Origin of the sequence: Actinokineospora spheciospongiae (assembly GCF_003182415.1) — a bacterium.
Lineage (GTDB): Bacteria > Actinomycetota > Actinomycetes > Mycobacteriales > Pseudonocardiaceae > Actinokineospora > Actinokineospora spheciospongiae.
Genome location: NZ_QHCP01000004.1, coordinates 113,503 through 226,575 on the forward strand (window position 1 = coordinate 113,503; position 113,073 = coordinate 226,575).

104 protein-coding genes and 2 pseudogenes (2 of these 106 cut by a window edge) are annotated in these 113,073 nt (G+C 72.8%); 61 read left to right on the forward strand and 45 right to left on the reverse strand.

The features are described 5' to 3' along the window. Positions 1–254: the start of a YncE family protein gene (locus DFQ13_RS11650; protein WP_110079809.1), read on the reverse strand. 799 nt of this gene lie to the left of the window's left edge; only the first 254 of its 1,053 coding nucleotides appear in the window; its start codon is at positions 252–254; the stop codon falls past the left edge of the window. Positions 255–616: 362 nt separating this feature from the next. On the opposite strand from DFQ13_RS11650, the gene DFQ13_RS11655 reads away from it, so the two are divergent. Continuing rightward, a complete protein-coding gene (locus DFQ13_RS11655; RefSeq protein ID WP_110079810.1) occupies positions 617–1,198 on the forward strand; it encodes a helix-turn-helix transcriptional regulator in 582 nt (193 codons plus the stop codon). Between the two features lie 92 nt (positions 1,199–1,290). Continuing rightward, positions 1,291–2,136, forward strand: a complete 846-nt coding sequence (locus DFQ13_RS11660) for a class I SAM-dependent methyltransferase (protein ID WP_110079811.1) — start codon at positions 1,291–1,293, stop codon at positions 2,134–2,136. Positions 2,137–2,146: 10 nt separating this feature from the next. Here DFQ13_RS11660 and paaZ read toward each other — a convergent pair whose 3' ends face one another. Next, complete coding sequence (gene paaZ, locus DFQ13_RS11665; protein ID WP_219994416.1) at positions 2,147–4,183, reverse strand: phenylacetic acid degradation bifunctional protein PaaZ; 2,037 nt, start codon at positions 4,181–4,183, stop codon at positions 2,147–2,149. Between the two features lie 119 nt (positions 4,184–4,302). On the opposite strand from paaZ, the gene paaA reads away from it, so the two are divergent. The 7 genes from paaA to DFQ13_RS11700 are packed head-to-tail and all read left to right on the forward strand — an operon-like array spanning position 4,303 to position 9,231. Next, positions 4,303–5,250 (forward strand): 1,2-phenylacetyl-CoA epoxidase subunit PaaA, encoded by a 948-nt coding sequence (paaA, locus tag DFQ13_RS11670; RefSeq protein WP_035286456.1) that lies wholly within the window; start codon positions 4,303–4,305, stop codon positions 5,248–5,250. After that, a complete protein-coding gene (gene paaB, locus DFQ13_RS11675; RefSeq protein ID WP_110079813.1) occupies positions 5,247–5,546 on the forward strand; it encodes a 1,2-phenylacetyl-CoA epoxidase subunit PaaB in 300 nt (99 codons plus the stop codon). Before paaA ends, paaB begins: the two co-directional genes overlap by 4 nt. 10 nt (positions 5,547–5,556) lie before the next feature. Beyond that, the gene (gene paaC, locus DFQ13_RS11680; RefSeq protein ID WP_035286452.1) at positions 5,557–6,477 is read left to right on the forward strand and encodes a 1,2-phenylacetyl-CoA epoxidase subunit PaaC; all 921 of its coding nucleotides are present in this window, start codon (positions 5,557–5,559) and stop codon (positions 6,475–6,477) included. A gap of 41 nt (positions 6,478–6,518) precedes the next feature. After that, positions 6,519–7,037, forward strand: a complete 519-nt coding sequence (paaD, locus tag DFQ13_RS11685) for a 1,2-phenylacetyl-CoA epoxidase subunit PaaD (RefSeq protein WP_110079814.1) — start codon at positions 6,519–6,521, stop codon at positions 7,035–7,037. A 1-nt stretch (position 7,038) separates the two neighbouring features. Continuing rightward, on the forward strand, positions 7,039–8,118 hold the full coding sequence (paaE, locus tag DFQ13_RS11690; protein WP_052021697.1) for a 1,2-phenylacetyl-CoA epoxidase subunit PaaE: 1,080 nt from the start codon (positions 7,039–7,041) through the stop codon (positions 8,116–8,118). Positions 8,119–8,132: 14 nt separating this feature from the next. After that, complete coding sequence (gene paaI / locus DFQ13_RS11695; RefSeq protein ID WP_324608981.1) at positions 8,133–8,561, forward strand: hydroxyphenylacetyl-CoA thioesterase PaaI; 429 nt, start codon at positions 8,133–8,135, stop codon at positions 8,559–8,561. Between the two features lie 37 nt (positions 8,562–8,598). After that, positions 8,599–9,231: a TetR/AcrR family transcriptional regulator gene (locus DFQ13_RS11700; RefSeq protein ID WP_052021696.1), complete on the forward strand. Its 633-nt coding sequence runs from the start codon at positions 8,599–8,601 to the stop codon at positions 9,229–9,231. Positions 9,232–9,367: 136 nt separating this feature from the next. Here the strand turns inward: DFQ13_RS11700 and DFQ13_RS11705 are convergent, their stop codons facing one another. The 6 genes from DFQ13_RS11705 to DFQ13_RS11725 all read right to left on the reverse strand — a co-directional run bounded on the left by DFQ13_RS11705 (position 9,368) and on the right by DFQ13_RS11725 (position 12,399). Beyond that, complete coding sequence (locus DFQ13_RS11705) at positions 9,368–9,667, reverse strand: hypothetical protein (RefSeq protein WP_035286551.1); 300 nt, start codon at positions 9,665–9,667, stop codon at positions 9,368–9,370. Then, entirely contained in the window at positions 9,660–10,013 is a 354-nt protein-coding gene (locus DFQ13_RS11710; RefSeq protein ID WP_084176190.1) for a DUF3253 domain-containing protein, read from the reverse strand. Before DFQ13_RS11710 ends, DFQ13_RS11705 begins: the two co-directional genes overlap by 8 nt. Before the next feature lie 404 nt (positions 10,014–10,417). Further along, positions 10,418–10,699: a hypothetical protein gene (locus DFQ13_RS11715; protein WP_110079815.1), complete on the reverse strand. Its 282-nt coding sequence runs from the start codon at positions 10,697–10,699 to the stop codon at positions 10,418–10,420. 43 nt (positions 10,700–10,742) lie between these two features. After that, positions 10,743–11,138, reverse strand: coding sequence for an alpha/beta hydrolase (locus DFQ13_RS11720; protein ID WP_110079816.1), 396 nt, complete (start codon positions 11,136–11,138; stop codon positions 10,743–10,745). Further along, positions 11,138–11,269 carry a hypothetical protein gene (locus DFQ13_RS35565; RefSeq protein ID WP_267897648.1) on the reverse strand — a complete coding sequence of 44 codons (132 nt, stop codon included), beginning with the start codon at positions 11,267–11,269 and terminating at the stop codon, positions 11,138–11,140. Before DFQ13_RS35565 ends, DFQ13_RS11720 begins: the two co-directional genes overlap by 1 nt. A gap of 35 nt (positions 11,270–11,304) precedes the next feature. After that, positions 11,305–12,399 (reverse strand): phytase, encoded by a 1,095-nt coding sequence (locus tag DFQ13_RS11725; protein WP_110079817.1) that lies wholly within the window; start codon positions 12,397–12,399, stop codon positions 11,305–11,307. 167 nt (positions 12,400–12,566) lie between these two features. Between DFQ13_RS11725 and DFQ13_RS11730 the strand changes: the two genes are divergently transcribed. Further along, positions 12,567–14,378 (forward strand): glycoside hydrolase family 9 protein, encoded by a 1,812-nt coding sequence (locus DFQ13_RS11730; RefSeq protein ID WP_110079818.1) that lies wholly within the window; start codon positions 12,567–12,569, stop codon positions 14,376–14,378. A gap of 16 nt (positions 14,379–14,394) precedes the next feature. Here the strand turns inward: DFQ13_RS11730 and DFQ13_RS11735 are convergent, their stop codons facing one another. Further along, the gene (locus DFQ13_RS11735) at positions 14,395–14,991 is read right to left on the reverse strand and encodes a TetR/AcrR family transcriptional regulator (protein WP_035286444.1); all 597 of its coding nucleotides are present in this window, start codon (positions 14,989–14,991) and stop codon (positions 14,395–14,397) included. 96 nt (positions 14,992–15,087) lie between these two features. On the opposite strand from DFQ13_RS11735, the gene DFQ13_RS11740 reads away from it, so the two are divergent. Together DFQ13_RS11740 and DFQ13_RS11745 are read left to right on the forward strand one after the other, a co-directional pair. Beyond that, positions 15,088–15,540 (forward strand): nuclear transport factor 2 family protein, encoded by a 453-nt coding sequence (locus DFQ13_RS11740; RefSeq protein ID WP_110079819.1) that lies wholly within the window; start codon positions 15,088–15,090, stop codon positions 15,538–15,540. Further along, positions 15,537–16,382: an NmrA family NAD(P)-binding protein gene (locus DFQ13_RS11745; protein WP_110079820.1), complete on the forward strand. Its 846-nt coding sequence runs from the start codon at positions 15,537–15,539 to the stop codon at positions 16,380–16,382. The genes DFQ13_RS11740 and DFQ13_RS11745 overlap by 4 nt, the downstream gene beginning before the upstream one ends. A gap of 28 nt (positions 16,383–16,410) precedes the next feature. Here the strand turns inward: DFQ13_RS11745 and DFQ13_RS11750 are convergent, their stop codons facing one another. Next, the gene (locus tag DFQ13_RS11750; RefSeq protein WP_161784504.1) at positions 16,411–18,663 is read right to left on the reverse strand and encodes a tetratricopeptide repeat protein; all 2,253 of its coding nucleotides are present in this window, start codon (positions 18,661–18,663) and stop codon (positions 16,411–16,413) included. A gap of 286 nt (positions 18,664–18,949) precedes the next feature. Here DFQ13_RS11750 and DFQ13_RS11755 point away from each other — a divergent pair, with 286 nt between their 5' ends. The 6 genes and pseudogenes from DFQ13_RS11755 to DFQ13_RS34405 all read left to right on the forward strand — a co-directional run bounded on the left by DFQ13_RS11755 (position 18,950) and on the right by DFQ13_RS34405 (position 25,008). Then, complete coding sequence (locus DFQ13_RS11755; protein ID WP_035286438.1) at positions 18,950–21,184, forward strand: hypothetical protein; 2,235 nt, start codon at positions 18,950–18,952, stop codon at positions 21,182–21,184. Beyond that, entirely contained in the window at positions 21,181–22,320 is a 1,140-nt protein-coding gene (locus DFQ13_RS11760; protein WP_035286437.1) for a hypothetical protein, read from the forward strand. The genes DFQ13_RS11755 and DFQ13_RS11760 overlap by 4 nt, the downstream gene beginning before the upstream one ends. Then, positions 22,317–23,093, forward strand: a complete 777-nt coding sequence (locus tag DFQ13_RS11765) for a hypothetical protein (RefSeq protein WP_035286435.1) — start codon at positions 22,317–22,319, stop codon at positions 23,091–23,093. The genes DFQ13_RS11760 and DFQ13_RS11765 overlap by 4 nt, the downstream gene beginning before the upstream one ends. A 20-nt stretch (positions 23,094–23,113) precedes the next feature. Then, positions 23,114–23,524, forward strand: coding sequence for a hypothetical protein (locus DFQ13_RS33760; RefSeq protein WP_110079822.1), 411 nt, complete (start codon positions 23,114–23,116; stop codon positions 23,522–23,524). A 339-nt stretch (positions 23,525–23,863) separates the two neighbouring features. Next, positions 23,864–24,172, forward strand: a pseudogene (locus tag DFQ13_RS35570) (erythromycin esterase family protein); the annotation flags it as partial. Beyond that, entirely contained in the window at positions 24,130–25,008 is an 879-nt protein-coding gene (locus tag DFQ13_RS34405; RefSeq protein WP_267897649.1) for an erythromycin esterase family protein, read from the forward strand. The pseudogene DFQ13_RS35570 and the gene DFQ13_RS34405, both read left to right, overlap by 43 nt. A 5-nt stretch (positions 25,009–25,013) precedes the next feature. On the opposite strand, the gene DFQ13_RS11785 is transcribed toward DFQ13_RS34405, so the two are convergent. From DFQ13_RS11785 to DFQ13_RS35940, 4 genes are all read right to left on the reverse strand, one after another. Beyond that, positions 25,014–25,712 carry a carbohydrate ABC transporter permease gene (locus tag DFQ13_RS11785; protein WP_084176194.1) on the reverse strand — a complete coding sequence of 233 codons (699 nt, stop codon included), beginning with the start codon at positions 25,710–25,712 and terminating at the stop codon, positions 25,014–25,016. A 98-nt stretch (positions 25,713–25,810) separates the two neighbouring features. After that, entirely contained in the window at positions 25,811–26,704 is an 894-nt protein-coding gene (locus tag DFQ13_RS11790; protein ID WP_110079823.1) for a carbohydrate ABC transporter permease, read from the reverse strand. Next, complete coding sequence (locus DFQ13_RS11795) at positions 26,701–27,945, reverse strand: ABC transporter substrate-binding protein (RefSeq protein WP_110079824.1); 1,245 nt, start codon at positions 27,943–27,945, stop codon at positions 26,701–26,703. The genes DFQ13_RS11790 and DFQ13_RS11795 overlap by 4 nt, the downstream gene beginning before the upstream one ends. Next, entirely contained in the window at positions 27,945–28,463 is a 519-nt protein-coding gene (locus DFQ13_RS35940; RefSeq protein WP_407643160.1) for a beta-ketoacyl-[acyl-carrier-protein] synthase family protein, read from the reverse strand. The genes DFQ13_RS11795 and DFQ13_RS35940 overlap by 1 nt, the downstream gene beginning before the upstream one ends. Positions 28,464–28,679: 216 nt before the next feature. On the opposite strand from DFQ13_RS35940, the gene DFQ13_RS33765 reads away from it, so the two are divergent. The 11 genes from DFQ13_RS33765 to DFQ13_RS11850 all read left to right on the forward strand — a co-directional run bounded on the left by DFQ13_RS33765 (position 28,680) and on the right by DFQ13_RS11850 (position 41,661). Continuing rightward, positions 28,680–29,729 carry an ATP-binding cassette domain-containing protein gene (locus DFQ13_RS33765; RefSeq protein WP_181399934.1) on the forward strand — a complete coding sequence of 350 codons (1,050 nt, stop codon included), beginning with the start codon at positions 28,680–28,682 and terminating at the stop codon, positions 29,727–29,729. Then, positions 29,726–30,556 carry an ABC transporter permease gene (locus DFQ13_RS33770; protein WP_407643161.1) on the forward strand — a complete coding sequence of 277 codons (831 nt, stop codon included), beginning with the start codon at positions 29,726–29,728 and terminating at the stop codon, positions 30,554–30,556. Before DFQ13_RS33765 ends, DFQ13_RS33770 begins: the two co-directional genes overlap by 4 nt. A gap of 466 nt (positions 30,557–31,022) precedes the next feature. Continuing rightward, complete coding sequence (locus DFQ13_RS11810; RefSeq protein WP_219994420.1) at positions 31,023–33,677, forward strand: DEAD/DEAH box helicase; 2,655 nt, start codon at positions 31,023–31,025, stop codon at positions 33,675–33,677. Positions 33,678–33,679: 2 nt separating this feature from the next. Then, positions 33,680–35,029 (forward strand): SWIM zinc finger family protein, encoded by a 1,350-nt coding sequence (locus DFQ13_RS11815; RefSeq protein ID WP_052021689.1) that lies wholly within the window; start codon positions 33,680–33,682, stop codon positions 35,027–35,029. Between the two features lie 219 nt (positions 35,030–35,248). Then, a complete protein-coding gene (locus DFQ13_RS11820) occupies positions 35,249–36,070 on the forward strand; it encodes a TetR/AcrR family transcriptional regulator (protein ID WP_035286424.1) in 822 nt (273 codons plus the stop codon). A gap of 87 nt (positions 36,071–36,157) precedes the next feature. Continuing rightward, positions 36,158–37,018, forward strand: coding sequence for a 3-hydroxyacyl-CoA dehydrogenase family protein (locus DFQ13_RS11825; RefSeq protein ID WP_035286422.1), 861 nt, complete (start codon positions 36,158–36,160; stop codon positions 37,016–37,018). Between the two features lie 17 nt (positions 37,019–37,035). After that, the gene (locus tag DFQ13_RS11830; RefSeq protein WP_110080140.1) at positions 37,036–38,148 is read left to right on the forward strand and encodes an HAD-IIIC family phosphatase; all 1,113 of its coding nucleotides are present in this window, start codon (positions 37,036–37,038) and stop codon (positions 38,146–38,148) included. 382 nt (positions 38,149–38,530) lie between these two features. After that, the gene (locus tag DFQ13_RS11835; RefSeq protein WP_052021688.1) at positions 38,531–39,025 is read left to right on the forward strand and encodes a DUF732 domain-containing protein; all 495 of its coding nucleotides are present in this window, start codon (positions 38,531–38,533) and stop codon (positions 39,023–39,025) included. A 152-nt stretch (positions 39,026–39,177) separates the two neighbouring features. Next, on the forward strand, positions 39,178–39,879 hold the full coding sequence (locus DFQ13_RS11840) for a DedA family protein (RefSeq protein ID WP_110079826.1): 702 nt from the start codon (positions 39,178–39,180) through the stop codon (positions 39,877–39,879). Then, positions 39,860–41,026 (forward strand): sensor histidine kinase, encoded by a 1,167-nt coding sequence (locus tag DFQ13_RS11845; RefSeq protein WP_110079827.1) that lies wholly within the window; start codon positions 39,860–39,862, stop codon positions 41,024–41,026. Before DFQ13_RS11840 ends, DFQ13_RS11845 begins: the two co-directional genes overlap by 20 nt. After that, positions 41,017–41,661: a response regulator gene (locus DFQ13_RS11850; RefSeq protein ID WP_035286420.1), complete on the forward strand. Its 645-nt coding sequence runs from the start codon at positions 41,017–41,019 to the stop codon at positions 41,659–41,661. The genes DFQ13_RS11845 and DFQ13_RS11850 overlap by 10 nt, the downstream gene beginning before the upstream one ends. 71 nt (positions 41,662–41,732) lie before the next feature. Here DFQ13_RS11850 and DFQ13_RS33775 read toward each other — a convergent pair whose 3' ends face one another. After that, the gene (locus tag DFQ13_RS33775; protein WP_161784502.1) at positions 41,733–41,882 is read right to left on the reverse strand and encodes a hypothetical protein; all 150 of its coding nucleotides are present in this window, start codon (positions 41,880–41,882) and stop codon (positions 41,733–41,735) included. Between the two features lie 392 nt (positions 41,883–42,274). Continuing rightward, a complete protein-coding gene (car, locus tag DFQ13_RS11855; protein ID WP_110079828.1) occupies positions 42,275–45,766 on the reverse strand; it encodes a carboxylic acid reductase in 3,492 nt (1,163 codons plus the stop codon). A 389-nt stretch (positions 45,767–46,155) separates the two neighbouring features. Between car and DFQ13_RS11860 the strand changes: the two genes are divergently transcribed. The 3 genes from DFQ13_RS11860 (at position 46,156) to DFQ13_RS11870 (ending at position 49,433) form a co-directional block, all read left to right on the forward strand. Continuing rightward, positions 46,156–47,712, forward strand: a complete 1,557-nt coding sequence (locus DFQ13_RS11860; protein WP_110079829.1) for an ABC-F family ATP-binding cassette domain-containing protein — start codon at positions 46,156–46,158, stop codon at positions 47,710–47,712. Between the two features lie 176 nt (positions 47,713–47,888). Beyond that, positions 47,889–48,443, forward strand: a complete 555-nt coding sequence (locus tag DFQ13_RS11865) for a dihydrofolate reductase family protein (protein WP_035286418.1) — start codon at positions 47,889–47,891, stop codon at positions 48,441–48,443. Positions 48,444–48,605: 162 nt separating this feature from the next. Beyond that, positions 48,606–49,433, forward strand: a complete 828-nt coding sequence (locus DFQ13_RS11870; protein ID WP_052021684.1) for a class I SAM-dependent methyltransferase — start codon at positions 48,606–48,608, stop codon at positions 49,431–49,433. 63 nt (positions 49,434–49,496) lie between these two features. Here the strand turns inward: DFQ13_RS11870 and DFQ13_RS11875 are convergent, their stop codons facing one another. Beyond that, complete coding sequence (locus DFQ13_RS11875) at positions 49,497–50,114, reverse strand: GyrI-like domain-containing protein (protein WP_110079830.1); 618 nt, start codon at positions 50,112–50,114, stop codon at positions 49,497–49,499. A gap of 107 nt (positions 50,115–50,221) precedes the next feature. On the opposite strand from DFQ13_RS11875, the gene DFQ13_RS11880 reads away from it, so the two are divergent. Then, on the forward strand, positions 50,222–51,079 hold the full coding sequence (locus tag DFQ13_RS11880) for an alpha/beta fold hydrolase (protein ID WP_110079831.1): 858 nt from the start codon (positions 50,222–50,224) through the stop codon (positions 51,077–51,079). A gap of 13 nt (positions 51,080–51,092) precedes the next feature. Here DFQ13_RS11880 and DFQ13_RS11885 read toward each other — a convergent pair whose 3' ends face one another. Further along, positions 51,093–52,289: a serine hydrolase domain-containing protein gene (locus DFQ13_RS11885; protein WP_219994387.1), complete on the reverse strand. Its 1,197-nt coding sequence runs from the start codon at positions 52,287–52,289 to the stop codon at positions 51,093–51,095. A gap of 114 nt (positions 52,290–52,403) precedes the next feature. Here DFQ13_RS11885 and DFQ13_RS11890 point away from each other — a divergent pair, with 114 nt between their 5' ends. Beyond that, on the forward strand, positions 52,404–53,909 hold the full coding sequence (locus DFQ13_RS11890) for a MutS-related protein (RefSeq protein WP_035286415.1): 1,506 nt from the start codon (positions 52,404–52,406) through the stop codon (positions 53,907–53,909). Continuing rightward, a complete protein-coding gene (locus tag DFQ13_RS11895; RefSeq protein WP_035286414.1) occupies positions 53,906–55,369 on the forward strand; it encodes a MutS-related protein in 1,464 nt (487 codons plus the stop codon). Before DFQ13_RS11890 ends, DFQ13_RS11895 begins: the two co-directional genes overlap by 4 nt. Before the next feature lie 12 nt (positions 55,370–55,381). Here DFQ13_RS11895 and DFQ13_RS33780 read toward each other — a convergent pair whose 3' ends face one another. Continuing rightward, entirely contained in the window at positions 55,382–59,167 is a 3,786-nt protein-coding gene (locus tag DFQ13_RS33780; RefSeq protein ID WP_110079833.1) for an AAA family ATPase, read from the reverse strand. Positions 59,168–59,362: 195 nt separating this feature from the next. On the opposite strand from DFQ13_RS33780, the gene DFQ13_RS11905 reads away from it, so the two are divergent. Then, positions 59,363–61,675 (forward strand): chitobiase/beta-hexosaminidase C-terminal domain-containing protein, encoded by a 2,313-nt coding sequence (locus DFQ13_RS11905; RefSeq protein ID WP_110079834.1) that lies wholly within the window; start codon positions 59,363–59,365, stop codon positions 61,673–61,675. A 184-nt stretch (positions 61,676–61,859) separates the two neighbouring features. Then, positions 61,860–62,917 (forward strand): annotated as a pseudogene (locus DFQ13_RS11910) (fatty acid desaturase family protein). A 13-nt stretch (positions 62,918–62,930) separates the two neighbouring features. Here the strand turns inward: DFQ13_RS11910 and DFQ13_RS11915 are convergent. Further along, positions 62,931–63,356, reverse strand: a complete 426-nt coding sequence (locus DFQ13_RS11915; RefSeq protein ID WP_035287914.1) for an ATP-binding protein — start codon at positions 63,354–63,356, stop codon at positions 62,931–62,933. Between the two features lie 194 nt (positions 63,357–63,550). Here DFQ13_RS11915 and DFQ13_RS11920 point away from each other — a divergent pair, with 194 nt between their 5' ends. Beyond that, the gene (locus DFQ13_RS11920; protein WP_035287911.1) at positions 63,551–64,771 is read left to right on the forward strand and encodes a PP2C family protein-serine/threonine phosphatase; all 1,221 of its coding nucleotides are present in this window, start codon (positions 63,551–63,553) and stop codon (positions 64,769–64,771) included. Positions 64,772–64,780: 9 nt separating this feature from the next. On the opposite strand, the gene DFQ13_RS11925 is transcribed toward DFQ13_RS11920, so the two are convergent. Both DFQ13_RS11925 and DFQ13_RS11930 read right to left on the reverse strand, forming a co-directional pair. Beyond that, a complete protein-coding gene (locus tag DFQ13_RS11925) occupies positions 64,781–65,143 on the reverse strand; it encodes an STAS domain-containing protein (protein ID WP_181399935.1) in 363 nt (120 codons plus the stop codon). Between the two features lie 144 nt (positions 65,144–65,287). After that, positions 65,288–65,809 (reverse strand): hypothetical protein, encoded by a 522-nt coding sequence (locus DFQ13_RS11930; RefSeq protein ID WP_110079836.1) that lies wholly within the window; start codon positions 65,807–65,809, stop codon positions 65,288–65,290. A 183-nt stretch (positions 65,810–65,992) separates the two neighbouring features. On the opposite strand from DFQ13_RS11930, the gene DFQ13_RS11935 reads away from it, so the two are divergent. The 6 genes from DFQ13_RS11935 (at position 65,993) to DFQ13_RS11960 (ending at position 71,233) form a co-directional block, all read left to right on the forward strand. Further along, positions 65,993–66,424, forward strand: a complete 432-nt coding sequence (locus tag DFQ13_RS11935) for an Hsp20/alpha crystallin family protein (protein WP_035287922.1) — start codon at positions 65,993–65,995, stop codon at positions 66,422–66,424. 388 nt (positions 66,425–66,812) lie between these two features. After that, positions 66,813–67,085: a GlsB/YeaQ/YmgE family stress response membrane protein gene (locus DFQ13_RS11940; RefSeq protein ID WP_035287920.1), complete on the forward strand. Its 273-nt coding sequence runs from the start codon at positions 66,813–66,815 to the stop codon at positions 67,083–67,085. A gap of 218 nt (positions 67,086–67,303) precedes the next feature. Continuing rightward, the gene (locus tag DFQ13_RS11945; protein WP_035284543.1) at positions 67,304–68,761 is read left to right on the forward strand and encodes an aminotransferase class I/II-fold pyridoxal phosphate-dependent enzyme; all 1,458 of its coding nucleotides are present in this window, start codon (positions 67,304–67,306) and stop codon (positions 68,759–68,761) included. A 63-nt stretch (positions 68,762–68,824) separates the two neighbouring features. Next, positions 68,825–69,616, forward strand: coding sequence for an SDR family NAD(P)-dependent oxidoreductase (locus DFQ13_RS11950; RefSeq protein ID WP_035284540.1), 792 nt, complete (start codon positions 68,825–68,827; stop codon positions 69,614–69,616). A 73-nt stretch (positions 69,617–69,689) separates the two neighbouring features. Further along, positions 69,690–70,706: an NAD-dependent epimerase/dehydratase family protein gene (locus DFQ13_RS11955; protein ID WP_110079837.1), complete on the forward strand. Its 1,017-nt coding sequence runs from the start codon at positions 69,690–69,692 to the stop codon at positions 70,704–70,706. Between the two features lie 71 nt (positions 70,707–70,777). Beyond that, entirely contained in the window at positions 70,778–71,233 is a 456-nt protein-coding gene (locus DFQ13_RS11960) for a DUF4383 domain-containing protein (RefSeq protein WP_035284548.1), read from the forward strand. Positions 71,234–71,251: 18 nt separating this feature from the next. Here DFQ13_RS11960 and DFQ13_RS11965 read toward each other — a convergent pair whose 3' ends face one another. Next, positions 71,252–71,605, reverse strand: coding sequence for an STAS domain-containing protein (locus tag DFQ13_RS11965; RefSeq protein ID WP_052021360.1), 354 nt, complete (start codon positions 71,603–71,605; stop codon positions 71,252–71,254). 317 nt (positions 71,606–71,922) lie between these two features. Between DFQ13_RS11965 and DFQ13_RS11970 the strand changes: the two genes are divergently transcribed. Continuing rightward, complete coding sequence (locus tag DFQ13_RS11970) at positions 71,923–72,927, forward strand: alpha/beta fold hydrolase (protein ID WP_110079838.1); 1,005 nt, start codon at positions 71,923–71,925, stop codon at positions 72,925–72,927. A gap of 831 nt (positions 72,928–73,758) precedes the next feature. Here the strand turns inward: DFQ13_RS11970 and DFQ13_RS11975 are convergent. Then, entirely contained in the window at positions 73,759–76,413 is a 2,655-nt protein-coding gene (locus DFQ13_RS11975) for a SpoIIE family protein phosphatase (RefSeq protein WP_110079839.1), read from the reverse strand. A gap of 167 nt (positions 76,414–76,580) precedes the next feature. Beyond that, positions 76,581–77,366 (reverse strand): SDR family NAD(P)-dependent oxidoreductase, encoded by a 786-nt coding sequence (locus tag DFQ13_RS11980; RefSeq protein ID WP_110079840.1) that lies wholly within the window; start codon positions 77,364–77,366, stop codon positions 76,581–76,583. 163 nt (positions 77,367–77,529) lie between these two features. On the opposite strand from DFQ13_RS11980, the gene DFQ13_RS11985 reads away from it, so the two are divergent. Beyond that, the gene (locus DFQ13_RS11985) at positions 77,530–77,961 is read left to right on the forward strand and encodes a nuclear transport factor 2 family protein (RefSeq protein ID WP_035284869.1); all 432 of its coding nucleotides are present in this window, start codon (positions 77,530–77,532) and stop codon (positions 77,959–77,961) included. Between the two features lie 75 nt (positions 77,962–78,036). Here DFQ13_RS11985 and DFQ13_RS11990 read toward each other — a convergent pair whose 3' ends face one another. Beyond that, positions 78,037–79,131: a pyridoxamine 5'-phosphate oxidase family protein gene (locus tag DFQ13_RS11990; protein WP_233438370.1), complete on the reverse strand. Its 1,095-nt coding sequence runs from the start codon at positions 79,129–79,131 to the stop codon at positions 78,037–78,039. Positions 79,132–79,278: 147 nt separating this feature from the next. Between DFQ13_RS11990 and DFQ13_RS11995 the strand changes: the two genes are divergently transcribed. Continuing rightward, positions 79,279–79,899 carry a TetR/AcrR family transcriptional regulator gene (locus DFQ13_RS11995; RefSeq protein ID WP_110079842.1) on the forward strand — a complete coding sequence of 207 codons (621 nt, stop codon included), beginning with the start codon at positions 79,279–79,281 and terminating at the stop codon, positions 79,897–79,899. Between the two features lie 127 nt (positions 79,900–80,026). Here the strand turns inward: DFQ13_RS11995 and DFQ13_RS12000 are convergent, their stop codons facing one another. Together DFQ13_RS12000 and DFQ13_RS12005 are read right to left on the reverse strand one after the other, a co-directional pair. Further along, positions 80,027–80,986, reverse strand: coding sequence for an aromatase/cyclase (locus tag DFQ13_RS12000; RefSeq protein WP_110079843.1), 960 nt, complete (start codon positions 80,984–80,986; stop codon positions 80,027–80,029). Positions 80,987–81,137: 151 nt separating this feature from the next. Next, positions 81,138–82,604, reverse strand: a complete 1,467-nt coding sequence (locus DFQ13_RS12005; RefSeq protein WP_200873411.1) for an FAD-dependent oxidoreductase — start codon at positions 82,602–82,604, stop codon at positions 81,138–81,140. Between the two features lie 322 nt (positions 82,605–82,926). Here DFQ13_RS12005 and DFQ13_RS12010 point away from each other — a divergent pair, with 322 nt between their 5' ends. Continuing rightward, complete coding sequence (locus tag DFQ13_RS12010; RefSeq protein ID WP_110079844.1) at positions 82,927–83,670, forward strand: cyclase family protein; 744 nt, start codon at positions 82,927–82,929, stop codon at positions 83,668–83,670. A gap of 67 nt (positions 83,671–83,737) precedes the next feature. On the opposite strand, the gene DFQ13_RS12015 is transcribed toward DFQ13_RS12010, so the two are convergent. Beyond that, on the reverse strand, positions 83,738–84,514 hold the full coding sequence (locus tag DFQ13_RS12015) for an AfsR/SARP family transcriptional regulator (RefSeq protein WP_035284858.1): 777 nt from the start codon (positions 84,512–84,514) through the stop codon (positions 83,738–83,740). A gap of 413 nt (positions 84,515–84,927) precedes the next feature. On the opposite strand from DFQ13_RS12015, the gene DFQ13_RS12020 reads away from it, so the two are divergent. Then, positions 84,928–85,506, forward strand: a complete 579-nt coding sequence (locus DFQ13_RS12020; protein ID WP_035284857.1) for a flavodoxin family protein — start codon at positions 84,928–84,930, stop codon at positions 85,504–85,506. A gap of 103 nt (positions 85,507–85,609) precedes the next feature. Here the strand turns inward: DFQ13_RS12020 and DFQ13_RS12025 are convergent, their stop codons facing one another. From DFQ13_RS12025 to DFQ13_RS12040, 4 genes are read right to left on the reverse strand one after another with little or no spacing between them, the layout of a single operon-like run. Then, on the reverse strand, positions 85,610–86,539 hold the full coding sequence (locus DFQ13_RS12025) for an alpha/beta hydrolase (RefSeq protein ID WP_110079845.1): 930 nt from the start codon (positions 86,537–86,539) through the stop codon (positions 85,610–85,612). After that, the gene (locus DFQ13_RS12030) at positions 86,536–86,955 is read right to left on the reverse strand and encodes a lipocalin-like domain-containing protein (protein ID WP_219994388.1); all 420 of its coding nucleotides are present in this window, start codon (positions 86,953–86,955) and stop codon (positions 86,536–86,538) included. The genes DFQ13_RS12025 and DFQ13_RS12030 overlap by 4 nt, the downstream gene beginning before the upstream one ends. 5 nt (positions 86,956–86,960) lie before the next feature. Next, positions 86,961–88,046, reverse strand: a complete 1,086-nt coding sequence (locus DFQ13_RS12035) for a DUF6081 family protein (protein WP_110079847.1) — start codon at positions 88,044–88,046, stop codon at positions 86,961–86,963. A gap of 54 nt (positions 88,047–88,100) precedes the next feature. Continuing rightward, complete coding sequence (locus tag DFQ13_RS12040; protein ID WP_110079848.1) at positions 88,101–89,243, reverse strand: acyl-CoA dehydrogenase family protein; 1,143 nt, start codon at positions 89,241–89,243, stop codon at positions 88,101–88,103. Between the two features lie 255 nt (positions 89,244–89,498). Here DFQ13_RS12040 and DFQ13_RS12045 point away from each other — a divergent pair, with 255 nt between their 5' ends. From DFQ13_RS12045 to DFQ13_RS12085, 9 genes are all read left to right on the forward strand, one after another. Continuing rightward, a complete protein-coding gene (locus DFQ13_RS12045) occupies positions 89,499–90,764 on the forward strand; it encodes a beta-ketoacyl-[acyl-carrier-protein] synthase family protein (protein WP_181399936.1) in 1,266 nt (421 codons plus the stop codon). Next, entirely contained in the window at positions 90,761–92,032 is a 1,272-nt protein-coding gene (locus DFQ13_RS12050) for a ketosynthase chain-length factor (RefSeq protein WP_052021392.1), read from the forward strand. The genes DFQ13_RS12045 and DFQ13_RS12050 overlap by 4 nt, the downstream gene beginning before the upstream one ends. Further along, positions 92,029–92,286 carry an acyl carrier protein gene (locus DFQ13_RS12055; RefSeq protein WP_035284847.1) on the forward strand — a complete coding sequence of 86 codons (258 nt, stop codon included), beginning with the start codon at positions 92,029–92,031 and terminating at the stop codon, positions 92,284–92,286. The genes DFQ13_RS12050 and DFQ13_RS12055 overlap by 4 nt, the downstream gene beginning before the upstream one ends. A gap of 15 nt (positions 92,287–92,301) precedes the next feature. Then, positions 92,302–92,811, forward strand: coding sequence for a flavin reductase family protein (locus tag DFQ13_RS12060; RefSeq protein WP_110079850.1), 510 nt, complete (start codon positions 92,302–92,304; stop codon positions 92,809–92,811). Further along, complete coding sequence (locus tag DFQ13_RS12065) at positions 92,798–94,696, forward strand: flavin-containing monooxygenase (RefSeq protein ID WP_219994390.1); 1,899 nt, start codon at positions 92,798–92,800, stop codon at positions 94,694–94,696. The genes DFQ13_RS12060 and DFQ13_RS12065 overlap by 14 nt, the downstream gene beginning before the upstream one ends. A gap of 39 nt (positions 94,697–94,735) precedes the next feature. After that, positions 94,736–95,884 (forward strand): acyl-CoA dehydrogenase family protein, encoded by a 1,149-nt coding sequence (locus DFQ13_RS12070; RefSeq protein WP_110079851.1) that lies wholly within the window; start codon positions 94,736–94,738, stop codon positions 95,882–95,884. Between the two features lie 48 nt (positions 95,885–95,932). Continuing rightward, the gene (locus DFQ13_RS12075) at positions 95,933–96,955 is read left to right on the forward strand and encodes a methyltransferase (protein ID WP_110079852.1); all 1,023 of its coding nucleotides are present in this window, start codon (positions 95,933–95,935) and stop codon (positions 96,953–96,955) included. 66 nt (positions 96,956–97,021) lie between these two features. Then, positions 97,022–97,420: a nuclear transport factor 2 family protein gene (locus DFQ13_RS12080; protein ID WP_084175918.1), complete on the forward strand. Its 399-nt coding sequence runs from the start codon at positions 97,022–97,024 to the stop codon at positions 97,418–97,420. Between the two features lie 8 nt (positions 97,421–97,428). Next, positions 97,429–98,361 (forward strand): NADP-dependent oxidoreductase, encoded by a 933-nt coding sequence (locus DFQ13_RS12085; RefSeq protein WP_110080142.1) that lies wholly within the window; start codon positions 97,429–97,431, stop codon positions 98,359–98,361. Here DFQ13_RS12085 and DFQ13_RS12090 read toward each other — a convergent pair. Then, the gene (locus DFQ13_RS12090) at positions 98,351–99,694 is read right to left on the reverse strand and encodes a helix-turn-helix transcriptional regulator (RefSeq protein ID WP_110079853.1); all 1,344 of its coding nucleotides are present in this window, start codon (positions 99,692–99,694) and stop codon (positions 98,351–98,353) included. The genes DFQ13_RS12085 and DFQ13_RS12090 overlap by 11 nt on opposite strands. 162 nt (positions 99,695–99,856) lie before the next feature. Here DFQ13_RS12090 and DFQ13_RS12095 point away from each other — a divergent pair, with 162 nt between their 5' ends. Both DFQ13_RS12095 and DFQ13_RS12100 read left to right on the forward strand, forming a co-directional pair. Beyond that, positions 99,857–100,630: an SDR family oxidoreductase gene (locus DFQ13_RS12095; protein ID WP_110079854.1), complete on the forward strand. Its 774-nt coding sequence runs from the start codon at positions 99,857–99,859 to the stop codon at positions 100,628–100,630. Between the two features lie 157 nt (positions 100,631–100,787). Next, complete coding sequence (locus DFQ13_RS12100) at positions 100,788–101,348, forward strand: EF-hand domain-containing protein (RefSeq protein WP_110079855.1); 561 nt, start codon at positions 100,788–100,790, stop codon at positions 101,346–101,348. Between the two features lie 60 nt (positions 101,349–101,408). Here DFQ13_RS12100 and DFQ13_RS12105 read toward each other — a convergent pair whose 3' ends face one another. The 11 genes from DFQ13_RS12105 to DFQ13_RS12155 all read right to left on the reverse strand — a co-directional run bounded on the left by DFQ13_RS12105 (position 101,409) and on the right by DFQ13_RS12155 (position 112,749). Further along, the gene (locus tag DFQ13_RS12105) at positions 101,409–102,572 is read right to left on the reverse strand and encodes an acyl-CoA dehydrogenase family protein (protein ID WP_035284889.1); all 1,164 of its coding nucleotides are present in this window, start codon (positions 102,570–102,572) and stop codon (positions 101,409–101,411) included. Between the two features lie 77 nt (positions 102,573–102,649). Beyond that, positions 102,650–103,597 carry a 3-hydroxyacyl-CoA dehydrogenase NAD-binding domain-containing protein gene (locus tag DFQ13_RS12110; RefSeq protein ID WP_110079856.1) on the reverse strand — a complete coding sequence of 316 codons (948 nt, stop codon included), beginning with the start codon at positions 103,595–103,597 and terminating at the stop codon, positions 102,650–102,652. Beyond that, the gene (locus DFQ13_RS12115) at positions 103,594–104,349 is read right to left on the reverse strand and encodes an acetoacetate decarboxylase (protein ID WP_407643162.1); all 756 of its coding nucleotides are present in this window, start codon (positions 104,347–104,349) and stop codon (positions 103,594–103,596) included. Before DFQ13_RS12115 ends, DFQ13_RS12110 begins: the two co-directional genes overlap by 4 nt. Continuing rightward, complete coding sequence (locus tag DFQ13_RS12120) at positions 104,346–105,566, reverse strand: CaiB/BaiF CoA transferase family protein (protein ID WP_110079857.1); 1,221 nt, start codon at positions 105,564–105,566, stop codon at positions 104,346–104,348. Before DFQ13_RS12120 ends, DFQ13_RS12115 begins: the two co-directional genes overlap by 4 nt. Before the next feature lie 108 nt (positions 105,567–105,674). After that, the gene (locus DFQ13_RS12125; protein ID WP_233438371.1) at positions 105,675–106,736 is read right to left on the reverse strand and encodes a spore photoproduct lyase family protein; all 1,062 of its coding nucleotides are present in this window, start codon (positions 106,734–106,736) and stop codon (positions 105,675–105,677) included. 49 nt (positions 106,737–106,785) lie between these two features. Continuing rightward, entirely contained in the window at positions 106,786–108,384 is a 1,599-nt protein-coding gene (locus DFQ13_RS12130) for a fused response regulator/phosphatase (protein WP_233438372.1), read from the reverse strand. After that, positions 108,381–110,084, reverse strand: coding sequence for a sensor histidine kinase (locus DFQ13_RS12135; protein WP_219994392.1), 1,704 nt, complete (start codon positions 110,082–110,084; stop codon positions 108,381–108,383). Before DFQ13_RS12135 ends, DFQ13_RS12130 begins: the two co-directional genes overlap by 4 nt. Continuing rightward, positions 110,081–111,097 (reverse strand): SpoIIE family protein phosphatase, encoded by a 1,017-nt coding sequence (locus DFQ13_RS12140; RefSeq protein WP_110079859.1) that lies wholly within the window; start codon positions 111,095–111,097, stop codon positions 110,081–110,083. The genes DFQ13_RS12135 and DFQ13_RS12140 overlap by 4 nt, the downstream gene beginning before the upstream one ends. Then, positions 111,085–111,492 carry an anti-sigma regulatory factor gene (locus tag DFQ13_RS12145; RefSeq protein WP_110079860.1) on the reverse strand — a complete coding sequence of 136 codons (408 nt, stop codon included), beginning with the start codon at positions 111,490–111,492 and terminating at the stop codon, positions 111,085–111,087. Before DFQ13_RS12145 ends, DFQ13_RS12140 begins: the two co-directional genes overlap by 13 nt. After that, positions 111,489–111,896: an STAS domain-containing protein gene (locus tag DFQ13_RS12150; protein ID WP_052021388.1), complete on the reverse strand. Its 408-nt coding sequence runs from the start codon at positions 111,894–111,896 to the stop codon at positions 111,489–111,491. Before DFQ13_RS12150 ends, DFQ13_RS12145 begins: the two co-directional genes overlap by 4 nt. Position 111,897: 1 nt before the next feature. Next, positions 111,898–112,749 (reverse strand): STAS domain-containing protein, encoded by an 852-nt coding sequence (locus DFQ13_RS12155; RefSeq protein WP_063935977.1) that lies wholly within the window; start codon positions 112,747–112,749, stop codon positions 111,898–111,900. 226 nt (positions 112,750–112,975) lie between these two features. Here DFQ13_RS12155 and DFQ13_RS12160 point away from each other — a divergent pair, with 226 nt between their 5' ends. Then, positions 112,976–113,073: the start of a PP2C family protein-serine/threonine phosphatase gene (locus DFQ13_RS12160; protein WP_233438373.1), read on the forward strand. Its footprint extends 1,171 nt past the window's final position; the window shows 98 of its 1,269 coding nt (coding positions 1–98); its start codon is at positions 112,976–112,978; its stop codon lies off the right edge, out of view.

Sequence of the window (113,073 nt, forward strand, 5' to 3'; positions counted from 1 at the left end):
CGGCGCATCCGGGTGTCGTAGGCGCTGACGGTGCCCGACCCGCTGTTGGCCACGAACACCTGCACCCGCGCCGGGTAGCGGGGGTCGGTCCGCGCGGTCGGGACCTCGGTGGGCTCGGCGCTCGCGGGCAGGCGCAACCCCAGCAGCGCCACTAGGGCGGCGACGGCGCTCGCCGTCCAGGTGAGGCGGGGACCGCAGGGGGCGGTCGGCCGCTCGGGCGGGGAAGGGGCATCGGTGTGTGCGCGGTGCGACATGGTCCCTCGAAAGCCGAGTCCGATCGGTGGTGCTGGACCGGAGGCACTGCTGGAGGCCAGTGCCGACGGTGGCGTGGCCTGTTTCCCGCGGTGCGAGTCCTCTTGTGGAGGTGAGCTTCGCCCGCCAGGGAGTCACACTAATGGCCCAATGTCCGGTGGCGCCGTGCGGACAGGTGGTGACCACCGTGTCGGGTGATGGATCAACGAAATTCCCCGTCGTGGACCGCACGATCACCGTGTTCCCCCTGCCGGGAAGAGTGAACCCGGTGTCGGACCCTCCGTTGTGGACGGTCTTAAGTGGCCAGAGGGAACTGTTGGCGTTCATCGGCCGCGACTTGCGGTCAGGACATAGTCTCTTGCTCATGACGCAAAGCGATGGTGAGCTGGACAGTCTGGTGCGCAAGCGCATCCGCGCCCTGCGGGTGGCGCAGGGCTGGTCCCTGGAGGAGTTGGCCACCCGGGCGCGGCTCAGCCCGTCCTCCCTGAGCCGCATCGAGAACGGGCAGCGGCGCCTCGCACTGGACCAGCTCGTCACCCTCGCCCGGGCGCTGGACACCTCCCTCGACCAGTTGGTCCAGACCGACACCGACGACGTGGTCTCCCACCCGGTGGCCGACGGGGTGCACGGGCTGCGGTGGTCGGTCAGGGCCGACCCCGGCCTGAGCGTGGTGCGCAAGCGCATGACGGACCCGCCGTCGGACCACCCCGCGCGCCTGCGCGCCCACCCGGGCCGCGAGTGGTTCGTCGTCCTCTCCGGCACCGCGGTCCTGCTGCTGGGCGACCGCCGCTTCCGCGTGGAGACCAACCAGGCCGCGGAGTTCCCCACCATGCTCCCGCACGCGATCGGCGCCGAGGGCGGGCCGTGCGAGGTCCTGGGCATCTTCGACCGCGACGCCCGGCGCGGACACCGATCCGACGACAGGCCCCCTCCGCAGGAGAGCTGACCACTTGCGCGTCCGGCAGCCGGGAAACCCACCTTCTTGCTTTATGGGCAAACTCCTGTGCTTGTGAGGCATGACCGATCTACGGTGGCCGCATGGCAAACACGAAGCACGACCACCACGCCCACCAGCCCGGCGACCACGACCAGGCGGAGATCCTCGACCTCGACGCGGAGGTGCTCGCGGAGCACATCGCCTCCGTCATCGCCTGGCTGCCCGTCGAGTCGGGCCCCCGCCAGGTCGTGGACCTGGGCTGCGGAACCGGTGCGGGCACCTTCGCCCTGCTCACCCGCTTCCCCGAGGCGCGGGTGATCGCCGTCGACTCCTCGGCCGAGCACCTGCACCGCCTGCGGGAGAAGGCCCGTGCGGCGGGGGTGGCCGACCGGGTGCACGCCGTCCAGGTCGACCTCGACGCGGCGTGGCCCGACCTCGGCGAGCCGGACCTGGTGTGGGCGTCGGCGTCCCTGCACCACCTGGCCGACCCCGGCCGCGCGCTGCGCCAGGTCCACGACGCCCTCGCCCCCGGCGGCCTGCTCGCCGTCGTCGAACTGGCGGGCTTCCCCCGGTTCCTGCCCGCCGACGCCCCCGAGGACCGCCCCGGGGTGGAGGAGCGCTGCCACGCCGAGATCGACCGCCGCGCCGCCGAGCACATGCCCCACCGCGGCGCCGACTGGGGCCCCAAGCTGACCGCCGCCGGGTTCACCGTCGAGGGCGAACGAACCCTCACCGTCCACATCGAGCACTCCCGCTCCGCGGCGGTGGGCCGCTACGCGCTCAACGGCCTGCGGCGCGTGCGCGGCAGCGTCGCCGACGCGCTCCCGGTGGAGGACCGCGCCGCGCTGGACCGGCTGCTCGACACCGACAGCCCGCACAGCATCCTGCGCCGCGACGACCTCGCGGTCCGCACCGAGCGCACCGTGTGGGCCGCGCGCCGCCCCTGAGCGCGCCCGCTCAGGGCTCCGCGCGCGGCCAGGTCTTGGCCACCAGGGTCAGCACGTCGTAGGTGGCGACCGGGGCGCCGTCCTGGTTCGCCACCACGGCGTCCCAGCGCACCTCGCCGTAGTCGGCGTTGGTGCGGGCGGTGATCTGCTTGACCGTCAGCGCGACCGAGATGGTGTCCCCGGCCCGCACCGGGGTCAGGAACCGCAGGCCGTCCACGCCGAAGTTCGCCAGGACCGGGCCGGGGTTCGGCTCCACGAACAGCCCGGCGGCGAGCGAGACCACCAGGTACCCGTGCGCCACGATGCCGCCGAACAACGGGTTCTGAGCCGCCGCCGCCGCATCGGTGTGCGCGTAGAAGGTGTCGCCGGTGAACTCGGCGAAGTGCTCGACGTCGGCGAGGGTCACCTCGCGCGCCGCCGACTCGATCGAGTCGCCGATCCGCAGTTCCGCCAGGGACTTGCGGAACGGGTGCACGTCGCCGACCGCGCGCCGCGACCCGGGCGTCCACCGGCCGGTGATCGCGGTCAGCATGTCCGGCGATCCCTGCACGGCCGTGCGCTGCATCAGGTTCAGCACGCCCCGGACCCCGCCCAGCTCCTCACCGCCGCCCGCGCGGCCGGGGCCGCCGTGCACCAGCACCGGCAGCGGGCTGCCGTGCCCGGTGGACTCCTCGGCGCAGGTGCGGTCGAGCACCAGGACCCGCCCGTGCCACGGCGCCAGGCCGATCGTCACCGCGCGGGCCACCCGCGGGTCGTGGGTGACCAGCGACCCCACCAGGCTGCCCCGGCCGCGCGCCGCCAGCGCCACGGCCTCGTCCACCGACGAGTAGGTCAGCACGGTGCTGACCGGCCCGAACGGTTCCACGTCGTGCGGCTCGACCGCGCCAGCCGACGCCCTGAGCAGGATGGGGGAGAGGAACGCGCCCCGCTCGGCGTCCGCGTCGAGCACCGCGACCCGGTCGGGGTCGCCGAAGACCACCTCGGACGACGCGCGCAGCGCCTCGACCGCCTTGCGCACCTCCCGGCGCTGCCCCAGGCTCGCCAGCGCGCCCATGCGCACGTCCTCGTTCGCCGGGTTCCCGACGGTCACCTCCGCCAGCCGCGCGGTCAGTGCGTCGAGCACCGCGGCGGACGTGCCCTCCGGGACGAGGACCCGGCGGATCGCCGTGCACTTCTGGCCCGCCTTGACGGTCATCTCGGTGACGACGGCCTTGACGAACAGGTCGAACTCCGGGTCCTCGGGGGTGACGTCCGGGCCGAGGATCGAGCAGTTCAGCGAGTCCGCCTCGACGCCCAGCCGGGTGCCGCCGTGCAGCACGGACGGGTGGTCGCGCAGGATGCCCGCGGTGTGCGCGGAGCCGGTGAAGCCGACGAAGTCCTGTTCGCCCAACTCGTCGAGCAGCCCGCGCGGGCTGCCGCAGAGCAGTTGCAGCGAACCCTCGGGCAGGATGCCGGACTCGACGATCCGCCGCACCACCGCCTCGGTCAGGTACGCCGTCTGGCTCGCGGGTTTGACGATGCTCGGCAGGCCCGCCAGGAACGCCGGGGCCAGCTTCTCCAGCATCCCCCACACGGGGAAGTTGAACGCGTTGATCTGCACGGCGACACCGGGCCGTGAGCTGTAGACGTGCTGGCCCAGGAAGGTCCCGCCCCGGCCGAGCCGTTCCACGCCGCCGTCGAGGGCGATCGTGTCGTTCGGCAGCTCGCGGGCGCCCTTGCTGGCGTAGCTGAACAGGGTGCCGAAGCCGCCGTCGACGTCCACGGCGGAGTCCCGCCGCGTCGCGCCGGTGCGGGCGGACAGCGCGTAGAAGCTCTCCTTCTCCGCCATCAGCAGGGCGGCCAGCTCCTTGATCATGGCCGCACGCTGGTGGAACGTCAGCTCGCGCAGCGCCGGACCACCCACCGACCTGGCGTGCCCGACCATCGCGCGCAGGTCCAGGCCGCGGCTGGACAGCCGGGCGACCTCCGCCCCGGTGACCGCGTCCGGCAGCGGTTCACCCTCGTCGTCGGCGCGGAACCAGCGGCCCGCGGCGTAGCTCTCCAGCAGTGCGCTCACCGGTCGGCGTCCTCTCCCTGGGGTGCGTCGGCGGGGCGTTGCGCGACCCCGCTGCCTTGTGCCACGGTAATACAGAACGTTCGGTCGGTAAATCGCTCGCAGGAGGTCTGATGACCACGGTCGCCGAGCCCGCGCTCGTCGAGCACTTCGAGGCCACCCTCGCCCGCCACGACCGGATCGAGCCGCGCGACTGGATGCCCGAGGCCTACCGCGCGACGCTGGTGCGCCAGATCGCCCAGCACGCGCACTCGGAGATCATCGGCATGCAGCCGGAGGGCAACTGGCTGACCCGCGCCCCCTCGCTGCGGCGCAAGGCGATCCTGCTGGCCAAGGTGCAGGACGAGGCGGGCCACGGGCTCTACCTGTACTCCGCGTGCGAAACCCTGGGCACCTCGCGCCGGGAGCTGACCGAGAAGCTGCTGACCGGCAGGCAGAAGTACTCCTCGATCTTCAACTACCCGACCCTGTCCTACGCCGACGTGGGCACCATCGGCTGGCTGGTCGACGGCGCCGCCATCTGCAACCAGGTGCCGCTGTGCCGCACCTCCTACGGCCCCTACGGCCGCGCCATGATCCGGATCTGCAAGGAGGAGTCCTTCCACCAGCGGCAGGGCTACGAGCTGCTGCTGACGATGATGCGCGGCACCGACGAGCAGCGGGCCATGGTGCAGGAGTCGGTGGACCGGTTCTGGTGGCCCGCGCTGATGATGTTCGGCCCGCCGGACGCGGACTCGCCCAACACCGGGCAGTCGATGGCCTGGGGCATCAAGCGCAACACCAACGACGAGCTGCGCCAGAAGTTCGTGGACATGTCCGTCCCGCAGGCCGAAGCCCTCGGGGTCACCCTGCCCGACCCGGACCTCCGGTGGAACGAGGAGCGGCAGGCGCACGACTTCGGCCAGCCGGACTGGGATGAGTTCCGGGCCGTGGTGCGCGGCGACGGCCCGTGCAACGCCCAGCGGATCGAACACCGGCGCCGCGCCCACGACGACGGCGCCTGGGTGCGCGCGGCGGCCACCGCCTTCGCCGCCCGGCAGGCAGGGGAGGAGAGCCGGTGAGCGAGCGCGAGACCAGCCCGGAGTGGCCGCTCTACGAGGTGTTCGTGCGCGGCAAGCGCGGCCTCAACCACGTCCACGTCGGCTCCCTGCACGCCGCCGACGACGCGATGGCCGTCCTGCACGCCCGCGACGTCTACACCCGCCGCAACGAGGGCGTCAGCGTGTGGGTGGTGCGCTCCGAGCACATCACCGCCTCCAGCCCGGACGAGAAGGACCCGATGTTCGCCCCCAGCGGCGACAAGGTCTACCGGCACCCCACGTTCTACGACATCCCCGATTCCGTCCCGCACATGTGAGGAGCGTGTCGTGCACGCACCCGACGACCACGAGTCCGCCTACGCGGGGCTGCTGGTCAACGACGCGCACTGGGCCTTCGGCACCGACTTCGAGGACCCGCTGGCCGGGGTCGACACCACCATCCCCGACGGCGTCGACCCGGCCGTGCTCGCCCGGTACTGCCTCGCGCTCGGCGACGACGCGCTGGTGCTCTCGCACCGGCTGACCCAGTGGTGCGGCCGGGCCCCGGACCTGGAAGAGGACATCGCGCTGGCCAACATCGCCCTCGACCTGCTCGGCCAGGCCCGCCTGCTGCTCACCCGCGCCGCCGCCGCGGACCCGTCGTGCGTGCCCGCGCTGCCCGAGGGCTCACCGGTGCCCGCCGAGGACGCGCTGGCCTACTTCCGGGACGACCGCGACTTCGGCAACGTCCGCATGGTCGAGGTCCCCAACGGCGACTTCGCCGAGGCGATCGCCCGCCTGCTGCTGTTCTCCACCTGGCGGCTGGCCCTGTTCGAGCACCTGGCGGGCAGCGGTGACGCGGTGCTCGCCGCGGTGGCCGCCAAGGGGCGCAAGGAGTTGACCTACCACCGCGACTTCGCGGGCCGCTGGTTCCTCACCCTGGCGCAGGGCACCGAGGAATCCCGCCGCAGGCTGCTGGACGCGCTGGCCGGGCTGTGGCCGCTGTGGCCGGAACTGTTCCGCACCCACCCGGTCGAGGCCGCCGCCGCGGCGGCCGGGGTCGGGGTGGACCCGGCGTCGGTGGCCGCCGAGGTCGACGCGGTCCTCGGGCAGGTGTTCGCGACCTGCGGGGTGGACCGGCCGGAGGCGGCGCCGCTGGCGGGGGTGGCGGGCAGGTTCGGCCGCGACGGCGCGCACACCGAGGCCCTGAGCCTGCTGCTGGCCGAGATGCAGGTGGTGGCCCGGGCCCACCCCCGGGGGCAGTGGTGAACGACGCTGCAGTTGATCGCGGCGTAGTGGATGGCGCTGTAATGGCTGACGCCGTGGCTTCGACGCCCCTGCACCGCGCCCGGGTCGCCGCGGAGTCGGTGGTGGACCCCGAGCTGCCGATGCTGACCCTGGCCGACCTGGGCGTGCTGCGCGAGGTCCGGGTGGCCGAGGACGGGTCGGTCGAGGTGGCGATCACCCCCACCTACTCCGGCTGCCCGGCCATGGCCACCATGCGCGACGACCTCGTCCGCGCTCTGCACCGCGCCGGGTTCCCCGGCGCGCGGGTCCGGGTCGCGCTGCACCCGGCGTGGACCACCGACTGGATCACCCCGCGCGGCCGGGCGGCCCTGAGCGGGGCCGGGATCTCCCCGCCCGGACCGGCCCCGCGCCGCGACGGCCCGGTGGCGCTGGACCTGCTGGCCCCCCGGCGCCGCGTGCACTGCCCGCGCTGCGGGTCCGCCGACACCGAGCTGACCTCGGAGTTCGGTTCCACCGCGTGCAAGGCGCTCTACCGGTGCCGCGCCTGCCTCGAACCGTTCGACCACGTGAAGGAGATCTGAGGTGACGAGCACGCTGCCGGTGGCCTCCCCGACGCGCTTCCACACCCTCACCGTGAGCCGGGTCGACCACGTCGCCGACGACGCCGTGGCGGTCACCTTCGCCGTCCCCGACGACCTGCGCGCGGAGTTCGACTTCGCCGCGGGCCAGTCGCTGACCCTGCGCCGCGAGGTCGACGGCGTCGAGCACCGCCGCAGCTACTCGATCTGCGCTGCGGTGGGCGAGCCACCCCGCATCGGCGTCCGCGCGATCCCGGGCGGCCTGTTCTCCACCTGGCTGGCCCGCGAGGTCCGCCCCGGCGACGCGGTCGAGGTGCGGTCGCCTTCCGGCACCTTCCGCGCCGACCCCGAGGAGGGTGGGCGGCACCTGTGCGTCGCCGCGGGTTCCGGCATCACGCCGATGCTGTCCATCGCGTCCACGGTGCTGCGCAACCCGAAGAGCCACGTGACCCTGCTCTACGGCAACCGCACCACCAACTCGGTGATGTTCGCCGAGGAGCTGGCCGACCTCAAGGACGCCCACCACCGGCGGTTCGACCTCGCGCACGTGCTCTCCCGCGAACCGCGTGACGTCGAGCTGTTCTCCGGCCGCCTCGACGCCGACCGGCTGCGCCGCCTGCTGACCGCCCTGGTCCCGGTCGGCGCGCTGGACCACGTGTGGCTGTGCGGTCCGCTGGACATGCTCTCCGACGCCCGCGCCGTGCTCGCCGAGCTGGGCGTGGACCCGGCGAAGGTCCACTTCGAACTGTTCTACGTGGACGAACCACCGCCGAGGTTCCGGCACGCGGACACGCTCGCCGAGGGGATCACCAGCGACGTCACCGTGGTCCTCGACGGCCGCTCGACCACCGCGCCGCTGCCCCGCGACACCACGATCCTCGACTCCGTCCAGCGGCTGCGCGGCGACGTGCCGTTCGCGTGCAAGGGTGGGGTCTGCGGCACCTGCCGGGCGCTCGTCCGGGAGGGCGAGGTCGACATGGTCCGCAACTACGCCCTGGAAGCCGACGAGGTCGCCCGCGACTTCGTCCTCACCTGCCAGACGTTCCCCGTCGGCGACACCGTGACCGTCGACTTCGACGCCTGACCCGAGGAGCAGCGGTGAGCGAGACCCCACCGGACCGGGCCCGGGGCGACGCCGAGCTGATGTGGTCCGCCGACGCGGCGAGCAGGGCGCTGGGCATGCGCCTCGACGACGTCGGCCCCGGCTTCTCCCGGGTGTCCATGCGGGTCCGCCCGGACATGGTCAACGGCTGGGACCTGTGCCACGGCGGCCTCATCTCGGCGCTGGCGGACAGCGCCTTCGCCCTGGCCTGCAACACCCGCGGCACCGTCACCGTGGCCGCGGGCTTCCAGGTCGACTTCCTCGAACCCGCGCGGCTGGACGACCTGCTGGTCGCCGAGGCGCGCGAGGTGGTGCTGCGCGGCCGGTCCGGTGTGTACGACGTCACAGTCCGCTGCGGGGAGGCGGTGGTCGCCGAGTTCCGGGGCCGCAGCCGCTCCCTGGGCCGCCCGATCCCGCGTGCCTGACCCGGGCACCCCGCGCGCGGGGTGCGACACTGCCGACATGTCCCGAGCAGCCCACCCGCCCCGACCCGACGTCGAAGGCAGGCGCCGGGGCAGGCCGGGCTACGACCTGGAGTCCCTGCTGACCGCCGCGGCCACCCTGTTCACCGAAAGGGGTTACGACGGGACCAGCATGGAACACCTGTCCCAACGGCTGGGCATCACCAAGTCCGCGATCTACCACCACGTCCCCAGCAAGCAGGAACTGCTGCGCCTGGCCGTGGACCGGGCCCTGGACGGCCTGTTCGCCGAGGTGGAGAAGCTGGACGCGGTGGACGGCCCAGCCATCGACCGCCTCGAACAACTGGTCCGGGGCAGCGTCCGGGTGCTGGCCGAGCAACTGCCGTTCGTCACCCTGCTGCTGCGGGTGCGGGGCAACACGCCGGTGGAACGGGCGGCGCTGGCCCGCAGGCGCGAGTTCGACCACCTCGTCGCCACCCTGGTGGCCCAGGCGGCCCAGGAGGGCGACCTGCGGCCGGACATCGACCCGCCCACCGCCACCCGCCTCCTGTTCGGCATGGTCAACTCGATCGCCGAGTGGTACCGCCCGCACGGCGGAACCAGCCCCACCGCCCTCGCCGCCACAGTCGTCGCGGTGGCCTTCGAGGGCCTGCGCACCCGAGAACACCCCTGACGGCCGGTCACCCGCCGAAAGGCAACGCGCGGTCCCGCGCACAGGAACCGGCGCCCCCGGCGCGGGCGTCCCGGTCGTGCCTCAGTGCGGAGCAGGCAACCGCTGAACCACCCAGCCGGACGATCCCCGCCCGGCCTCAGCCCAACACGTCCAATCCGTGCTCCCAGCGCCGCCGCCGCTCGGCGGAATCCTGCTCCCACCACGGAGTCCCGCGCTCACCCAAGGCAACCTTGGCGGTGTGCACCCGCGCCCGCGCATCCCGCTCCGCCTCCGCGTCCTGCCCCCGGCGAGCCGCCCCGACGTCCCGGCGAGCCCGCATCAGCAGACTGCGCAACCGGGCCGCAGCCTCCTCCGGGATCTCCGGATCGGTGGCCCGCCACCGCCGCCCGTCGACCACGATGAAGCGCCCGTCCGGCGTGCGCTCCGGCTCAGCCACCCGCACTCCCGGGCAGCCGAATCCTGATCGGCCCCCGCCACTCCCCATCGGGGTCGAGCACCCGGTCCCCCTGGGTGAGCCGCACCCACCCGGCCCGGGACAGCTCCCGAGCCACCTCCCGGGCCTGCGGCAGCAGGGGCCGCCAATCGTCGGCCACCGCCCTGGCCGCGTCGGACGGGCAGGTGCTGGACCCCGCGCCCCGCGCGTGGGTCAGGGCGAGGATGGCGGCCCGCAGCCGTTCCAGCGGAGCCCCAGCGCTCAGCGCGGTCCGAGCCTGGTCGGCACCGGGGCCACCACCACCCCGAATGCGCTCCAGTTCCCGCTGCGGCGCGGGCCGATCGGTCATGCCACCAGGATCACACCGATCAGCCCATCCCGCCCGGTGCAGCGCCCCACCTCTCCGGCGGGCGATACCAGCGGACAGCGGCCTCGGCTCCGTCGACGACGCCGTACCGGCGCCCGTCCCCACCCGTTCCCGGGTGGGGACGGCTGCCACGCCATGGACAGGCCGAAGCGGCGGAGGCAGTCGTCCATCAAGACCCTCTCCGCTTTGAACGTGTTCGACAGGTGCAGCTCGGAGTTCCGGTACGGGTCGAGCGGGAGCGGGCCCAGCACAACCAACCAGTATGAGGACGAGCGCCACCAGGGCCGCTCGTCTCGGTGTTGTCGTCGCCAACGCGGCCATCGTCGTCCTCCCTCGCGACGGCCGTGGACGGCCGGGGCCGGGAGCCCGGCCGTCCACGGGTCCGGTCAGCCCAAGCAGTGCGACGAGAGCCTGTCGTTCTTCGAGGCGGACAGGTTGTGCCAGGACGTGGACGAGCGGATGCTCACCCAGTCCCCGACGCAGTTCGCGTCGACGTAGACACTGCTCCACCCGAGTTGGCTGACCGAGCTGGCCCGGTCACCGAGCGGCACACCGTTGTCAAAGGTGTTGCCGTCGTGGTAAATGCGGTCTTCGCTGCCCAGCGACGCGCGGCCGGACCGGGTCGTCGTGGCCGCGGTGTCGTGCCACCGGCACGACCGCCGCCGCACCGGCGAGTCCCGATGTGGTCGGAGCCTCCGGGAAGATCTGTCCTCAGTGGAAGGTGATCTCCGGGTTGGCGGGGCTGGGACCGGTGAGGAGGCCTCGGGGCCTGCCGCGCAGGTGCTGGTCGAGGAACGCCCGGGTGTACGCGCGGGTCAGTTCGAGTCCTCTGGCGCCGGTCAACGGCAGGTCCGGGAACAGGCCTGCCTGCTGCACCAGCAGGTCCAGGTCGGTGAAGGAGAAGTGGTCCGCGCCCGCCGCGGTCAGCCAGCGCTTCCAGCCGGTCAGCGCGGGCCAGGCCGCGACCCAGCTCGGGTCCTGCGTCGAACCGGGGGAGTGTTCGTCCTCGGTGCCGAGCAGCAGGTACGGGCGGTCCCCGACCCCTTCGGCGGGTAGCAGGGGGCCGTCGAGGTTCACCCCGGCGCGCACCCGGGGGTCCAGCCGCATCACCGTGGCGGTGGCCAGTCGTTGGTGGAGAACCCGGTGCTGAGGTTGCTCGCATCGTTGGCCATGTTCTGCAGGACCGTGACCACGGTGGTGTCTGCGGAGCTGTTGATGGTGATCGGCATGAGGCGCATCGATCACCGGCTGTTCGGGGGGTGTCTGCGCCCGGTCACCAGCGCAGGAAGGCGAACCCGGTGCCGTCGGGGCGTTCTCCGTCGTGGACCACCAGCAGGTTCAGGCGCCCGGTTACGATGGCCGCTCCGTCGGAGTGCTCGACGCCCTCGACGCGGAAGTCCCGCAGGGCGTGGAAGTTTCCCGTCCGCTGGTACAGCACGAACCGCGAGTCGCCCTGGCTCGAGGCGATGAGCTTGTCGCCGGTGATGGTTAGCCCCTCGGCGTCGGCTTCCAGCCACCGCCCGCCGAAACCGGGGTTCGGCCCGGCGGCGGCGCACTCCTCGGTCTGCGGGTCGTAGACCTGCGGCGCGCCGAACGTGCGCACCCTGTCCACCAGCTCGGGCTCGCCGAAACCGCCTGCGCGCAGCGGGATGCGCCAGATGCCGACGTCCTCCTGCGCGGCGTACAGCACCCCCGCGCGGGAGTCGATCACCATGCCCTCCACCTGCGGGTCGTCGCCGGGGTCACCGCACGGGGACCACGTCGTCCCGTCGGGGAGGGTGAACCGGTTCGGCAGGTCGAGGGTCGCCGCCACGCGCGTGTCGACGGTGCGGCCCTCGACCACGTGCAGCAGTGCGATGCGGGTCTCGCTGCGCCTGCTGGTGACGACCACGTCGCGGCCCCCGACGGTGCCCGCCGCCAGGCCGTAGGCGGTGTGCTGCTCGTCCACCTCGGCTTCGGAGGCGGAGAACACCGGGCGGGCGCCGGGGGAGGTCACGTCCCGCACCCCCGCGGCGGACACCCGGTAGGCCCGGACCCGGTCCCGGCCGCGGTCGCTGACGAACGCCAGGTCGCCGAGCACGTCGACGTTGTTGAACCGCCCCGGCTTCGCCTCCGGTGTCGGCCCGGCGGGCGCCGGGACGACACCGAGCGTGCGACCCCGCAGGTCGAACGCCGCGAGCCCGCCCTCCTTCAGCGTGCCGAGGACGACGCTGCGCTCCACCCCCGCGGGGTTGACCCAGATCGCCGGGTCGTCGGCGTCGGCGGGCTCGGCGAAGGTCTGCGTCACGGCGGTCGGCGTGAGCACGGGGGGCGCGGCGGGCACCCCGGTCAGCAGCAGCGGGACCACGGCGAGGGCGAGTGGGGACATGATCGGAACGTACGAGGTCCCGGTGTACGCGGGGTGAACGCGACGTGCGCGGTGGGTCGTCCCGAGCCGACCACCCGGTGCCACCGGTTGCCCGCACGCCGGTGGGGCCGGTCCTGTCCCCACGCCGTCTCGTGAACCGCCCGTCGAGGTGCGGACGTACTCTGGACATGTCCAGGCCCGTGCTGTGCCTCGCTGCCGCCCTGCTCGCCACCTGCGCGGCGGCGTGCGACTCGCCCACCCCGTCGCCGACCGGGTTCGTCCGCGTCGACCAGGTCGGGTACCGCACCGACGAAGCCAAGCAGGCCTTCCTGATGGGTTCACCCGGTGACGCGTCCTTCCGCGTGGTCGACGAGTCCGGGCGGACCGTCCTCGACGGTGTTGCCGGTCCGTCGACCGGTTCCTGGAACACCGGGTTCCCCGTGGTCCGGGCGCTGGACCTCTCGGCCCTGCGGACCCCGGGCAGCTACCGGGTCCTCGCCACCGGGGCGGAACCGTCGCCGGTCTTCCGGGTCGGCTCGGGTGCCGAGCTGTTCGGCCCCCAGGTCGCCGCGAACGTCCACTTCTTCCAGGCCCAGCGCGACGGCGCGGACGTCGTCGCGTCGATTGTGGACCGCAGGCCCGCGCACCTCAACGACGCCGCCGCGACCGTGTACGAGGTCCCCCGCTACGACGAGTCCGGGGACGAACTGCTCGACGAGCGGCTCACCCCGACCGGTGGTCCGGTCGACGTCTCCGGGGGCTGGTTCGACGCGGGCGACTTCCTCAAGTTCACGCACACCGCCGCCTACAGCACCGCCCTGCTCCTGCTGGCCCAGCGGGACGCCCCCGTGGGCGGCCCCGAACTGGCGGCCGAGACTCGGCACGGCCTGGCGTGGCTGGACAAGGTGTGGGACGACTCGACCGGCACCCTCCACGCCCAGGTCGGGATCGGCGCGGGCAACGAGGACGTGCGCACCGACCACGACGCCTGGCGGCTGCCCGAAGCCGACGAAGCACCCGGTGCGGACCCCGCGCTGACCCGCAGGCCGGTGTTCCGCGCCGCCGACCCCGGTCAGCCGATCAGCCCCAACCTGGCCGGGAAGGTCGCCGCAGCCTTCGCGCTGGCTGCCCAGACCACCACCGGCGAAGCGGCGCTGCGCGCGCTCGACAAGGCGGCGAAGGTGTACGACCTGGCCGACCGCGAGCCGGACGCGCTGGTCACCGCGTACCCGCACGCGTTCTACCCCGAAGCGTCCTGGCAGGACGACCTCGAGTTCGCCGCCGCCGAACTGGCCCTGGCGGGCCGGGCGCTCGGCGACCCGCGCACCGACGGCTGGGCGCGCGACGCCGGGCACTGGGCCGCGGACCACCTGGCCTCCGACGCGCTCGGCACCCTCGGCGTCGGCGACGTCAGCGCACTCGCCCACGCCGACCTGGTCAAGCTCTTCGACACCGGCACCGCAGCCGCCGAGACCACCCGGGACCTGCTCACCGACGACCTCGCCCGCCAACTCGACGACGGCGGCGCGCGGGCCGTGGGGGACCCCTTCCGCGCGGGCACCGACTACCTCGAGTTCGACGCCGTGCCGCACGCCTTCGGCCTCGCCACGACGGCGCTGCTGCACCAGCGGGCCACCGGGGAGGACACCTACGCCGCGTTCGGCACCCAGCAGCGGAACTGGGCGCTCGGCGCGAACCCGTGGGGGTCGTCGTTCGTCATCGGCGCGGGCAGCGTGTACCCGCGCTGCCCCGAGCACCAGGTCGCGAACCTCACCGGGCAGCAGTTGACCGGCGCCGCGGTCAACGGGCCGAACCGGGCGGACCTCTTCACCGAGCCCAACCGATTCCCGACCATGCGCCCCTGCGCGTCCGCGGACTTCACCCGCTTCGACGGCCACGGCGCCCGCTTCGTCGACGACGTCGGCGCCTGGCAGAGCGTCGAACCCGCCGACGACTTCACCGCCACGGCGTTGCTGGCGTTCGCCCTGACGAGCCGCTGACCCCGACGACCTGCGCTCACCCGCGCAGGGCGCGCACGATGTGGTCGGCGAGGCGGTCGAGGTAGTCGGGCGGGGCGGGGGCCTGGCGGACGGTCAGCCGCCAGTAGACGGGGGCGGCCACCAGGTCGAGCGCGAGTTCGAGGTCCAGGTCGGCGGGCAGCTCGCCGCGGTCGATCGCGCGGCGGAGCGGGACCGCGCCGAGGGCGCGGCGGGGTTCGCCGATCGTGGCCGCGATCGCCCCGGCCAGCGTCGGGTTGCGCGTGGCCTCGGCGACCAGGTCGGGCAGGATCGTGGCGAAGCGGGGGTGGGTCACCCAGTCCCGGACCGCGCGCAGGGTCGCCAGCAGGTCCCCGCGCAGCGAGCCCGTGTCGGACACCTCGGCCTGCGCCACGCTGAACTCCGACAGCACCGCGATCACCATGTCCTGCTTGGACGGCCAGCGGCGGTACAGCGCGCTCTTGGACACCCCCGCGCGCTTGGCCACCGCTTCCATGGACAGCCTGCCGTAGCCGCGCGCGGCCAACTCGTGGAGCACGGAGTCGGTGATGGCCGAGGTGATGTGCGGCTGGAGGAGGGCGGCGCCCGTCGGGGCGCGCCGGGTGCGCTCGGTCATCCCCGGAGCCTACCGCTGGACGAGACGGTACCGTCCCGTTTAGGGTTAACGACGGGACGGTACCGTACCGTCCACTCTCGGAGCAGGAGTCGAACCATGACCACACAGGTGCGCACAGCGAGCGACCTCTTCACCGAGTCGCTGCGGTTGCTGCTGGCCAAGGACATGGCGGGCTACGCCGCGTTGTGGGCCGTCGACGGCGTCATGGTGTTCCCCTTCGCCACGGCGGACTACCCGGCCCGCCTGGAAGGCCGCGCGGCCATCGCGGCCTACCTGCGCGGTTACCCGGACCTGCTGGACGTTCAGGAGATCTCTGAACAGGTGGTCCACCGCACGGGCGACCCGGACGTCGTGGTCGCCGAGTTCGAGGCAGCGGGCGTGGCAGTGGCGACCGGCACGCCGTACCGGATGCGCTACGTCGCGGTGCTCACCGCGCGGAACGGTGAGATCACCTCCTACCGCGACTACTGGAGCCCCTTGGCAGCCACGGAGATCCTGGGCGGCCTCGACGAACTCAAGGCTTTCGCCGGTGAGGCGTCGAAGGCATGAGCACACCGTCGACAGTGCTGGTCATCGGCGGCACCGGCACCACCGGCAGCCGGGTCGCCGCCCTGCTGCGCGAGCAGTCAGCCGCAGTGCGCATCGGCACGCGGAAACCCGACGATCCCGGGCAGGTCCGATTCGATTGGGGCGAGCAGGCCACACACGGTCCCGCGGTGGCCGGAGCGGACCGGGTCTACCTCCTCCCGCCGGTCGGGGTCGCCGAGCCCGCGCCGCTGGTCGAGGGCTTCCTCGCCGAAGCGGCACAGGCGGGCGTGCGGCGGGTGGTGCTGCTCAGCTCCTCCGCGGTGCCGGACGCCGACTCCGGGCCGGGAGCCCTGCCCCCGCTGGTCCGCGCGGCGGTGCCGGAGTGGACCGTGCTGCGGCCGTCCTGGTTCATGCAGAACTTCCTCGGCTCCCACCCCGTCGCGGCGGGCATCCGGGACCACGGGGAGATCGTCACCGCGACCGGGCCCGGCCGAGTCGGGTTCGTCGACGCCGCCGACATCGCCGCGGTGGCCGCGGTGGCCCTGCTGGACCCCGCACCGCACAACACCGATCACCTGATCACCGGCCCCGAAGCCCTCAGCTACGCCGACACCGCCGCGATCATCACCGAAACCACCGGCCGCGCGGTCGAACACCGAGCCGTCAGCGCAACCGAGATGATCACCCGGTTCACCGACACCGGCATGCCACCGCGGTTCGCCACCATCCTGGCCGACCTCGAGACCGCCATCCGCCACGGCGCGGAGGACCGCGTCACCCCCACGGTGCGAAACCTCACCGGCCACCCCGCCCGATCATTCCGCGACTTCGTCGCAGCCAACCGGGACGCCTTCTCCCCTTGACACCCGATACGGGGGAACGCGTGCGCCCTCACACGAAGCGGGCAGGCCCGGGTCCCTCTGCGGCAGGACCCCCCGACTCCGAAGCCTTCCGGCGTTCGGCATCCGCTTCGGCGTACCGCCCCCGGGCGGACAGCGCATCGGCGAGGCGCCGCCGGGTGATCACCGTGTGCGGGTGCTCAGGGCCCAGCAGGTCGGTCTGGGCGTCGAGGACCGCGCGGTAGTCGGTGATCGCTTCGGACAACCGGCCACGGAGGTGGTGCAGCAGGGCGACCTGGCTGGCTGTGATCAGCGTGGAGGGGTGGCGCGTCCCCAATGTCGCCAGGCGTGCTCGCAAAACGGAAGTGGTCTCGGTTTCCGCGCCATCGATGTCGCCGAGGCCCAGCCGGACAACGCCGATGAGGTGTCGGGTGGACAGGGTGTGCCTGTGCTGCGGGCCGAGGTGTTCTGCCTGGATGGCGGCGATCTTGGTGTACTGGTTCTCCGCGGCGATCAGCTCGCCCTGGTCGTGGAGAACCCTGGCCCAGCGCTGCCACGTGCTGAGGGTGCGCACGTCGGTGGTGCCACTGACCTCCCTGCGCACGGCGAGCAGGGCCCGGAACTCGGCTTCGGCCTCCGCCAACCTGCCCAGGTCGTGCAGCGCGTAGGCGAACTGGTGTCGGGTCGGCAGTGTCAGCAGGTCGTCCATGCCGACCGTCCGGCGCCGGATGTCCAGGACCCTGCGGTACTCGTCGAGGGCGATGTCGTACCGGCCCATCGCGTGGTGGGCGCTGGCCAGGCAGTGGTACGCGTCCACGGTCAACGCGTCGGTCTCGCCGAGTCGGGTGACGCTCAGCGCGACGATGGCCGTGAGTTCGTCCGCCGCGCGGTCGTAGAGGCCGAGTTCCCGCAGATTCCTGGCGCACGCGGTGGCGACGCGGACGACGTCGCGAACGGCTCCCGGGGAGAGCGCCTCGGGCACGGCCATCCGCACCATCCACAGGACGTGCGGGGTGAGTGATCGCCAGAACGGCCACCGATCGGGATCTTCCGGCGACTCCAGGTGCTCCGCCTCCACGGCTTCGGCGGCAGACCTGGCGCAGACCTCGAGGTAGCCGGGTGCCGTACCGTCCCGGCGGGCGCGACGCCTGCCGATCTCGCGCACGAGCGGGTGGATCTCCACCCACGGTTCGGTGGTGTCCCCGCCCTCCCGGACCAGGTCGATGAGCCCCACGTTCGCCAACTCGGTCAACACCTTCCAGAGCTGGACCGCGCCGACACCGCAGAGCTGGGGGTGCCTCGTGACCACCGCAGGCTCCAGCAGTGTCCGGACCGGGATGGCGCTGTCACCGAAGTGGCACAACAGGCCCAGCAGGGGACGGGCCCCGGTGTGTCCGAGGCGGGTCAGCAGATCGATCGACAGGTCCCAGGTCCTCGCCAGGTCCTGGGTGGGCTCGTCGTCGGCGAGTTCCCCCGTCTCCAGCACCCCCGCGTAGTCGGCGAAGGTCCTGACGGCCACGCTCCAGGGAACCTCGTTCGCCTCCGCCAGGTAGGCGCCCACCAGCCTCAAGGCGAGGGGCAGACCGCCGAGCCGGGTGGCGAGCGACTCGGCGTCCTCCCGCGCACCTGCTCTCCCCCCGGTCGCATCGATCAGCACCTGAGCCGCGTCAGGCGCCGCCAGTCCCCCGACCCGCAACGGCAGGCACCACGAATTCCACGTGAAGTGATCGCCGTACCGGCTGGTCACCAGGACCGCGCCGAGGTCGGACCCGACCTCCCGCCACCAGTTCGCGCCCTCGCGCAACGCGGGCACACCGCCGAGGGCCGCCGGGTCGTCGGCATTGTCGATCACCAGCAGCCACCGGTCGTGGTGTGCTTCCAGCAGGCTCCAGACCAGGTCGGCGGCGTTGGCTCCACCGCCCCACGCCTGCTCGATCGACCTCTGCTCCGCGCCCAGGCGCACCGCGACCTGCCGCATGCCCGCCTGCAGGTCCGTCTCGGTGGCGCCGCTGACCCACAGGACGGTGACACCGCGCTCCAGCGCCCGCCTCGCCAATGCCAGGGCGATCGTGGTCTTCCCGCAGCCGCCCAGACCGTGCAGCAGAGCGACCCGATCCGGTCCTGGACGCAGCAGCACCTCCAGTCGGGTGAGCGTCTGGTCTCGACCGCGAACCGGCAGGTCGAGCTTGCCGAAGGGCGGTCGCACCGGGGGCACCGAGCCAGGCGACAGGCCCGGCACGGTCTCGAACCGCACCCCACCGGTGATGGTGTGGGCTTGGACGACCTGCCTCGCTGAACCATCCATCTCGTTGCGCATCCGACCGCCACTGTCGCCCAAGCCGAACACCGTCCGCAAGTACCTGGTCACCCTGGAGGGCGAAGGGGCTTCTCGCCCGTGCGGCAGTCCCAGATCGCCGCCGGCGTGCCGGGTCGACGACGCGGGTGGGCTGTGACAGAGGTCCCCAGCAGGTCGGCGGGTGCTCGGCGGGGGCCGATCTTCGGGTCAGGGGATGTGGGCGTTCACCGGCTTTGCGTAGTGTTCGGGGCGGGTGGTGGGCGGTTGCCCGTGCCGGAGTCGGGAGGGGTGTGGGGTGTCGGTCACGAGCCAGAAGCTCGACGGTGTGCTGGAGCGGCGGCAGGCCCAGCTCTCCCTCGTCGACGCTGAGATCGCCAGGTGGAACCGGGTGGGGGAGGTGCTGGGCCTGCTGCGGGCGCCCGGGTTGGGCGGGGGTCTGCTCGCCAGGGCCGGGTTGCTGGACACCGACCTGGTCGAGTTGGCCGGGCTGGCCCTGGACTCGGCCGCCGCGCTGGGGCGGGTGCGGGCCAGGGTGCGCAGGCGGACGATCAACATCGGGGTCAGCGGGCAGGCGCGCAACGGCAAGAGCACCCTGCTGCGGTCGTTGTCCGGGCTCGGCGACGAGCAGGTGCCGACCGGCAAGGGCAGGCCGGTGACCGCCGTGCGCAGCCGGATCTTCCACTCGACCGACCACGAGGGCGCCCGGGTCACCACCCACACCGAGCAGTCCTTCCTCGACGAGGTGCTCTACCCCTACTACGCCGAGTTCGGCGTGGTCACCGTGCCGACCGACCTCGCCGAGTTCACCCGGGGCTCCGACGTGCTCGCCGACTCCGCCCTGGCCGCGCAGTTGGCCGCCGACCCGCACAACGGGCCGCTGCTGGCGCGGTTGCGGGAGATCCGGGACAGCGCGCACACCTGGCGGCGGCACCTGACCGGGGCCGTGCTCGACGTGCCGTTGGACGGGCTGCGGCAGTGGGTGGCGTACCCGGCCGAGGAGTCCGTCGACCCCGACCGCAGGTACCTGGCGGTGCGGGAGGCCGTGGTGCACTGCGCGTTCCCGCGCACCGACACCACCGACATCGGGTTGATCGACCTGCCCGGGTTGGGGGAGCTGACCCCGCGGGCCGAGGAGCGGCACATCGTCGGGCTGCACAACGACGTCGACCTCGTGCTGATGGTCAAGTGGCCGACCGGCACCAACGCGCTGTGGACGACCTCGGACGCGGCGGCGATGGACCTGGCCAACAAGGCTCGGGGCGCGGCGGCGATGCGCGACTTCGCCATGATCCTGGTCAACACCGGGCAGTGCGACCCGGAGAACGTGGCCGCGCTGCGCGCCGATCTGACCGAGCGGGTCAACAACCGCACCGACGACGCCTACTTCCGGGTGCTGGAGGCCGACGTGGCCGACCCGGACGCGGTGCGGGTCGAGGTGCTGGACACCGTGCTCGACCACCTCGCCGACGCGCTGCCGCGGATGGACGCCGCGGTGATCGGCGACGCCCTGGCGCAGTGCGCGCGCAACCAGCAGGCCATCGCCGGGCGGGTGGGGGAGGCGCTCGACGCGCTGCGCAAGGTCGTCACCCCCACCTCCAGCGAGGCGCTGCACGCGCTGGCGCAGTCGGTGCTGGCCGAGCTGGCCCAGTCGTTGCAGGCCTGGATCGGGGACCTGGAGCGGCAGCTCACCCGCGAGGACGTCGGGGACGGCTTCCACGACCGGGCGGCGGAGGTGCGGGCCGACATCCGCGCCTGGATCGACACCGGGTTCGGCGAGGGCGCCGAGCACTGGCAGGAAATGGCCCTGCAGGACTTCCGGCGCAAGAAGGCGTCGCGGCCGTTCGCCGCCGCGGCGCTCAACAGCGTGCGGGTGGAGCTGGCCCGCAGGCTCGCCGCGGTGGACGACGTGCTGCTGGCCCGGCGCGCGGAGTTCTGGTCGGGGCTGGTCGAGGCGCTGGGCAGGCTCGGGGTGCTCTGCGGCGCCGAGCGGGACCCGCAGGCGGCGCTGAACCGCCTGGTCGGGGCGCTGCGGGAGATCCCGGAGCCGTGCCCGGCGATGGTGGACGCCTTCGAGTTCGTGCTCGACGTGCGCATGGACTTCCGGACCCTGGTGCTGCCGGACGTGCGCGACGCCCTGCAGTTGCTCTACCCGGAACCGCCGGGGGAGGAGGGCGTGCAGATGGCGTCGCTGCTGGGGGTCAGCCACGACGCCCAGGGCGCCGAGCTGCTCTACAAGCGGGTCACCCAGTTGGCCAAGCAGGGCGTGCACGACACCGGGCGGGTCATGGCGACCATCCCCGAGCGCGCGGCCAACGTGCTGCTCGCCTTCGCCGAGCAGTTCGAGGACGGCTTGATCCGCGGCAAGGCGGCGGAGAAGGAGATGGTGCGGGTCGTGGACGCCTTCCGGGAGCAGATGTGGCCCGCCGACGGCAACGCGGACCTGGCGGTCGGCATCGGGTTGCAGCGGCTGCGCGGGCTGCTGGCCGAGCTGCGGGCCGTCCTCGCCGAGGAGCAGGGGGTGGCGGCGTGACCGACGCTTTCAAGGTGTCCATGGTCGGCCCGACCGCGGTCGGCAAGACCACCCTGGTCTCGGCGATCCTGGACCAGACCCAGGCGCTGCTGCGCGGCACGCCGGTCGAGGTCGCCGCGGACGAGGAGACCGAGAACAAGCTGGCCACCCACCGCAAGCAACTGGCCATGGCGCTCGCGGCCCAGGAGTTCGAGCCGCACTCGCTGGGCAGCACCCAGACCACCACCGAGTACACCCTCGAGCTGCGGTCGATCGACATGGCCGAGCTGTCGGTCCCGTTCTCCGTCCTCGACTTCCCCGGTGGCTGGCTGGACCCGCTGGAGCGCGCGGGCTCACCGCAGGCCAGGACCGACTGGCCCCGGTGCGAGAACCACATCAGGCAGAGCATCATGCTGGTGGTCCCCATCGACGCCGCGGTGCTGATGGAGACGACCACCGGCAAGGAGCGCGCGGCCCGGGTCGCCCGGCTGGGGTTGACCGAGGTGCACCAGGTCGTGAAGCAGTGGGCGCGGCTGCGCAACCAGGCCCCCGACGAGCCCGCGGTCCTGGTGCTCGCCCCGCTCAAGTGCGAGAAGTACTTCTCCGACAACGGCCGCCGCACCGGCTACTCCGGTGTCGAGCTGGCCAAGGAGGTCCGCACCGTCTACGCCGACGTCCTGGCCGCGGTCCGCGACGAGGCGACCAAGCGCGCCATCCGGGTCGTCTACTCGCCGATCGACACCTACGGCTGCGTCGAGCTGTCGGAGGCGTTCTGGGAGCCCGCCGCCGACGGCATCCTGACCCTGCGGGCCACCTACCGCTTCCGCGGCGACCCACCGCGGCCGTCCATCCGCGCCGCCGCCACGGTCGTGCAGGAGCTGTGCCAGGCGATCATCTCCGCCCGGCGCGAGCAGGAGGCCGCGGCCCAGGCCGCCACCACCACGGCGGTCGCCGAGCTGACCTCCCGCCGCGCCCAGCGCAAGGGCCTCATCGGGACCCTCACCTACCACCTCAGCGGCGAGGCGGGCCGGGTGACCCGGGAGATCGAGTCGGGCACCGCCGAGCTGATCGAGATCGAGACCCGCCACGAGCAGTTGGCCGCGGCGATGGAGAGCCTGGCCACCCGCGCCCGCGACGCCCGGGTGGAGGTCTGGTGAGCAGGGCGGAGGTCACCGCCGTCATCACCCGGGGCAGGACCAGGGACTACGGCTACCTCGGCACCCCAGGTGACGAGTGGTGGGTGGAACCCGCCAGGTTCACCGACCTCGACCAGCCCGCCGTGCTGGCCCTGCGGGACGGGACCGGGTTCCGGGCGCTGGTCAGCGGAATCCCCTCCGCCCGCCGCGACAGCGTGGGCCGGACCATCCGGGTGACCCTGGTCCTGGCGGGCGACGACCGCCCGGGCGCGGTGCTCGCCCTGGCGCGCGCGGCTCTGGACGACACCGCCCGCGCCGCCCTGGGCGCCCGCCTCGACGGCGTCATCACCGAGGCCCTGGTCGACGAGTGGCGCGGCGTCGTCGACCGCCCCCTGGGCCCGGCGGCGGACGCGGTCCTCGACGCCGTCGATTCCCCGGGGGAACAGGTGCCGGGCGCCGGGCAACCGGCGTCCTGGGTGATGTCCGCGGACGACCCCTCCTCGACCGGCACCTTCCTCGCCCGCCTCGCCGACCTGCTGACCGGCGAGGCCGTCGGCTACGCGATCGCCACCAACAGGCTCGTCAGCGAGGCGGGCGCCGAACGGGCGAGGCAGGCCCTGGGCGCCGACACCGCCGTCCTGCTCCTCAGCGACTCCGCGACCGTGGCGGGGGTGCGGCCGCTGGGAAAAGCGCCGGGGACCCCGCGGTCCCCGACGCCCGCCCCGTTCCCGGTCCGGCTCCTGCTCGGCGCGGGACTGGCCTTGGTCGTGCTCTTGGCCCTGTTGCTGCTCTGATCTCCCACCTCCGCCTGGAGGTGGGGCTGGAGCTGCGGACCGCCTTCCCCGAGGTGCGGGCCCTCCTCCCCAACGGCACCACCGTGGCGGCGGAGTTCGTCTCCGCCGAACCGCTCTCCGACGGTTCCGCCCGCGCCACCCTGCGCCTGCGGCCCATCCCCCTGGAGCTGCCGGGCATCCGGATCGCGGGCACCGTTCCCCGCCCCCTGGCCGGGCCCGTCCTCGCCGCCTCGGACACGGGCAGGTGGCCGAGCACCCCCACCACGCTCCGCCTGGTCTCGGTCACCCTCGACCTCGACGAACTGGCCCGCACCCTCCACAGCGGCGCCATCAGCGCCCGGGACGGCATCACCGCCGCCGTCGACCAGCTCGTGAAAGCCCTCTCCACCAAGGACGCCCCCGGTGATCCGGTTGCGTCAGCGGGTGATTGAGACGGCGAAGGGGGAGAACCCGCTGGACCGGATCACGTGCGGCACGAACAGGATCGCGGCCTCGGTGGCCCGCGCGGTCTCGATCCCACCGAGGTCGGCGATCCACTCCTGCCGCAGGCCGAGGTCCGCGAGCGCGGCGGGAACACCCGCTCACCCGCGCCCACACCTGGTTGCGCGACCTCGCGCGAACCGCATTGGCCGGTATACGGTCTTGAAGGTTTTATCGCTTTGTACTGCAAATACGGGAGGAAAGGTTTAAATAAGAACTTCAACGATACTGTCAAAGGCATGACTTCCGGCCTCACAGACACCACCCACCCCGTTGACGCCGCCGCCGTCATGGGGCTGCTCCCGAACCGCCCGCGGGTGCTCGCCCTCGGCGAACCCACCCACGGTGAGGACGTCCTGCTCCACCTGCGCAACGACCTGTTCCGGCAACTCGTCGAGCAGGAGGGCCACCGGATGATCGCGGTCGAGAGCGACTGCATGATGGGCCTGGTCGTGGACGACCACGTGACCTCCGGCGCGGGCACCCTCGACGAGGTCATGGAGGCGGGGTTCAGCCACGGCTTCGGCGCGTCCGAGGCCAACCGCGAGCTGGTGCGGTGGATGCGCGCCCACAACGAGGGCCTGCCCGCCTCCGAACGGGTGCGCTTCGCCGGGATCGACGGCCCGCTGGAGATGACCCACGCCGCGAGCCCCGGCAGGCCCTCACCGCGCTCCACGACCACCTCGCGGCCCGGGTGGACATGGACCTGCTCCCGTGCACCGCCGAGGTCCTCGACCGCCTGCTCGGCGCCGACGACCGGTGGACCGACCCCGCCGCGATGATGGACCCCGCGCAGTCCGCTGGGCGGACGCCCGAGGCCGAGCGGTTGCGGTTGATCGCCGACGACCTGGCCGCCCTGCTCGACGCGCAGACACCGCACCTGGTCGCGGTGTCCTCGCGGGACGAGTGCGACCGGGCTCGCCTGTACGCGCGGACCGCCACCGGGTTGCTGCGCTATCACGCCTGCATGGCCGACACGTCACCGAGCCGCATGGCGCGGCTGGTGGGCCTGCGGGATTCGATGATGGCCGCCAACCTGCTCGCCCTCGCGGAACGGGGCCCGGTGCTGGTGCACGCCCACAACGGCCACCTCCAGCGGGACGAGAGCAGCATGCGGATGGGCGGCCTGCCGCTGCGGTGGTGGAGCGCGGGCGCGATCGTCGGCGCCCACCTCGGCGACGGGTACGCCTTCCTGGCCACGGCCCTCGGCACGATCCGCCACCGGGGAGTCGGCACCCCGCCCCCGGACACCCTCGAAGGCCTCCTGTACGCGCTCCCGGACGACCGGTGCGTCGTCGACCCCCGCCGTCTCAAGGCCGTCCTCGGCGACGCGGAGCCCCGCGTGTCGCCCTACCACGGTTACGCCCCGCTCGACCCGGCCCACCTCGCCAACCACGACGGGGTCGTGTTCATCAAGGACGCCCCGCAGGCCTGACCCGACTACCCCTTGAGGCCGGTCTCGGTGACGCCGCGCACGAGGTGGCGCTGGAGCAGCACGAAGACCAGCAGCACCGGCAGGATCGACACGGCCGCACCCGCGAACAGCAGGGTGATCTTCGGGTTCTGCGCGGTCAGCAGGCTCGACAGGGCCACCTGCACCGTCCAGGTCGACGAGTCCTGGGCGATGATCAGCGGCCACAGCAACTGGTTCCAGCTCCCGATGAAGTCGATCACCGCGATCGCCGCGATGAAGCCGGTCGAGTTGGGCACCACCACGCGCCAGAACACGCCCCACCGGCTCAGCCCGTCCAACCGGCCCGCTTCCTCCAGCGCGAGCGGGAAGTCCAGGAAGTACTGGCGGAACAGGAACACGCTGAGCGCGCTGAACAGCCCGGGCACGATCAGCCCGCGCAGGTCCGACAGCCACCCGAGGCTCGACACCACCACGAAGCTCGGCACGAACGTCACCGCGGTGGGCACCATCAGGGTGGCGACCACCGCGTAGAGCACCTTCGACGCGTGCCGGTACGGGACGCGGGCGAGGCCGTAGCCCGCGAGCGAGCACACCACCAGTTGGCCGAGGGTCTGCGGCACCGACACGATCACGGAGTTGAGCAGGCTGCGGGCGAACGGGACCTCGTCGTCGGTGAACAGCTCGCCGACGGTCGACCAGTCCTCGGCGAGGCCCTGGCGGAGCATCACCGCGAACGGCAGCAGGAACAGCGCCGCGGCGACGGCCAGCACGAGCCGGACGAGCACGCGGGACACCGTCGTGCGGTTGTGGCCCACGGGTGGGTTCACGACGACGACCTCCGCAGCACGCGGCCGGACAGCAGGGTCACCAGGGCGATCACCAGCGCCAGCACGAGGGCACCCGCGCTGCCCCGCCCCAGGTCCTGGCCGCCGGAACCGAGGGAGGTGTAGTAGAGGTAGACCAGCGGTGGCCGGGCGAACGGCGGGTAGCCGCGCGCGTCACCGAGGATGTTGTAGAACTCGTCGAACGCCTGGTAGGCGTTGATGAGGTTCAGCACCAGCACCGCCACCAGCGCCCCGCGCAGGCCGGGCAGCGTCACGTGCCGGAAGGTCTGCCACCCCGGGGACGCGCCGTCGGTCCACGCGGCCTCGTAGAGGTGGTCGGGGATGCGTTGCAGGGCTGCCAGGAACAGGACCATGTAGAAGCCGAGCTGCAACCACAGCCGCACGGTCACCAGCACGACCCAGTACAGCGGCGGGTCGACCGTGCCCACCCACGCCTGCGGCTCGCCGCCGAACCAGCCGAACACGGTGTTCACCACCCCGGTGTCCACCCCGGAGAACAGCGACATCTTCCACACCAGCGAGGCCACCACGTACGAGCAGGCGAACGGCAGGAAGAACACCGACCGCACGAACGCCCGCGCCACCCGCACCTGGTTGACCAGCAGCGCCAGCAGCAGCGACAGCACGACCGTGGTGGGCACGATCAGCGCGGCGAACGCGGAGAACGTGCCGATGCTGTCGAGGAACGCCCGGTCGGTGAGCATGTCGGTGTAGTTGTCGAGCCCGACGAACTCGGTCGGGGTGACGGTGTTGTGCGCGTCGAAGAAGCTCAGGTACGCGCTCCACCCGATCGGCACGTAGGTGAACAGCAGCAACCCCGCCGCGAAGGGGCCGACGAACAGCCAGAACGCCAGTGCGCCGCGTCGGTTCACCGACCGGTCCTGCTGATCTCACCCCGGGCGACCTCCACCGCGGCGCGCAGCTCGGTGGCGGCGTCCGCCCCCTCGCGCGCGATCCGCGACACCGCGTCGGACAGGGCGGTGTTCGCCCGCGCCGACCACCGGGACGGGCTCGCGATCCGCCCGCTGTCGACGACGAACCCGACGATGTCCTTGGCGGGCCCCGACCGCAGCGATTCCGCCTTGTCGCTGAGGCTCTTGCGGGCAGGCACGTGCGCGCCGAACGCGGTGGCGAACTCGGTCTGGTGGTCGGTCCGCTCCACCCACAGCCACCGCACGTACGCCTTCGCCGCCTCCACGTCCGCGCTGCGCGCGTTCACCATCGCGCTGTAGGCGCCCACCGGAACCGACACCGCACCGCTGTCATCCAGCTTGGGGAACGGCAGTACCCCGACGTCGTCCCCGAGCGCGGCGGTGATCTTGGGCAGGTTCCACAGCCCGGTCCACTGCATGGCGACCCGGCCGTCGACGAACGCCCCCGGGTCGGACCAGTCGGCGGGGGCGCCCAGCAGCAGCCCGCCGCCGGTCTGCAACTCCCGGAACTTGCCGAACACGGTGGCCGCGCGCGGGTCGTCGAACCCCGGCGCGGACCCGTCGGGGGACAGGAAGTCCAGCCCAGCGGCCCACAGCAGCGGCGGGGTCAGCACGCCGACACCGCCGTCGTTGCCCGCGAACAACCCACGGACACCACCGGTGTTGAGCCGCTTGACCGCGTCCAGCAACTCGTCCACGGTCCGCGGCGGGGTGACCCCGGCCGCCTGGAGCAGGCTGGGCCGGTAGAACAGGACCTGCGTGTCGATGGACTGCGGGATGCCGTAGAGCTGCCCGTCCACGGTCTGCGATTCGAGCAGGGCGGCCACGAAGTCACCCCGGGTGTCCCCGAGCAGGTCGCCCACCGGCACGACCTGCTCCTGCCGCACCCAGTCCACTTTCACCTGCGCCTCGAACACGTCCGGCACGGCGCTGTTCTGCAGGGCGGTGACGATCTTGGAGTCGTAGTCCCCGGGGTTCCACTGCACCTCGACCTCCGCCCCGGGGTAGGCGGCGGCGTAGCGCCGGACGGCGTCCTGCACCCCGTCCTCCCCGTAGGCGTGGTACCAGTGCCGCAACGTCCCCGCCGCCGACCCCTCCCGCCCCGTGTTCGACCCGCACGCCGCCAGCCCCAACAACCCGGCCACCGCCAGGAACGACCGCCGACTCGTCTCGATCCCCATCAACCCGCCTCCCGGAGCACAGTGGCGGGAATTCTCGCACCACCCCCCTCTCGTGTCGACTCTTCCCAGCAGGAGGAATCGCGGCCCGGCTGCCACGCCACCGCGCGGTCGCGCTCGATCCGGCCCTGGGTCTCCAGCAGCGCCGGCGAGTCGTGGCCCAGCTCCTCGAACGTGGTGTCCAGGAAGTCCGGGCCCACGTCTGCGGGTCCCTCACCGCCCGCGCTCGCGGTCCCCGCGGTGTTGACCGATGGTGGAATGCCACCGTCCCGAATGGACAGCAGGGCGGTCACCACGTCCAGCGGCGTCCCACCCGAGTACAGCCGCCCGGTCATCGTCTTGGGCGCGGTCACCGACGCCCGCCCGGCGCCGAACACCTCCGCCGGCGCCGCCACCTCGGCCGCGTCCAACTCCGGGGTGCCCGCGGCGTCGGCGAACACCACGTCGGCGGCATCCACGCCCGCGTCGGCCGGGGTCGCCTTGGCGGTGCGGCGCAGCGCGGACGGGCGGTCCGAGCCCACCCGCCCGCTCCGACACCAGCACCCCGCTGGGGCCGCGCATTCCGTGCCGGATGGTGATCTGACCGGTGTTCACCGCGTAGGACCAGGCGAACGCCTGGTAGGCGCTGACGTGCCGGGAACCCGGCCGGGCAGCGATTGGCGTACAACGTACGAAGTGGTGTACCGTATGCTGTACGCCGATGCGTTTCCGGCGGGATGAACGGAAGGGGAGCAACAGTGGGTTCGAGCGATCTCGCGGTGGTGGCCGAAGGTCTCCGCAAGCGGTACGGCGACAAGGTCGCCCTGGACGGTTTCGACCTGAACGTGCCGCGCGGCACGGTGTGCGGGCTGCTCGGTCCCAACGGCGCGGGCAAGACCACGGCGGTGCGCATCCTGGCCACGCTGCAACGCTTCGACGGCGGCCGGGCCGAGGTGGCCGGGTACGACGTGGCCACCGAGGCAGCGCAGGTGCGCTACCGGATCGGCCTGGTCGGGCAGAACGCGGCGGTCGACGAGGTGCTCGGCGGGCACCAGAACCTGGTCATGTTCGGCAAGTTGTACCGGCTCGGGGCCAAGGCGGCGCGGCAGCGCGCCGACGAGCTGCTGGACCGGTTCGGCCTCGCCGAGGTCGGCGGCAAGCCGGTCAAGTCCTACTCCGGCGGCATGCGGCGCAGGCTGGACCTGGCCGCGGGCATGATCCTGGCCCCGTCGGTGCTCTTCCTCGACGAGCCCACCGTCGGCCTCGACCCGCGCGGCCGCAACGAGGTGTGGGAGGCCGTGCGCGCCCTCGTGCGCCAGGGCACCACCGTGCTGCTGACCACCCAGTACCTCGACGAGGCCGACCAGCTCGCGGACCGGGTCTCGGTCATCGACACCGGCCGGGTCATCGCCGAGGGCACCCCCGACCAGCTCAAGACCAAGACCGGCGGAGACCGGATCGACCTCGCCGTGCACGACCGCGAGTGGTTGGCGCCGGCCGCGCGCACCGTCGAACAGCTCACCGGCGGCACCCCCGAGCTCGACGAGGAGGACCGCAAGCTCTCGGTGCGGGTCGCCAACAGCGACACCTCGCTGATCGAGGTCATCCGCGCCCTCGACGCGGCCGGGGTCACCGCCGAGGACATCGCCCTGCGCCGCCCCACCCTCGACGAGGTGTTCCTGCACCTCACCGGTCGCAGGCCGGTCGGCGAGGAGGCGAAGGCGGAGAAGAAGGACAAGGGCAGGAAGAACGGCAAGAAGGACGCACCGGTCGCCGAGAGCGCAGGCGCGCAGGAGGTGAACGCGTGACCGCGACCCTGGACCGGCCCGCCCCGGCGGCGACCGGCGGCGGCTTGGGCAACGTCCTGACCGACTCGGTGACCTTGACCGGGCGCAGCCTGGCGCACTGGGTGCGCAACCCGGCCACCCTGATCGCCTCGCTGGCGTTCAACATCGTCATGGTCCTGATGTTCGCCTTCCTCTTCGGCGGCGCCATGGCCGTGCCGGACGGCGGCAGCTACCGCGAGTTCCTGATGCCGGGCATGTTCGCCATGACCATGATCTTCGGCATCAGCATGACCACCATCGCCATCTCCACCGACGTGGAGCGCGGCGTCACCGACCGCTTCCGCTCCATGCCGATGGCGCCCGCGGCCATCCTGATCGGCCGGGCGGTGGCCGACATGCTCTTCGCCGTCGTCACCCTGGTCGTGATGATGCTGGTGGGCCTGGCGATCGGCTGGCGGGCCAACGGCTCGGTGGGCGCCACCCTGGGCGCCATGGGCTTGATCCTGCTGCTGCGGTTCGCGCTGATCTGGGTCGGGATCTTCCTCGGCCTGGTCATGCGCGGCCAGGAGGCGGTCGCGGGGGTGCAGACCCTGGAGTTCCCGCTGGGGTTCCTGTCCAACGCGTTCGTCGCGCCGTCGACCATGCCGGGCTGGCTGGGCGCGATCGCCGAGTGGAACCCGCTGTCGTCCACGGTGACGGCCACCCGGGTGCTGTTCGGCAACCCCGGCTGGGGCGGCGGCTCGTGGGTGGTGGCGAACGCCTCGCTCATGGCGGTGGTCTGGCCGCTGGTGATCCTGGCGGTGTTCCTGCCGCTCGCGGTGCGCCGCTACGCGTCCTTGAGCGACTGACGAGCGGTCCGTTCCACGCTGGAACAGACCGAGGCTGCCCCGGCGGGCCCCTCCATCCGCCGGGGCAGTCCCCTGTTCGCACCCCGACCCTCGGGGATGCACCGGTGCGTAGAACCCTCACCCGGATCGTCGCCACCTCTGCCCTCGCGCTGACCGCCACCGCCACTCCCGCCTCGACCACCCCGGCCCGCTGCGCCGGTGGGTATTCGGACGGCCGGTAGTCGGACAGACGGTCTGTGGGGGTGATCGGCGGTTGTGCCGGTGGTTTCTCAGGCGACCTGGAGACGTGCGCGTATTGGATACGGTACACTGTACTGGAGGCGGTCGGCGGCGAGGAGGCGTTTTGGGTTCGGGTCGGTGCGCGGTGGTCTTCGAGCCGGGTGATCCGGCAGGCTCGGGTGCGGTGTTGTTCTGGGATTCCGAGCGCGACCCGGGGGCTGACTTCGGCGAGTCCGTCGAGGTGGAGATGGCCGTTCCGGCTGAGGTCGGGGTGGTTGTGCGGCCGGTTCGGGCTCGGCGGCTGCCCTTCGACCGGGCGCTGCCGCTGTTGCTGGCCGCGCGCGCGGACGACCGGGCGCACCCGGCGGCGGCCTTCTACGCCGTGGCGGCGGCCACCGCGTTGCACCTGGCGGCGCGGGGCAGGCTGTTGCCCGGGGTTTCGCCGGAGGGCTTTGCCGCGTGGCGGATGGGGCCGTTCGACGTGGCGGACATCGAGCGGTTGCGGGCGTTGGCGGCGGCGATGCCCGCTGCCGCGCACGCGGTGCCGGTGGACCCGGCCGCCGCCGTTCCGCTGTTGCCGGAGCCGGAGGGGCTGCTTCGAGCCTTCTACGACGCCGTCGCGGATGCGTTGCCGCGTACCGCTGGGGCCACCCGGGTCACCGGGGATGACCGGTACGCCTCCGCCGCGCCGGTGGCCGCCGACCTGGACCTGCGTGAGTGGGCCGTGCAGGTTGCCGCCGGGGTGGACACCGGGTTGCGGGTCGCCCTGCGGTTGGTCGTGCCCGGGGATGACTTCGAGCGGGGGCGGTTCCACGCGGTTGTGCGGCTGCGCGACCTGGCCGACCCGACCAGGGTGATCGACGCCGAGGAGTTGTGGGCGGGTGGGGACCACGGCTTCGGTGAGCGGGCGACCTTCGAGGCGATGCTGGCCGTGCGCCGGGCCGCGCGGGTGTGGTCGCCGCTGGAGAGCCTGCTCGCCGATGCCGAGCCGGTGCGGCTCGACCTGCTCGACGAGGACGTGGCCGACCTGCTCGGTGGGGCGGAGGCCGGGTTGGCCGCTGCGGGTGTCGACCTGGAGTGGCCGCAGGGGCTTGCACGTGACCTCAACGCGCGGGTGTTGGTGCCCTCTTCCGGGGAGCGCCCCGCCGATGTCGCCGCGCACCTGCGCGGTGCGCCGCCGATGCCGTTGTCCTGGCAGTTGACGCTCGCGGGTGAGCCGCTGACCGATGCCGAGATGGACACCGTCGCCAAGTCCCGTCCGGTGGTCGGGCTGCGGGGGCGCTGGGTGCTGGTCGAGCCGGAGTTGGCCCGCCGGGCCAGGGAACGGTCCCTGCCTGCCCTGCCTGCCTTCGACGCCCTGGGCGCGGTGCTGATCGGGAGCGCCGTGGTCGAGGGGGACCGGGTCGAGGCGGTGGCCGACGGGTGGCTCGGTGAGCTGGTCGAGCGGATCTCCGAGCCCGACGGCGGCCCGGAGGAGCTGGGTCAGCCCGAGGCGTTGCGGGCCACCCTGCGCGACTACCAGCGGCGCGGCCTGCGCTGGCTGGACCGGATGACCTCGCTGGGGTTCGGCGGCTGCCTCGCCGACGACATGGGTCTGGGCAAGACCGTCATGCTCATCTCGCTGCACCTGCGGCGCGCGCTGGACCCGGCGACGGCCGGACCCACGCTGGTGGTGTGCCCGGCCTCGCTGCTGGGCAACTGGGAGCGGGAGGTCGCCCGGTTCGCCCCGGGCACCCCGGTCCGGCGCTTCCACGGCGGGGCCCGCTCGCTCGCGGGCGCCGACCGGGGTTTTGTGCTCACCACCTACGGCACGATGCGCGTCGACGCCGCGACCCTGGCCGCGCACGACTGGGGCATGGTCGTGGCGGACGAGGCCCAGCACGTCAAGAACCGGCTCAGCGGCACGGCCAAGGCGCTGCGGGAGATCCCGGCCGGGGCGCGGGTGGCCCTGACCGGTACGCCGGTGGAGAACAACCTGACCGAGCTGTGGTCCATCCTGGACTGGACGACCCCCGGCCTGCTCGGCCGCGTCGGCGAGTTCCGGGACCGGTGGGCGCGGCCGGTCGAGGTCGAGCGGGACGGCGCGACCGCGCGGCGGCTGGCCCGGTTGGTCCGCCCACTGCTGCTGCGCCGCCGCAAGTCCGATCCCGGGATCGCACCCGAGCTGCCGCCCAAGACCGAGACCGACCACCCGGTGTCGCTCACCCCGGAGCAGGCCGCCCTCTACCAGCGGGTGGTCGACGGGGTGATGGGTGAGATCGAGGCGGGCGCCACCGGGATCGCCCGCCGGGGGCTGGTGCTCAAGTTGCTGGTCGGGCTCAAGCAGGTGTGCAACCACCCGGCGCACTACCTCAAGGAGGCCGACGCCTCCGCGCCGCGGTCGGAGAAGCTGCAAGCCCTCGACGACCTGGTGGAGGCCATCGTCGCCGAGGGCGGGGCGGTGCTGGTGTTCACCCAGTACGTCCAGATGGCGAAGCTGCTCGAACGCCACCTCGCCGATCGGGGCGTGCCGACCCAGTTGCTGCACGGCGGCACCCCGGTGCCCCGGCGCGAGGAGATGGTGGCCGACTTCCAGGACGGCAGGGTCCCGGTGTTCCTGCTCTCGCTCAAGGCTGCGGGCACCGGACTGAACCTGACCCGCGCGGACCACGTCGTGCACTATGACCGCTGGTGGAACCCGGCGGTCGAGGACCAGGCCACCGACCGGGCGCACCGGATCGGCCAGACCCGCCCGGTGCAGGTGCACCGGCTGATCGCGCAGGGAACGCTGGAGGAGCGCATCGCCACCCTGCTGGAGTCCAAGCAGGAGTTGGCCTCGGCGGTGCTCGGCGGCGGCGAGGCCGCGCTGAGCGAGCTGTCGAACGCCGAACTGCGCCGCCTCGTCGAACTGAGGAGGACCTGACCATGGGCAGCTACGACGACGAGGACGACTACGACGACGGTCTCGCGGCGCTGTTCGCCGACGAGGACGACACCGAGGACGACGCTGACGACGAGGACGACGCCGGGGAGGTGGTCGACCCGCACCGGCGCGCGGTCTCCTTCCCGGCGTTCCCGCCGCACAAGCGCTACGGGCGCAAGTTCGCCGACACCTGGTGGGGCAACGCCTGGACCGAGGCCATGCAGGACACCGCGCTCGACCTCGACCAGCTCAAGAGCGGCCGTCGGTACGCCTTCGCGGGCCAGGTCGGACCGATCACGGTCAGCCCGGGCCGGGCGACCGCGCCGGTGCACGACGGCGACCACCACCGCCCGTACACGACCACCGTGCGCTTCACCGAGCTGTCCGACGCGGAGTGGGACCGGTTCCTGGACAAGGTCGCGGCCAAGGCGGGCCACATCGCCGCCCTGCTCGACCGCGAGATGCCCAGGGAACTGGTCGGCGCGGCGTCGGACGCGGGCACCCGGCTGCTGCCCGGCTTCGGCGAACTGGACCCGGACTGCGACTGCCCGGACTGGGACAGCCCGTGCAAGCACGCCGCCGCGCTGGTCCACCAGGTCTCCTGGCTGCTCGACCGCGACCCGTTCGTCCTGCTGCTGCTGCGCGGCCGGTCGGAGTCCGAGCTGACCGAGGAGCTGTTGCGCCGCAACACCGGCCGGTCCACATCGGACGCCGACGACGCGGTTGTCGGGGTTGCGGCGGAGCAGGCGTGGGCGGCTGGGGCGGTCGCGCTCCCGGCGGCCCCGACGCACGTGCACCAGGTGCTCGACTTGGCGCCGCTGCTGGCCGACACCGACCTGGCCGAGGCCCCGGTCGACGCCGCCGCAGTGGCCGTGCTGGCAGCCGATGCCGCGGACCGGGCCGCGGCGCTGCTGGCGGGCAGGCCCGTCGCCACTGACGACCCGTGGTCGGACGCGATCCGGTTGGCCGCCCGGGGGGATGACGAGCTGCGTGCCCGGGCGGCTGCTGCCGGGCCGCGACCCGCGGAGTTCCACCGGGGTGTGCTGGCTTGGGCCCTCACCGGCGCGGAGGGGCTGGCGACCCTGGAGGATTCCTGGACCCCGGCCAAGGACGTGGTCGCCAGGGCCAGGGTGGAGTTGGTCGACGCCTGGGTGGACGCGGGTCTCGACGGGGAACCGGAGGTCAAGGTGTGGCGCAACCGGTGGACCATCGAGGAACGGGGGTGGCAACTGCGGCTGTCGTCCGAGGGCCGTTGGCACCCCTACACCCGGGACGGCGCCGCGTGGACGCCCGCCGGGCCGCCCGCGGCCACGCTCACCGCGACCCTCGCCGAACTGGTCCCCGCCGAGTGACCTGGGCAGGCGGTTGTCGAGAACGGCCCCGGGTGCGCTGGTTGAGCCTGCTGCCGCCGGGCCGGACCAGGCCACCTTGCCGTACTGCGGCAGCATCGCGCGCCCGGACTGCCTTGATCGAATTCAGCCGCGTGGAACCCTGGTCTTTCGGCCGGTAGTCGGTGCCGCGCTGGACATACATCGTATCGTACAAAATACGGCTGTAAGCTGGTGCCCACTATGGCCAAAGATCGAGGCGCGAAAGACCGGGGCGCCACCCGGGGCACCGCCGACCCCGCCCGCAGCCTGGCGCTGCTGTGGCGCACCAGGGAGCCGTCCGCCCGCGAGGGGCGCACGGAACTCAGCGTCGCCCGGATCGCCACCGCGGCCATCGAGATCGCCGACACCGAGGGCATCGCGGCGCTGACCATGCGCCGGGTCAGCGAGGTGCTCGGGGTCGGGACCATGTCCCCGTACACCTACGTGCCCGGCAAGTCCGAACTGCTCGACCTGATGATCGACACCGTCTACGGCGAACTGCCCGCCGAGGCGCCGGACGAGGGCGACTGGCGGGTCCGGCTCGAACGGGTGGCCATGGACAACTGGGACCTCTACCGGGCGCACCCGTGGCTGGCGGCGGTCGAGTCGAGCAGGCCGGTGCTGGGGCCCAACCTGCTGGCCAAGTACGAGCGCGAACTCGGCGCCCTGCTCGACAGCGGCCTCGGCGACGTCGACCTGGACTCGGTGCTGACCCTGGTGCTCGGCCACGTGCGCGCCAGCGCGCGCGCCGCCGCCGACATCGCCGCCCTGGAGTCCGAGACCGGCATGACCGACCAGCAGTGGTGGCAGGCGCACAGCCCGTGGCTGGCAGGCTTCGCCACGGCCGGGGCGACGCCCAACGCCGACCGGGTCGGCACCGCGGCGGGCGAAGCGCACGGCGCGGCGTACGACCCGGAGCACGCGCTGCGGTTCGGGCTGCGCAGGCTGCTGGACGGGATCTCGGTCATGGTGGAGCAGCAGCGGGCCGGGGTGCTCGGCGACGAGCGGGCGGCGTCCGGCTGACCCGCGACGGGCTCGCCCGGGAGTCGCCCGGCACGCCGCGCCGGAGCGGTGGACCCGGTTCCCGCGACGTCGAGAGTGAGGACTGACATGGGTGACAGCGCTTTCGGTCGGGTGGCGATCATCGGCGCGGGTGTGATGGGCACCGGCATCGCCACCCTGGCCGTGGGGTCGGGCCTGCCGGTCGTGCTGGTCGACCTCGACCGGGAACGGCTGGAGCGGGCCAGGGCGGGCATCACCGCGCAGACCCGGTTGGGCAGGCTCATGGGCTCGTTCGACCGGGGGATCGCCGACGGGGAACTGGAGACCACCACCGACCCCGGCCGGGTGGCCGGTGCCGCCGCCCTCATCGAGTCGGTCACCGAGAAGGTGGAGGCCAAGGCGCGGGCGCTGACCGCGTCGACCGCCGCGCTCGCCCCGGGCACGGTCGTGGTGTCCAACACCTCGGCCATCCCGATCGACGAGCTGGCCGGGTACACCGCGCGCCCCGAGGACGTCGTGGGCATCCACTTCATGAACCCGCCGTACCTGATCCGCACGGTCGAGCTGATCCGCGGCCCGCGCTCCGGCGACGCCGCGATCGCCTCGGCCGAGCGGCTGCTGGCGGCGCTGGGCCAGACCCCGGTGCACGTGGGCGACGGCCCCGGGTTCGTGGTCAACCGCGTGTTGCAGCGCTCCATCAACGAGGCCGCCCGCATCGTGCAGGACGGCGTGGCCACCCCGGAAGCCGTCGACGCGGCCTTCACCGGCTGCCTCGGGCACCGGACCGGCCCGCTGGCCACGGCCGACCTGATCGGCCTGGACAACGTGGTCGACTCGCTGCACGTGCTGCTGGAGCGCACCGGCGACGAGGGCTACCGACCGTGCGACCTGCTGGTCGGGAAGGTCGCCGCGGGCCACTTCGGCCGCAAGACCGGCCGCGGGTTCTTCGAGTACCGGACAACGTCGTGAGCACGGCCGAACCGCCGATGGGCACCGTCAAGTGCCTGGTGTGGGACCTGGACAACACCCTGTGGGAGGGGGTGCTGCTCGAGGACGGCGAGGTGCGCCTGCGCGAGGAGGTCCGCAGGGTGATCGTCGAACTGGACAGGCGGGGGATCATCCAATCGATCGCCAGCCGCAACGACCACGACCACGCGTGGGAGTGGGTCGAGCGGCTGGGGGTGGCCGAGTTCATCGTGCTGCCGCAGATCGGCTGGGGCGCCAAGTCCGCAGCCGTGAAGGCGATCGCCGACCGCCTGCGGTTCGCCTACGACACCGTCGCCTTCATCGACGACACCGAAATGGAACGGGCCGAGGTCGCCCACCACCTCCCCGACGTGCGGATCTACTCCCACGACGTGGTGGACGGGCTGCTGGAGCTGCCCGAGTTCACCCCCGCCGTGATCACCGAGGACTCGTCGCAGCGCCGCCGGATGTACCAGGCGGCGTTCGTCCGCGAAGCCGCCCGCACCGAGTTCACCGGGGCCGACGAGGAGTTCCTGCGCTCCGCCGCGCTGGAGATGACCATCCGCCGCGCGACCGAATCCGACCTGGCCCGCGTGGCGGAGCTGACGCTGCGCACCAGCCAGATGAACGCCACCGGCGTCCACTACTCCGACGAAACCCTGCGCGGCCTGGTGCACGACCCCGGCCACGAGGTGCTCGTGGTCGCCATGACCGACCGGTTCGGCCCGCACGGCGCGGTCGGCCTGGTCCTGCTGGAGAAGCTGCCCGCGCTGTGGCACCTGAAGCTGCTGGCGACCTCCTGCCGGGTGGTCGCCTTCGGCGCGGGCACGGTGCTGCTGAACTGGCTGACCGACCAAGCCGCCGCGGCCGGGGTCGACCTGGTGGCCGACTTCCGCCGCACCGACCGCAACCGCATGATGGAGATCGCCTACCGGTTCGCCGGTTTCAGCAGGCACGAGGGCGCCGCCGACCTCGCCCCCACCGAGACCGAAGGCGTCGAGCGGCTGGGCCTGCGCACCGAGCGCAAGCCCCCACCGACCACGATGACCGTGCACGCGGTCGACCTGACCGGCAACCACTCGACCCTCGCGGTCTGGGCGCCCGAGGACCAGCCCGCGCCCCGGCCACCGTGACGTCGATGTCGCCCCGGTGGCCGCCGAGTACGGGCACACCTGGTGCGCCTGGGCGACCAGGTCGTCCGCGCGCGTGGGCCCCGGGGTTGGTCGGGTCGTCACCGGGCAGCAGGGTGTCGTCGAGCCCCAGCGGCCGCGGGGCGCGCCGGGGCGCGCGTGGTTGAACAGCCCGCGCTGGACCGGGAAGCCCCGCGTCAACGGCCACGCCCCGGCCGCAGCGGCGGGTCGGGGCGACTCGGCCCCGAATCCCGTGGCCGGTGGATTCGCCGGTACCGGCGATGTACGGTCGGCCCCCTGAGTCTCTACGGGAGGTCGGCGCTGCATGGGTGGGTCGGAGTCACGGGGTCGTGCGGGGCGTGCGGGTGCGCTGGTCGCCGCGGTCGTGTTCGCGCTGGTGGGCTGCACCGTGCCGCCCGAGTTCGAGGCGGAGTCCGCCCCTGCCACGACCACCGCCCCCACGACCGCGGAGTCCGCGTCGGCGGTGCCGTCCGCGGACGCGCCGGTTTCCGCTGCCCCGACTCCCGGCGCGGTGACCACGACCACCGTGCCGGGGGCGCCCGCGGGCGTCCCGTCGGCCCCGGCGGTCAGCACAGCGCCGCCGAAGGCCGCCCCGCCCGCGGCGACGGTCGTGCCGACGGGCAACCGCGTGCCCGGCCCGCCCAAGCGCGAGGCCTACCTGGCCGCCCTCACCGGGGCGGGGGTGCCGGTCAGCCCCACCGGCGACGCGGAGGTGCTGATCGCGCAGGCCGTGTGCAACGAGGTGCCCAAGGGCACCTCCCACGCCACCCTCGTCGAACGCGTGGCGGGGTTCGGTGGCGGCATCACCCCCGCGCAGGCCGAGGCGATCGTCACCGCGGCGGAGGACACCTACTGCTGAGGCGCCGCCGAGTCTCTTGGCCCTGAGGTTTTCCGCAGTGCCGCACTGGGGATTTCCGCCACCGAAGTCGGCGGTTGTCTTCGTTGAGCGGGACCTCGCGCATTCCTAGCCTGGTTGTCGGATGGAAGATCCCCGCCCAGGAGAGAGTGCCGATGTCTGTTCGCCTGCTTGTCGAAAACGCGCCCGAACCGGTCGGTGGTCTCGCCGACTGGGCGGTCGGGTTGATGGAATCCCTCGGTGGGGTCGGTGCGGCGCTGGTGGTCGGGTTGGACAACCTGTTCCCGCCCATCCCCAGCGAACTCGTGCTGCCGCTGGCCGGGTTGTCCGCGAGCCGGGGCGTGTTCAGCCTGGCGGAGGCGCTGATCTGGACCACGGTGGGGTCGGTCGTCGGCGCGGTCGTCGTCTACCTGGTCGGCGCGCTGCTCGGCCGGGAGCGGACCCGGGCGCTGGTGGGCAGGGTTCCGCTGGTGAAGGTGTCCGACTTCGACCGCACGGAGCGCTGGTTCGCCAGGCACGGCGCCAAAGCCGTGTTCCTGGGTCGGATGGTCCCGCTGTTCCGCAGTTTCATCTCGTTGCCCGCGGGTGTGGAGCGGATGCGCTTCGCGAAGTTCCTCGCGCTGACCACGGCTGGCAGTTTCCTCTGGAACGCGGTTTTTGTCGTCGCCGGTTACCGGCTGGGGGAGAGCTGGCACCTGGTCGAGGAATACGCGGGGGTGTTCCAGAAGGTGGTGATCGGTGCCGTGGTGCTCGCCGTCGCGTTGTTCGTCGTGGTGCGGGTGCGGTCGCGGCGCGACGAGGCGGGCCCCGGGGGGCGGGCGTCGATAGGATCTGGCCATGGTCCTCGTCCTCGGTGACCCGGTGCGCCACGCCGCCCGGCGCACGGCGGGGCTGGCCCTCGGTGGCGCCAGCGCGTTCGCCGAGCTGGGGTTCCTGCTGGTCGCGGTGCCCGCGCTCGCGGTGCCCCCGCTGCGGGAGCGGGTGTTCGGCGCGGCCGGGGCGATCGCCGGGTTCGAGCGCCGCCGGATCGAGGGGTACCTGGGCCAGGCCGGTGCCGAGGGCTGCACCGGTCACCGCGCCGTGCAGTACCTGGGGGTGCGGTGGGTGGTCGGCGGGCTCGGGGCCGGTGTGCTGCTGCTGGTGCTCCTCGGCGCGGTGTCGGCGGTCATCATGGTGGCCCAGGTGCTCGCGGGCGGGGCACCCGGAAGCTTCGACGCCGCGGACGGGCTGGACTGGTACGACCCGTTCACCTTCGTGCTGTTCGGCACCCTGCTGGTGTTCCTCACCGTGCAGGGCCTGATCGGCGTGGCCGAACTCGACCGCCGCCTCGCCCGGCACTTCTTCGGCCCCACCGCCCGGGAACTCCTGCGGCGCCGGGTGTCGGAGCTGACGGTGAGCCGCGCGGAGGTGGTGGCGGCCGTCGACGAGGAGCGCAGGCGGATCGAACGCGACCTGCACGACGGGGTGCAGCAGCGGCTGGTCGCCTTGGGTGTGCTGCTGGGCCGGGCGGCACGCGCGAGCGGGCGGACCGGCGCGGGTGCCCCGGTCGACGACCTGCTCCGCCAGGCGCACGAGGAGACCGGCCGCGCCCTGCTCGACCTGCGCGAGGTCGCCTGGCGCATCCACCCGGTCGCGCTGGACTCCGGCGGCCTGCACCCGGCGCTGGAGGCCCTGGCCGAGACCGCGGGCGTCCCGGTGCGGCTGGTGTACTCGCTCGCCGAGCGGCCCCCGGGCGCGGTGGAGGTCCCCGCGTACTTCGTGGCCTGCGAAGCGGTGACCAACGCGAACAAGCACGCCGCGGCCACCCGCATCGACCTGGAGGTCAGCCGCACCGGGTCGGCGATCGTCGTGCGGGTCGGCGACGACGGGGTCGGGGGAGCCGACCCGGCGGGCAGCGGGCTGTCCGGCCTGGCCCGGCGGGTCGCGGCCGTGGACGGGGTGTTCACAGTGGACAGCCCACCGGGCGGGCCGACGGTCGTCACCGCGGAGCTGCCGTGCGGCTAGTGCTCGCGGAGGACTCGACCCTGTTGCGCGAGGGCTTGGTCCGGCTGCTCGCCGAGGAGGGCCACGAGGTGCTGGCCGCGGTGGGTGACGCGGCAGCCCTGCTCGCCGAGACCGGGCGCCACCGCCCCGACGTGGTCCTGACCGACGTTCGGATGCCACCCACCCACACCGACGAGGGGCTGCGGGCCGCGTTGCAGATCCGCGAGCGCTGGCCGGGGGTGGGTGTGCTGGTGCTCTCGCAGTACGTGGAGAAGCGCTACGCCACCGATCTGCTCACCGCCGACGGCGGCCGCGTCGGCTACCTGCTCAAGGACCGGGTCATGCAGGTCGGGGAATTCCTCGACGCGCTGGACCGGGTGCACGCGGGGGGCGCGGCCTTCGACCCGGAGGTGGTGCGGCGCCTGCTCGCCCGCACCCGCCACGTCGACCCGCTGACCCGGCTCACCGCCAGGGAGCGCGAGGTGTTGGAGAAGATGGCGCAGGGCCACAGCAACACCGGGATCGCCGAGGCGCTGTCGGTCTCCCGGAGCTCGGTGGAGAAGCACATCAACGCCGTCTTCGACAAGCTCGACCTGCCCGACACCCCCGGCTTCAACCGCCGGACCCTGGCCGTCCTGCACTACCTGCGCGACTGACGCCGGACCGGCGTGGCACCGCCCCGGGCCCCCCGCGCCGCCCGGTGCCCGTGCCGTGGTCCGAGTGCGGTTCAGCACTTGAACCAGTTGTTCCAACCGCGGGAGGGCAGGTAGCTGGTGCACCAGTGGCCACTCCCGTTGACGTTGGCCACGAGGAGCCGGTAGCCGGTGCTCGGGTCCCAGTCCACCCTGATCAGGCTGTCGGCCGCGCCGTTGGTCATCGTGCTCCACCCGCTGTGCCCGGGCCAGGCGTGCACCACGTCCCGGTCCGACCAGATGGCGAACGTCTCGTCCAGTGAGTCTTCGAGGTGTGCGGCGCACGGGCCGGGTCGGCGACAGCGGCGGAGGTGGCCGTCATGCCGCCCGCGCAGGCGAGCAGGACGGCCGACATGACCATTCGTCGGAACCGGCGCACGGAATCCCCAAGGCGGACGTTGTCGATCCGGGTGATGCGGCACCGGTGCTCCCCTTGCCCGGAACCGTACTTAGTGCGGCATTCCGAGTGGTGGTGTCGGAACATGTTCACTCGTTGATACCAACGCAACGGACGGCGCCGGTCTCGGCGCGGTGGTCGGTTCGCGCACGTGGGGTGCGCGAACCGACCACCCGCTCCTCAGAGGATGCCCAATCCCTTGAGGTCGTCGGCGTACTTGGTGATCAGCGCCGCCGAGAGGTGGGGGATGTCCTGCTCGGGGCCGATCTTCTCGGCGCGCACGGCCTCGTGGAACAGGGCGGCGGGGATGTGCGAGCCGTCGACCGGTTCGGCGGGGTGGGCGAAGGCGTGCAGCAGCGGCAGCAGGGAGTGCTGGCGCCGCTTCTCCGGCAGGGCGCGCAGGGCGGTCTCCAGCCTGGCGATCCACTCGGCGTAGTCGTCGATGCGCTGGATCGGGTGGCCCACGTCGACCAGCCAGTCGACGAACACGTCCAGGGAGAGGCCGTCCTCGTGCGGGTTGAGGACGTTGAAGGTGGCGTGGCCCTCGGTGGCGCCCGCGCCGAGGGCGGTGATCGACTCGGCGGTGAAGTCGGCGGGCAGGCCGTCGTAGTGGGCGCGCGGGCGGTCGCCGTCGGTGCGGTAGAACGAGCGCGGGGCGAGGCCGGTGGTGAGCACGCTGAACAGCAGGCGGGTGAACATGTCCGGGACGTTGAGCTGCCCGGTGTAGCGGCTGTGGGCGAGGATCATGTCCGACCGGAAGGCGCGCACCGGCAGGCCGACCGCGTCGTGCGCCTCGCGCAGCAGCACCTCGCCCGCCCACTTGCTGTTGGCGTAGCCGTTGGCGTACGAGTCGTCGATCGGCCGCTCCGGGCTCGCCACCCGCACGTCGGCGTCCTCGGCGAACTCGCGGCCCTCGACCACGGCCACCGTGGACAGGTACACGAACGGCTTGACCCGGCTGGTGATCGCCATCCGGATCAGCTCGGCCGTGCCGACCACGTTCGGCCCGAACAACTGGTCGTAGGGCAGCACGTGGTTGACCAGGGCCGCCGGGTGCACGATCAGGTCGACGCCGTCGGCCAGCCGCTCCCAGGTCGGCTCGTCCAGGCCGAGGTCCGGTTCGCCGATGTCGCCCGCGACGACCTCCAGGTGCTCGGCGGCCAGCCGCCGGTAGTGCGCGAGCAGGTCCGCGTCGCCGCTGTCGAAGGCGGCGTCGAGCCGGGCGCGGGCCGCTTCGGCGTCACTGCCGCGCACGACGCAGACGAGCTTGCCGCCGGTCGCGGCCAGTCGTTCCAGCCACACCAGGCACAGGAAGCGGCCCAGGTAGCCGTTCGCGCCGGTCAGCAGGACCGTGGTCGGCGTCCCGGTCGGCCGGGGCAGGCCCGGCGCCTCGGCGAGGGTGCGGGCGTCGATGAACTTGTCCAGGGTCAGGTCGGTGGCGCGCACGCGGGTGGCGCCCACGCCGTGCACGGAGGCCGCGGTGGGGCGTCGGGTGCCGGACTCGCGGGCGGCCTCGATGTGCCTGGCGATCCCGCGCAGGTCGTTCGCCGCGCTGACGATCACGCTGACCGGCACCTGCACGCCGAAGGTCTCGTGCAGCAGGTTGGAGAACGACAGCGCCGACAGCGAGTCGCCGCCCAGGTCGGTGAAGTGCGCCTCCGGGCTGATCTCCGCGCCGGACCGGCCGAGCAGCGCGGCGGCGGCCAGGCCGACTGTCTCCAGCACGGGCCGGTCACCGGCGGAACCTCGCAGTGCCCGCAGGCCGTCGACCTCACCCTGCGCCAGGTCGCGGTAGAGCTGTTCCAGGCGCTCGCCGTAGCGCTCCTTGAGCCGGGGCCGCAGCAGCTTGCGCACGTCGGAGAGCAGGCCGTTCTCGTTGCTGAACGGTTCGGTCTCCACGACCAGGTCGCGCGGGACCTCGTAGGAGTTCAGCTCCGCCTGCCGCCCGACCTGCTGCAACGACTCCGCCAGCAGCGCCTTGAGCGCGCCCGCGTCGCCGCCCGCCGCCGCGAGCGCCTTGTCGGTCGGCACGACCACCGCCAGCAGGTACGCCCGCTCGCTGCTGCCGTGCACGTAGATCTGCCGCACCAGCGGGCTGGACGCGAACACCGCCTCCAGGTGCGAGACCGCCACGAACTCGCCCTGCGACAGCTTGAGCACGTTCTTGCGCCGGTCGACGTAGTGCAGGGTGTCCGGCGCGGTCTCGGCCATGATGTCGCCGGTGCGGTAGAACCCGTCCTCGTCGAAGACCTCGGCGGTGACGTCGGGCCGCTTGTAGTAGCCGGGGATGATCGTGGCGGTCTTCACCAGCAGCTCACCGCGCGGGTGCGGGGTGTCGGTGGTGAAGTAGCCCAGTTCGGGGACGTCGACCAGCTTGTAGTCCAGCACCGGCGGGCGCACCAGCCGGTGGTCCATCATCAGCCCGCCCGCCTCGGTCGACCCGTAGCCGTCGTGCAGCTCGATGCCCAGGACGGAGGAGACGAACGCGGACATCTCCGCGGAGATCGGCGCGGTGCCGACGGTCGCGTGCAGCACCCGGCCGCCGAGGAAGTTCTCCCGCAGGTCGGCCTTCACCGCGTCCTCCGACCCCGGCCCGAGGCGGTCCACTTCGGACTGGTAGCGCTGGAAGAGCATGTCGCACACCCTGGGCACCAGCAGCAGTTCGGTCGGGCGGACCAGCGCGATGTCCTCGAACAGGGTGGACAGGTCGCTGCGGGCGGTGAAGTGGGCGATGCCGCCGCGGACGAACGTGCCGTACAGCGCCACCCGCCCGGCCAGGTGGCTCATCGGCATGAAGTTGAAGCCGAGCGAGGGGATGTCGCTGCTGCTCCACGACCAGCCGAACAGCGCCTTCACCAGCCGCTCGGGGTACATCGCGCCCTTGGGGGCGCCGGTGCTGCCGGAGGTGTAGACCAGCAGCGCCAGCGGGTCCTCGTCCTCGGCCGGGGTGAACACCGGCGGCGCCGGGAGGGCGGCGCCGCGCTCGCGGACGGCCACCAGCGGGTCGACGGTGACCGTCGACCCTGCCTCGGCCAGCCGCCGCCGCGCCGCCTCGACGGCCGCGCGCTCGTCGTCGACCTCGGGCCGGTGGTCGAACACCACGACGCGGCGCACCGACTCGGTGGTCAGCACCACCTCGACCGCCGTGTCGATCCGCTCGACGCTGGTGGCCAGCACCTTGGGCGCGGTCTCGGTGACGATCGGCGCCAGTTGGCCCGCGGGCGCGCCCGCCTGCAACGGCACGACCACCGCGCCCGACCGCAGGCACGCCAGGTCGATCGTGGTGTAGTCCCCGCTGGTGAACCCGAGGACGGCGACGAAGTCCCCGGCGCGCAACGGGTTCGCCGCGTCGTGCGCCAGTTCGGCGGCGACCGCGGTCACCGAAGCCCACAGCTCGCCGTAGGTGGTGGTCCTGTAGGTGGCGGCGAGCCGGGCGGTGGTGCGCCCGGTGGCCGGGTCGCGCACCGGTTCCCGCACCCGTTCGCCGATGGCGGGCCGGTCGGCGTAGCCGGTCATGACCGCTTCCAGCGTCGGCGCGAGCCGCACCCCGGGGTCACCCACCACCGCTTCGACCTCGGCGAGCGGGGTGGCGCCCCGGACCTGGTCGTCGTTCGCGCGCAGCGCGGCGGCGCGGGAGTCGGTGGTGGTGTCGGACGGCGAAAGCATCGTCATTGTCAGCCCCTTTGCCCGTCACGCGGGGGCGCCTCATCGGACCCGAGCGCATTTAGTTGCCTGCGCTAACTAACGCTACCCGCGGGTACGGGCGCATCACGGGCCGGAACCGTGTGATGTGTACGACACGCAGAGTGACAATCTGGCACGCCGGGGCAAACAGGACAAGGAAGACCACCCGACTGCCTCCCCGGGCCACTCGGACAGGTGATCGATATTTCGGCTGCACCCTCGCGGCGCCGCCGCTATCGTCCACTCCGTGCAGCAACTCTTCTTCCTCTGAGGCGACCCCGGGCCGCGCTCCGCGTGGGCCCACCGCCCAACCCCGGCCGCGCCGCGCCCGGGGTCGAATCCGGCACGCCGTGCCCCGGGGTCATCGAGGAAGAACCATGCGCTCTCCTGCCCGCGCGTCCACACGCGCCCAACTCACCGCCACGGACCTGCGGGTTCGCCGAGGCGGCCGCACCGTGCTGGACGGAGTCGCCCTGACCGTGGCGCCCGGGTCGCGGTGGGGCGTCGTCGGCGAGAACGGTCGGGGCAAGACCACGCTGCTGCACGCGCTCACCGGGCGCCTCGCCCCCGACGCGGGTGTCGTGCGGTGCGTCGGGACCACCGGCCTGGCCGAGCAGGAGGTTCCCGCGACGGGCACCGTCGGCGACCTGCTGACGGTCGAACTGGCCCGCCCACGAGCGGCCCTGGCCGCGGTGGACGCCGCTGCGGCGGCCCTCGCGGGCGGCGCGCCGGGCGCGGAGGACGACTACGCAGCGGCACTGGAAGCGGCGGAGGCGATCGACGCGTGGGACGCCGAGCGGCGGGTGGACACCGCGCTCGCCGGGCTCGGCGCCGTCGCCGACCGGGAGCGGCCACTGGCCGCGCTGTCGGTCGGGCAGCGCTACCGGGTGCGGCTGGCCTGCCTGCTCGGCGCGGGCCACGACTTCCTGCTGCTCGACGAACCCACCAACCACCTCGACGCGGCCGGTCTCGCCCACCTCACCGCCCGGCTGCGCGCGCACCCCGGCGGGGTCGTGCTCGTCAGCCACGACCGGGCGCTGCTGTCCGACGTGGTCACCGACGTCCTCGACCTCGACCCGAGCCGCGACGGCGCGCCACGCGCCCACGGCGGCGGGTTCGCAGGCTACCGGGCCGGGCGCGCCGCCGAACTGGAGCGCTGGACCGCCGAGTACGACAGGCAGGTGGCCGAGCGCGCCCGGTTGACCGACGACCTCTCGGCGGCGCGGAACCGCCTGGTCGCCGGTTGGCGCCCGGACAAGGGCACCGGCAGGCACCAGCGGGCCACCCGCGCCCCGGCCCTGGTCCGCTCGGTGCACCGCCGCCGCGACGACCTGGACCGGCACGCGATCACCGAACCCGTTCCGCCGCCGCGGTTCCGGATGCCGGAGCTGCCCACCCGCCCGGGCGCCACCCTGCTCGCCGCCGACGGGGTCCGGGTCGCGGGCAGGCTGGACCGGCCGGTGTCGCTCGCCGTCGGGTCGGGGGACCGGTTGGTGGTCACCGGGGGCAACGGCGCCGGGAAGTCGACCCTGCTGTCCGTCCTGTCCGGACAGCTCCGACCCACGACGGGCACGGTCCGACGCACCCCCGGAATCGGTTACCTCGGCCAGGAATCAGCCCCCTCGGGTGGCCGCCGCGTGCGCGAGGTGCTGGGCGACGGCGGGCACTTCGGGCTCCTGTCGGCCGCCGACCTGGGCAGGCCGGTGGCCGAGCTGTCGACCGGGCAGCGGCGCCGCCTGGAACTGGCCGTCGTGCTGGGCGCCCGCCCGGGCGTGCTGCTGCTCGACGAGCCGACCAACCACCTGTCGATGACCCTGGTCGACGAGCTGACCGCGGCCCTGCTGACAACCGGCGCCGCGGTCGTCGTGGCCACCCACGACCGGCAGTTGCTGCGCGACCTCGCGGCGTGGCCGAGGGTCGAGCTGGACGGGTGACGGTGTCGCGAGTGGACTGGGGTGGCGTGGGCGCGGCGTCGCCCGCGCCGCCCACCGCAGGTCGCCGCTGATCGGGAGGGGCCAGTGCGAGCCGACCGGGATCGGTGGTGGTGGGCGGTGGGGTACGCGGGTCGCACTATGCTCCGATCCCGGGCTTCGGATTCTTGGAGAGACGCATGAGTGGTGTGGGCACCGGCAAGGTGGTCGTGAACCGGGCGATGTCGCTGGACGGTTTCATCGCCGGTCCCGACCACGCGATGGGTTGGATCGCCGAGCACCTGACCGCGGACGTGTTCCCGGAGGTCATGGCGGCCACCGGCGCCATGCTCGTCGGCCGGGGCACCTACGAGGTCGCCAAGCGCATGTCCGCCGACGACACCGGCTACGACGGGGGACCGCAGTTCGTCCTCACCCACGAGCCCCCCGCGGAACCGGACCCCACCGTCACGTTCCTCACCTGCGGGATCGAGGAGGCCGTCGCCACCGCCCGCGCCGCCGCGGGTGGCAAGGACCTGGAGGTCCTCGGTGCCGACGTGGCCGCCCAGTGCCTGCGGCACGGGCTCGTCGACGAGGTCCTGGTGTACGTCCTGCCGGTGCTGCTCGGCGACGGTGTCCGCTTCTCGCCCCCCGGACTCGGCAGGGTCGACCTGGAACCCATCGGCAACACCCGGTCGGGCGCGGTCACCATGCTCCGCTTCCGCGTGCGGAAGCAGGCGCGGCCCGCGCACTAGCAGGCCGCGAAACACCCGGGACAGGTCCGATCGGGTTGTTCCGCAACAGGTCCACCCCTGTCGCGCGTCCGATTTCCGCTTGTCGCCGATCGTCGCGGTGGCGCTGTCGGGTCTTTGATCAAGACAAGGACGACAAGCCTCCGATACCGATAGATTGGGACAATGACGACACAGGTCGACGACATCAACCCCCAGTATGCGGCGCTCACCGAGGCTTCCATCGTGATCCTCGGCGGCAACATGCACGTCGGCTACTGGGAGAACGACGAGGACAACGCCTCGATGGCCGAGGCCACCAACCGCATGACCGACATGATGCTCGACCGGGTCAACCCGTTACCGGGCCAGCGGCTCCTCGACGTGGGGTGCGGCAACGCCGCGCCCGCCGTCCGCGCCGTCCGCACCAAGGGCGTGTCGGTGGTGGGCATCGACATCGGCGCCTACCAGCTCAAGCTGGCCCAGGAGCGGGTCACCGCCGAGGGGCTCGACGACGTCATCACGGTGCAGCACACCGACGTCAACGCCATGCCCTTCGAGGACGAGTCCTTCGACCACGCCTGGTCCAGCGAGTGCCTCATCCACGTGGCCGACTGGAGCGCGACCCTCGCCCAGATCGCCCGGGTCCTCAAGCCCGGCGGGCGCCTCGTGGTCGCCGACTGCGTGGAGCGGGCCCCCGTCGACGCCCCGACCAGGGAATTCCTCGACGCCTACTACGCTTCGGTGCGCTGCCAGTACAACAAGCTCTCCGAGATCCCCGCCAAGGTGGAGAACGCGGGCCTGGAGCTGGTCGAGCTGGTCGAGATCGGCGACCACATCCTCGAACGCACCATGCAGGCGGTCGACGACGGCTTCCGCTCCATGGCCGAGCGCATCGAAGCCGACTACGGCATGCCCGCGGAGGTCACCGAGAAGATCGGTGTCGACGCCGTGCGCTTCAGCAAGATCCCCGAGTCCGGTTACGCGATCGTGGTCGCCCAGAAGCCGCTCTGAAACCGCCCGTCCACTTCGGACGGTGTGTCGCACCGCCCGTGCAGGGGGCACCTCCTGCACGGGCTACTCGGCTTTGACGGGCTGCCTCAGGATCGTCTTGAGCTTGGCGGGTGGGGTCCGCCGTGCGTCGCTGAGGTAGATCTCGTGGTGGTCGCCGTTGAAGGTCAGGCCGTTGTCGGGCAGGTAGTGCTCGTGCAGGCGGGCCAGGGTCGGGGTTTCGTCGTCGTAAGAGCCGATGTGCAGGATCTGGGCGCAGGTCCCCTCGGTCAGGGTGAGCAGCCTGACGCGTCCGAGCGCGGGGATGTCCTTCTTCTCCGCGACCTCGTCGATCGCGGCCCGGAACACGTCCTCGGTGACCCAGTCCGGCAGGCCGATCATCATGGTCCACTCCCACACCTCCTTGCGCCGCGCGAGGAACGCGGTGGGGTCGTCGGCTCGCCACAACCCCTCCAGCGGAGCGACCACGAAGTCCCGACCGAGGGTCTTCCGGCAGGCGAACTTCACCGTGTAGGCCACCGCGTAGAGGGCCTGGACCGCGTTCGCGTACTCGGGTGAGGTGTTCGGGTCGCCCCGGCCGTCGACCGCTGCGTACCGGAACTCGGGCACGTCGATGAGGGTGAACTCCTTCGAGGGCGCTGAGTAGAGGTTCCTGTGCGCCTTCTTGACGTCGTACTTGTCCACCGCGACCTCCTCTTCCGGCGGGCGGAGTGTAGTTGTCGCCCGGAACTCGGAACTCGGCGGTTCGGAGTATGGTCGGAAACAATCTCACAGATCCTGGAGGGTTCGCGGTGCCTCGTGTGGAACTCCCGGCGGGCGGGATCGACTACCAGGACACCGGGGGCGCCGGGCCGGTGCTGGTGTTCACCCACGGCTTCCCGATGAACGAAACCCAGTGGCGCAAGGTCCTCCCGCACCTGGCGGGCTACCGCTGCATCCTGCCGACGCTGCCGCTCGGCGGGCACCGCACGCCGATGCACCCGGACGCCGACCTCACCCAGCGCGGCCTGGCGCACATCCTGGCCGACTTCCTCGACGCGCTCGACCTCACCGGCGTGACCCTGGTCGTGAACGACTGGGGCGGCCCGCAGTTCCTCGTCAGCGAGGGCCGCGCCGACCGGGTGGCCCGGCTGGTGCTGGTGGCCTGCGAGGCGTTCGACAACTTCCCGCCGCCACCCGCCCGGCCGCTGGTGGCGCTGTCCGCGCTGCCCGGCGGGGTGTGGCTGATGATGAGGCTGCTCGGCACGGGGTTCTTCCGCCACAGCAGGAAGACCTTCGGCTGCGTGAGCCTGCGCGGCGTTCCGGACGACATCCTCGACGGGTGGTTCGCCCCCGCGACCGGCAGCGCGGCGATCCGCCGCGACCTGCGCAAGTTCGCCGCGGGCACCCCCGAGGCGTCGGTGCTGCTGGAGTGGACCGCCCAACTCGCCCGGTTCGACCGGCCCGCCCTGGTGGTGTGGGCCGAGCAGGACGCGATGATGCCGCGCGAGCACGGTCCTCGGCTGGCCGGGTTGCTGCCGCTGGGGAAGCTGGTCGAGATCGCCGACTCGTCGACGCTGATCCCCGAGGACCAGCCGGAGGAGTTGGCCAGGGTCCTGGTCGGGTTCCTGGCGGACAACGGCGCGAAACCGGTGCTCACCCGGCACTGAGCCGGTCCGGCGGTCACCGGTGGGGTTCGCCGACTCCCCGGACCGCGTCGTCGACCGCGGCCACCAGGTTCGCGGCCCGCGGGTCCGGCACGCCCTCCAGGACGTGGTTCATGACGTAGCCGAAGGCGAGCCCGGCGGCGGGGTCGGCGAAGCCCAGCGACCCGCCGAGACCGGAGAAGCCGAAGGCCGTCGGGCTGTACCAGAAGGCGTCCGGCGTGGGGAGGCCGAAGCCGGTGGCGAACCGGACGGGTACGCGCAGGACGAGGTCGACCCCCGCGGCCCGTTCCGCGGTGGCCGCGGCGAGGGTGTCGGGTTCGAGGACGCGGTGCCCGTCGACCTCGCCGATGAGCGCGGCGTAGAACCGGGCCAGCGCGCGGGCGGTGCCGATGCCGTTGTACGAGGGCATCTCGGCGGCCCGCACGGCCGGGTCGTTGAGGTCGAGCGCGGGCTGGATGACGGTCAGCGTGGACCGCGCGGTCAGTGACGTCGGGTCGAGGTAGGCGGCGATCACGTCGCGCACCGCTTCGGGCAGCGCGTCGAGGTCCACCGCGCCCAGGGCGGTCGGGTCCAGTTCGGGGATGAGCACGCGGCTGACCCGGTGCTGCTCGGCCTCCGGCAGCCCGATCCAGAAGTCCAGGCCGAGCGGTGCGGCGATCTGCTCGGCGAGGAACGCGCCGAGGCTGCGCCCGGTCACCCGGCGCACGACCTCGCCGACCAGCCAGCCGTGGGTGTGCCCGTGGTAGCCGTGCGCGGTGCCCGGCTCCCAGGCCGGGCGCTGCGCGGCGAGCGCGGCCACCACCGGCTCCCCGGCGATCGCCTCGGCCGGGGTGAGCGGTCGGTCGAGCGCGGACAGCCCGGCCTGGTGGGTGAGCAGCCAGCGGACCGGGATGTGCGCCTTGCCGTTGGCCGCGAACTCCGGCCAGTACTCGGCGACGGGCGCGTCGAGGTCCAGCTCACCGCGCTGGGCCAGCAGGTGCGCGCAGGCCGCGGTGACGCCCTTGGTGGTGGAGTAGACGACCTGGAGGGTGTCGCGCTCCCACGGGCGGCCGGTTTCGGGGTCGGCCACCCCGCCCCACAGGTCGACGACCTTGCGCCCGTGCAGGTACACCGAGACCGCGGCGCCGACCTCCTGCCCGCCGTCGAGGTTGGCCGCGAACGCCGCGCGCACCCCCTCGAACCCCGGTGCGGTCTCCCCGCTGACATCGGGCACGTGCGACCACCATCCGTTCTCGACTGCTCCGGACCAGGACTCTGCCAGGAGCCGGGCACAGGTCATTCGCGGAAACCCGTCGGCACGTCCCGGGTTCGGCACTAGGGTGCCGGGGTGGGGATCAGGAGTGTGCTGGTGGGGTTCTCGGCCGCTGAGCGGCCGGACTGCTTCGCGGACCTCAACCTCGACCAGGTGGTGCACGCGGTCGCCGGGGACGACGCGGTGGTGGCCGGGTACTTCCACGCCGGGGTGCGGGACGTGCGCGACGTCGAGGCGCGGCAGGCGGTGTTCCGCGACCTGGACGACCCGGCGGTGGCCGAGCCGGTGCGGCGGTTCACCGCGACCGCCGCCCGGACCAGGCGGCGGCTGGGCATGCTGCGGCGGATGACCCACCAGCCGCAGGCCGGGTGGTGGTTCGTGGACGTCGTGCTCGACTGGTCCGCCGCGGTGGTGGCGCTGTCGCGGGGGTTGGACGCGGCCGGGTCGGCGGGGCTGCGGGGGCTGCGCGCGGACCTGGCCGAGTGGGTCGGGCACGGGGAGTTCCCCGCGGTGCGCGAGCGGGCCGCGGACCTGCTGCGGCGGCTCGGCGAGGTCCGCTACGACCTGCTGCTCAAGCAGGACCGGGTCACCGTCGCCGAGCACGACCCGACCTCCCCCGGGGACTTCGCCGACCGCGTGCTGGCGACGTTCGCCCGGTTCCGCCGCGACCCGGCCGAGCCGCCGCAACCCCCGCCGGACCTCGGGCTGGACGAGGTGGAGGCGGCGGTGCTGGACCTCGTGGCCCGCCTGCACCCGGAGCTGTTCGCCGACCTGGCCGCCTTCCACGACCGCCACCGCGACCTCCCGGACCTCCTGCCCCCGGACCTCGACCGGCTCGACGCGGAGCTGCGCTTCCACCTCGCCTACCTCGACCACCTGGCCCCGCTGCGGGCGGCGGGCATCCCGACCTGCTTCCCCCGGGTGTCGGCGACCGACAAGGCGTTCCTGGCGCGCGGTGCGGTCGACCTGGCCCTGGCCGCCCAGCTTGTCGAACGCGGGCAGCCCGTGGTGGGCAACGACCTCGAACTCTCCGGCGCCGAACGCGTCCTCGTCGTCTCCGGCCCCAACCAGGGCGGCAAGACCACCCTGTCCCGCACCTTCGGGCAGCTCTACCACCTCGCCGCGCTGGGTTGCCCCGTGCCGGGCCACGAGGTGCGGTTGTCCCTGGCCGACCGGGTGTTCACCCACTACCCGCGTGCCGAAAGCTCCGACAGCGTGGCCAGCAAGCTCGAAGAGGAACTGGTGCGGATGCGCGACATCCTCGACCGGGCCACACCCCGCAGCGTGGTCGTGCTCAACGAGGTCTTCACCTCCACCACCGGCGACGACGCCCGCGCGCTCAGCCTCACCGTCCTGGACGCGCTGACCCGCCTCGACGTGCCCTGCCTGTGGGTGAGCTTCCTCGACGAGCTGTCGCGGGCCGGTCCCACGACCGTGAGCATGGTGAGCACCCTCGACGACCACGGCGCGCGCACCTACCGGGTCGTGCGCAAACCCGCCGACGGGTACGCCGACGCGGTCGCCGTCGCCGAGAAGCACGGCCTGACCCGCGCCCGCATCCTGGCCCGGGTCCGCCGGTGAGGCCCGCCCTGCTCGCCCCCGCCGACTCCGCGCCCACCGCCCCCGCGCCGGTCAACCCCGAGGTGGTCGAGGACCTGCGGCTGGACGCGCTCGTGGCGGCCATGGCCGACGGCGACGACGAACTGCGCGACCTGGTCCGGGCCACCGTCCTCGCCCCGCTGACCGACCTGGCCGTGCTGCGCCACCGCCAGGACGTGCTGGCCGACTGCCTCCGTCACCCCGGCGCCGTGCGCGCCCTGCACGACCTGGCCCGCCGGGCCGTCGCCGCCGAGCGGACGGTGCTGCGCGGGGCCGCGAGCGGGCAGGCCGAGCCGCTGCTCAACCGCTCGCGGCGGGTGCTCGGCCTGTTCTGCGGCTTCCTGCGCGAACTCGGCGCGTTCGCCGACCGGCACGGCCGCGACTTCCACTCGGCGGGGCTGACCGCGCTGCTCGCCGACGTCCGCACCCACGTCGGCGCGGCCTACCTCGACGGTGTCGAAGAGCTGTTGCGCACGATGGATTTCGACAACGGCATCGTGCTCAGCGCCCGGCTGGGGGAGGGTGGCAAGGGCGTGGACTTCCGGCTGCACGAGCCGCCGGGGCCGGGGCGCGGGGCGGTGCCGCGGCGGTTGCGCAAGTCCGGGCTGGTCCACACGATCACCGGTCACCACGAGCAGGACTGGCGGGCGCTGGCGGCCTTCCGCGGTCGGGCGCTGGCGCCGGTCGCCGAGGCCGCCGCCCGGTCCGCCGACCACGTCCTGGGCTTCTTCGTGGCGCTGCGCGACGAACTGGGTTTCCACATCGGCTGCCTGAACCTCGTCGACGCGCTGGCGGGCCTCGGCGTCCCGACGTGCCTGCCGCGGCTGCACCCGGCGGGGGAACGGGTGCTGACCGCCCGCGACCTGGCCGAACCCTGCCTGGCGCTGGGGACCGGCGGTCCCGTGGTGGGCGGCGACCTGGACGCGTCCGGGTCCGGGTTGGTGCTGGTGACCGGGCGCAACTGCGGTGGCAAGTCGACGTTCCTGCGCGCGCTCGGACTCGCCCAGTTGATGGCGCAGTGCGGCATGGTCGTGGCGGCGCGGGACTTCGCGGTGTCGGTGGCGACCGGGGTGTGCACGCACTTCACCCGGGCGGAGGACCGGGCGATGACCAGCGGCAAGCTGGACGAGGAACTGGCCCGGATGAGCCGGGTCGTCGACCTGGTCACCCCCGGCGCGCTGGTGCTGTGCAACGAGTCCTTCGCCGCCACCGACGAGCGCGAGGCCGCCGCGATCGCCACGGAGGTGTTGCACGCCTTCGTCGACCTGGACGTCCGGGTCGTCTTCGTGACCCACCTGCACGAGTTGGCCCGCACTGTCCACGACGGAGCCCTTCCGGCGCTGTCGCTGACCGCCACCGACGGCTTCCGGATCGTCCCGGGACCGCCGTCGCCGACCGCGCACGCAGGCGACCTCCACGCCCGGATCTTCGGCGACCGGTGACCCGGGCGCGGTTCAGCGATCGCCGAGCAGGCCCTGGATGGTCCAGGCGCTCTTCAGGTCGCGGACGGCCTCCGGGTGGGCCGAGACGAGCCGGGTGAAGGCGGCGACGGCTTCGGCGATCACCTCCGCGGCCCGTTCGGTGTCGACCCCCCGCTGCTGGCGCACGAAGGCGAAGACGAGTTGCGCCCGGGCGAGGGACAGCGCGTCGCCGATGCGGGCGGACAGCGCGCCCAGCTCCGCCACGGCCTCCTCGCTGTGCGCCAGCGCGGCCTCGCCGTGGCCCGCGTCGTGTTCGAGGTGGGCCAGTTCGGCCTTGGTCATCGCGCATCGGCGCAGCACGCTGTGGAGCATGTCGTCGCCCATCGGGAACTTGCCCGCGCGGTGCCCGGCCAGCAGGCGGCCGTGCGAGTCGATGCTCTCGCGGTAGGCGGCGAGGGCGTCGTCGACGCGGCCCGCCGCGAGGAGGCCGCCGACGGTCCGCGCCAGCACGGCCGCGGCGAACTCGATGCCCTGGTTCGGGGTGAAGGACACCACGGGCACACCGCGTTCCCGGGCGACTTCGGTGAGGGGGTTCGGCGGTGCGGGGGCGGGTGGCGGCTCGGCGGTGGGTTCCTCCCTGGCACGGGCGACCCGCCACCACCCCTTGGCCTCCCGCACCTCCTGGTTCCGCATGAGGTGGTCGGCCAGTTCCCGGGCGGCGCCGGTGTGGCCCGCCTCGGCCGCGCGTTCGAGGTGGGTGCGGGCGTCGGCCGGGCGGTCCTGCTCCGCGCGGAGCAGCCCCAGGCGGAAGTCCCCCTCGGCGTCCCCGGCCTCGGCGGCGGCGGTGAACCAGGTCGCGGCGCCGTCCAGGTCGTCGTCGGACCACAGGGACGCGCCCAGCGAGATCATCGCGTTCGTCGCCCCCGCCTCGGCGCCCCGGCGGAACCACTTCCGGGCGGTGCCCCGGTCGCCCCGCTGCCAGTGCAGCACGCCCAGGTCGTGGCAGCCCGCGGTCTGGCCCGCCGCGACGGCGCGGGTCAGCCACGCTTCCGCCTCGGCGGGTCGGTCGCCGTCGAGGTGCAGGTGCCCCAGGTTGAACATCGCCTGCGGCAGGCCCGCCTCGGCGGCCCACCGGTAGCGCTCCGCCGCCTCGGCCACCCGACCGGCCTGCGCCAGCCGCACGCCCTCGTTGAACGCCGCCACGGCGGCGGTGCCCGGCTGTTCCGGTGGCTGCCGCCCGCCCAGGACGTCCAGGTTCCGCACCACGACCTCCACGTGGGACTGATAACCGTCGTCGAGCAGTGCCAGCCGCCGGTACAGCTCGGCGGCCTCGCGCAGCGACCCCACCGCCCGCTCCCGGTCCGCCTCGGCGAGGACGGCGCCCTCGGCCGCGAGCGCGTGGGCCAGCACCGGCTCGTGCGCGATCCGGTCGAGCCGGACCAGCCGCCGGGCCGCCGCCACGGCCTCGGCCGCCACCTCGACCGCTTCGCCGTCGCGGCAGGCGGCCGACAGCCTGCCCGCGTGGTTCAGCAGCGACAGCGCCAGGTCGGCGCGGTAGGCCGTGGGGTTGGCCTCGGCCAGCCCGCGCCGGATCGACACCGCTTCCGCCGAGCACCGCAGCGCCTCGTCGGCGGCATCGAGCCGGACGTGCGCGGTGCCGAGGTTGGTCAGCGCCCGCGCCAGGCCGGGCAGGTGCGCCTGCGGGTCCACGGCCACCAGCGGCCGGTAGGCGGCGACGCCCTCGGCCAGCGCCCCGGCCGCCTCCGCGGCCCGGTTCACCGCCATGAGCCGGGTGCCCAGCCCGTTCAGCGCGAACGCGAAGCGCGGCGGGTCGGCCAGGGCGGTGCCCGCCAGCGCCCGGTGCAGGTCGACGGACTCCTGCGCCGCCGCCACCGCCGGGCCGCGCTTGCCGGTGTTCTGCAACTGGTTGCCGTGGTTGGACAGCGCCAGTGCCAGCGCGGGCCGGTCCCCGATCTCGCGCAGCAGGTCGACGGCCCGGCCGGTGTGCTCGACGGCCTCCCGGTGCCTGCCCAGGTCGGACAGGAAGCCGCCGATGTCCATCAGGCAGATCGCCCGGTCCGCGCCGTGGGCCCCCGGGTCCAGCTCGGTGAGCCGGTCCAGGGCGGCCAGCGCCCGGTACCCGGCCCGCACCGCCTCCGCCTTCCGGCCCGCGTGCCCCAGCCGGGTGGTGAGCCGGGAGTGCCAGGACGCGGCGTCGTGCAGCCGGGTCCGGTCGTCGACCCGCTCGCGGACGAGCCGGTCGGTGACCGCGGCCGCGCCCGCGTCCAGGTCGGCCCGGCGGCCTGCCGGGAAGTGCGGTTCGACGGCCAGCAGCACGTCGGTGTCCAGGTGGCGGGCGGCGGCGAGGGCGGCCAGGGCGGCGCTGCCCGCGCGCACGGCCAGGTCGGGGCGCTCGGTCAGCAGGTCGCCGAGCCGCCCGGCCACGTGCGGCCACCGGTCGGCGGCCGAGGCCAGCACGGTCACGGTTCGCGCGGTCACCGCCGGGTCCGGCTCGTCGGGCCGGTCGAGGCCGAGCAGCGCCCGCGGCACGTCGGCCGACCACGGGTCCGGGTCGTAGCCGGTGACGTCGTGGCCGGGCAGCAGCAGTGCGACGAAGTCCTCCGCCAACCGGTCGGGCAGGAGCGGTTCCAGTTCGAGGGCGCGGTCGCGCGGCGGGTAGCAGAACCGGTGGTCGGTCAGGACGCGCTCGGCCGGTTCCAGGCGCAGGCCCGCCAACCGGGCCACGGCGTCGGCGTGCGCGGCGGGACCGCCCAGGACGGCGGTGAACACCGCGCGGGCCAGCACCGTGGGCGGGGTGTCGAACTCCTCGCCGAGCTGCCGGGTGCCGTGCAGCCTGCGCCAGCCCATGCGCTCGCGGTCGAGCAGGTACGCCGCGATGCCCTCGACCCCGCGCGGCATCGGCTTGCCGGGGAAGCGCACGGTCAGGGCGGACACGAGCGCGGCCATGTGCAGCGTCAGCACCTGCCCGTAGTCGGGGCCGTCGAGGTCCGGCACCGGCTCGGTGATCGGCTCGGGCACTTCCAGGACCTCTCCGAACCGGTCGCGGGCGGCGGTGAAGGCCCGTTCGCGGTCGGCAGGCTCCTCGGCCAGTTCGCCCAGCAGCAGGTCGCCCACCGCCACGCCCGTCGAGCGCAGTTCGCCGCGCAGCGCCGCCCACCACTGCACGGTCCGGCCGATCAGCAGCACCCGCACCCGGGGCCCGGCCAGCGCCGGGTCGGCGAACAGCGCCACCAGTTCCGGGTGCGCCCACCGGTCGGCGTAGTCCACGACCACCAGCAGCCTGCGCTTGCTCGCCCGACCACCCGTCGCCTCGTCGGGGGCGACGCCGTGCCGGGCCTGCGCCACCACCCACCCGTCCGCGGCGGACAGCTCGGCGAAGCGGGTCGCCAGCCGCGACTTGCCCTGGCCGCCGGGACCGTGCAGGAGCAGCGCGGACGCGCCGGTGGTCTTGGCGTCGCGCCACGCGGTGAGCGCGGCCAGTTCGGTCTCCCGGCCGGTGAACGGCACGACCGCGCTGCGCGCGTCGAGCAGGGCGCTGGGCCGGTCGGCGAGCCCGTCGCGGGCGGGCGCGGGGGAGCGGGGGAGGGGTTCGAGCGCGGCGGGGCGGGCGTCGGCGCGGCGTTCGTGCACGGCCAGCACGACGGTCAGCACCAGGGAGACCGGCAGGCCGATCCAGGCGAAGCGGCCCCACCCCTCCGGCAGCGCGTCCGTCGCGATGTTGACCGCGATGGGGAGCAGCAGCACCCCGACCACCACACCGCCGACCAGCGGACGCCGCCGCCGCACCTTCTTCGCCATCGGACCTCCCACCGCAGTATCGCGCCGGGGGTGCCCGCGGTGGGCCGGAATGACCGTATTCGGTACGGGCGCGCGGATTCCACCGGATGTCCCTATCGGCGACGGCGGGTCGCCGTTTATGGTCTAGTCCAATGGGCGCACCCCGGGACTGGTCGTCCGCGGCTACTACCTTCGTCATTGGGGTGTGATCTCGTGATGCGAAAAAGGCGGACGTGGCGACCGGGTGCACTGGTCGTCTCGGCGGCGCTGGCCCTCTCCGCGCTGGTCGCCACCGGCGGCACGGCGTCGGCGGCGGCCGACTACACGCAGGGCGCCACGCAGGTGTCGACCTCCCAGGCCCAAGTGGTGTTCACCCCGACCACGGTCGCGCGGTACGTCGACATCCACTACCAGGTCAACGGCGGCGGGCAGCAGAACCTCCGGATGACCGAGTCCGGCGGCACCTGGCGGCAGACGGTCGGGTCGTTGAGCACCGGCTCGCTCCTGGACTACTGGTTCACCTACGAGAAGAGCGGCCCGCAGTACGACACCCCGCACTTCACCTACACCCACGGCGGCGGCACCGGCTCGGTCGCGGCCCCGACGTTCAACCCCGGGGGCGGCACGTACGCGACCGCGCAGGCGGTCACCCTCTCGACGGCGACCAGCGGCGCGACCATCCGCTACACCGTCGACGGCTCCACCCCCACGGCAACCTCGACGCTGTACTCCACGCCGATCAGCGTCCCCTCGTCGCGCACCGTCAAGGCGATCGCGCTCAAGAGCGGCCTGACCACCTCCGCCACCGCGACCGCGTCGTACACGATCGGCGGCTCCGCGGCGACCTGCCCCACCCAGTCCGACACCCCCGACTTCGGCCCCAACACCCGCGTGTTCGACCCGAGCATGCCCGCGGCCACCATCCAGGCCCGGCTCGACGCCGACTTCGCCGCGCAGAAGGACACCCTGACCGCGCAGATGGGCACCGGCCGGGTCGCGCACCTGTTCAAGCCCGGCACCTACGCCGTGCGCGACAACGTCGGCTACTACACCTCCGTCGCGGGCCTGGGCCAGAACCCGGGCGACGTGGTGATCAACGGCGACATCACCGTGGACGCGTTCAACGAGTCCGACCAGGGCGTGGCGTTGCAGAACTTCTGGCGCTCCACGGAGAACCTGGCCGTCAACCCCAGCAGCGGCGCCACCCGCTGGGCAGTGGCCCAGGCCGCGCCGTTCCGCCGCATGGACATCCGCGGCGACCTCCAGCTCCACCCGGCCAGCTACGGCTTCGCCAGCGGCGGCTACATCGCCGACTCGAAGGTCTCCGGCCAGACCGCGTCGGTGTCGCAGCAGCAGTGGTACACCCGCGACAGCGCCTACGGAAGCTGGGCGGGCGGCGTGTGGAACATGGTGTTCTCCGGCACGTCCGGCGCCCCCGCCAACACCTTCCCCAACCCGCCCGAGACCACCCTCGCCACCACCCCCGTCTCCCGCGACGTGCCCTACCTCTACATCGACGGCGCGGGCAGGTACCGCGTGTTCCAGCCCGCCCTGCGCACCAACGCCTCCGGCCCGAGCTGGGCGGGCGGCAGCACCCCCGGCACGTCGCTGCCGATGAGCCAGTTCTTCGTGGTCAAGCCCGGCGCCACCGCCTCGGCGATCAACACGGCCCTCGCCTCGGGGTGCCACCTGCTGTTCACCCCGGGCATCTACCACCTCGACCAGACCCTCAACGTCACCAAGGCCAACACCGTCGTCCTCGGCATCGGCTACCCCACGCTCATCCCGGACAACGGCGTCAACGCCATGCAGGTGGCCGACGTGGACGGCGTCCGCCTCAAGGGCCTGCTCTTCGACGCGGGCACCACCAACTCCGCCGCCCTCCTGACCGTCGGCCCGGCGGGCTCGTCGGCGTCGCACGCCACCAACCCCACCACCGTCCAGGACGTCTTCTTCCGCATCGGCGGCGCCATCGCGGGCAAGGCGACGACCAGCCTGGTCGTCAACAGCGCCAACACGGTCATCGACCACATCTGGGCCTGGCGGGCCGACCACGGCAACGCGGGCACCTGGGGTTGGACCCAGGCCACCGGCGACACCGGTGTGATCGTCAACGGCAACAACGTGCTCGCCACCGGTCTGTTCGTCGAGCACTACCAGAAGTACCAGGTCATCTGGAACGGCCAGAACGGCCGGACCATCTTCTTCCAGAACGAGATGCCCTACGACGTGCCCAACCAGGCGAGCTGGAGGAGTCCCAACGGCCTCAACGGCTACGCCGCCTACAAGGTCGCCGACTCGGTCACCAACCACGAGGCGTGGGGCCTGGGCAGCTACTGCTTCTTCAACGTCAACCCCTCGGTCAGCGCCTACCACGCCTTCGAAGTGCCCAACACCCCCGGCGTGCGGATGCACAACCTGCTGACCGTGTCCCTGAACTACCAGGGGACGATCACCCACGTGATCAACGACGTCGGTGGCGTGACACCCCCGGGCACCGTCCCGGTCAACGTCGTCAACTACCCCTGACCGCTGGACCCGGGTGCCGCCGCACAACACCCGTGCGGCGGCACCCGGGTCTTCCGCCCTCATCTCCCCGGCATCCGGGAGAGCGGCCGGGTTGTTTGCGCGGCCGTGATTCGGGCATTCCTCCCGGGTGCGAACTGTTGCCCCTGAACCCGGCGACGCAGCTCTTCGGGAAGGAAAGCAACACATGTCCACGTCTGCGGCGCCCACCGGCACTCGGGACAACCCCGCCACTCCCAGCCCCGCCCAGCGGTCCGACTACGCCGAGCTGTCCCGCATCATCCGGGATGCCGGTCTGCTCAAGCGGCGGCACGGCCGCTACGCCGTGAAGTTCGTCCTCACCGCGCTCGCCTTCGCAGGTGGTTGCGTGGCGTTCGCCCTGCTGGGCGACTCGTGATGGCAGTTGGGCACCGCCGTGTTCTTCGCCGTGGTGTACGCCCAGATCTCGTTCCTCGGCCACGACGCCGGGCACAAGCAGATCTTCGACACCGCCCGGGCCAACGACCGCGTCGGCTACGCCGTGGCCGGGTTGGTCGGCATCAGCTACGGCTGGTGGATGGGCAAGCACACCCGCCACCACGCCAACCCGAACCACGAGCACGAAGACCCCGACCTCGACATCCCGATCCTGGCCTTCACCCGGGGGAGGCCCGCGACCGGAGCGGGTTCGTCCGCTGGACGGTCAAGCACCAGGCGGCGCTCTTCTTCCCCCTGCTGCTGCTGGAGGGGTTGAGCCTGCACTGGTCCGGCATCGAGGCCGTGTGGCAGGACAAGGCGGTGTCGCGCAGGCGCGAGGCGGCGTTGCTGATCGTCCACTTCGCGGTTTACCTCACCGCCGTGTTCCTGGTGCTGTCACCGCCGATCGCCATCGCGTTCATCGCGGTGCACCAAGGCCTCTGGGGTGTGTACATGGGGTGCTCGTTCGCCCCGGGGCACAAGGGGATGCCGACCTACACCGATGCCAAGTCGCTGGACTTCCTGCGCAAGCAGGTGCTCACCAGCCGCAACATCAGGGGCGGCCCGTGGGTCGACGTGGCCCTCGGCGGGTTGAACCACCAGATCGAGCACCACCTGTTCCCGACGATGCCGCGCCCGAACCTGCGTCGCGCACAGCCGTTGGTGCGCGAGTTCTGCCTGCGACGCGGGATCGAATACGCCCAGTGCGGGCTGCTGCGCACCTATGGGCACGTCTTGCAGCACCTGCACGAGGTCGGTGCCCCGCTGCGCGAAGCTCCCGCCCGCTGACTCCAGGCGGGGGTCACCCCAGCCGGGAGAAGTTCGCGGTGAGGGTGGTTCCCGCATCGCCGGAGGTGATCTCGATCTGGTCGGCCAAGGCCTGCATCATCGGGATGCCCCAGCCGTGGGTGACGCCTGCGTCGTCCTGTTCCGGGCGCCAGCGGCCCCGGTCGGCGACGGTGATGGTGATGCGCCGGGCGTCCACGGTGACCGTCACGAGGACTTCGCCGTTGTCGAGGTGCCGGTGGCCGTGTTCGACGGCGTTGGTGATGGCCTCGTCGGCGAGCAGGACGACGTCGCAGCGGAGGGGGCCGGTGACCGCGTGTTGGCGCAGCCAGGCGTCGAGGCGCCTGCGGGCCGTGCCGATGCCCGCCGGGATCGCGGGGACGGCGATCGTGAGGGTGGACGCGTCGGGGGAGTGGGCGGCGGCGCCGTCGGTGTCATCCACCGGGGGTGTTGGTCCGTCGGACGGTGGTGAGACGAAGCCGTCCATCGCGCATCTCACTCCTTCTTGCGACGCCCAAACGCGGCCGACGCTACTCCGGCCGGGGGCGCGGTGCTGGTTGGTGCCCGCCACCTGCCCGGGTGGGGTCGCCGAGGGGTGGTCTCGGCCGGGGGGCGCGTCGGCTCTAAGGTCGGAGCATGGTGGCGGAGAGCGCGTGGTTCACGGCGTTGAACAAGCTCATCACGGGGTCGCACGTGGCCACCGCGCACGACCTGGTCGACCTGCTCGACGAGGCGGGCGTGGTCCTGGGGATGCGGGCCCGGATCTACCTCGCCGACCTGCCGCAGCGCGCGCTGCGCCCGGTGCCGCCCGGGTCCGCCGAGCCGCTGGGGGTGGACGGCACGGTCGCGGGGCGGTCGTTCCGGCTGACCGCGTTGATGCCGTCGCAGGACGAGGGGTCCGGGCGGCCCGCGCTGTGGTTGCCGCTGCTGGACGGCACCGAGCGGGTGGGCGTGCTGCACCTGGTCCTGCCGGAGGGCGCCGACCCGGCCGACGGCGCCGTGCGCGAGCGCTGCTGGGCACTGGCCGGGCTGGTCGGTCACCTCGTCGTCGCCAAGTACCCCTACAGCGACCTGTTCCACACCGTGCGCCGCACCGAGGACATGACGGTGGCCAGCGAACTGCTGTGGCAGCTCCTGCCGCCGTCGACCTTCGCGGGGCCGAACGTGGTGGTCTCCGCGATCATGGAGCCGTTCGCGCGGGTGGGCGGTGACGGCTTCGACTACGCCGTGGACCGCGACCGCGCCTACCTGGCGGTGTTCGACTCCACCGGCCACGACCTGCGCGCCGGGCTCACCACCAGCATGGTGCTCGCCGCGACCCGCAACGCCCGCCGGGCGGGGGCTGACCTGGCCGGGATCGCGGCGGCGGCCGACGACGTGCTCGACGCGGCCCACGTGCCCGGCAGGCACGCGACCGCCGTCCTGGTCGACCTCGACCTGCACACGGGTGTCCTGTCCTACGTGCTCGCCGGGCACCCGCCGCCGGTGGTGCTGCGCCGGTCGCGGATGGTCAAGACCCTCGCCGGGAAGCCCCGCCCGCCCCTGGGCCTGCGCCACCTCATCGGCGACCGGCCCGTCCAGGTGCACAGCGAAGCCCTGGAGCCCGGCGACCGCCTGCTGCTGCACACCGACGGGGTGACCGAGGCCCGCAACCCCGAGGGCGTCCCGTTCGGCCTCGACCGCCTGGTAGACCTCACCGAGCGGCACGAGGCCGCCGACCTCCCGGCGCCGGAAACGCTCCGCCGGGTGGTCCACGCGGTCCTCGAACACCAGAACGGCCAGCTCCAGGACGACGCCACGCTCATGCTGGTGGAGTGGTCGACCACCGCGCACGGCACCCTGCTGCCCACCACCTGAGCCCGGTCCCTACGCGCTGTCGGAGGTCGCCCCGGCCAGGTCGTGCACCACGCGGATCGAGCGGTCCATCGAGGTGACGGTGATGGCGCGCTCCGTGGGACCCCCGGGCGCCACGACGACGACCACGTCGGTGTCGGTGTCCCGGGCGCGGGCGCGGGCGCTGGTCTGGGCGAGCAGGGCGAGACCGGAGGACGCGAAGAACGACACCCCGGTCAGGTCCACGACCACCCGGGCGGGGTCGCCCCCGGTGAAGGCGCGGTCGAGGGCCTCGGCGAGCACGGGGGCCGTGGCCATGTCGACCTCACCGCTGACGCGGACGACGACACGACCCTCTCCCCGTTCGACGGTGGCGGTCACCGGCTCGTTGTTCACACCCCACTCCCTCCACGGTTCGCGATCGGTGCTTTCACGCATGATGACACTTGGTCACGGAGCGTGCTGGTTGTACGTTACCTGCTGACCTGTGGGAGCACCGGACAAGGACGTCCGTCAGGCGGGGCGGAGCGGGGCGGGCGATCAGGTCGGGACCTTGAGTTCGGCGAGGACGTCGAGCCCGGTCAGGATCGTGTTCCCCTTCTCCTCGTTCAGCAGTCGCAGGCCCATGAAGTTGTCCCCCGGGTTGAAGCCGGGCAGCGCCCAGATCTCCTCGTACGGAATCCACGTGGGGTGGAAGTCGGTGAAGCTGTAGACGTTGCTCCACAGGCAGTCCTGGGGTCGCGGGGTCCACAGCCAGCGGGCGAAGGCGTGGTCGCGGAAGCCGTGCCCGACGACGCCGATGCCGCGCACATGCTTCTGGCCGGTCAGCAGGAAGACGTCGCCCGCGTCGATGTGCTCCATGGTCCGGTCGTGGCGGGCGGTGGCGCCCCAGAACCGCGCTGTTCCGCCGGGGTGCGCGGCGGTGAGGCCCGCCAGGTGTTCGGCGTCCAGTGCTCCCGCGCGCCGGGCCTCGGGGAACGGCACGCCGCGGTCCAGCGTGTCCGCCCAGTGCCTGCGCGTCTCCGCCTTCCCGTACGACGGTTGGATGACCACCCGCGTCATCGGTGACTGCCTCCTGGGGTTCGCACGGTCGTCAGTCCGTCCCATTGTGCTCGGGGCACGGGTGGCTGGCAGGGCAAGACCACCTTCGTCATCCAGGCGACGACACCCCACTTGTCATCGTTTGGATGACGTGCTATACCTGTACCTGCGTGTTGACGAACCCGAATCGTGGAGGTGGAACCGATGTTGATGCGCACCGACCCGTTCCGTGAGTTCGACCGGCTGGCCCAGCACCTGGCCGCAGGTGCGGCGGGGACGTGGTCGAAGCCCGCGGCGATGCCGATGGACGCCTACCGGTCCGGTCAGGAGTTCGTGGTGTCGTTCGACCTGCCCGGGGTGGACCCCGAGGCGATCGAGATCGACGTGGAGCGCAACGTCCTGACGGTCAAGGCCGAACGGCGGCCGATCGCCGAGAAGGACGTGCAGGTGCAGGTCAGCGAGCGACCGCTGGGCGTGTTCTCCCGCCAGCTTTTCCTCGGCGACACCCTGGACACCGAGCGGATCTCCGCGGACTACGACGCGGGGGTGCTGACCCTGCGCATCCCGGTGGCCGAGCAGGCCAAGCCGCGCCGGATCGCGGTGCGGGCCGACCGGCCCCAGGAGATCCAGTCCTGATCCGCCCGACCGCCGCGTGCCGCCCCGCGCGGGTGGCACGCGGCGGTCCCACGTCCGCGTGGGTGTTGTGACCGTCCCGTCGGACCGGCGTCCGGTGGGTCGCGCTCGTCCGGTCCGGCGTGGACACCGGTGCCGGGGACCCCGATCCCTGTCCGTTTTCTGCTGATGGTCGTGATCGCGGCCCATCCCGTGTGGATTTCCGGTATCCGGTTCTCACGGCCCGGGAAGTCGATGATCAGCGCATATGCCTCGATCGGAGCACCGGTTCCCCGTGTGCCGGGAACGGGTTTCCCCCGGCGGTGATTGAGTTCCGGCGAAAGGGGGCACTTCACCACCAGCAACGGAGGACCACGGCGCAAGAGCCGAGGTCATGAGGAAGGAGTTCGTGATGGGCATCATCGGTTGGGTTGTTCTCGGTCTGCTGGCCGGCCTCATCGCCAAGGCCGTCATGCCGGGCAAGGACCCCGGTGGCTTCATCGTCACCGCCGTGATCGGTGTGGTGGGCGCCCTCATCGGTGGCTTCATCGGCAACGCCATCTTCGGTGGTGGCCTGCAGGACTTCTTCTCGATCCGCACCTGGCTGCTGGCCATCCTGGGCTCGCTGATCCTGCTCGCGGTCTACCGCGTCACGATCGGCAAGAAGACGCACCACCACGCGTGACCACTTCGCGTGACCCGCAGCGGGGGCCGACGGTATCACCGTCGGCCCCCGCTGCTTTGGGCTAGCACCACATCGTGCACAGCCGGATTTGTGCATGAGTTCCATTGCCCGCGGACAATTCCGCGTCGGACAGTCCTGTTCGGCCTGCCCGACTCCACTGTGGAGAAGGCGGCCTGGACCGGGGTTTGGCACCCTGAGCCGCGTGGCATACGTCCGGCATGGATCAATCGCGTGCTCCGGTGTTGCAGGCCTTGGCCGATTACTCGCGGAAGGACCGACTGGGGTACACCCCACCCGGGCACAAACAGGGACGGGGAGTGGACAGTCGGGCGCTCGACGTCATGGGGGCGGACGTGTTCCGCTCGGACGTGCTGATGATGAGCGGGCTGGACGACCGCGCCATGGGCGGCGGCGTGCTCAGCGAGGCCGAGCGGTTGATGGCGGAGGCGGTGGACGCCGACCACGCCTTCTTCTCCACCTGCGGCAGTTCGCTGTCGGTCAAGACGTGCATCATCACCGTCGCCCGGCCGGGGCAGAAGCTGCTGGTGTCGCGCAACGCGCACAAGTCCGTCGTGGCCGGACTGATCATCAGCGGGGTCGAGCCGGTGTGGGTGCACCCCCGCTGGGACGCGCACTGGCAATGGGCCTACCCGCCCGGCCCGGACGAGGTGGCCGAGGGTTTCTCCCGCGCCCCGGACGCGATGGGGATGCTGCTGATCACCCCGACCGACTACGGGACCTGCGCGGCGATCAAGGCCACCGCGGACGTGTGCCACGAGCACGGCAAGCCGCTGATCGTGGACGAGGCGTGGGGCGCGCACCTGCCGTTCCACCCCGACCTGCCGTCCTGGGCGATGGACGCGGGCGCGGACCTGTGCGTGACCAGCGTGCACAAGATGGGCGCGGGTCTGGAGCAGAGTTCGGTCTACCAGCTCCAGGGTGACCTGGTGGACCCGCGGGTGCTCAGCATGCGGGCGGACCTGCTCGACACCACGAGCCCGTCGTGCCTGGTGTACGCCGCGCTGGACGGGTGGCGGCGGCAGATGGTCGAGCACGGGCACGGGTTGCTGGACCGGGCGCTGCGGCTCAACGCCGACATCCGGCAGCGGCTGGGCGCGTTGGTCACGGTCGTGGGCCGCGACGACGTGGTGGGTCCCGGCCGGGCCGACGACCACGACCCGTCCAAGGTCGTGATGGACCTGTCGGACTGCGGGGTGTCCGGCTACACCGCCGCTGACTGGCTCCGCGAGCACCACCACGTCGACGTGGGCCTGGCCGACCACCGCCGGGTGGCCGCCCAGATCACCATCGCCGACGACGAGACCACCGCGGACCGCCTGGTCACCGCCATCGCCGACCTGGTCGCCCACCTCGACGACCTGCCAGCCGCCAAGCCGGTCGACATCCCCGACCCCGGCCAACTGGAGCTGGAGCAGGCCATGACCCCGCGCGAGGCGTTCTTCGCCGACGCCACCCACGTGCCCGCCCGCGAGGCCGTCGGCCGCGTCTGCGCCGAGACCATCAGCCCCTACCCGCCCGGCGTCCCGGCCGCCCTCCCCGGCGAGGTGATCACCCAGCCGGTGGTCGACTACCTGCTCAGCGGGCACGCGGCGGGCATGTTCCTGCCCGACCCGACCGATTCCGACCTCAGCACGATCCGGGTGGTCGAGCGCTGAGGCTGTCCGCGAACCCACAGCGGGCGCACGGTTGGTGCGCCCGCTGCTGGGTAGTTCGGAGGTATGGCTGAAGCAAACGTGCCCACACCGCTGGGCGTCGTCACCGGTGCCTCCAGCGGCATCGGCCTCGAACTCGCCCGGCAGTTCGCCGCGCACGACATCGAGGTCGTCCTGGTCGCGGAAGACGCGGCCGTGCACACCGCCGCCGAGGGGCTGCCCCGCGCGCACGCGGTCCAACTCGACCTGACCCGGCCGGAGGCCGTCGACGAACTGGTCCGGCGGGTCGTCGAGATCGGCGAGCCCACCGCGCTGGCGATCAACGCGGGCACCGCCATCGGCGGGGCGTTCGTGCACGACACCTCCATGGCCGACCAGCTCGCGGGGGTCGACCTGAACGTCCGCTCCGCGGTCCAGCTCGCCAAGGCGCTGCTGCCGGGCATGGTGGACCGCGGGCACGGGCGGGTCCTGTTCACCTCGTCGGTCATCTCGGTGACCCCCGGCCCCTACCAGGCGGTGTACAACGCGTCCAAGGCGTTCCTCAAGACCTTCGCGGGGGCGATCCGCACCGAGCTGAAGGACACCGGGGTCACCGTGACCACGCTGATGCCCGGCCCCACCGACACCAACTTCTTCGCCCAGGCGGACATGCTGACCACGCGGCTGGCCACGTCCGTGCCCAAGGACGACCCGGCGAAGGTCGCCGCCCAGGCGTTCGAGGCCATGATGTCCGGCCGGGCGAGGGTCATCGGCGGGTCCCCGCTGAACCGCCTCGCCTACCTCAGCGCGCTGCTCGTCCCCGATCGGGTGATGTCGGGCCTGCACACCTGGCTGTCCAAGCCGCGCCCCACGGCGTGACCGGGTCGCCCGAGTCCACATCGGACTCGCAGATCCCCCGTTTGCGCCGCGGCGGGGCGGGTACCGCTGGCCCATGCGCATAGTCGTCGTGGGTGGCAGTGGGAACGTCGGCACCGCGGTCCTGCGGGCCGCACTGGCGGCCGGGCACGAGGTGGCCGGGGTGTCCCGCCGGGGACCGGCCCGCGGCGGCCCGTACGACGCGGTGACCTGGCACTCCCTGGACCTGACCGCGGCCTCGGCACCCGACGTGCTGACCGAGGTCGTGCGCGGCGCGGACGCGGTCGTGCACGCGGCGTGGGCCATCCAGCCCTCGCACGACCGGGAGTACCTGCGCGACGTCAACGTCCAGGGCAGCCGGACCGTCGCCGAGGCCGTCGCGGCGGCCGGGGTGCCCCGGCTGGTGTACCTGTCCTCCGTGGGCACCTACGCGCCGCGGGTGTCGCTCGAACCGGTCGACGAGAGCTGGCCCGCCACGGGTGTGCCGACCTCGATGTACAGCGAGGACAAGGCCGCGGTGGAGGCGCTGCTCGACCGGTTCGAGGCCGCCAACCCCGCGGTCGCGGTGACCCGGCTGCGCCCGGGGCTGGTGCTGCAACGCGACGCCGCCGCCGAGATCCGCCGCTACTTCATCGGCGCCCTGGTGCCCCGACCGCTGTGGGGCCTGGCCCGGCGCGGCAACCTGCCGGTGCTGCCGCTGCCCGCCGGGTTGGCGCTGCAGTTCGTGCACGCCGATGACGTGGCCACCGCCGCTGTCACCGCCGCCGAGCGGGGCGTGCGGGGCGCGGTCAACCTCGCCGCCGAACCCGCCGTGGACGCGCTGGACCTGGCCGACATCACCGGCGGCCGGGTGGTGCGGGTGCCCGCCAAGGTCGTCCGGGCGGCGGTGGACCTGGCGTGGCGGGCCCGGGTGCTGCCCACCTCCCCGGGCTGGCTCGACCTGGCCCTGTCCATCCCGCTGATGCGCGCCGACCGCGCCGCCGCCGAACTGGACTGGCACCCCGTGCACGGCGCGGCCGCCACGGTCACCGAACTGCTGGGCGGGTTGTCCGAGGGCCGTGGCGTTCCCGCCAGCCCGGCTCTGCACCCCTGACATCCCGCGCTTGGGGGAGCCGCGGGCTGGGAACCCCCGCGGAACAGGAACTCTTGACGATGGAGGCGCGGATGTCCTCGACGACGAACAGCGGTACGGCCTCGCGTACACCGGTGCAACTGGTGGCCGTGGTCGTGTCAGTGGTGTTCCTGCTGGTGGGGGTGCTCGGGTTCATCCCCGGCATCACCACCGACTACGACCGGTTGACCTTCGCCGGGCACCACTCCATGGCGATGCTGCTCGGTGTCTTCGCCGTCTCCGTGCTGCACAACCTCGTGCACCTGGCCTTCGGAGTCGCCGGTCTCCTGTTGGCCCGCACCCCCGCGGGCGCCCGCGGCTACCTGATCGGCGGCGGCGCGGTGTACCTGGTGCTGTGGGTCTACGGCCTGGCCATCGACCACGGCAGCGCGGCGAACTTCGTGCCGGTGAACTCCGCCGACAACTGGCTGCACCTGGGCCTGGGTGTGGGCATGGCGGTCCTGGGCTTCGCCCTGCTCCCGCGCCAGCGCGACGTCATCCGCCCGTGACCCGCGCCCGTCGGGAGATCACCCGCCGGTGATCCCCGACGGGTCGGTGTGGACGTCCAGCGGCGCCATCAGGCTGGCCAGTTCCAGCAGGCGCAGCACCGGCCGGTTGTCGACCACCAGCACCCGCAGGGTGCAGCCGCGCTCAGCGCACCGGGCTTTGGCCTCCACCAGACCGGCCACCCCGACCGACCCCATGAACCCGACCTCGCTCAGGTCCACGACCACCGAGCACCCGGAGGCGGCGGAGCACTGCTCGAACAGGGATCGGTGGAAGCTGTCGCGGCTCGCCATGTCGATGTCGCCGCGCACCTTGAGCACGACCGTCTCCCCGGCGGTCTCCACCGCCTGCACTGACACCACCGTCTCGGCCATGCGGACCTCCAGTCCTCACTCCCGGCGGATCGAAGGCAGTGGCACCATGGTGGTCGCGTCCCCCGGGGTCCGCAACCGCACCTGCCTGCCGGGTCACCGGCGAATGCACCCGGGCGCGGGCCGTCCGGACCACCGGCGCGCCGCGTAGCGACGGCAGACCACTTGCCTATCCCGATACCCCGGCCGGTGCGCTGTTCCCCCAGGTGGGCGGCGGTGCGCTCGACCTTGTGGCGGTCGACGCCCGCTCGCCAGGCGTGATCGTCGGCGATTCGGGGTAACCCGGAAGCGTGGTTGTCGACGTGTGGAGGGCTGCCGACATGGCTGGTCGTGACGAGGTTCCCGCCGATCCGGAGGTCCGGGCCGTCCCGGTCATCACCGACGAGGTCGCCGACGGCGTGGCCCGGTGCGAAGACGCGGACGACGGCGTGACCGAGTGCGAGGCCGTGCTGCACGGCCGCACCTTCAGCTACCTCCGGGCGGGCACCGGCGGACCCACGGTGGTCCTGTTGCACGGCTTGGCGGGCGACTCGGAGACGTGGCGGCCGGTCCTGCCGCTGCTGGCCGAGCACGCCACCGTGATCGCCCCCGACCTGCTGGGCCACGGCCGGTCCGCGAAACCGCGCAGCGGGGACTACTCCGTCGGCTCGTACGCCGCGGGCCTGCGCGACCTCCTGGTCGCCCTCGACCTGGACCGGGCCACCATCATCGGGCACTCCTTCGGCGGCGGGGTGGCCATGCAGTTCGCCTACCAGTTCCCCGAGGCGACCGAGCGGCTGGTGCTCGTCGCCAGCGGCGGGCTGGGCCACGAGGTGACCCCGGCGCTGCGGGCGGCCACCATCCCCGGCAGCGTCCTGACACTGCGGCTGATCACCGCCCTCACCCCCAAGTGGGTGGGCAACCTGGTGCACCGGGTGCTGCGCGCCGTCCCGCCGATCGCGGGCAACGACCTGGAGGAGGTCGCCAGGGCGGTCACCTCCCTCGCCGACCACGGCGCGCGCTCCGCCTTCGTGCACACCGCCAGGTCCGCGCTCGACATCGGCGGCCAGCGCTTGGACGCCACCGAGAAGCTCTACCTGACCGAGCACATCCCGCTGCTGCTGATCACCGGCGACGCGGACGTGTGCATCCCGGCGCAGCACAGCATCGACGCGCACGAACAGGTGGAGAACAGCAGGCTGTCGGTGTTCGAGGGGAGCGGGCACTTCCCGCACCTGGACGATCCGGAGCGCTTCGCGGGTGAGGTCGCGGCTTTCCTGCGGGAAACTGTTGCCGCCACTGATGGGCGTGAGCACCTCCGTGCCCACCTGGTCGAGGCTGGTTAGGTCCTCGTGGCTTGCCTTTGAAATCCTCAAAGCCCGGTCGTTTGTTGTGTGGTGCCTGGGCGGGTGGATGTGCTCGGCTGTGCCTTCACGAGCCCGGTCTTTTGGTGGTGGTGCCCGGCTGGGTGGATGTGTTTGGCCGGGGCCCCTATGGCGATCATGTGCTCCAGTGCGTCAGGTGGGGCTGAAAAGATGCCCCACCGCCCAGGCAGGCTGTCACATGATCGCCACCCCCGGCCAAACACATCCACCCACCCGGGCAGTCCGCTCGCCGGGCCAGCGGTTCTCGGGGTGATCGGCTGACCAAGCACACCCGCCCACCCGGGCGTTTGCTTGGCTGGGCTGGCGGTTTTCGGGGCGGTCGGCTGGGCGGGCACATCCACCCACGGGGGCAGTTGGCTCGCCGGGCCGCCGGTTCTTGGGGTGGTCGGCTGGGCGATCGCATCGACCCACCCGGGCAATTGGCTCGCCGGGCAGGCGGTTCTTGGGGTGGTCGGCTGGGCGATCGCATCCACCCACCCGGGCAATTGGCTCGCCGGGCAGGCGGTTCTTGGGGTGGTCGGCTGGGCAAGCACCTCCACCCACCCGGGCATTCGCTCGCCGGGCCGGCGGTTTCGGAGGTGGTCGGCCGACAAGCTCATCCACCCACCTGGGCATTTCGGTGGCTGGGCCGCCGGTTCTGGGGGTGGTCGGCCGACAGGCGCGTCCGCCTACCCGGGCGTTTGCGTAGTCGGGCTGGCGGTTTGTCGGGGTTGCCGGTTGTTGCTGCGCCGGTGGGGGTTTCGGGTGGCTGGGGCTGGGCCTGTGGTGTGTTGGTGGTGTGGTCCGGGGGTCCTAAGTGGTCACCACCTCCACCGCCACGGTGTGTGCGGGGAGGGCGGAGAGGCCGAGGACTCGGGCCGGGCCGCTGCCCTCGGTCACCCGGACCGTGACCGTGGTGCGTGCTGCCATGTCCAGCAGGAGGGCCATTCCGGAGCTGCTCAGGTAGGACACCTCGGTCAGGTCGACGGTCAGTGGTTCGCCGTGTGCCGCGTGTGCCAGCAGTTCCGGGCGCCAGTGGGCCGCGCCGGTCAGGTCGAGGTCGCCGTTGATCCGCACGCGGTGGTCGGGGGTTGTGGGTGTCCGCTCCACTTGTGGTGGGGGCGTTGTGGTCGGTGTGGTTTCGGTGTTCGTGGGGAGCCGGGCGTCGATCAGGGTTCCTTCTGGGCCGTGCTGGATGGTTGTTGCCGCCAGGCTGCGGATCATGGCCAGGCCGCGGCCTCGGTGGCCGGGGTCCGCCGGGGGTGGTCGCCAGCGCCCGCGGTCGCGCACCTGGGTGCGCAGGGAGCCGCCTGCGCCCCGGGTGACCGAGTAGTCCAGTGTGCCGCCGCCGTTCGGGTAGGCGTGTTCGACCGAGTTGGCCGTCGCCTCGCCCAGGATGAGGTTGAGGTCGATCAGGGTGTCCTGGGGCAGGGCCGCGAGGGCGCCCCAGCGGCTGATGTCCGTGCGCACCTCGGCCAGCACCGCCGGGGTGGCGGGCACGTCCCTCCTGCTCAGGGGGGCGGGCAGGTAGCGGGCGACGACCAGGGCTACGTCGTCGTCGTGGCCGTCGGCCAGGAGGGCGGTGGTGATGCGGTCGGTGATGGTCTCCGGGTCCAGGGCGTGCAGCGGGGCGACGAGGTCGGCCAGGCGGGCCAGGTCGTCGTCGATGAGGTGGTCACGGCGTTCGACGAGGCCGTCGGTGTAGAGCACCAGTGAGGTGCCGGGGGAGAGGTGGACCTCGTTCTCGGTGAACGTGCCGTCCGCGCCCAGGAGCGTGCCGGTGGTGCCGATCAGGAAGCGCGCGCCCGTCTCGTCCACCACCAGCGGTGGCGGGTGGCCCGCGGCCGACCAGCGCAGGACCCCGGTCTCCCAGTCGAGCAGCAGGCAGGCGCAGGTGCTGCCCACCGCGCCGGGGTTGCGGGTCGCGAACAGGTCCAACCGCTGGAGGGCGGACGCGGGGGAGTGGCCGTCGAGCAGGTAGGCGGCCAGCGCGCTGCGCAGTTGGCCCATGACCGCCGCCGCCCGCGGGCCCTTGCCGACCACGTCGCCGACCACCATCGCCACGGACGTGCGGCTGGTGGGCAGCACCTCGTACCAGTCGCCGCCGGTCTGCGCGTGCCGCGACCCCGACCGGTACCGGGCCGCGGTGGCCAGCCGCGCCAGGTCGGGCAGCTCGCGCGGCAGCAGGCTGTGCTGCAGCGCCTGGGCGATCTCGTGCTCGCGGCGCAGCTCGGCCTCCCGCTCCGCCTCGGCCGCGCGGCGGGCGGTGACGTCGCGGCCGATCGCCTGCAGGCCCGCCGGGGTGCCCGCGATGCTCAACTCCACCGAGATCGTGGCGCCGGAGGCGTGCCGCACCTCCCACACCTCGGTGACCTGCTCCCCGGTGGCCACCCGCGCCACCAGGTCGGCCAACCGGTCCGGCGAGCCCGGCAGCAGCAGGTCGGGCACCGACATCAACAGCAGGCGCTCGCGGGAGTGCCCGAGCAGCGCGCACGCCGCCGGGTTCACCTCCACCAAGCGCAGGTCGTGGTCGGCCATCCAGACCGCGTCGGCCGCGTGCTCGAACAGCATCCGGTGCCGCCGCTCGCTCTCCCGCAGCTCCCGCGCGGCGTGCGCGCGCTCCAACGACTCCCAGCACCGGGCGGCGACGTCGCCCACCAGCTCGACGTCGTCGTCGGTCCACGCCCGGGGCGAGGCCTGGTGCACGGCCATGGCCGCGGTGAACCGGCCCGCCTTGAGCAGCGGGACGCAGATCACCGCCCGGATGCCGGTCAGCCGGTAGGCGTCGAGGTCCCTGACCGCCGGGTCGGTCCCGCTGTCGGTCACCACCCACGGCTCACCCGCGCGCATGGCCCGCAGGCAGCCCGCGCCGAAGTCGGCCATCGAGTACCGGCCGGGCAGGTGCGGCAGGCCGGTGGCGTGGTCACCGCTCATCAGGAAGTGGTCCTCGTCGGCCTCCGCCCTGGCGTAGGCGCACCGGTCCGCGCCCAGGTGCTCACCGAGCCCGCGGGCCGCCTCGGCCATGATCTGCTCGGCGTCGGTCAGCGGTTGCAGCGCCAACTCCAGCTCGGCGAGGAACCGCTCCCGGTCCTCGTCGAACCGCCGCGCCGTGACGTCCACCATCAACCCGCGCAGCGTGCGCGGTTCACCCCCCGCGCCCCGGACCACGTGGACGACGTCGTGCACCCACAGCACCCGCCCGTCGGCGGCGGTGACCCGGTAGTCGGACTCGAAGTCGTCGCGCGCGGCCACGTTCCGCGCGCGGAACTCCGCCGCCGCGGCCCGGTCGTCGGGGTGGGTGATCGACGCCCAGAACCCCCGGTCACCCGTCCAACGGGTGACCGGGTACCCCAACAGGGTCTCGGCGTGCTCGGACACGAACGTGAACGCCCCCGTCCGCGCGTCCGCCTCCCACACCACCAGCGGCAGCCCACCCAACAAGCCGCGCAGTCGCTCCGCTTCGTCCACGCCACGATGGTGCCCCGATCCCCCGTCCGATGCCCGACGAATCGCCGAAGGACCCCCACGACAACTCGCCGTGACGCGGGCGCCCGCCACCTCGGCTCTCCGACCCGCCGAACACCGCGTGGCGGAACACCCCGCGGACCAGGGCCGAAGATCACCCACCGGGGGCTCTAGTAGTTGCCCAGTCCGCCGCAGACGTTCAGCGCCTGGGCGGTCACCGCCCCGGCCCGCTCGCCGACCAGGTACTCGACCATGGCCGCCACCTCGTCGGACTCCACGTACCGGTGGATCGGCACGCGGGCCGTGATGCGGTCGAACGCCTCCTCGGTGTCGACCCCCCAGATCCCGGCGTAGTGCTCGCGCACCCGCGCGGCCATGGGGGTCTCGACGAACCCGGGGCACACGGCGTTCACGGTGATGCCGGTGGCGGCCAGCTCCAGCCCGAGCGCCTTGCTGAACCCGACCACCCCGTGCTTCGACGCCGAGTAGGGCGCGGCGTGCACCACGCCCTGCTTGCCCCCGGTCGAGGCGATGTTGACCACCCGGCCCCACTTGCGGTCCAGCATGGCGCCGGTGGTGAGCACCGCCTTCGTCATCAGGAACACGCTGTTGAGGTTGGTGTTGATGACGTCGAACCACAGCTCGTCGGGGATCTCGGCGGTGGCGCCACCGCCGCTGCGCCCGGCGTTGTTGACCAGGACGTCGATCGGCCCGTACCGGTCGACGGCGGCGCGGACGAACCGCACCACCTGGTCGGCGGAGGTCACGTCGCACGCGCTCCCGTCCACCTCGAGCCCCCGGTCCCGCAGGGACCCCACCGTGCGGGCCAGCCGATCCGCGTCCCGGGCGCAGAGGTAGACCCGCCTGCCCTGCTGGGCCAGCCGTTCGGCGATGACCAGCCCCATCCCGCTGGTGGCACCGGTGACGATCGCGACCTGCTGGTCGACTCGGCTCATGGCTCTTCCCTTCGCGGTGGTGGAACGCGGGCGACGGCACGACGGTGACCGGCGCCGCTCGGAGTCCGGTCGTGCCCGTCTTGGCCCCGGGGGGCGGGGTTCGAGCGACCCGCTAGTCCGGTGCGCCACGGTGGCGGCTTCCGCACGGCACCGGGAGGAACCCATGACCACGACCGACACCGCCCGCGACCTCCACGGCGAGGTGGTGCACTTCCTCGCCAGGCAGACGCACCTGATGGACGGCCGCGACTTCGAGGGCTTCGCCGCGACCTTCACCGAGGACGGCGAGTTCAGCCACACGCCGGGGCAGTTGGCCGCCACCAGGGCGGGGATCGTGGCGGAACTGGTCGAGTTCCACCGGCGCTTCGACGACGACCCGGTGGTCCGCAGGCACTGGTTCAACATGGTCGTCCTCGACCCGGGGGAGGGTGGTTCCTGGCGCGCGACCTACTACGCCTACACGGTCAACACCAGGCCGGGTGGCGACCAGCGCATCGGGCCCAGTTGCCTGGTGACCGACGTGCTGGTGCGGGTGGGGGACGAACTGCTGACCAGGTCCAGGCACGTCCGGCAGGACCGGCTCCACTTCGACTGAGCCGCTGACCGGGGCGCGGGGTTTTCGCAGGCGGTGGAGACCCCGCGCCGGTGGGCCGGGAGGTCGGTCCGCGGATCACCCGAGCCGCGCGCCGCGCCGTGAGCCGACCTCGACGTCGTCGTAGCCCTCCTTCCGCAGCCCGGACCGGTAGGCGCGGTCCACCACCGGCCGCAACACCCGACCGATCCCGGGAATCCCCACGACGGCCTTGAGCGCGCGAGCGAGCGGGCCCCTCCGGGCGTCGGCCATGTTCGCGGCGAGGTGGGCCCCGGCCAGCGCCATCAGATCCGGCACCGCGTGGCGATCGAGGTGCGTGGCCGCCGTCCACACCCCCGAGCGCGCCACGGCGGCGCAGGCGGTCACCTCGGCGTGGTCGACGTCGACGAGCAGCGCCGCGTGCGGGGGCGTCCCGCGCAACGCCATCGTCTCCAGCAACGCCGGATCGTCGGTGATCGAGCCCCGGCCGCGGACGTGCAGCACGTCGGTGCGGCCGGGGACGAGGGCGGCGAACGAGAGCCGGTCGTCCCGGAGGACGTTGTGGAGGCTGTCCGCGCGCCTGTTGCCCCTGCGGTCCGGGATGACGAGCGTCCGGGCGTCGAGAACCCGCGCGACGACGTCCCGGTCCCCGCGCGGGCTGGTGTCACCGCCGCCTGAATCGTCCCACGTGGACAGGGCGAGGAACGGGGCGGCGGCGAGGAAGTCCGCGACACCGGGCCCGCGCAGCGGTCCGTCGCCCTCGACGCCGGGCGTCGGGGGCGTGGGAGCGGGTGGCTGCCACAGGCGCGAGCGGATGACGGCCTGCCCGCAGTGCACGTACGCCTCCTGGACGTCGACGAACGTCTCGGTGCCCTTCCGCCTGGCAACGGAACCGTTGACGCGCAACGTTTCCCTGATGCCCGGCAGGAGGAAGACGAAGGACACCGGGCCGTGCGCCTCGCCGTCGGGCAGGGTGAACGAGATCCGCGTCGGCGAGTGGACGCGCACGAATCCCGGTGCGCCGCCGACGAACGCCGTGCGGCTGACGCCGTCGGCGTCGCGGTGACCGAAGCCCGCCAGCGGGCAGAGCGCGAGGATGGCGCGGCAGCCCTCGTCGAGGGCGCTGACCTGCTTCAGCATGATGATCGACGGCGGTCGTCCCACGACGGCCTCGACCTCGTCGAACGTCGTCATGCGGTGGAGTGCGCTGAACTGCATCGGAACCCCCTCAGCCCGGCGCGGACCGACCGCGCCGCAGGCAACCCGCGAACGGGTGAGATTATTATGAGCAATAGCTCACATGTTTTCCACTCGCTTTCGATGCCCTCGGGGAGGACCACGATGCCACCGACGGACCGCCGCTTGGAGCCACGTCGCAAGCCCCGCCAGGTGCGCGCCGAGCTCACGCGCGAGCGCATCCTCACCGCGGCTGCTCACGTTTTCGCCCAGCACGGCTACGCCGCGGGCACCACCAACCGCATCGCCGAGCACGCCCACGTCTCCATCGGCTCGCTGTACCAGTACTTCCCGAACAAGGACGCCATCCTCGCCGAACTCCTGGTCCAGCACATCGACCGCGGCACCTGGACCAGCGCCGACGATGTCGACCTCTCACCGGGGACGCTGGAGGCGACGGTCCGGGCGTTCGTCCGCGACGCCATCGACAACCACAGCGACGACCCCCGCCTGCTCCGGGTGATGATCGAGGAGGCACCGGTCTCCCGGGCGCTGCACGACACGATCGACCGGCACGAGAAGCTGCGCACGGCCCAGGTCCGCGACATCCTCGTCCGGCACCCCGACATCCACGTGGGCGACCCCGACACCGCCGCGCAGATCATCCTGTTCACCGTGGAGATCAACACGCACAGGTTCATGGCCGCTCCGCAGACCGTCCCCGTCGAGACGTTCGAGAACGAACTGGTCGCCATGGTGACCCGCTACCTGCGCGGTGACCAGTAGGCGCGATGCACCCGCCGACGATCGGCAGGCGCACCCGAGGCGGTGTCCGCGCCGAACGACGCGCAGACGTCCACCGGGGCGTCCGCAGCCCCGACCGCTCCACCGCTCCACTGCACTGCCGAACAGGTCAAAACCCGGACCGGGCGCTGTGCTCGGCGGCGAAGGCAGCGGCGGAGGACATGGTCGTCGCGCTGTTGCGGCCGAGGGCGTTCCGCACGAACACCTTGGCGTCGGCCACGGTCTTGCCCGCTCCGAGCACGGTGCCGACCGCCCCGGGGTTGATGACCACCGTGTGCCGGGAGGTCACCAGCGCGCCCTCCGGCCCCTCGGTGAAGGTCCACAGGCCACTGTGCCCGTGCAGCAGCTCCGGGGTGACCACCTGCTTGTACGCGATCCACTCCCCTTCACCGCACATCCGGACCGACCGGGTGGTGTGCCGGGAGCCGTCCGCCGTCACCGTGTCCAGCTCCAGGTCCTGGACGCCGGGGGCCGGTTCGGACAGCACCGCCCTGGAGACGTGCGGCAGCCGCTCGGCCCACAGGTCCGCGCGTGCCACGAACTCGTAGGCGCCCGCCGCCGAGCCGGACAGGGCCCGGGCGTCGGTGAACGAGAAGACGACGTCCTCGACCGGGTGACCGGACTGCGCGACGCGGGCCAGGGCGGCGAGTTCCTCCGGGCTGTTGCGGTCCAGTGCCGCGGTGACCCACCCCACGGTCCCGGGGTCGTCGTCGGTCGTGGTGAAGCGGTGCAGCAGCACGACCTCGCACCGGTTCCCCGGCAGGGCGCGGAACCGCCACTCGCCGCCCATCGAGGCGATCGGCGGCGCGCTCACCTCGCGGTCGAAGGTCACCCGCAACCCGCCGGGGTCCAGCGTGCGCCGGGAGGTCCAGGTGCTGACGGCCCCGTTCACCGTGGCCCACAGCTCGAAGCGCTCCTCGCGCTCGGACCGGTCGAGGTGCCGGACGTGCACGCTCGGGCCGAACACGGCGGGCCAGGCGGTGACGTCGGCGACCAGGCCGTAGAGGACCCGCGGCGGCGCCGCGACGACCAGTCGGTGTTCGGTGTGGTGTTCGCGTTCGGTTCGCATCGGTGCTGTCGCCTCTTCCTCGGGTGCTGGGTGGACGGGTCGGCACCGCCCCGGCAGATGATCGGGGCTGCTGCTCGTGCTCCGCTGGTGCGCCCGTCGGGCCCGAGCCGAGGCGGTGGGGCGGGCGGACCCCGCCCCACCGCCTCGGCGCTCAGCGGTCGGCGGTCACCGAGAGCGAGTGGCGGAAGTGGTTGCCCGGGTCCCAGTGGGCCTTCGCCCGTTGCAGCCGCGGGTAGTTCTGGCCGAAGTAGAAGGTGTGCCACGGCACGCCGGACCGGTTGAACCGCGGGTCGGTGATGTCGGGGTCGGGGGCGTTGATGTTGCAGCCCTCGTAGCGCTCGCCGGGCACGGGGTAGCCGCCGGTGGACGCGAACACCTCACCGTAGAGCTCGCGCAGCCAACCGAGGTTCGCCTCGTCCTCGGCCTCGGTGACCCAGTAGTTCTCCAGCACCGCGACGAGGGCGGACCGGCGCTGGAACACCGCGGTGTCGGTGGGGGCCAGGGCGTTCACCTGCCCGCCCGCCATCGCCCCGAGTTGCAGCAGCGAGGCGCCGGGGAACGGGTTGGAGTAGTCCCGCCTGGTCATGTGCCGGTAGATGGCGCCGATCTGCTCGTCGGTGAAGCGCTCGCGCAGGTAGGCCTGCTTGATCCCGCTGCGCAGCGTCGAGTTGGTCATGACCGTGGGGTTGCTGGTGTCGATGGTCTCGGTGGAGGCCAGCCACGGCAGCCGCCGGAACGGGAACGGGCCGGTGATCCCGGTGCCCGCGGTGACCGCGTCGAGGTAGTCCCGCAGCAGCTCCTCCGCGCCGGGGACCGTGGCGTCGACCTGGGTGAGCATCCCGATGCCGCCCGTCGAGACGTGCTGGACGAACAGCAGGCCGCAGAGCGCGGCGCCGGGCGAGTCCGGGGCGCTGTGGTCGACGTACCACTGGCACTGGTTCCGGATCAGGGCGGTGAAGGTGGCCTGGTCGAGCTGCTCCCACGCGGCGAACGCGGTGCTGATCAGCACCTCGGCCGGGGGGTTCGGCAGTTGCGCCGCCGGGTCGTGCCCGGTGGCGCCCCGGGTGCGGAACCAGAACTTCGTGATCACCCCGAAGCTGCCGCCGCCCCCGCCCGCGCAGGCCCACCACAGGTCGTTGAGCCTGCCGGTGTCCTGCCGCGAGGCGACGACGGTCCGCACGTCGCCGTGCCGGTCGACCACCACCACCTCGACGGCCTCGATCAGGTCGGCGACGTTGCCGAACTGGCGCGAGAGCAGGCCGTGGCCGCCGCCGGTCGCGTGGCCGCCGATGCCGACCGACGGGCACACCCCGCCGGGGAGCGTCACGCCCCAACCGCGGAACAGCGTTTCGTAGATGTGGCCCAGTTGCGCGCCGCTCTCGACGGCGAACGCCCTGCGGTGCGGGTCGTAGTGGATGCCGTCCATCAGCGAGAGGTCGATGATGATCTCGGCTTCGGCGTGGTAGGCCAGGTCGGCGTAGCAGTGCCCGCCGCTGCGGACGGAGATCCGCTTCCCGGTCCGCACGGCTTCCCGGACCACTCTCTCGACCTGCTCGGCGCTCCCGACGAGCCGGACGCTTTCCGGCTTCGCCCCCCACCGCCGGTTGAAACCGACCACCAGTTCGGGATAACGCCGATCATCGGATGTCACCGTCACCGGTCCGAATGCGCTTCTGCGCGTCGCAGTGCTTTCTGTGTCGTTCTGCATGTTCTCCGCTCCCCCTTGATCCGTTGTTTTCCCACTGAAACATTCACACATCCCCGGGCGCGGTTCCGGCGCTTTCCGCGAATCGCGAGCCGGGATTGATCCGCCTCCCAGCGATCCGCGATCGAGCCCGCGCACACTCCGAACCCGTCGATGCCGACCGCACCCGCGTGGCGGCGGGCCGAACGCGCGGTCACCCCGCAGGCGCGGTGACCGCGGACAGGAGACAAACCGCATGACACGTTTCATCGACCTCAGCGTGACCACGACGGACACCCCCAGCGAAGCGACACCGGTCAAGGTCGACCTGCTCGACCACCGCGCGGCCGCGGCCGTGCTCGGACTGCGACCGGAGGACTTCCCCGGCGGGATGGCCATCTCCAACGAGACGGTCACCCTCACCACGCACACCGGCACCCACATGGACGCCCCGCTGCACTACGGCCCGGAGAGCGGCGGGCGGCCCGCCAAGAGCATCGATCAGGTGCCGCTCGACTGGTGCCACGGCCCCGGCGTGCGCCTGGACCTGCGGCACGTGCCCGCCGGGGCGGGGATCACCGAGGCGCACCTGACCGCCGCGCTGGCCGCCGCCGGGCATGACCCCGCCCCGGGCGACCTGGTGCTCCTGTGGACCGGAGCGGACGCGCTCTGGGGGTCGGCCGACTACCTCACCGACTACCCCGGCCTCACCGGGGAGGGCACGGCCTTCCTGGTGGAGCGCGGGGTGCGGGTCATCGGCATCGACGCCTGGGGCCTGGACCGCCCGATGCGGTCCATGGTCGACGACTACCGCCGCACCGGCGATCGCGCCCACCTGTGGCCCGCACACCTCTACGGCCGCAGCAGGGAGTACCTGCAACTGGAGAAGCTCGCCAACCTGGGGGACCTCCCCGCGGCGACGGGGTTCACGGTCTCCTGCTTCCCCGTCTCCCTCGCGGGCGCGGGAGCGGGGTGGACCCGGGTCGTGGCGATGCTCTGATGCCCGGCGGCGCGTGTCGCGACAGGACCGGCACGCGCCGTCGAACCGTTCCCCCGTGGTCGGAGCGTCAGAGCGCCATGCGCGGTGGCGCGTGACCGCTCCCGGTCGCCAACAGCTCGTGCTGCAGCAGTTGCAGTTCCGGGGCCGGTTCCACGCCCAACTCCCGGTCGAGGATGCGCCAGAGGTTCCGGTAGGCCTCCAGCGCCTCCGCCCGCCTGCCGCACCGGTGCAGGGAGCGGATGAGCTGGGCGTGCAGGCTCTCGTTCAGCGGGTTCTCGGCCACCAGCAGGCGGAGCCGGGGGACGACCTCCCGGTCCCGGCCGAGGCGCCTGCTCGCGGCCACCCACAGCTCGGTGGCGGAGAACCTGAACTCGTCGAGGTAGGTGACGTGGGCGTCGAGCACCCTGCCCAGCGGCATGCCCGCGAGCACCGGACCCCGCCAGAGGGCCACCGCCCGGTCGACGGACTCGATCGCCGCCTCCGGCTGCCCGGCGTGCAGTTGCCGCCGCGCCTGGCCGACCAGCCGCTCGAACACCTTGATGTCGATCGCGTCGTCGGCGACGTCCACCGCGTACCCGGACGGTCTGGTGAGCAGCAGCCCCTTCCCCTCCGGCATCTTCGCGAACATCCTGCGCGCGTGGTAGACGTAGGTCTGCAGCGTGGTGAGCGCGCTGCGCGGGACGTCCTCCCCCCAGAGCTCCTCGATCAGCGTGTCCACCCGGACGGTCTCGCCGTTCTGCACCAGCAGCACGCCGAGGATCTGGGTGATCTTCGATTTGGGCAGGAAGGAAAGTTTTCCCTCCGCCGTTTCAATGGTGAATTGGCCCAACAGGTGAAACTTCAAGGTGATCCCCCCGGTCGAAACAAATGCTCGGCGCGGGCACCCATCCCCGAATACCCACGTTTCGCGAAAACACTGTCACTGTCCTGCGCCATTGTCTGCACCATGCACGAAGTGCTGTGCGGCAAGAGGCTGTGCGGTGGCAGTCCGAGACTTCCTCACCGAGGGTAGGAGGAGTACATCTCGCGTGCAACGAAATGCAATGTGACTTGAATCACACGCATTCACTCGAAAGGGAAGTATTTGTTCTGATCGTCGCGCTCAATCGACATTGGCCTCCCCTTTCGGGTAGGTCCAACAGCTCGAACGGTCAGTTCTGGCAATCGGTTGGAGCTGCCAGGCTGAAAGAGGAAACCCCGGAGCCGTCGGACGCGAACCGGCGGCCGCACCGGACCGGCAGCACGAAGGGAAAACACATGACCGCCAAGACGGTCTCGGTCGTCGTCGCCTTCCACAGCGGCTACGGGCACACGACCAGGATGGCCGAGGCGACGTGCGACGGCGCGGCCTCCGTCGACGGCGTCGCCGCGGAGCTGCTCACGCTCGACGAACTGACCGAGGACAAGTGGGCCCGGCTCGACGCGGCGGACGCCATGATCTTCGGCTCGCCCACCTACATGGGGTCGGCGAGCCCGCAGTTCCACACCTTCGCGCACGCCACCAGCGGGCGCTGGTTCGCCCAGGCGTGGAAGGACAAGGTGGCCGCGGGCTTCACCACCTCCGGGGCGATGAGCGGTGACAAGCTGAACACGCTCCAGTACTTCACCATCCTGGCCGCCCAGCACGGGATGCACTGGGTGAACCTCGACCTGCCGCCCGGCACGGCCGAGACCGAGCTGAATCGGCTCGGTGGCTGGCTGGGCGCCATGGGGCGGTGCCCGGGGGACCAGGGGCCGGAGGCCATGAGCGAGGCGGACCTGCTCACCGCGGCCCACCTCGGCCGCCGGGTCGCCGACCACGCGCTGCTGCTGAGCCGGGCCAGGCTCTCGATCTGACCGGCGCCCGCCGCGGCGGCGGGCAGAGGTCGGGGCGGGGTGCCCGGGTCGGGTGACCCGGGCACCCCGCGGGTTCCCGGTGCTCCTGCCGCCCGGTGGCGCGTCAGGGGTGCAGTGCGCGGCGCAGCGCGGTGACCTGGTCGGCGATCATCCGCCGCGAGGACGCCGCGTGGGCGAGGCCGATCGAGCCGTGGAACGCGCCGGAGTAGTGCGCCAGCTCGGTCTCCACGCCACTGGCGGCCAACCGGTGGGCGTAGTCGATGCCCTCGTCGCGCAGCGGGTCGTACTCGCACACCCCGACGAAGGCGGGCGGGAGCCCGGACAGGTCTTCGGCGCGGGCGGGCGCGGCGTGGCCCGAAGCCGCCGCTCCCCCCAGGTAGTGGCCCCAGCTCAACTCCAGGCTCCGGCGGTCCAGCATCGGCGTGTCCACGAAGGAACGCGCCGAGGGGGTGGTGAGCCGGTCGTCCAACTGGGGGAACAGCAGGTACTGGAAGCACACCCGGGGGCCGGACCGGTCCCTGGCGAGCAGCGCGAGCCCCGCCGCCAGCGCTCCGCCCGCGCTGAAGCCGCCCACCGCGACCCGGTCTGTGTCGACCCCCAGCGCGGCGGCCTCGGCCACCGTCCACTCCAGCGCCGCGTAGCAGTCCTCCAGCCCGGCCGGGTACGGGTGCTCCGGCGCCAGGCGGTAGTCGGGCGACACCACGACCGCGCCGACTAGGTCGGCGATCCGGGTGGCCGCGGTGTCCACCGTGTCCAGGTCGCCGGTCACGAACCCGCCCCAGTGCGGGAAGACCAGCGCGGGCAGCGGGTCGACCCGGGCCGCCGGGCGGTGCAGCCGCACCACCACCCCGGGGGCCCCGACCGGCCCCGGGACGGTCTGGTCCCGCACCAGCACCTCCGACACCGGCTCGTGGCGTGGCTGCCGGGCCATGACCGCGCGCAGGGCGGCCCGCGCCGAGACCGGGTCCGCGTAGTCGAGCGGTCGCAGCCGCGGTGCGGCGTCGGCCAGGTCCGGGTCGAAGTCGTGGGTCATCGCGGCCCCCCGGTCGCGCGGCGCCAGGTCAGCACCCGCCTGCGCGGCGGTCCCGCGCCCGGCGGTGTCCGGCCGGACAGGGTGAGCAGGTCGCCGTCGAGCGCGAGGTCGCGCACCTGGCGGGTGCCCACCAGGTAGTCGTGCGACGCCACGTCGACCTGGTGGACGACGTGGCGCCCCACCAGCCACCACGTGCCCGCGTAGCCCATGAAGCGGACCACCTGACCGCCCGGCGCGGGCGGACCGGGATCGGTCCGCATCATGCTCACCGACACCCGGCCGCAACCGGTGTAGATGAGCAGGCCCGCGGGGGTGGGGCCGAGCGGGCCCTCCTCGACCAGCCCGTCGGTCACGTCGACGTAGGCGTCGAGCCGCCAGGCCCCGGCCAGCGCGGCGGCGAGGGCGTCGGTCGCCACCGCCGTCACCACGCGGCGGGCCGGTGCGCGACCACGAGCCGGTCCATCCGCAGGGAGGCTCCCTGGCCGAACAGGCGGTTCGCCTCCAGGCTGCGGTCGTCGGCGAAGGTCAGCGGAGTGGGCGGGCCGGTGACCGGGTCGTAGTAGTAGTCGGTGGCGGTGCTCAGCCGCACCAGGCCGGAGCCGGGGCGGCCGGGTGCGGCCCCGTCGAGGAAGTTGAACAGCCCCATCCCGACGGCGAGCTGGTCCGGCCGGACCGTCTCCTCGACGCCACCGTGGTCCTGCACCAGGTGGCGGCGCAGCGCAGGCGGCAGGTGGTGGCCGATCCGGTCGAGCCGGAAGACCTCCCGGCCGTCGAGGAACCAGCGGACCAGGCCGCGCGAGTGGTCGTGGGCGAGCCTGAGGTGGTGCGTCTGGTCCGGTGATCGCCGCCCGACCGGGATCGCGTAGAGGAAGGAGGCGTAGTTCCCGAGCGCGCCGCGGCTGTTGGGCAGCCGCTCGTAGTAGGCGTAGACGCTCTCGTTGGTGAGGGCGAACTCGAAGGCGACGTCCGTTGCCAGGTCCTGCATGGCCAGCGCCGCGGAGGCCAGCCGGGGGTCGTCCTCGGCGTTGGGCACCCGCGCGCCGAAGGGGTGTCGACCGACGCCGTACGTCCGGCCCGACAGGTTGGTCTCGCAGGACAGTTCGTACCCGGGTCCGGTGTCGAAGCCGAGCGTTCCGCCCGAGGACGTCCTGTTGGCGTAGACCAACCACTTGACGTGGTCGAGCGTGCCGGGGAAACCGCCGGGGTCGTCCTGGGCCACGGTGGCGGTGAAGGCGGGCTCACCGGTCGCCGGGTCGGTCCCGGAGGAACGGACCCGCAGGCCGCGCGGCGACGTGGTGATGACGCCGTCGCGCCCGGTGGTGGGACCGAACGGCAGGTGCACCCACTTCGCGTCCGGCCCCTCGGTGCGCAGGCCCCGGGAGAAGTCGTCCCAGACGACCCGGAACGGCGCGGGTGGGGCGCTCGCCCGCGCGGTGGGCGCCGGGGCCGCGTCCGGCCCCGCGGCCCCGGGGATGCCCTGCGTGGCGGTACGCCGGTTCGTCGTCATGGCAGATCCGTCTCCGATCCTCTTCGTGGGGCACTCCGGTTCCGGGGATCGCCGCTACACCCGGATCACCTGGTGCGCGTAGGCGGTCGACGCGGACTCGACCTGGAGGCCCTGGTGGCCCGCCAGGGAATTGACGTCGCGCCAGAACCGCTGGACCGGGTTGGCCGAGTTCTGCCCGGTGGTCCCCACGGCGCGGAACAGCCGGTTCACCACCGCCACCAGGGATTCGGTGGCCACCGCGCAGTCGCGCCAGGTGCGCGTGGTGTCCAGCACCGTGATCGCGGGCCCGAGGTCGGCGGTGACCGCTGCCCGTTCGAGCAGCAGCTCGGCGGCGTCGATCTCGGCCGCGCTGCGGGTCAGGACCACGTCGTGGGCGGCCCGGTTGAACGTCGGCATCCCCGGCAGGGCGGGCGCCGGTGCCGCCGCCGCGGCCCGAATCCTCGGGGTCACGTGGTCCACCCAGGACTTCAGCGCGCCCTTGGCGGCACCGAGCGCGGGCACCGCGAACATCATCGTGGTGGACTGCATCGGCACCGCGTGGCACGGGGCGTCGGAGTCGGTCGCGCGACCGGCGAACAGGTCGTCGCGGCTGACGGTGCGCGCCGCCGGGACGAAGACGTCCTCGACGAGCACCGTGTTGCTGCCGGTGGCGGCCATGCCGACGTTCTCCCAGGTGTCCGCGGTGCGCCAGGCCGAGCGCGGCACGGCGAAGACCCTGGCGCGGCCGTCGTCCGCCGTCGAGGCCAGCAGCGCCCACTCGGCGTGGTCGATGGCGCTGACGAAGGGCCACTTGCCGGTCAGCCGGTAGCCGCCGGGTGTGGTCTCGGCGCGACCGGCCGGGGTCAGCGACGCGACGAGCAGCGCGTCGGGGCCGTCCGCCCAGACCTCGCGGTAGCCCTCGGCGGGCAGGTGCGCCGCCATCCGCGACACGTGCGCGGCCAGCGACGCGCACCACGCGGTGGCGGTGCAGCCCTCGCCGACCGCGCTCACCGCCCGGTTCAACTCCAGGAAGGTGCCCGGGTTCCCGCCGCACTCCGCGGGCACGAAGTGCCGGGGGAACCCGGCCACCACCAACGACTTGACCACCTCGGGGTCGAGCCTGCGCCGGGCCTCCGCGCCGGGGGCGCACCGCGCCGCCGCGACCGCCACCTCCCCGGCCGCGGTGAGCAGGGGGGTCGGCGTCGATTCCAGGTCCATCCGGTTCGCTCCTCGGCTGGCGGGTTCGGCTCGGGGGAGCCGCGGCACGGCCGGTTCCGTCCCGGCCCGCCCCCGGATGCTCACCGCCGCCGCTCGGGTCCCGCTGGGCTTTCGCTGGGGCGCACCGGATCGACCGCACCGGCCAACCACGGCCCGACCGTCCCACTAGTACCGGTGGCGACGCTGGCGTCCGCCTTGGAAGGGGGTCACACCGATGATCGGTCCAACAGCTCAGGTGCCACCGGGTGGTGCGCGGTGAACCGCCGGGTGGTGATCACCGGCATCGGGGTGCGCACGCCGGGTGCCAACGGGACGAAGGAATTCCTCGACCTGTTGACCGCGGGGCGCACCGCCACGCGCCGGATCTCCTTCTTCGACCCGTCGGCCTACCGGTCCCGGGTCGCGGGGGAGGTGGACTTCGCCCCCGAGCACGAGGGGCTGTCCCCACTGGAGGTCCGCCGGATGGACCGGGCCGCGCAGCTCGCCGTCGTGTGCGCCGGGGAGGCGGTGACCGACAGCGGCCTGGAGTTCGAGGACTTCGACCCCACCAGGGTGGGGGTCAGCCTCGGCAGCGCGGTGGCCTCGGCGACCAGCCTCGAACAGGAGTACCTGGTGCTGTCCGACAGCGGCCGCAACTGGCTGGTCGACCACACCAACCTGTCCCCGCACATGTTCGACTACCTGGTCCCGAGCGCGATGCCCGCCGAGGTGGCCTGGACCGTCGGCGCGGAGGGCCCGGTGACCATGGTGTCCAACGGGTGCACCTCGGGCATCGACTCGGTGGGCCACGGGTGCCAGTTGATCCGCGAGGGCAGCGCCGACGTGGTGCTGGCCGGGGCCTCGGACACACCGATCACCCCGATCGTCGTCGCCTGCTTCGACGCGATCAAGGCGACCACGCCGAACAACGACGACCCGGAGCACGCCTCGCGGCCGTTCGACCGGACCCGCACCGGGTTCGTCCTCGCCGAGGGCGCCGCCGTGTTCGTCCTGGAGGAGCACGAGCGCGCCAGGCGGCGCGGCGCGCGCGTCTACGCCGAGATCTCCGGCTACGCGACGCGGTGCAACGCCTACCACATGACCGGGTTGAAGACCGACGGCCGCGAACTCGCCGAGGCCGTGACGGTGGCGCTCGACGAGGCCAGGATCGACCCGACGGCGATCGACTACATCAACGCGCACGGGTCCGGCACCAAGCAGAACGACCGCCACGAGACCGCGGCGTACAAGCGCAGCCTGGGCGAGCACGCCCGGCGGACGCCGATCAGCTCGATCAAGTCGATGGTCGGGCACTCGCTCGGCGCGATCGGCTCGATCGAGATCGCCGCCTGCGCCCTGGCCATGGTGAACGACGTGGTGCCGCCGACGGCGAACCTGCGCGTGCCCGACCCGGAGTGCGACCTCGACTACGTCCCGCTGACCGCCCGGCAGAAGAGGCTGGACAGCGTGCTCACCGTCGGCAGCGGCTTCGGCGGCTTCCAGAGCGCGATGGTCCTGCGCCGGACCGGGGGGTCCAGGTGAGCGAGGGGGTCTACGTCACCGGGATCGGACTGCTGGCCCCGAACGGGTCCGGCCTGGAGCAGCACTGGGCGGCGACGCTGGCGGGCCGCAGCGGGATCGCCACCCTGTCGCGGTTCGACGTCTCGCGGTACCCGGTCCGGCTGGCCGGTCAGGTCGACGACTTCGACGCGGCGCGGCACCTGCCGAGCAGGCTGCTGCCGCAGACCGACATCTCCACCCAGCTCGCGCTGGTGGCCGCGGATTGGGCGCTGGCGGACGCGGAGATCGACGAGGGGTTCTTCGCCGACTACGACACGGGTGTGGTCACCTCCAACGCCACCGGTGGTTTCGAGTTCACCCACCGGGAGTTCCGGAAACTGTGGACCCGGGGGTCCGCCGCGGTGAGCGTCTACGAGTCCTTCGCCTGGTTCTACGCGGTGAACACGGGTCAGATCTCCATCCGCAATCAGTTCCGCGGACCCAGTTCCGCGCTGGTCGCCGAACAGGCGGGCGGACTCGACGCCATCGGCCACGCCCGCCGGACCATCCGGCGGGGCACCCCGATGGTGGTCACCGGGGGCGTCGACTCGGCCCTCGACCCGTGGGGCTGGGTGGCGCAGATCGCCAGTGGGCGGCTCAGCACCGCGACCGACGCGCACCGCGCCTACCGCCCCTTCGACGTCGACGCCTGCGGGTACGTCCCCGGCGAGGGCGGGGCGATCCTCGTCCTGGAGACCGCGTCCGCCGCGGCGGCCAGGGGAGCGCGGCAGGTCTACGGCGAGATCGCGGGCTACGCCACGACGTTCGACCCGCCGCCCGGTTCGCCGAGGCCGCCGGGTCTGCGCCGGGCGGCGGAGTCGGCGCTCGCCGACGCGGGCCTCACCCCGGACCAGGTCGACGTGGTGTTCGCCGACGCCTCCGGGGTGCCCGAGCTGGACCGCGCCGAGGCCGCCGCCATCAGCGGGCTGTTCGGGCCGTTCGCGGTGCCCGTCACCGCGCCGAAGGCGCTGACCGGCCGGATGTACTCCGGTGGCGGCCCGGTCGACGTCGCCGACGCCCTGCTGTCCATCCGGGACGGGGTGATCCCACCGACACCCGGCACCGCCGAGGTGCCGGAGGACTACCGGATCGACCTGGTGCGCGGGGTTCCCCGCCACCATGAGGTGACCACCGCCCTGGTGCTGGCCAGGGGCCGGTGGGGGTTCAACTCCGCTGTCGTCGTCCGCGCGGTGCCCGGACCGCGCACCCCGGCGCCGCGGAGACCGCGACAACCACAGGAGCGAACATGAGCAGGATGACCATCGACGACCTCCGCCGCGTGCTGGTCGAGTGCGCGGGCGAGGCCGACGGCGAGGCGCTGACCGCCGACCGCCAGGACCGGGACTTCGAGGAGTTCGGCTACGACTCCCTCGCGCTGATGGAGACCGCGGCCAGGATCGAGGCGGAGTACGGGGTGCGGGTGCCCGAGGAGCGCATGGCCGAACTGCGCACCCCGCGCGAGGTGCTCGACCTGGTCAACGACGCCCTCGTGCGGACGAGCTGACCGGGCGGGCAGGCCATGGCCGACGACTTCAAGGACGTGCTCGCCCGGCTCCCCGCCGGGGTCGCCATCGTCACGACCCGCGACGAGCACGGCACCCCGCACGGCATGACCGTCAGCTCCTTCTGCTCGGTCTCGCTCACCCCGCCGCTGGTCCTGGTGTGCCTGGCCAGGTCGTCGAGGTGCTTCCCGGTCTTCGCCCGCGCGGAGCGGTTCGCGGTCAGCATCCTGCGCGCGGAGCAGACCGACCTCGCCCGCCGGTTCGCCACCAGGCTGGCCGACAAGTTCGCGGGGGGCGGTTTCGCGCCCGCCGACGACCGGGCGCCGATCGTCGAGGACGCGTTGGGCGCCGTCGAGTGCCGGACGCACCAGCGGCACGACGCGGGGGACCACGTGATCGTCGTCGGGGAGGTCGTCGACCAGGTGCTGGCCGCGGCGGGCCCACCCGCGATCTACTTCGACCGCCGGTTCGCCACGCTCGACCCGAACCCGGTCGCGGCGGGAGGTGGAACCCGTGGCACGGGCTAGTTTCCCCGACCTGGACGAGGACACCTTGCGCGAGCACCTGGTGGACGCGGAGATCCCGGCGCTGGTGATGACCGTCGCCCACCTGACCGGGGACGTGTCGCTGCTGGGTGAACTCCCCCGGAGCCCGGGGTGGCTGTTCGCGCCCCAGGGCGGGCTGACCCCGGAGCAACAGGAATCGCTGCGGGAGAGGGCGTTCCTGGCGCTTCGCCGGCTCCGTGGGCAGGAGGTGCGGCCCCCGGGCGACGACCTGTTGCGCGCGATCACCACGTGGGCCATGGGGGCCGACACCGCGGAACTGCTGCCGCTGCTCGCCGAGGGGTTCGCGCTCCCCGGCGAGGACCCGCGAGCGCCCCGCTGGGACTTCGCCGAACTCTCGCCGCCGGAGGGCTTCCGCGTCGCCGTCATCGGTGCCGGTTTCAGCGGGTTGCTCGCGGCCCGCCGCCTCGCCGAGGCCGGGGTGCCCTTCGTGGTCTACGAGAAGAACCCCGACCTCGGCGGGACGTGGTTCGAGAACACCTACCCCGGTTGCCGCACCGACGTGGCCAGCCACCTCTACGACTACTCGTTCGCCCCGAGGGCCGACTGGCCCGACCACTTCAGCACCCGCGACGACGTGCTGGACTACCTCCGGGCGTTCGCGGAGGAGTCCGGCGTCGGCGAGCACGTCCGGTACGGCGTCGAGGTGGGCACGATGCGCTGGGACGAGCGGGACTCCCTGTGGCACCTGGGCACGAGCGGGCCCGACGGGGAGCGGACGGACACCTGCAACGTCGTCATCAGCGCGGTGGGGCAGCTCAACCGGCCGAGCACCCCGGACATCCCCGGCCGCGACGCGTTCGCCGGGACCGCGTTCCACTCGGCGGCCTGGGACCACTCGGTCGACCTGGCGGGCAAGCGCGTCGCCGTGATCGGGACCGGGGCGAGCGCCTACCAGTTCATCCCGGAGATCGCCGGGGTGGCGGCCGAGGTGGTCGTGTTCCAGCGCACCCCGCCGTGGTTGCGCCCGACCCCGCACTACCACGACCCGGTGCCCGCGGGCGCGCACTGGCTCCACCGCCACCTGCCCCACTACGGCCGGTGGCACCGGTTCTGGCTCTTCGCCCCCGGGTTGCGGGGAATCCTGGAGGGGTGGGTCGTCGACCCAGACCACCCGCCGACGGAGCGCGCGGTCTCGGCGCTGAACGAGGACCTGCGGGCGGGCCTGGCCGCGGCCATGGAGGCGCAGTTGGCCGACGCGCCGGAACTCCGGGACGCCGTGATCCCGAGGTACCCGGTCGGCGCCAAGCGCGTCCTCCGGGACAACGGCCGCTGGATCGCCACGCTGAAGCGGGACGACGTGCGGCTGGTGACCGACCCCATCGAGCGGATCACCCCGACCGGGGTGGTCGCGGGCGGTGCGGCCGTCGACGTCGACGTGCTGGTCTTCGCCACCGGGTTCCGGGCGTCGCACTTCCTGGCCCCGATGGTGGTGACCGGGCGGGCGGGCGTCGACCTGCACGAGACCTGGAACGGCGCACCGCGCGCCTACCTCGGCATCGCGGTGCCGGACTTCCCCAACCTGTTCTGCCTCTACGGCCCCAACACCAACCTGGTCGGTCAGGGCGGCAGCATCGTCTACTTCTCCGAGTGCGCGACGTCGTACGTCCTCGACGCGATCCGGTTGCTGCTGGAGAGCGGCAAGAGCGCGATCCAGGTGCGCCGCGACGTCCACGACCGCTACAACGAGTGGATCGACTCGGGGAACCGGAACCGCGCGTGGGGCTGGTCGAAGGTGGGCGGTTGGTACAACGAGGGCGGGCGTTCGGCGGTGAACTGGCCCTATTCCGCGCAGGAGTACTGGCAGCGCACCCACGAGGTGGACCCCGATGACCACGAACTGTCGTGAAAGAGCCATTCCCGCGCCAGAAGGACGAGGACACAGCAGATGCCGGAAAACGAGGTTCCCCTCTCCACCGCCGCGGTGGACGTCGCCGAGGTCGCGTCCGGGCTCTCCGCCGAGATGTACCGGCAGCGGCGGCTCGGCCCGGAGGTGTTCGAGGCCGTGCTCGGAGCGGGCTTCCTGCGGCACTTCGTCCCGGCCGGTTTCGGCGGGCGGGACGGCACGTTCCGGCAACTTCTGCCCGCGGTCGCGCTGATCGGTGAGCGGTGCCCCGCCACGGCCTGGTGCGCGTCCCTCTTCGCGAGCACCCCCAGGTTCCTCGCGCTGTTCCCGCGGGCGGCGCGGCGCGAGTTCTGGGCCGACGGGCCGGACACCGCCGTGGTCTGCTCGGTGCTCCCGTTCGGCGAGGCCGTCGCCGAACGGGACGGCTGGCGGGTGTCGGGCCGGTGGCCGTACCTGAGCGGGATCGAGTTCGCCGAGTGGGCGGTCCTGTGCGCGAAGGTGCTGGTCGACGGGGAGCCCGTGTTGAAGCTGGTGGCCGTGCCGCGGGAGGCGTGCCGGGTGGAGGAGACCTGGTTCAGCGTGGGGATGCAGGCGACCGGCAGCAACACCGCCGTGCTGGAGGACGTCTTCGTCCCCGCGCACCGGGTCGTGGGTCGGGAGACCGTGTTCGCGGGTCGCCCGGTGGACCCGGCTGGTGAACCGGCCGCCCCCGTCGCACCGCTGCCCGCGGTCAACGGCCTGACCTTCGTCGTCCCCGCGCTCGGTGCGGCGCGCGGTGCCCTCGCGCTGCTGTCCGCCCACGTCGCCCGCAAGGTCCGCGACGCGCCGGTTCTCCCGGGGGCGCCCGGGGCGCAGGGGAACCTGGCCACCTGGGAATCCGTGCTGGCGCGCTCGTCCGCCGAGATCGACGCCGTCGGGCTGCTGCTGGAGCGCATCGCCGACGTGGCCGACCGGGGGGACATCACCCCCGCGGAGGTCGCCCGCGGCGCCCGCGACGCCGCGTTCGCCATCGACGTGCTCACCGGGGCGGTCAACCGGATCTTCCGCGCCGCGGGGACTGGCGGCCAGGTGGCCGACGGCCTGCTCCAGCGGCTCTGGCGCGACGTCAACTCGATCTCCACGCACCAGGCGCTCCAGTTCGAGCCCGCCGCCCGCAACTACACCAGGACCGCCTGCGAGTCCGCGGGCTGACCGCACGCCGGGCACAGCCACCCCGATCGACGACCCGAGGAGAACAGGATGACCCGACCACAGCCCACCGCCGAGGCGATCATGCGGACCGGCATGGGGTTCCAGGCGTCGAAGACGCTGCTGAGCGCCGTCGAACTCGGTGTGTTCACCGAACTGGCCGTGCGACCGGCCGGTCTCGCCGAACTGCGCGAGCGGCTGGGCCTGCACCCGCGCGGGGCGCGCGACTTCCTCGACGCGCTGGTGGCCCTCGGGTTCCTGCGCCGGGTCGACGACGTCTACCACAACACCGAGGAGACAGCCGCCCACCTCGACCGCGCCAAGCCCGCCTACGCGCACTCGGGCGGCATGCTGGACATGGCCAACGGGCGGCTCTACCGCATCTGGGCCGACCTCACCGACTCGCTGCGGACCGGCGCCGCGCACGACGAGTCCGCCGACGGTGACCTCGACACCTACGACGCGCTCTACGCCGACCCGGTGCGGCTCAAGCAGTTCCTCGCGTCCATGACCGGGATCAGCCACGCGGCGAACACCAGGATCGCCCGGCAGGTTCCCTGGAAGGACTACGGGACCGTCGCCGACCTGGGTACCGCGCAGGGGGACCTGGTGGTCCAGGTCCTGCTGGCCAACCCCCACCTGAGCGGGATCGGCTTCGACCTGCCCGCTGCCGCGCCCGTGTTCGAGGAGTACGCGGCGGAGAACGGCTTGCGGGACCGGCTGGCGTTCGTCGGCGGCGACTTCTTCACCGACGACTTCCCGCGCGCCGACGTCGTCACCTTCGGCCACGTCCTGCACAACTGGGACCTGGAGAAGAAGAAGCTCCTGCTGCGGAAGGCGTGGGACGCGCTCCCCGAGGGCGGCGCGGTGATCGTCTACGACTCGCTCGTCGACGACGACCGCTCGGAGAACGCGTTCGCACTGCTGATGAGCCTGACCATGCTGGTGGTCACCGACGGCGGCTTCGGCTACACCGCGGCCGAGTGCACGGGCTGGATGGCCGAGGCGGGGTTCAGCCGTTCGTGGTCGGAACACCTGATCGGGCCCGATTCCATCGTCATCGGGATCAAATAGCCCTTCCGAGCGCACCGTTCCCGGTACGGTCGCTCCCACCCCGCACCCCCGAACGAGGAGACCCGCATGTCATCCGATTCCCTTGTGGCGAACAAGAAGCTCGTCGCGGACTACATCGATGCGTTCTACAACAAGAAGGACTTCGACAACGCGAAGCTGATGCTCGCCGAGGACTTCGCCAACCACCACCACGGGGTCGGGGTCGGCAGGGAGCGGACGGTGGAGACGTTCAAGGAGATGGCGGCAACCCCGTTCCCCGACTTCTCGCTGACGGTCCTGCGCGCGGTCGCGGAGGACGACCTGGTCTGGACCCACGGCGTCATCCGGGTCGCACCCGGCGTGCCGCCGGTGATCGTGGTGGACATCTGGCGGGTCCGCGACGGCCTGCTGGTGGAGCACTGGGACGTGGGGCAGGCGGTCCCCGAGGGCGCCACCCTCGACGAACTGGTGCAGGGGGTCCGGTGACGAGCACGATGCGCGCGGTCACCCAGCGGTCGTTCGGCGGGCCGGACGTCCTGGAACTCGCCGAGGTGGACCGGCCCCGGCCGCTGCTGAACGAGGTGCTCGTCCGGGTGGTCGCCGCCGGGGTCAACCCGATCGACGCCCACGTGCGCTCCGGGGCGATCCCCCTGCTCGGCGAGCCGCCGTTCACCGTCGGCTGGGACGTCTCCGGGGTGGTCGAGTCCGTTTCGCCGGGGGTGAACCGGTTCGCCCCCGGCGACGAGGTCTACGGGATGCCGTGGATTCCGCGCGCCGCCAACGGGTACGCCGAGTACGTCACGGCGCCGTCGAGGCAACTGGCCCGCAAACCCGCGACGATCGACCACGTGCGGGCCGCGGGGCTGCCGCTCGCCGGGCTGACCGCGTGGCAGGCGCTGGTGGACACCGCCGGTGTCCGCGGCGGTCAGACCGTCCTGGTCCACGGCGGCGGTGGCGGGGTGGGCCACCTGGCGGTCCAGGTCGCCAGGGCCAGGGGCGCCGCGGTCATCGCCACGGCGAGCGCCGCCAAGCACGACTTCGTCCGGGACCTGGGGGCCGACGAGGTGATCGACCACCGCGCCGCCGACTTCGCCGAGGTGGTCGCGGGGGTGGACGTCGTGCTGGACACGGTGGGCGGCGACACCGCGGTCCGGTCGCTGGACGTGCTGCGGCCCGGCGGGCTCCTGGTGACCATCGTGGAGATGACCGACGCCGGGCTGGCCGCGCGCGCGGCCGGGCGCGGCCTGCGGTTCGCGGGCGTCACCGCGGAACCGGACAGCGCGGGGTTGGCGGCGCTCGCGGACCTGGTGGACTCCGGGCGGCTGCGGGTCCACGTCGGGCACGTCGTCGCGCTGGCCGACGCCGCGCGCGCCCACGAACTGATCGCCACCGGGTCCGCCCTGGGCAAGGTCGTGCTCAGGACGTGAAGCGGCTCGGGGTGGGCCACGCGGCCTGCGCGGGCAGGTTCGGCGAGCCCACCAGGGAGGGTTCGGCGGGGAAGCCCGCGGCCCTGGCGACCGCGGCGGCCTCGCCGCGGGAGTCGACGTCGAGCTTCTTGAGGATCTTCGCCACGTGGAACTTCACCGTGTGCTCGCTGATGTGCAGGTGCTCGGCGATCACCCGGTTGCGGTGCCCGTTGACCAGGTGTTCCAGCACGTCCAACTCCCTCGGGTTGAGCACGCCCAGGGGTTGGTCGCCGTGGGACAGGTCGGGGGCGGCCAGCGGGAGCCGCACGGTCACGATCGTGCCCCACTCCGGGACCGAGTCGACGTGCAGGCTGCCGTTGTGCGCCGCCACCCGGTCGGTGAGGCGGTGCACGGTGAGCGCCTCCGCGGCCAGCGTCCCCGGGCCGTCGTCGCGCACCGTGCTGCGCAGCTCGGTGTCCTCGACCTCCCAGCAGACCCGGATGCGGTTGACCCCGCCCTGTTCGAGCATGGTCAGCACGGTGCCGCGGATGACCGCGCGGGCGGTGCGGGCGATGTCGGCGGGGATCAGCCGGTTCCGGCAGGCCACGGGGGAGAAGTCCAGGGCCACGCCGCCGTAGCGCGACAGCAGGCCCAGCATGTCGGAGAGCCTGCCGTAGGCGTCGCCGACCACCTCCTCGTGCGGCGCCGGGTCGTCGTCGTCGGTGGCCCGCAGTTCGACCATCGCCGAGGCCACGAGGTCGATGGCCGTCCGGCGCGCGGTCCGGTCGTCGAGGCCGCGGCTGCGCAGCACGCCCAGCAGGGCGGTCAGCGTGGTGGCGTGCGCGTCGGTCAGGCCCGCGATGACCCTGGCCCGCTCGCTGTTGGCGATCCACGGCGTGCTGACCGGCACCGCCGCGGGCAGCAGGTCGAGGATGCGGCTGGTGACCAGGTCCCACAGCGCCTGCACCACCGGGGGAGCGGCGGCCGGGTGGTCGCCGGTGGTGAGCACGGCCAGCAGTGCCCCGGCGGAACCCGACGGCGCCGAGGCCACCGCGAGGACGGGCCGGGGGGAGCCCGCGAGGGTGGCTTCCCCGACCCAGGGGGTGCCGACGTCGACGAGGGTGGAGAGCCTGGTCAGCTCGACGGTGGTCACCTCGCCGACGAGCGCGGCGTCCCCGTGCGCCCACATCGGTGTCTTGGGGCAGTCGCCGGAGAGCATCACCAGGGCGGTGTGCGGGAGGAAGTCCGCGGTGACCTCGGACAGGGTCGCGAGGATCTGCCGCAGCGGCGCCCGCAGCACCTGGCCCGCCGCGGCCAGCACCCGCTGTGGTTCCGCCCATCCCCCTGGTGTCATGGGTTCATGCTAGTTACCCACGGCTCACCGCTCACCACTCTTCCGGTTAGGTTAAACCAGTCGGAAGGCTAGTGGCCTGGCCGCTTCTCCACTGGTGGACTCGTGTTCCGCAGGAGGGGTGACCCCTGCGCGTTCCGGGGGATTCCAGAGGAAGGCCACGCGATGATCGACGGTCCGTACCGGGGTGAGGTGGCCCTGGTGACAGGTGCGAACAAGGGGATCGGGCTGCGGATCGCCCGGCGGCTCGGCGAGGTGGGGATGACCGTCCACCTCGGGGCCAGGGACCAGGAGCGGGGCCGCGCGGCCGAGCGGGAACTCCGGGCCGACGGGCTCGACGCCCGGTTCACCCGGATCGACGTGACGGTCCAGGAGCAGGTCGAGGCGGCTGCCGAGCGGATCGGGGCCGAGCACGGCAGGCTCGACGTCCTGGTCAACAACGCCGGGGTCGTGGTCGAGTGGGGAATCCCCACGGCGGAGATCACCGCGGAGCACATGCGCGCCGCGTTCGAGGTCAACGTGTTCGGCACGGTCGCGGTGACCAACGCGTTCATCCCGCTGCTCAGCCGCTCGGCCAACGCGCGGGTGGTGAACATCTCCAGCCCGCTGGGGTCGCTGAGCCTGCTCAGCGACCCGGAGAACCCGATCTCCACCCGCGGCCTGCTGCCCTACAGCTCCTCCAAGGCGGCCCTCAACGCGGTCACCCTCGTGTACGCGAACGCGCTGCGCGGAGAGGGCATCAAGGTCAACGCGGCCAACCCCGGCCTGGTCGCCACCGACCTCAACTCCCGCTCGCCCTTCAGCCGCGGCGTGCTCACCCCGGAGCAGGGTGCCGAAGTCCCGGTCCGACTGGCCCTGCTGCCCGAGGACGGTCCCACCGGATCGTTCCGGGGCAGTGGTGACGGTGACGGTTCGGTGGACGTGGTCGTGCCCTGGTGATCCCGCCCCGGTGCGGACCGGCCGACCGGCCGCGCCCGGCTGTCGGAGCCACGTCCACCCGATCGGGGCGCCCGGGAACCCGATCGGCCGTTGTCCGGCCGCGACCGGCGGCACCATCCTGTGTGCCGTCCGCCAACCGATCGCGTACGGAGGCCCCATGCCGGTCAACGACCTGCTCAAAGCCAAGATCAACCACGGGTTCGACCACCTGGACGTCGACGGGGACGGTCTGCTCACCGAGCAGGACCACGTCCTGATGGGCAAGCGGGCCGCCGAGGCCCTCGGGCACGCCCCCGGTTCGCCGAAGGAGCAGGAGATCGTCGACGCCTACCTGCGGGTGTGGCGCGAGCTGCACCTGCCGCACATCCCCGGCGGGGGGACCTCGATCTCGCGCGAGCAGTTCCTGGCCTCCACCGGTTCGCTGTCCGACGACCCGGAGGCCGCGCGGGCGAGCGTGGGCGCGCTGGCCCGGGCGTTCCTCGCCGTGGCCGACACCGACGCGGACGGCCGGGTGAGCCCCGCCGAGTACCTGGCGTTCCAGCGCGGGCACTTCCCCGGCCTGACCGAGGCCGAGGCCACCGAGGCGTTCGCGCACCTCGACATCGACGGCGACGGCCACCTCACCGCCGAGGAGTTCACCAGCGCCTGCGTGGAGTTCTGGTCGAGCACCGACCCGGGTGCCCCGGGCAACTGGTGGATGGGGCGGTCCTTCGCCTGATCCGACCCGCGGGTGGTCGACCCCGTCCCCGGCGGCGGGGTCGGCGCCCGGCCGGGCCGGTCAGACGAAGGCGCCCATGCCGGTGATCGCCCGGCCCACGATGAGCTGGTTGATCTCGCGGGTGCCCTCGTAGGAGTAGAGCGCCTCCGCGTCGGCGAAGAAGCGGGCCACGTTGTTGGTGAGCAGGATTCCGTTGCCGCCCAGCACTTCCCTGGCCAGCGCCACGGTCTCCCGCATGCGGGTGGTGACCACGGACTTCACCAGGGCGGAGTGCTCGTCCTTGTTGACGCCGTGGTCCTGCAACTGGGCCAGGCTGACCACGAGGGCGAGCGAGGAGGTGACGTTGCCGACCATGGTGGCCAAGTGGTCCTGGATGAGCTGGAACTTGGCGATCGGGCGGCCGAACTGGACGCGTTCGGTGGCGTAGGCCAGGGCCAGTTCATAGGCGGCCATCATGCAGCCGACCGCGCCCCAGGCGACCCCGCCGCGGGTCAGCCGCAGCACGTCGCCGGTGTCGCGGAAGCTCTCGGCGCGCTGCAACCGGTCCCGCTCGGCGACCCGGCAGTCGGTCAGCACGATGTCGGCGTTCTGCACCGTGCGCAGGGCCACCTTGTCCTCGATCTTGGTGGCGGAGAAGCCGGGGGTGCCCTTCGCCACGACGAACCCCTTGACGTGGTGGTCGGCCTCGTCCCGGGCCCAGACCACGACGAGGTCGGCGAAGGTGGCGTTGCCGATCCACCGCTTCTCCCCGTTGAGCACCCACTCGTCGCCCTCGCGGCGGGCCGTGGTCTCCAGGCCGCCCGCCACGTCGGAGCCGCCGTGCGGTTCGGTGAGCGCGAAGGCCCCGATCTTCTCCATCCGGGCCATCGCGGGCAGCCAGCGCTCGCGCTGCTCGTCGGAGCCGCACCGGTTGATGCTGCCCATCGCCAGACCGGTGTGCACGCCGTAGAAGGTGTTGATCGACGGGTCGGCCCTGCTGATCTCCAGCGCGAGGAAGCCGCTGAGCAGCCGGGTGCCGTAGTGCGCGGCCAGGCCCTCGTACCGCAGGCCCGCGATGTCCAGGGCGCGCAGGCCGTCGATGATCTGGAAGGGGAACTCCGCGCGCGACCAGTGGTCGTTGGCGATCGGTTCGACTTCGGTGCGCAGGAACTCCCGCACCCGCATGACGATGTCGCGCTCGTCCTCCGCGAGCAGGTTCTCGAAGCCGAAGAAGTCACCGGTCAGCGTCTCGAAGTGCCGGTCGCCGCTGCGGGGGAAGGTGCTCGCGCTGCTCTGCACGGCGCTCATGGTGTTCCTCTCGGTCAGGTGTCGGTCCGCGCCTGCGCGCGGGCGTTGAGGACGGCGATCTCCCGCAGGTCCCTGGCGCGGGTCAGGTCCGCGTAGTCGTGCCCGGCGTAGGCGCCCTCGGTGGCCTCGACGAGCCGCGCGATGACCTCGTCGGTGAGTTCGGGTGTGCCGAGGTCGCGCCAGCGGCGGGCCATGCCGGGGCCGAGGTGTTCCAGGAAGTGCCGGAAACCGCCGGGGCCACCGCCGAGGTGGTAGCTCAGGAACGGGCCGCCGGTCGCCCAGCGCGGCCCCACCGACTCGGTGACCACCGTGTCCAGTTCGGCCGGGGTGACCACGCCGCGCAGCACCAGGTCGACGGCCTCGCGGAACATGGCCGACTGCAGGCGGTTGGCGACGAACCCGGGCGTCTCCTTGCGCACGTGCACCGGGACCTTGCCCAGGCCCCGGTACAGGGCCATGGCCCGCTCGACGGTGTCCGGGGAGGTCCGACGACCCGCCACGACCTCCACCAGCGGCAGCAGGTGCGGCGGGTTGAACGGGTGGGCCACCACCACGCGCGCGGCGGCGTCGTCGGTGAGGTGTTCGGCGATGTCGCTGGGTTGCAGGCCGGAGGTGGAGGAGGCGAGCAGCGCGCCCGCCGGGGCGGCGGCGGCGAGGTCGGCGAACAGCCGCTGCTTGAACCCCAGGTCCTCGGGGCCGTTCTCCTGCACCAGGTCCACCGTGTTCACCGCCGCGCCCAGTTCGGTGTGCACCCGCACCCGCCGTTCCAGCACCTCGGCCGCCACCGGTTCGAGCAGCGTCGGGGCGAACTGGCGCAGGCCCCCGGCCACCGCCTCTTCCAGGTCGGGCCGCGGGTCCTGGATGTGCACCGACCAACCGTGCGCGGCGAACAGGACGGCCCAGGACAGCCCGATGGTGCCCGCCCCGATCACCGCGACCGTGCCGGGGGAGTCGGCGCTCACAGGTCCTCCAGGTAGTCGTGCACCGGGTGCACCGGTTCCAGGGTCAGGTCGGTGCGCACGTGCGACGCGGCCACGACCTCCCGCACCGGCAGGTCGGCCAGCGGCGCCAGGACGTGCTCGAACAGGTGCAGCCGGGCGGGACCGGACCATGCCTCGTGCACGACGACGTCGGTGATCCGGGTGCGCACCAGGTCGCACACCTGCGGCCGGGGGCCGTAGCCCGCCACGATCTTGACCATGAACGTGGGCACGGTGATCTGCGCTCCGGCTTCGGCGAGGTCCATCGGCCGGTGCTTGTAGGCCATGGTCGCGGCGGCGACCCGCAGCGAGCCGACGTCCAGGGTGCCGACCAGCGCCCCCTCCTCGACCCGCAACGCGGGCTTGCCCGGCCCCTTCGGGTAGGCGCTGCTCTCGCGGCCCGCCGCGGTGCCCGCGAAGCTGTCGAGGTACATCGCGTGCAGGTACTCGCCGCGCTCGCCATCGAAGGACACCGGGATCGCCTGCCCGCACTCGGTGTACGGCCCGAAACCCGGGACGTCGCCCATCCGCATCACCTCGAACCGCACCAGGTCGTCCTCGACCTCCAGCGGCTCGGGCACGACCCGCCGCAGGGCGTCCGGGTCGGTGCGGTAGACGACGTTGAGGTACTCGCGGTCGGTGAACCTGCGGCGGACCCGCGCGTAGGGCGGCGCGGTGAGCGGGGTGGTGCCCGCCGCCACGATGTCCTCGGCCGTCAGCCGCCCGGTGCTCACGCGCCGGTCCCCGGCGTGCCGACCACGGACTTGGCCACCAGGTCAGCGATCGCCTCGGCGTCGTAGCCCAGCTCGGTGAGCAGTTCGGTGGTGTGCTGGCCGAGCGCCGGGGTGTGGCTGCGGATCGTCGGCGGCGTCCCGGAGAACCCCAGCGGGTTGCCGACCACGCGGTAGGCCCCCTCGGTCGGGTGCTCGGCCACCGACAGCAGACCGCCCCCGGTGAAGTACGGGTCCTCGGCGGCGTGGTCGAGGTCGAGCACGGGGGAGAAGGGGATGCTGTTGTCGGCGCAGATCCGCGCCCACTGCGCCGTGGTCCGCTCCGGCGCCAGTTGCTCGATCAGCTCGTAGAGGTCGGAGTAGTGCCGGACGAGCTGCCCGGAGGTGGCGAACCGCTCGTCCCCGGCGAGGTCGGGCCGGTCGATCGCGGTGAAGAAGTTGCGGATGTCGCGGGGGGTGTAGGGGATGATGCACGCCCAGCCGTCCGCTGTGGACATCGCGCGGTGACCCGCGGACAGCGAGCGCGGGAACCCCACCGGCCCGGCAGGCGGCTCGAAGGTCTGCCCGGCCAGGTGTTCCACCAGGTTGAACGCGAGCATGGTGTCGGTCATCGGCACCTCGACGTGCTGGCCCGCACCGGTGGCGCGCTGGTGGATCACCGCGATCAGCGCGGCGTAGACGATGGTCAGCGCGCACACCTTGTCCGCCAGGATGGTCGGCACGTAGGTGGGCGTCCCGGTGGCCCGGCGCATCAGGTCGGCGAGGCCGGACCCGGACTGCACGATCTCGTCGTAGGCCGCGTGGTCGGCCCGGTCCGAGTTCCCGCGGAAACCCTGCGCGGAGCAGTACACCAGCCTCGGGTTGACCGCGGCGAGCGATTCGTAGTCCAACCCCAGCCGCCGCAGCCCGCCCGGTCGGGTGTTGGTGATCAGCACGTCGGCGCTGCGCACCAGGTCCAGGAACACCTCCCGGCCCTCGGCGGACTTGAGGTCCAGCGACAGGCTGCGCTTGTTGCGGTTGACGTTGAGGGCCAGCGCGCCCATGCCCTCGTGCCGCTGCGGGTGGGTGAAGCGCGTCATGTCCCCGGCCGGTGGCTCGACCTTGATCACGTCGGCGCCGAAGTCACCGAGGATCTGCGCCGCGTACGGGCCCATCACCACGGCCGCCATGTCGATCACCCGGATGCCCCGCAGAGCCGCGGTGGGCTCGGCTGCGCTCATGTCGGTCCCTCTTCCTCGACGTCGGCATTCCGCTACGTCTACCCGGCGCTGGGCCGGTGACACATCGCCGAGGGGGTTTCACCTGACGGGAGGGGTCCGCCGAGCGGATCAGAAGGCGTAGCGGACGCGCAGGTACGGGGCGCACTCGGTGACGAGGGCGAGGAACTGGTCGAGGAATTGGCGCTTGAGGCCCGCGCGGTAGCGCACGTTCGCGGCGCCGTTCTCGCTGCGCTTGGGTTCCTGCAGGCGCGGCTGCCACAGGAGGTCTTCCGCGCGCGGGTGCCAGGCGAGGTTCACCTGGTGCAGGGCCAGGTTGTGGGTGAGCATGATGACCTCGGCGGCGAGCTGGGCCTTCGTGGTGGGGGAGGTGGCCTCGCCCAGGGTGGTGAGCAGTTCGCGCCAGTCGGCGAGCCAGTTGTCGTGCACGACGACGGGGCTGAGGTTGAGGTGGACCTCGTAGCCCGCCGCGACGAAGTCGTCGATGGCGGCCAAGCGCTCGGGGACCGGGGTGGTGCGGATGTCGAGCAGCTTCGCCGTGGCCTCGGGCATCAGGGAGAAGCGGACGCGGGTGCGGCCAGCCGGGTCCCAGTCGAGCAGGTCGCGGTTGACGTACTTGGTGGCGAAGGACGCCTTCGCGGTCGGCTGGGTGCGGAAGAGCGCCACCAGGTCGCGGACGTTGTCGCTGACCAGGGCGTCGGCCGAGCAGTCGGAGTTCTCGCCGATGTCGTAGACCCAGGCGTGCGGGTCGCACTGGTCCGGGGCGGGCTTGGGGCCCTGGCGGGCGATGTGCCGGGCCAGGTAGCCGGTGATCTGCTCGATGTTGGCGAAGACGGTGATCGGGTTGGAGTAGCCCTTGCGGCGGGGCACGTAGCAGTACGCGCAGGCCATGGCGCACCCGTTGGCCGTCGACGGGGCGATGAAGTCGGCGGAGCGGCCGTTGGGGCGGGCGGCGAGGGACTTCTTGACCCCCAGCACCAGCGCCTCCCGCTTGATCCGCACCCAGCGCCGGGCGTTGGCCTCGTCGCCGTGCAGCTCCGGGATGCGCCAGTGGCTCTCGACCTCCACGCGCTCGGCGTCGGGGAAGCGCTCCAGCACGGCCCGGCCACGCGGCAGCTCGGCGGCGGCGGGCTCCACGTAGATGCGGGTCGGGTTGAGCAGGGGCGCGGTCACGGTTCCAGTATCCGGGATGGACCGACATTCCGCGGTGGGCGCCGCGCCCTCAGGTGCGGCGCAGGACCACCAGGGCGATGTCGTCGTCCTTGTCCCGGCCGAAGGTGGCCAGGAGGCGGCGGCAGACGGCTTCCGGCTGCTCACCGGGGTCCATGGACGCGCGGAGGGTCTCCAGGTCGTCGTCGAGGGGAACGGCCCGGCGCTCGACGAGCCCGTCGGTCATCAGCACGATCGTGGAGCCCCTGGAGAACGCGATGGTGGTGGCCTCGGGCCGGGGGACCTCGATGCCGAGGATCGCGCCGGGCAGGGGCAGGTAGGCGGCGTGCTCGTCGTCGATGAGCAGGGGCGGGATGTGGCCCGCGTTGGCGATGGTGGCGGTCTCCGCCGCCAGGTCGAGCAGGATCAGGCACAGGGTGGTCAGGCCGGTGGGGTGGAAGCGGCAGACCATCGCGTTGAGCAGGGCGATGATCTCGGTGGGGGTGTGGCCCTCGATGGCGTAGGCGCGCAGGGCGTGCCGGACCTCGCCCATGACCGTCGCCGCCTCGATCGAGTGGCCGGTGACGTCGCCGATGGCCACCAGCACACCGGTGTCGAGCTCGGTGACCTCGTAGAAGTCGCCGCCGACCTGGGCGACGCTGGAGGCGGGGACGTAGCGGGCGGCCATGGTGAGGCCGGGCACGACCGGCAGGCGGCTCGGCAGCAGGCTGCGCTGCAACGACAGGGCGATGTCGTGCTCGTCGGTGTAGGCGAGCAGGCCGCGGGCGGCGACGGCGGTGGTCTGGCCGAGCTGGATCAGCAGGTCGCGTTCCTCGCCGGTGGTGACCGCCGCCGCGGGCAGGGCCACGCAGGTGGCGGGCTGCTCGGGGTCGGTGTGCACGACGGCGGCGGTGACCTCCGCCGCGGGCCACTGCTCGCCGGGGTCGGTGAAGGTGACCAGTTGCACGGTGTTGGTGGGGTCCAGTGCGGACCGCGGTGGCCCCGGGGTGGCCCGCCACTGCGGCACCAGCGGGTCGGGGTGCTCGGCTCGGGTGGTGACCGGCCTGTCCGGCCCCTCGCCGCAGCCCCACAGGTGCGCGCCGCTGGGCAGCACGACCAGGACCGTCACCGGCTGGCCCAGGACCGCCGTCGCCCCGCGCACCGCGGCGGCGAGCAGGGCGGGGAAGGTGCGGGCGGTGTTGATCTCCAGCCCGGCCTCGGTGAGCCTGCTCAGCCTGCCCGCCAGGTTCTCCGCCGCCGCGCGGGCCCGGTAGTAGCGCAGCGCCGCCTTCACCGTGGCCTGCAACTCGCCGGGATCGATCGGTTCGCTGAGGTAGGCGTCCGCGCCCCGGGTCAGGCCGGTGGCGCGGTCGCCCGCCTCGACGTGGCTCGCCGACACGTGCACCACCGGGATCGCCGCGGTGGCCGCGTCGCCCTTGAGCACCTCGCACACGTCGAAGCCGCTCATGTCCGGCAGGTTCACGTCCAGGATCACCAGGTCGACGACCTCGTCGCGGACGGTGTCCAGGGCGGCGCGGCCGGTGGCGGCCTCCAGCACCTCGTGCCCGGCGCGGCGCAGCCAGCCACCGGTGATGTAGCGGTTGGCCTCGGTGTCGTCGACCACCAGGATGCGCGCGGGGGCGTCCGGGTCGACGCGGTTCACAGTCGTCACAGGTCCGCCAGTGCTCGCCGGATCGCCTCCCGGACCGAGTCCGTCGAGAGGCGGGACTTGTGCAGCGTGGCCACCGGTGCCTCCTCGCCGTCGTCAGACGGTACCGCTTCCGCCGCGGACAGCGCCACGACGGCGATCCCCGCCGCGACCAGCGCGTCCAGCAGGGCGTCCGCCTCGGGGGGCGCCAGGTCGAGCACCACCAGCCCGGGCCGCTCGGAGGTGACCGCGGCGGCCAGGTCGGCGGGGGCGACCGGGACGCAGGGGCCGTCGCCGAGCGCCGCCACGACGCTGGTCAGGCGACCGCGCAGGGTGTCGTCGTCGGTGACCACCAGCACCGTGCCGACGTCGGGCAGCGGCTCCGGGCTGGGCAGCCGCACGGTCACCTCGGTGCCCACCCCCGCCCGGCTGCTCAGCTCCAGCGAGCCGCCGAGCACCTGCGCCAGGGTGCGCGCGTACGGCAGGCCGAGGCCGGTGCCGGGGCTGCGCGCCTGCAACGGGTTGGGCACCTGGTGGAACTCCTCGAAGACGCGGTCGAGGTGCTCGGCGTCGATGCCGATGCCGGTGTCGGTGACCCGGAACACCCAGTCGCCGCCCGCGTCGACCTCGACCGCGACGCGGACGCTGCCCCGCTCGGTGAACTTGAGGCTGTTGGAGACCAGGTTGCGCAGGATGTGGACGAGCAGCTTCTCGTCGGTCACCAGCGTCGCCGCGGGTGCCTCGACGAAGACCAGGTCGACCCCGGAGGCCGCGGTGGTGGCCACGAACATGTCCCGCACCTGCGCGAACAGCAGCCGGGGGTCGACCGGGGCGAGGACCGGGACCAGCCTGCCGGACTCGGCCTTGGCCACGTCCAGCAGCTCGTTGACCAGTGCCAGCAGCCCCGCCCCCGAGCGCTCGACCAGCTCGAGCTGGCGGCGCTGGTCGTCGGTCAGCGGGTCGGCGCCGGGGCCCAGCAGCAGCCGGGCCAGGCCGACGATGGCGTTGACCGGGGTGCGCACCTCGTGGCTGACGTTGGACCAGAACCGGTTCTTGGCCGTGCTGGCCCGGTTCAGCTCGATCGTCTTGTTGTCCAGCTCGGCGTAGAGGGCGACGACACCGCGGTTGGTCTCCTCCAGCTCCTCGGTGAGCTGGCTGTAGAGCGCCATCACGCCGCGGTTGGTCTCCTCCAGCTCCTCGTTGACGTGCACCAGCTCGCGGCGCTTGGCCTCCAGGGCGTCCAGCGTCGCCAGCAGTTCCTCGTTCTGCGTCCGCAACTCGTCGGCGGCCTCCCGGCCGGTGAGCGCGTCCACCGCCTCCCGCAGGCGGGTCAACTGCTTGCCGCTGAGCGCGGGGGCTCCCGGCGGCAGGTTCTTGGTGACGGTGATGGTCAGCGCGAGGTCCGCCTCCTCGGCGGCGAACTCGTCGAGCAGGCGCTGCGCGGTCTTCCAGCCCGGCTGGTCGGCCTCGTTCCCCTTGGCCGCGGTCCGCAGCCGCACCCGGAGCGCGTGGTCGGTCACCTCGAACTCCACCACCAGCGGCACCTCCCCGGTGAGCAGGATGCGCCCGAGGTCGCTGAGCGCGGTGGCCACCCTGATCCGGTCCTGGAACTCCAGCCCCACCGCCGCCGCGACCTCCCGGCCGCACTGGCGGAGCTGGAACACCGACTGCCCACCCGACAGCGTCAGCCGCAGCAGGCTGGTCGGCTTCCCCCCGGCCGTCATGCCCGCTCCGCCCGGGCCACCAGCACGCTCGCGTCGTCGCGGCGCACCCCGGCGTCGCGCAGCAGGGTCAGCGCGACCACCAGCGGCGGGTGCGCGCCCAGGCCGGGGGCCAGCTCCCACCGGTCGGTGAGCCCGTCGGAGTGCAGCACCACCACCGCGCCCGGTGGCAGCGGGTACTCGAACATCCGCACCGAGCGGGCCTGGTACCCGGCGATCCCGGGCAGCGACACCATGCCGCGCCTGCGCTCGGCCACCACCGACCCGCCGATGTTGCCCAGGCCCGCGTAGCGCACCACACCCCGGTCCTGGTCCAGTTCGGCGACGGCCACCGCCCCGCCCCGACTGCCGGACATCGCCTCGTGCAGGCGGCGCACCATCGCGTCCGGCGCGGTCGGCGCCGAGCCCAGGAACGCCCGCACCGCCAGGGCGGACGCGGTGGCCGCGAGCGGGCCGTGCCCGGACCCGTCGCACAGCAGCAGCCCGAGCCTGCCGCCGTCGCGGCGGACCGCGTAGGCGTCGCCGCAGGCCCCCTCACCGGTCATCGGCCTGGTCACCCCGGCGAACGGCTCCCGCGGCACCGGCCCGCGGCCCGGGGTGAACAGCGCGGTCAGGACCGTGCCGTCCGAGCCGGAGCGCACCGCGGTGGCGTCGGCGAGCCTGCGCACCGCGCCCAGCCCGATGCCCAGCGTGCCGGTGGTGGAGTGCCCGTCGAGGAAGGCCAGCCCGGTGCTCGACATCCCCGGGCCGTGGTCGACGGTGGCCACCTCGACCGCCGAGGTGTCCCCGGTGCGCACCTCCCGCAGCAGCAGCGAGCCGCGGTCGGCGTGCTTGTGCAGGTTGGAGGCCAGTTCCATCGTCGCCAGCCCGACCTCGGCGCCCCGGCTGCCGGAGAACCCCAGCCGCTCGGCCAGGGCCGCCGCGGCCCGGCGCGCGGTGCCCGCGGTGACCCGGTCGTCGATCCGGAACCAGGCGACATCCTCGGTCACCGGGGGCTCGGCGGTCACCGCGACCACTTGACGATGGTCACCGTCGTGCCCCGGCCGACCTCGGTGTCCAGGGTGAACTCGTCGACCAGCCTGCGGCTGCCGCTGAGGCCCAGGCCCATGCCCTTGCCGCTGGTCCAGCCCTCGGTCAGGGCCAGGTCGAGGTCGGGGATGCCAGGACCCTCGTCGACGAACCGGGCGCGGATGCCGACCCGTCTGCCGTTGGTGGGCATGTCGATCACGACCCGCCCGCCGCCGCCGTAGGTCAGGGTGTTGCGGGCCAGTTCGCTGGCGGCGGTGACGACCTTCGTCTGGTCGACCAGCGACAGCTTGGCCTCCTGCGCCCTGGTGCGCACCAGTTGCCTGATCCGCACGATGTCCTCGTCCGCGCCGATCGGCAGCTCGATCGCCGCCGCGGCGGTCACCGGTCGACCGGCTGGTCGTCGTCGGCGCGGCCGAGGACGTCGGAGCGGGTACCGCCGATCTGGCGCAGGATCGCCAGGCCCTTCTCCAGGTTGAGCGCGGTGCGCACGTTGCCCAGCGTCAGCCCCAGCTCCACCAGCGTGATCGCCACCGCCGGGCGCATGCCGACGACCACGGTGGTGGCGTCGAACAGCCGCGAGGTGGAGGCGATGGTGGCGAACATCCGGCCGATGAACGAGTCGACGATGTCGACCGCGGAGATGTCGATGACCACACCCCGGGCGCCGGTGTCGCAGATCTGCTCGGACAGGTCTTCCTGCAACGCGAGCACGTCGCGGTCCTGCAGGTCGATCTGGATGGAGACCAGCAGCACGTCGCCGATCTTGAGGATGGGGATGCGCTCCACGTCAGCGCCCGGTCCGACCGCGCACCACGTCGACGCCCGAGCGCCGCAGCGCGTGCAGCAGCGCGTCGGCCAGGGAGGCCTTGGTGGTGATGTCGCCGAACTCGATGCCCAGCTCCACGATGGTCTGCGCGATGTGCGGGCGGATGCCGGAGATCGTGCACTCCGCGCCCATCAGCCGCGCCGCGGTGGCGGTCTTGAGCAGGTACTGGGCGACCTGGGTGTCGACCGCCAGGACCCCGGTGATGTCGATGATGGCGTGCTCGGCGCCGGTGTTGACCAGCGACTCCAGCAGCTTCTCCATCACCACCTGGGTGCGCCCGGAGTCCAGCGTGCCGACCAGCGGCACCGCCAGCACCCCGTCCCACAGCTTGACCACCGGCGTGGTCAGCTCCAGCAACTGCGCGGCCTGCTCGTCGATGACCTCCTCGCGGGCCTTGGCGTAGGCCTCGAACGTCCACAGCCCCAGCGCGTCGAGGAGCTGGGAGACGGTCACCAGCTCGGCGATGCCCGCGCCCTCATCGCCCTCGATCACCTCGAACACGGCCCGCTTGAGCGAGAAGACGCCGGTGGCGGTCTCGGTCGGGGTGAAGCCTGCCCGCGCCCGCCGCCGCGACAGCTCCGAGAGCAGCGCCCGCACCTCGGCGTACGCCTCGTCGTCGACGTCGCGGCTGCCGGTCTCGACCGCCGCCAGGAAAGCCTCGAACAGCTCGCCCAGCTCGCGCTCCAACTCGGCCCGGCTGACCCGGCCGCGCAGCGGTGCGGCGGTCAGCTCCACCCAGCGCTCGGTGAGGGACCGCGCGGACGATCGCAGCAGCCCCGAGATCCCGTCGTCGCGCCCTGCCGCAACCGTCATCAACGCCTCCTCGAACCTTCGACTCGCGGCAGCTTAGCCTCGCCCGCTCCGGCCGCACCCGGTGCCGCGCCCGTGTCCGCGCGGGGCCGGTCGCCGGGGTCGCGCCGCGGTGCGGCGTCGGGGGTGACGCGCCCGCCGGGAGGTAGGGTGGGACGTCCGGTATCAGCTCACACGGCGATTGCCACGCGCTTGTGCTGTTCACCCGATGTGCACCGTAGGGCGTGGGATGGGGTTGGCGATGGGTGGTGGCCGCGGTCCGGACGTGCGGCTGCGCGTGCTCGAGGCGATCACCGACACGGCGCTGCGGGACCTGGACCTGGACAA

Bases quoted from the DNA above. Each gene is read 5' to 3' on its own strand.
- DFQ13_RS11655 (WP_110079810.1), top strand. From the start codon at position 617: ATGACGCAAAGCGATGGTGAGCTGGACAGTCTGGTGCGCAAGCGCATC.
- DFQ13_RS11660 (WP_110079811.1), top strand. From the start codon at position 1,291: ATGGCAAACACGAAGCACGACCACCACGCCCACCAGCCCGGCGACCAC.
- paaA (WP_035286456.1), top strand. From the start codon at position 4,303: ATGACCACGGTCGCCGAGCCCGCGCTCGTCGAGCACTTCGAGGCCACC.
- paaD (WP_110079814.1), top strand. From the start codon at position 6,519: ATGGCTGACGCCGTGGCTTCGACGCCCCTGCACCGCGCCCGGGTCGCC.
- DFQ13_RS11700 (WP_052021696.1), top strand. From the start codon at position 8,599: ATGTCCCGAGCAGCCCACCCGCCCCGACCCGACGTCGAAGGCAGGCGC.
- DFQ13_RS11710 (WP_084176190.1), bottom strand. From the start codon at position 10,013: ATGACCGATCGGCCCGCGCCGCAGCGGGAACTGGAGCGCATTCGGGGT.
- DFQ13_RS11720 (WP_110079816.1), bottom strand. From the start codon at position 11,138: ATGCGGCTGGACCCCCGGGTGCGCGCCGGGGTGAACCTCGACGGCCCC.
- DFQ13_RS35565 (WP_267897648.1), bottom strand. From the start codon at position 11,269: ATGCGCCTCATGCCGATCACCATCAACAGCTCCGCAGACACCACCGTG.
- DFQ13_RS11725 (WP_110079817.1), bottom strand. From the start codon at position 12,399: ATGTCCCCACTCGCCCTCGCCGTGGTCCCGCTGCTGCTGACCGGGGTG.
- DFQ13_RS11730 (WP_110079818.1), top strand. From the start codon at position 12,567: ATGTCCAGGCCCGTGCTGTGCCTCGCTGCCGCCCTGCTCGCCACCTGC.
- DFQ13_RS11735 (WP_035286444.1), bottom strand. From the start codon at position 14,991: ATGACCGAGCGCACCCGGCGCGCCCCGACGGGCGCCGCCCTCCTCCAG.
- DFQ13_RS11740 (WP_110079819.1), top strand. From the start codon at position 15,088: ATGACCACACAGGTGCGCACAGCGAGCGACCTCTTCACCGAGTCGCTG.
- DFQ13_RS11745 (WP_110079820.1), top strand. From the start codon at position 15,537: ATGAGCACACCGTCGACAGTGCTGGTCATCGGCGGCACCGGCACCACC.
- DFQ13_RS11750 (WP_161784504.1), bottom strand. From the start codon at position 18,663: ATGGATGGTTCAGCGAGGCAGGTCGTCCAAGCCCACACCATCACCGGT.
- DFQ13_RS11785 (WP_084176194.1), bottom strand. From the start codon at position 25,712: ATGCTCCGCCAGGGCCTCGCCGAGGACTGGTCGACCGTCGGCGAGCTG.
- DFQ13_RS11795 (WP_110079824.1), bottom strand. From the start codon at position 27,945: ATGGGGATCGAGACGAGTCGGCGGTCGTTCCTGGCGGTGGCCGGGTTG.
- DFQ13_RS11810 (WP_219994420.1), top strand. From the start codon at position 31,023: ATGGCCGTTCCGGCTGAGGTCGGGGTGGTTGTGCGGCCGGTTCGGGCT.
- DFQ13_RS11815 (WP_052021689.1), top strand. From the start codon at position 33,680: ATGGGCAGCTACGACGACGAGGACGACTACGACGACGGTCTCGCGGCG.
- DFQ13_RS11820 (WP_035286424.1), top strand. From the start codon at position 35,249: ATGGCCAAAGATCGAGGCGCGAAAGACCGGGGCGCCACCCGGGGCACC.
- DFQ13_RS11825 (WP_035286422.1), top strand. From the start codon at position 36,158: ATGGGTGACAGCGCTTTCGGTCGGGTGGCGATCATCGGCGCGGGTGTG.
- DFQ13_RS11830 (WP_110080140.1), top strand. From the start codon at position 37,036: ATGGGCACCGTCAAGTGCCTGGTGTGGGACCTGGACAACACCCTGTGG.
- DFQ13_RS11840 (WP_110079826.1), top strand. From the start codon at position 39,178: ATGTCTGTTCGCCTGCTTGTCGAAAACGCGCCCGAACCGGTCGGTGGT.
- DFQ13_RS11845 (WP_110079827.1), top strand. From the start codon at position 39,860: ATGGTCCTCGTCCTCGGTGACCCGGTGCGCCACGCCGCCCGGCGCACG.
- DFQ13_RS33775 (WP_161784502.1), bottom strand. From the start codon at position 41,882: ATGACCAACGGCGCGGCCGACAGCCTGATCAGGGTGGACTGGGACCCG.
- car (WP_110079828.1), bottom strand. From the start codon at position 45,766: ATGACGATGCTTTCGCCGTCCGACACCACCACCGACTCCCGCGCCGCC.
- DFQ13_RS11860 (WP_110079829.1), top strand. From the start codon at position 46,156: ATGCGCTCTCCTGCCCGCGCGTCCACACGCGCCCAACTCACCGCCACG.
- DFQ13_RS11865 (WP_035286418.1), top strand. From the start codon at position 47,889: ATGAGTGGTGTGGGCACCGGCAAGGTGGTCGTGAACCGGGCGATGTCG.
- DFQ13_RS11870 (WP_052021684.1), top strand. From the start codon at position 48,606: ATGACGACACAGGTCGACGACATCAACCCCCAGTATGCGGCGCTCACC.
- DFQ13_RS33780 (WP_110079833.1), bottom strand. From the start codon at position 59,167: ATGGCGAAGAAGGTGCGGCGGCGGCGTCCGCTGGTCGGCGGTGTGGTG.
- DFQ13_RS11905 (WP_110079834.1), top strand. From the start codon at position 59,363: ATGCGAAAAAGGCGGACGTGGCGACCGGGTGCACTGGTCGTCTCGGCG.
- DFQ13_RS11920 (WP_035287911.1), top strand. From the start codon at position 63,551: ATGGTGGCGGAGAGCGCGTGGTTCACGGCGTTGAACAAGCTCATCACG.
- DFQ13_RS11930 (WP_110079836.1), bottom strand. From the start codon at position 65,809: ATGACGCGGGTGGTCATCCAACCGTCGTACGGGAAGGCGGAGACGCGC.
- DFQ13_RS11935 (WP_035287922.1), top strand. From the start codon at position 65,993: ATGTTGATGCGCACCGACCCGTTCCGTGAGTTCGACCGGCTGGCCCAG.
- DFQ13_RS11940 (WP_035287920.1), top strand. From the start codon at position 66,813: ATGGGCATCATCGGTTGGGTTGTTCTCGGTCTGCTGGCCGGCCTCATC.
- DFQ13_RS11945 (WP_035284543.1), top strand. From the start codon at position 67,304: ATGGATCAATCGCGTGCTCCGGTGTTGCAGGCCTTGGCCGATTACTCG.
- DFQ13_RS11950 (WP_035284540.1), top strand. From the start codon at position 68,825: ATGGCTGAAGCAAACGTGCCCACACCGCTGGGCGTCGTCACCGGTGCC.
- DFQ13_RS11955 (WP_110079837.1), top strand. From the start codon at position 69,690: ATGCGCATAGTCGTCGTGGGTGGCAGTGGGAACGTCGGCACCGCGGTC.
- DFQ13_RS11960 (WP_035284548.1), top strand. From the start codon at position 70,778: ATGTCCTCGACGACGAACAGCGGTACGGCCTCGCGTACACCGGTGCAA.
- DFQ13_RS11965 (WP_052021360.1), bottom strand. From the start codon at position 71,605: ATGGCCGAGACGGTGGTGTCAGTGCAGGCGGTGGAGACCGCCGGGGAG.
- DFQ13_RS11970 (WP_110079838.1), top strand. From the start codon at position 71,923: ATGGCTGGTCGTGACGAGGTTCCCGCCGATCCGGAGGTCCGGGCCGTC.
- DFQ13_RS11980 (WP_110079840.1), bottom strand. From the start codon at position 77,366: ATGAGCCGAGTCGACCAGCAGGTCGCGATCGTCACCGGTGCCACCAGC.
- DFQ13_RS11985 (WP_035284869.1), top strand. From the start codon at position 77,530: ATGACCACGACCGACACCGCCCGCGACCTCCACGGCGAGGTGGTGCAC.
- DFQ13_RS11990 (WP_233438370.1), bottom strand. From the start codon at position 79,131: ATGACGACGTTCGACGAGGTCGAGGCCGTCGTGGGACGACCGCCGTCG.
- DFQ13_RS11995 (WP_110079842.1), top strand. From the start codon at position 79,279: ATGCCACCGACGGACCGCCGCTTGGAGCCACGTCGCAAGCCCCGCCAG.
- DFQ13_RS12000 (WP_110079843.1), bottom strand. From the start codon at position 80,986: ATGCGAACCGAACGCGAACACCACACCGAACACCGACTGGTCGTCGCG.
- DFQ13_RS12010 (WP_110079844.1), top strand. From the start codon at position 82,927: ATGACACGTTTCATCGACCTCAGCGTGACCACGACGGACACCCCCAGC.
- DFQ13_RS12020 (WP_035284857.1), top strand. From the start codon at position 84,928: ATGACCGCCAAGACGGTCTCGGTCGTCGTCGCCTTCCACAGCGGCTAC.
- DFQ13_RS12025 (WP_110079845.1), bottom strand. From the start codon at position 86,539: ATGACCCACGACTTCGACCCGGACCTGGCCGACGCCGCACCGCGGCTG.
- DFQ13_RS12035 (WP_110079847.1), bottom strand. From the start codon at position 88,046: ATGACGACGAACCGGCGTACCGCCACGCAGGGCATCCCCGGGGCCGCG.
- DFQ13_RS12040 (WP_110079848.1), bottom strand. From the start codon at position 89,243: ATGGACCTGGAATCGACGCCGACCCCCCTGCTCACCGCGGCCGGGGAG.
- DFQ13_RS12055 (WP_035284847.1), top strand. From the start codon at position 92,029: ATGAGCAGGATGACCATCGACGACCTCCGCCGCGTGCTGGTCGAGTGC.
- DFQ13_RS12060 (WP_110079850.1), top strand. From the start codon at position 92,302: ATGGCCGACGACTTCAAGGACGTGCTCGCCCGGCTCCCCGCCGGGGTC.
- DFQ13_RS12070 (WP_110079851.1), top strand. From the start codon at position 94,736: ATGCCGGAAAACGAGGTTCCCCTCTCCACCGCCGCGGTGGACGTCGCC.
- DFQ13_RS12075 (WP_110079852.1), top strand. From the start codon at position 95,933: ATGACCCGACCACAGCCCACCGCCGAGGCGATCATGCGGACCGGCATG.
- DFQ13_RS12080 (WP_084175918.1), top strand. From the start codon at position 97,022: ATGTCATCCGATTCCCTTGTGGCGAACAAGAAGCTCGTCGCGGACTAC.
- DFQ13_RS12085 (WP_110080142.1), top strand. From the start codon at position 97,429: ATGCGCGCGGTCACCCAGCGGTCGTTCGGCGGGCCGGACGTCCTGGAA.
- DFQ13_RS12090 (WP_110079853.1), bottom strand. From the start codon at position 99,694: ATGACACCAGGGGGATGGGCGGAACCACAGCGGGTGCTGGCCGCGGCG.
- DFQ13_RS12095 (WP_110079854.1), top strand. From the start codon at position 99,857: ATGATCGACGGTCCGTACCGGGGTGAGGTGGCCCTGGTGACAGGTGCG.
- DFQ13_RS12100 (WP_110079855.1), top strand. From the start codon at position 100,788: ATGCCGGTCAACGACCTGCTCAAAGCCAAGATCAACCACGGGTTCGAC.
- DFQ13_RS12120 (WP_110079857.1), bottom strand. From the start codon at position 105,566: ATGAGCGCAGCCGAGCCCACCGCGGCTCTGCGGGGCATCCGGGTGATC.
- DFQ13_RS12135 (WP_219994392.1), bottom strand. From the start codon at position 110,084: ATGACGGCCGGGGGGAAGCCGACCAGCCTGCTGCGGCTGACGCTGTCG.
- DFQ13_RS12155 (WP_063935977.1), bottom strand. From the start codon at position 112,749: ATGACGGTTGCGGCAGGGCGCGACGACGGGATCTCGGGGCTGCTGCGA.